The sequence below is a fragment of the Streptomyces polyasparticus genome (assembly GCF_014493765.1).
Lineage (GTDB): Bacteria > Actinomycetota > Actinomycetes > Streptomycetales > Streptomycetaceae > Streptomyces > Streptomyces polyasparticus.
Window position 1 is genome coordinate 57,672 of record NZ_JACTVJ010000018.1, and the last position, 113,692, is coordinate 171,363.

General features: G+C 71.3%; 98 protein-coding genes, 3 pseudogenes and 1 riboswitch (2 of these 102 only partly in view). Of the genes and pseudogenes, 44 read left to right on the forward strand and 57 right to left on the reverse strand.

Annotated elements, in window-relative coordinates:
* A protein-coding gene (locus H9Y04_RS32015; RefSeq protein ID WP_187817610.1) for a hypothetical protein crosses the window boundary here: on the reverse strand, nucleotides 1–282 show its 5' portion. The gene continues 213 nt to the left of window position 1, outside the view; 282 of the gene's 495 nt are visible here — the first part of the coding sequence; the start codon lies at nucleotides 280–282; its stop codon lies off the left edge, out of view.
* Nucleotides 283–527: 245 nt separating this feature from the next.
* The gene (locus H9Y04_RS32020; RefSeq protein ID WP_187817611.1) at nucleotides 528–998 is read right to left on the reverse strand and encodes a hypothetical protein; all 471 of its coding nucleotides are present in this window, start codon (nucleotides 996–998) and stop codon (nucleotides 528–530) included.
* Between the two features lie 88 nt (nucleotides 999–1,086).
* Here H9Y04_RS32020 and H9Y04_RS32025 point away from each other — a divergent pair, with 88 nt between their 5' ends.
* Nucleotides 1,087–2,424, forward strand: coding sequence for an AfsR/SARP family transcriptional regulator (locus H9Y04_RS32025; protein WP_187817612.1), 1,338 nt, complete (start codon nucleotides 1,087–1,089; stop codon nucleotides 2,422–2,424).
* A gap of 123 nt (nucleotides 2,425–2,547) precedes the next feature.
* Nucleotides 2,548–3,501 (forward strand): IS481 family transposase, encoded by a 954-nt coding sequence (locus H9Y04_RS32030; RefSeq protein WP_187817613.1) that lies wholly within the window; start codon nucleotides 2,548–2,550, stop codon nucleotides 3,499–3,501.
* On the opposite strand, the gene H9Y04_RS32035 is transcribed toward H9Y04_RS32030, so the two are convergent.
* Together H9Y04_RS32035 and H9Y04_RS32040 are read right to left on the reverse strand one after the other, a co-directional pair.
* The gene (locus H9Y04_RS32035) at nucleotides 3,498–4,217 is read right to left on the reverse strand and encodes a DUF4328 domain-containing protein (RefSeq protein ID WP_187817614.1); all 720 of its coding nucleotides are present in this window, start codon (nucleotides 4,215–4,217) and stop codon (nucleotides 3,498–3,500) included. The two genes, H9Y04_RS32030 and H9Y04_RS32035, sit on opposite strands and share 4 nt — an antisense overlap.
* A 135-nt stretch (nucleotides 4,218–4,352) precedes the next feature.
* The gene (locus tag H9Y04_RS32040) at nucleotides 4,353–5,921 is read right to left on the reverse strand and encodes a beta-N-acetylhexosaminidase (RefSeq protein WP_187817766.1); all 1,569 of its coding nucleotides are present in this window, start codon (nucleotides 5,919–5,921) and stop codon (nucleotides 4,353–4,355) included.
* A 242-nt stretch (nucleotides 5,922–6,163) separates the two neighbouring features.
* Here H9Y04_RS32040 and H9Y04_RS32045 point away from each other — a divergent pair, with 242 nt between their 5' ends.
* The 7 genes from H9Y04_RS32045 (at nucleotide 6,164) to H9Y04_RS32075 (ending at nucleotide 11,450) form a co-directional block, all read left to right on the forward strand.
* Nucleotides 6,164–6,745 carry a 2-oxo-4-hydroxy-4-carboxy-5-ureidoimidazoline decarboxylase gene (locus H9Y04_RS32045; protein ID WP_187817615.1) on the forward strand — a complete coding sequence of 194 codons (582 nt, stop codon included), beginning with the start codon at nucleotides 6,164–6,166 and terminating at the stop codon, nucleotides 6,743–6,745.
* Nucleotides 6,746–6,927: 182 nt separating this feature from the next.
* Complete coding sequence (gene sdhC, locus H9Y04_RS32050; RefSeq protein ID WP_187817616.1) at nucleotides 6,928–7,308, forward strand: succinate dehydrogenase, cytochrome b556 subunit; 381 nt, start codon at nucleotides 6,928–6,930, stop codon at nucleotides 7,306–7,308.
* An 8-nt stretch (nucleotides 7,309–7,316) separates the two neighbouring features.
* Nucleotides 7,317–7,799, forward strand: coding sequence for a succinate dehydrogenase hydrophobic membrane anchor subunit (locus H9Y04_RS32055; RefSeq protein ID WP_187817617.1), 483 nt, complete (start codon nucleotides 7,317–7,319; stop codon nucleotides 7,797–7,799).
* 17 nt (nucleotides 7,800–7,816) lie between these two features.
* Nucleotides 7,817–9,571, forward strand: a complete 1,755-nt coding sequence (gene sdhA / locus H9Y04_RS32060; protein ID WP_187817618.1) for a succinate dehydrogenase flavoprotein subunit — start codon at nucleotides 7,817–7,819, stop codon at nucleotides 9,569–9,571.
* Complete coding sequence (locus H9Y04_RS32065; protein ID WP_187817619.1) at nucleotides 9,571–10,329, forward strand: succinate dehydrogenase iron-sulfur subunit; 759 nt, start codon at nucleotides 9,571–9,573, stop codon at nucleotides 10,327–10,329. Before sdhA ends, H9Y04_RS32065 begins: the two co-directional genes overlap by 1 nt.
* Before the next feature lie 150 nt (nucleotides 10,330–10,479).
* Complete coding sequence (locus tag H9Y04_RS32070) at nucleotides 10,480–10,965, forward strand: hypothetical protein (protein ID WP_187817620.1); 486 nt, start codon at nucleotides 10,480–10,482, stop codon at nucleotides 10,963–10,965.
* 92 nt (nucleotides 10,966–11,057) lie between these two features.
* A complete protein-coding gene (locus H9Y04_RS32075) occupies nucleotides 11,058–11,450 on the forward strand; it encodes a VOC family protein (protein ID WP_187817621.1) in 393 nt (130 codons plus the stop codon).
* A gap of 6 nt (nucleotides 11,451–11,456) precedes the next feature.
* On the opposite strand, the gene H9Y04_RS32080 is transcribed toward H9Y04_RS32075, so the two are convergent.
* On the reverse strand, nucleotides 11,457–13,409 hold the full coding sequence (locus H9Y04_RS32080) for a hypothetical protein (protein ID WP_187817622.1): 1,953 nt from the start codon (nucleotides 13,407–13,409) through the stop codon (nucleotides 11,457–11,459).
* Nucleotides 13,410–13,650: 241 nt separating this feature from the next.
* Between H9Y04_RS32080 and H9Y04_RS32085 the strand changes: the two genes are divergently transcribed.
* The 4 genes from H9Y04_RS32085 (at nucleotide 13,651) to H9Y04_RS32100 (ending at nucleotide 15,792) form a co-directional block, all read left to right on the forward strand.
* Nucleotides 13,651–14,076, forward strand: coding sequence for a hypothetical protein (locus tag H9Y04_RS32085; RefSeq protein ID WP_187817623.1), 426 nt, complete (start codon nucleotides 13,651–13,653; stop codon nucleotides 14,074–14,076).
* A 117-nt stretch (nucleotides 14,077–14,193) separates the two neighbouring features.
* Nucleotides 14,194–14,673 carry a thiol-disulfide oxidoreductase DCC family protein gene (locus tag H9Y04_RS32090; protein WP_308801324.1) on the forward strand — a complete coding sequence of 160 codons (480 nt, stop codon included), beginning with the start codon at nucleotides 14,194–14,196 and terminating at the stop codon, nucleotides 14,671–14,673.
* Nucleotides 14,674–14,717: 44 nt separating this feature from the next.
* Nucleotides 14,718–15,542 (forward strand): TetR/AcrR family transcriptional regulator, encoded by an 825-nt coding sequence (locus tag H9Y04_RS32095; RefSeq protein WP_438818182.1) that lies wholly within the window; start codon nucleotides 14,718–14,720, stop codon nucleotides 15,540–15,542.
* A 43-nt stretch (nucleotides 15,543–15,585) separates the two neighbouring features.
* Nucleotides 15,586–15,792, forward strand: a complete 207-nt coding sequence (locus tag H9Y04_RS32100) for a hypothetical protein (RefSeq protein WP_187817625.1) — start codon at nucleotides 15,586–15,588, stop codon at nucleotides 15,790–15,792.
* 28 nt (nucleotides 15,793–15,820) lie between these two features.
* Here the strand turns inward: H9Y04_RS32100 and H9Y04_RS32105 are convergent.
* From H9Y04_RS32105 to H9Y04_RS32120, 4 genes and pseudogenes are all read right to left on the reverse strand, one after another.
* Nucleotides 15,821–16,696, reverse strand: a pseudogene (locus H9Y04_RS32105) (DUF7737 domain-containing protein); the annotation flags it as partial.
* A 2-nt stretch (nucleotides 16,697–16,698) separates the two neighbouring features.
* On the reverse strand, nucleotides 16,699–17,934 hold the full coding sequence (locus H9Y04_RS32110) for an RNA-guided endonuclease InsQ/TnpB family protein (RefSeq protein ID WP_308801327.1): 1,236 nt from the start codon (nucleotides 17,932–17,934) through the stop codon (nucleotides 16,699–16,701).
* 275 nt (nucleotides 17,935–18,209) lie between these two features.
* Entirely contained in the window at nucleotides 18,210–18,602 is a 393-nt protein-coding gene (locus H9Y04_RS32115) for a hypothetical protein (RefSeq protein WP_187817626.1), read from the reverse strand.
* A 60-nt stretch (nucleotides 18,603–18,662) separates the two neighbouring features.
* On the reverse strand, nucleotides 18,663–19,202 hold the full coding sequence (locus tag H9Y04_RS32120; RefSeq protein ID WP_187817627.1) for a MarR family winged helix-turn-helix transcriptional regulator: 540 nt from the start codon (nucleotides 19,200–19,202) through the stop codon (nucleotides 18,663–18,665).
* 80 nt (nucleotides 19,203–19,282) lie between these two features.
* Here H9Y04_RS32120 and H9Y04_RS32125 point away from each other — a divergent pair, with 80 nt between their 5' ends.
* Entirely contained in the window at nucleotides 19,283–20,512 is a 1,230-nt protein-coding gene (locus H9Y04_RS32125) for an MFS transporter (protein WP_187817628.1), read from the forward strand.
* Here the strand turns inward: H9Y04_RS32125 and H9Y04_RS32130 are convergent.
* Complete coding sequence (locus H9Y04_RS32130) at nucleotides 20,505–22,943, reverse strand: MMPL family transporter (RefSeq protein ID WP_438818178.1); 2,439 nt, start codon at nucleotides 22,941–22,943, stop codon at nucleotides 20,505–20,507. The genes H9Y04_RS32125 and H9Y04_RS32130 overlap by 8 nt on opposite strands.
* Before the next feature lie 166 nt (nucleotides 22,944–23,109).
* Between H9Y04_RS32130 and H9Y04_RS32135 the strand changes: the two genes are divergently transcribed.
* Nucleotides 23,110–23,826, forward strand: a complete 717-nt coding sequence (locus H9Y04_RS32135) for a response regulator transcription factor (RefSeq protein WP_187817629.1) — start codon at nucleotides 23,110–23,112, stop codon at nucleotides 23,824–23,826.
* A 104-nt stretch (nucleotides 23,827–23,930) separates the two neighbouring features.
* Nucleotides 23,931–25,340, forward strand: a complete 1,410-nt coding sequence (locus tag H9Y04_RS32140; protein ID WP_187817769.1) for a sensor histidine kinase — start codon at nucleotides 23,931–23,933, stop codon at nucleotides 25,338–25,340.
* A gap of 45 nt (nucleotides 25,341–25,385) precedes the next feature.
* On the opposite strand, the gene H9Y04_RS32145 is transcribed toward H9Y04_RS32140, so the two are convergent.
* From H9Y04_RS32145 to H9Y04_RS47015, 4 genes are all read right to left on the reverse strand, one after another.
* Complete coding sequence (locus tag H9Y04_RS32145) at nucleotides 25,386–27,188, reverse strand: laminin G domain-containing protein (protein ID WP_236071749.1); 1,803 nt, start codon at nucleotides 27,186–27,188, stop codon at nucleotides 25,386–25,388.
* A gap of 232 nt (nucleotides 27,189–27,420) precedes the next feature.
* The gene (locus H9Y04_RS32150; protein ID WP_187817770.1) at nucleotides 27,421–27,843 is read right to left on the reverse strand and encodes an ATP-binding protein; all 423 of its coding nucleotides are present in this window, start codon (nucleotides 27,841–27,843) and stop codon (nucleotides 27,421–27,423) included.
* Nucleotides 27,844–28,127: 284 nt separating this feature from the next.
* Entirely contained in the window at nucleotides 28,128–29,483 is a 1,356-nt protein-coding gene (locus H9Y04_RS32155) for a metallophosphoesterase (protein WP_187817631.1), read from the reverse strand.
* Between the two features lie 73 nt (nucleotides 29,484–29,556).
* Entirely contained in the window at nucleotides 29,557–29,799 is a 243-nt protein-coding gene (locus H9Y04_RS47015) for an SCO4848 family membrane protein (protein WP_236071751.1), read from the reverse strand.
* Nucleotides 29,800–29,947: 148 nt separating this feature from the next.
* Between H9Y04_RS47015 and H9Y04_RS32160 the strand changes: the two genes are divergently transcribed.
* Nucleotides 29,948–31,192: a D-alanyl-D-alanine carboxypeptidase family protein gene (locus H9Y04_RS32160; protein WP_368858443.1), complete on the forward strand. Its 1,245-nt coding sequence runs from the start codon at nucleotides 29,948–29,950 to the stop codon at nucleotides 31,190–31,192.
* Here the strand turns inward: H9Y04_RS32160 and H9Y04_RS32165 are convergent.
* From H9Y04_RS32165 to H9Y04_RS32180, 4 genes and pseudogenes are all read right to left on the reverse strand, one after another.
* Nucleotides 31,140–32,060: a YihY/virulence factor BrkB family protein gene (locus H9Y04_RS32165; protein WP_187817633.1), complete on the reverse strand. Its 921-nt coding sequence runs from the start codon at nucleotides 32,058–32,060 to the stop codon at nucleotides 31,140–31,142. The genes H9Y04_RS32160 and H9Y04_RS32165 overlap by 53 nt on opposite strands.
* A pseudogene (locus tag H9Y04_RS32170) lies at nucleotides 32,009–32,472 on the reverse strand (GtrA family protein). The gene H9Y04_RS32165 and the pseudogene H9Y04_RS32170 overlap by 52 nt, the downstream one beginning before the upstream one ends.
* 44 nt (nucleotides 32,473–32,516) lie before the next feature.
* The gene (locus H9Y04_RS32175) at nucleotides 32,517–33,440 is read right to left on the reverse strand and encodes a decaprenyl-phosphate phosphoribosyltransferase (protein ID WP_214661857.1); all 924 of its coding nucleotides are present in this window, start codon (nucleotides 33,438–33,440) and stop codon (nucleotides 32,517–32,519) included.
* A 5-nt stretch (nucleotides 33,441–33,445) separates the two neighbouring features.
* Entirely contained in the window at nucleotides 33,446–33,991 is a 546-nt protein-coding gene (locus H9Y04_RS32180) for a phosphatase PAP2 family protein (RefSeq protein WP_187817635.1), read from the reverse strand.
* Nucleotides 33,992–34,180: 189 nt separating this feature from the next.
* Here H9Y04_RS32180 and dprE1 point away from each other — a divergent pair, with 189 nt between their 5' ends.
* Together dprE1 and dprE2 are read left to right on the forward strand one after the other, a co-directional pair.
* Nucleotides 34,181–35,530 carry a decaprenylphosphoryl-beta-D-ribose oxidase gene (gene dprE1 / locus H9Y04_RS32185; RefSeq protein ID WP_187817636.1) on the forward strand — a complete coding sequence of 450 codons (1,350 nt, stop codon included), beginning with the start codon at nucleotides 34,181–34,183 and terminating at the stop codon, nucleotides 35,528–35,530.
* Between the two features lie 65 nt (nucleotides 35,531–35,595).
* On the forward strand, nucleotides 35,596–36,351 hold the full coding sequence (gene dprE2, locus H9Y04_RS32190; protein ID WP_187817637.1) for a decaprenylphospho-beta-D-erythro-pentofuranosid-2-ulose 2-reductase: 756 nt from the start codon (nucleotides 35,596–35,598) through the stop codon (nucleotides 36,349–36,351).
* Between the two features lie 43 nt (nucleotides 36,352–36,394).
* Here the strand turns inward: dprE2 and H9Y04_RS32195 are convergent, their stop codons facing one another.
* The 3 genes from H9Y04_RS32195 to trpS all read right to left on the reverse strand — a co-directional run bounded on the left by H9Y04_RS32195 (nucleotide 36,395) and on the right by trpS (nucleotide 39,359).
* Nucleotides 36,395–37,591: a hypothetical protein gene (locus H9Y04_RS32195; RefSeq protein WP_187817638.1), complete on the reverse strand. Its 1,197-nt coding sequence runs from the start codon at nucleotides 37,589–37,591 to the stop codon at nucleotides 36,395–36,397.
* A 35-nt stretch (nucleotides 37,592–37,626) separates the two neighbouring features.
* On the reverse strand, nucleotides 37,627–38,208 hold the full coding sequence (locus tag H9Y04_RS32200) for a 2'-5' RNA ligase family protein (protein ID WP_187817639.1): 582 nt from the start codon (nucleotides 38,206–38,208) through the stop codon (nucleotides 37,627–37,629).
* 137 nt (nucleotides 38,209–38,345) lie between these two features.
* On the reverse strand, nucleotides 38,346–39,359 hold the full coding sequence (gene trpS / locus H9Y04_RS32205) for a tryptophan--tRNA ligase (RefSeq protein WP_236071753.1): 1,014 nt from the start codon (nucleotides 39,357–39,359) through the stop codon (nucleotides 38,346–38,348).
* A gap of 78 nt (nucleotides 39,360–39,437) precedes the next feature.
* Between trpS and H9Y04_RS32210 the strand changes: the two genes are divergently transcribed.
* The 4 genes from H9Y04_RS32210 to H9Y04_RS32225 all read left to right on the forward strand — a co-directional run bounded on the left by H9Y04_RS32210 (nucleotide 39,438) and on the right by H9Y04_RS32225 (nucleotide 42,549).
* The gene (locus H9Y04_RS32210) at nucleotides 39,438–40,064 is read left to right on the forward strand and encodes an RNA polymerase sigma factor (RefSeq protein WP_308801335.1); all 627 of its coding nucleotides are present in this window, start codon (nucleotides 39,438–39,440) and stop codon (nucleotides 40,062–40,064) included.
* Nucleotides 40,057–40,914, forward strand: a complete 858-nt coding sequence (locus tag H9Y04_RS32215) for a hypothetical protein (protein WP_308801336.1) — start codon at nucleotides 40,057–40,059, stop codon at nucleotides 40,912–40,914. Before H9Y04_RS32210 ends, H9Y04_RS32215 begins: the two co-directional genes overlap by 8 nt.
* Nucleotides 40,915–41,053: 139 nt before the next feature.
* A complete protein-coding gene (locus tag H9Y04_RS32220) occupies nucleotides 41,054–41,830 on the forward strand; it encodes a hypothetical protein (RefSeq protein WP_187817642.1) in 777 nt (258 codons plus the stop codon).
* A gap of 20 nt (nucleotides 41,831–41,850) precedes the next feature.
* Complete coding sequence (locus H9Y04_RS32225) at nucleotides 41,851–42,549, forward strand: hypothetical protein (RefSeq protein ID WP_187817643.1); 699 nt, start codon at nucleotides 41,851–41,853, stop codon at nucleotides 42,547–42,549.
* Here H9Y04_RS32225 and H9Y04_RS32230 read toward each other — a convergent pair.
* Nucleotides 42,542–43,993, reverse strand: coding sequence for a glycine hydroxymethyltransferase (locus H9Y04_RS32230; protein ID WP_187817644.1), 1,452 nt, complete (start codon nucleotides 43,991–43,993; stop codon nucleotides 42,542–42,544). The genes H9Y04_RS32225 and H9Y04_RS32230 overlap by 8 nt on opposite strands.
* 46 nt (nucleotides 43,994–44,039) lie before the next feature.
* Nucleotides 44,040–44,126, reverse strand: a riboswitch (ZMP/ZTP riboswitch).
* A 112-nt stretch (nucleotides 44,127–44,238) separates the two neighbouring features.
* Here H9Y04_RS32230 and rocD point away from each other — a divergent pair.
* Nucleotides 44,239–45,456 carry an ornithine--oxo-acid transaminase gene (gene rocD / locus H9Y04_RS32235; protein ID WP_187817773.1) on the forward strand — a complete coding sequence of 406 codons (1,218 nt, stop codon included), beginning with the start codon at nucleotides 44,239–44,241 and terminating at the stop codon, nucleotides 45,454–45,456.
* Nucleotides 45,457–45,522: 66 nt separating this feature from the next.
* Here the strand turns inward: rocD and H9Y04_RS32240 are convergent, their stop codons facing one another.
* Together H9Y04_RS32240 and H9Y04_RS32245 are read right to left on the reverse strand one after the other, a co-directional pair.
* Nucleotides 45,523–46,704 (reverse strand): glutathionylspermidine synthase family protein, encoded by a 1,182-nt coding sequence (locus H9Y04_RS32240; protein WP_187817645.1) that lies wholly within the window; start codon nucleotides 46,702–46,704, stop codon nucleotides 45,523–45,525.
* A 5-nt stretch (nucleotides 46,705–46,709) separates the two neighbouring features.
* Nucleotides 46,710–47,003 (reverse strand): hypothetical protein, encoded by a 294-nt coding sequence (locus H9Y04_RS32245; RefSeq protein ID WP_306660199.1) that lies wholly within the window; start codon nucleotides 47,001–47,003, stop codon nucleotides 46,710–46,712.
* Between the two features lie 174 nt (nucleotides 47,004–47,177).
* On the opposite strand from H9Y04_RS32245, the gene H9Y04_RS32250 reads away from it, so the two are divergent.
* A complete protein-coding gene (locus H9Y04_RS32250) occupies nucleotides 47,178–48,014 on the forward strand; it encodes a DMT family protein (RefSeq protein ID WP_187817774.1) in 837 nt (278 codons plus the stop codon).
* Between the two features lie 289 nt (nucleotides 48,015–48,303).
* Here the strand turns inward: H9Y04_RS32250 and pdxR are convergent, their stop codons facing one another.
* Entirely contained in the window at nucleotides 48,304–49,758 is a 1,455-nt protein-coding gene (gene pdxR / locus H9Y04_RS32255) for a MocR-like pyridoxine biosynthesis transcription factor PdxR (RefSeq protein ID WP_187817647.1), read from the reverse strand.
* A 47-nt stretch (nucleotides 49,759–49,805) separates the two neighbouring features.
* Between pdxR and H9Y04_RS32260 the strand changes: the two genes are divergently transcribed.
* Nucleotides 49,806–50,306, forward strand: coding sequence for a carboxymuconolactone decarboxylase family protein (locus H9Y04_RS32260; protein ID WP_187817648.1), 501 nt, complete (start codon nucleotides 49,806–49,808; stop codon nucleotides 50,304–50,306).
* 65 nt (nucleotides 50,307–50,371) lie between these two features.
* Here the strand turns inward: H9Y04_RS32260 and H9Y04_RS32265 are convergent, their stop codons facing one another.
* The 5 genes from H9Y04_RS32265 to H9Y04_RS32285 form a co-directional block, all read right to left on the reverse strand.
* Nucleotides 50,372–51,337: a glycine betaine ABC transporter substrate-binding protein gene (locus H9Y04_RS32265; RefSeq protein WP_187817649.1), complete on the reverse strand. Its 966-nt coding sequence runs from the start codon at nucleotides 51,335–51,337 to the stop codon at nucleotides 50,372–50,374.
* Nucleotides 51,338–51,389: 52 nt separating this feature from the next.
* Nucleotides 51,390–53,396 (reverse strand): ABC transporter permease, encoded by a 2,007-nt coding sequence (locus H9Y04_RS32270; protein ID WP_187817650.1) that lies wholly within the window; start codon nucleotides 53,394–53,396, stop codon nucleotides 51,390–51,392.
* A 34-nt stretch (nucleotides 53,397–53,430) separates the two neighbouring features.
* A complete protein-coding gene (locus tag H9Y04_RS32275; RefSeq protein WP_187817651.1) occupies nucleotides 53,431–54,561 on the reverse strand; it encodes a quaternary amine ABC transporter ATP-binding protein in 1,131 nt (376 codons plus the stop codon).
* Complete coding sequence (locus tag H9Y04_RS32280) at nucleotides 54,561–56,081, reverse strand: GMC family oxidoreductase (RefSeq protein ID WP_187817652.1); 1,521 nt, start codon at nucleotides 56,079–56,081, stop codon at nucleotides 54,561–54,563. Before H9Y04_RS32280 ends, H9Y04_RS32275 begins: the two co-directional genes overlap by 1 nt.
* Before the next feature lie 96 nt (nucleotides 56,082–56,177).
* A complete protein-coding gene (locus H9Y04_RS32285) occupies nucleotides 56,178–57,710 on the reverse strand; it encodes an aldehyde dehydrogenase family protein (RefSeq protein WP_187817653.1) in 1,533 nt (510 codons plus the stop codon).
* 156 nt (nucleotides 57,711–57,866) lie between these two features.
* Here H9Y04_RS32285 and H9Y04_RS32290 point away from each other — a divergent pair, with 156 nt between their 5' ends.
* Nucleotides 57,867–58,622, forward strand: a complete 756-nt coding sequence (locus tag H9Y04_RS32290; RefSeq protein ID WP_187817654.1) for a DcrB/PsbP domain-containing protein — start codon at nucleotides 57,867–57,869, stop codon at nucleotides 58,620–58,622.
* Between the two features lie 99 nt (nucleotides 58,623–58,721).
* Here H9Y04_RS32290 and H9Y04_RS32295 read toward each other — a convergent pair whose 3' ends face one another.
* Together H9Y04_RS32295 and H9Y04_RS32300 are read right to left on the reverse strand one after the other, a co-directional pair.
* Nucleotides 58,722–59,711, reverse strand: a complete 990-nt coding sequence (locus H9Y04_RS32295; RefSeq protein ID WP_187817655.1) for a malate dehydrogenase — start codon at nucleotides 59,709–59,711, stop codon at nucleotides 58,722–58,724.
* A 391-nt stretch (nucleotides 59,712–60,102) separates the two neighbouring features.
* Complete coding sequence (locus H9Y04_RS32300; protein WP_187817656.1) at nucleotides 60,103–61,152, reverse strand: helix-turn-helix domain-containing protein; 1,050 nt, start codon at nucleotides 61,150–61,152, stop codon at nucleotides 60,103–60,105.
* A gap of 364 nt (nucleotides 61,153–61,516) precedes the next feature.
* On the opposite strand from H9Y04_RS32300, the gene H9Y04_RS32305 reads away from it, so the two are divergent.
* Nucleotides 61,517–62,038 carry a peptidoglycan-binding domain-containing protein gene (locus tag H9Y04_RS32305; protein WP_236071754.1) on the forward strand — a complete coding sequence of 174 codons (522 nt, stop codon included), beginning with the start codon at nucleotides 61,517–61,519 and terminating at the stop codon, nucleotides 62,036–62,038.
* 105 nt (nucleotides 62,039–62,143) lie between these two features.
* Here the strand turns inward: H9Y04_RS32305 and H9Y04_RS32310 are convergent, their stop codons facing one another.
* From H9Y04_RS32310 to H9Y04_RS32330, 5 genes are all read right to left on the reverse strand, one after another.
* Nucleotides 62,144–62,680 (reverse strand): helix-turn-helix domain-containing protein, encoded by a 537-nt coding sequence (locus tag H9Y04_RS32310; RefSeq protein WP_187817657.1) that lies wholly within the window; start codon nucleotides 62,678–62,680, stop codon nucleotides 62,144–62,146.
* Nucleotides 62,681–62,784: 104 nt separating this feature from the next.
* On the reverse strand, nucleotides 62,785–63,516 hold the full coding sequence (locus tag H9Y04_RS32315; protein ID WP_187817658.1) for a heparin lyase I family protein: 732 nt from the start codon (nucleotides 63,514–63,516) through the stop codon (nucleotides 62,785–62,787).
* Nucleotides 63,517–63,577: 61 nt separating this feature from the next.
* Nucleotides 63,578–65,980 (reverse strand): polysaccharide lyase 8 family protein, encoded by a 2,403-nt coding sequence (locus H9Y04_RS32320; RefSeq protein WP_306660201.1) that lies wholly within the window; start codon nucleotides 65,978–65,980, stop codon nucleotides 63,578–63,580.
* A gap of 212 nt (nucleotides 65,981–66,192) precedes the next feature.
* Nucleotides 66,193–66,774 (reverse strand): DUF3017 domain-containing protein, encoded by a 582-nt coding sequence (locus tag H9Y04_RS32325; protein ID WP_308801340.1) that lies wholly within the window; start codon nucleotides 66,772–66,774, stop codon nucleotides 66,193–66,195.
* Nucleotides 66,764–67,633 carry a bifunctional methylenetetrahydrofolate dehydrogenase/methenyltetrahydrofolate cyclohydrolase gene (locus tag H9Y04_RS32330; RefSeq protein ID WP_187817660.1) on the reverse strand — a complete coding sequence of 290 codons (870 nt, stop codon included), beginning with the start codon at nucleotides 67,631–67,633 and terminating at the stop codon, nucleotides 66,764–66,766. Before H9Y04_RS32330 ends, H9Y04_RS32325 begins: the two co-directional genes overlap by 11 nt.
* 259 nt (nucleotides 67,634–67,892) lie before the next feature.
* On the opposite strand from H9Y04_RS32330, the gene H9Y04_RS32335 reads away from it, so the two are divergent.
* The 5 genes from H9Y04_RS32335 (at nucleotide 67,893) to H9Y04_RS32355 (ending at nucleotide 73,941) form a co-directional block, all read left to right on the forward strand.
* On the forward strand, nucleotides 67,893–68,462 hold the full coding sequence (locus H9Y04_RS32335) for a hypothetical protein (RefSeq protein ID WP_187817661.1): 570 nt from the start codon (nucleotides 67,893–67,895) through the stop codon (nucleotides 68,460–68,462).
* Between the two features lie 579 nt (nucleotides 68,463–69,041).
* Nucleotides 69,042–69,794 (forward strand): FHA domain-containing protein, encoded by a 753-nt coding sequence (locus tag H9Y04_RS32340; RefSeq protein WP_187817662.1) that lies wholly within the window; start codon nucleotides 69,042–69,044, stop codon nucleotides 69,792–69,794.
* Entirely contained in the window at nucleotides 69,791–71,200 is a 1,410-nt protein-coding gene (locus tag H9Y04_RS32345) for a serine/threonine-protein kinase (RefSeq protein WP_187817663.1), read from the forward strand. Before H9Y04_RS32340 ends, H9Y04_RS32345 begins: the two co-directional genes overlap by 4 nt.
* 224 nt (nucleotides 71,201–71,424) lie before the next feature.
* Nucleotides 71,425–71,811, forward strand: a complete 387-nt coding sequence (locus tag H9Y04_RS32350) for a hypothetical protein (RefSeq protein ID WP_187817664.1) — start codon at nucleotides 71,425–71,427, stop codon at nucleotides 71,809–71,811.
* A gap of 15 nt (nucleotides 71,812–71,826) precedes the next feature.
* Complete coding sequence (locus tag H9Y04_RS32355; protein ID WP_187817665.1) at nucleotides 71,827–73,941, forward strand: protein kinase domain-containing protein; 2,115 nt, start codon at nucleotides 71,827–71,829, stop codon at nucleotides 73,939–73,941.
* Between the two features lie 11 nt (nucleotides 73,942–73,952).
* Here H9Y04_RS32355 and H9Y04_RS32360 read toward each other — a convergent pair whose 3' ends face one another.
* Nucleotides 73,953–74,642 carry a hypothetical protein gene (locus tag H9Y04_RS32360; RefSeq protein ID WP_236071755.1) on the reverse strand — a complete coding sequence of 230 codons (690 nt, stop codon included), beginning with the start codon at nucleotides 74,640–74,642 and terminating at the stop codon, nucleotides 73,953–73,955.
* A gap of 295 nt (nucleotides 74,643–74,937) precedes the next feature.
* Between H9Y04_RS32360 and purN the strand changes: the two genes are divergently transcribed.
* Nucleotides 74,938–75,546 (forward strand): phosphoribosylglycinamide formyltransferase, encoded by a 609-nt coding sequence (gene purN / locus H9Y04_RS32365; protein ID WP_187817777.1) that lies wholly within the window; start codon nucleotides 74,938–74,940, stop codon nucleotides 75,544–75,546.
* Entirely contained in the window at nucleotides 75,543–77,144 is a 1,602-nt protein-coding gene (purH, locus tag H9Y04_RS32370; protein ID WP_187817666.1) for a bifunctional phosphoribosylaminoimidazolecarboxamide formyltransferase/IMP cyclohydrolase, read from the forward strand. Before purN ends, purH begins: the two co-directional genes overlap by 4 nt.
* Before the next feature lie 183 nt (nucleotides 77,145–77,327).
* On the opposite strand, the gene H9Y04_RS32375 is transcribed toward purH, so the two are convergent.
* Complete coding sequence (locus H9Y04_RS32375; RefSeq protein ID WP_438818179.1) at nucleotides 77,328–79,274, reverse strand: cell division protein PerM; 1,947 nt, start codon at nucleotides 79,272–79,274, stop codon at nucleotides 77,328–77,330.
* Nucleotides 79,275–79,418: 144 nt separating this feature from the next.
* Here H9Y04_RS32375 and H9Y04_RS32380 point away from each other — a divergent pair.
* Together H9Y04_RS32380 and H9Y04_RS47985 are read left to right on the forward strand one after the other, a co-directional pair.
* A pseudogene (locus tag H9Y04_RS32380) lies at nucleotides 79,419–79,607 on the forward strand (helix-turn-helix transcriptional regulator); the annotation flags it as partial.
* Nucleotides 79,608–80,615: 1,008 nt separating this feature from the next.
* Nucleotides 80,616–82,301, forward strand: a complete 1,686-nt coding sequence (locus H9Y04_RS47985) for an RNA polymerase sigma factor (protein WP_187817788.1) — start codon at nucleotides 80,616–80,618, stop codon at nucleotides 82,299–82,301.
* Nucleotides 82,302–82,382: 81 nt separating this feature from the next.
* Here H9Y04_RS47985 and H9Y04_RS47565 read toward each other — a convergent pair whose 3' ends face one another.
* The 8 genes from H9Y04_RS47565 to H9Y04_RS32420 all read right to left on the reverse strand — a co-directional run bounded on the left by H9Y04_RS47565 (nucleotide 82,383) and on the right by H9Y04_RS32420 (nucleotide 93,106).
* Entirely contained in the window at nucleotides 82,383–82,514 is a 132-nt protein-coding gene (locus H9Y04_RS47565) for a hypothetical protein (protein ID WP_268980522.1), read from the reverse strand.
* A 320-nt stretch (nucleotides 82,515–82,834) separates the two neighbouring features.
* The gene (sucD, locus tag H9Y04_RS32390; RefSeq protein WP_187817668.1) at nucleotides 82,835–83,719 is read right to left on the reverse strand and encodes a succinate--CoA ligase subunit alpha; all 885 of its coding nucleotides are present in this window, start codon (nucleotides 83,717–83,719) and stop codon (nucleotides 82,835–82,837) included.
* Between the two features lie 21 nt (nucleotides 83,720–83,740).
* Nucleotides 83,741–84,919 carry an ADP-forming succinate--CoA ligase subunit beta gene (gene sucC, locus H9Y04_RS32395; protein ID WP_187817669.1) on the reverse strand — a complete coding sequence of 393 codons (1,179 nt, stop codon included), beginning with the start codon at nucleotides 84,917–84,919 and terminating at the stop codon, nucleotides 83,741–83,743.
* Nucleotides 84,920–85,448: 529 nt separating this feature from the next.
* Nucleotides 85,449–86,579 (reverse strand): hypothetical protein, encoded by a 1,131-nt coding sequence (locus H9Y04_RS32400; RefSeq protein WP_187817670.1) that lies wholly within the window; start codon nucleotides 86,577–86,579, stop codon nucleotides 85,449–85,451.
* A gap of 117 nt (nucleotides 86,580–86,696) precedes the next feature.
* Entirely contained in the window at nucleotides 86,697–87,800 is a 1,104-nt protein-coding gene (locus tag H9Y04_RS32405) for a hypothetical protein (protein ID WP_187817671.1), read from the reverse strand.
* 157 nt (nucleotides 87,801–87,957) lie between these two features.
* On the reverse strand, nucleotides 87,958–89,079 hold the full coding sequence (locus H9Y04_RS32410; protein WP_187817778.1) for a VWA domain-containing protein: 1,122 nt from the start codon (nucleotides 89,077–89,079) through the stop codon (nucleotides 87,958–87,960).
* 257 nt (nucleotides 89,080–89,336) lie between these two features.
* On the reverse strand, nucleotides 89,337–91,811 hold the full coding sequence (locus tag H9Y04_RS32415; RefSeq protein WP_187817672.1) for a DUF5682 family protein: 2,475 nt from the start codon (nucleotides 91,809–91,811) through the stop codon (nucleotides 89,337–89,339).
* 167 nt (nucleotides 91,812–91,978) lie between these two features.
* On the reverse strand, nucleotides 91,979–93,106 hold the full coding sequence (locus tag H9Y04_RS32420; protein ID WP_187817673.1) for an ATP-binding protein: 1,128 nt from the start codon (nucleotides 93,104–93,106) through the stop codon (nucleotides 91,979–91,981).
* Between the two features lie 182 nt (nucleotides 93,107–93,288).
* Between H9Y04_RS32420 and H9Y04_RS32425 the strand changes: the two genes are divergently transcribed.
* Nucleotides 93,289–94,695, forward strand: coding sequence for an SWIM zinc finger family protein (locus tag H9Y04_RS32425; protein ID WP_187817674.1), 1,407 nt, complete (start codon nucleotides 93,289–93,291; stop codon nucleotides 94,693–94,695).
* Nucleotides 94,696–94,831: 136 nt separating this feature from the next.
* Nucleotides 94,832–96,439, forward strand: coding sequence for a DUF5691 domain-containing protein (locus H9Y04_RS32430; protein WP_187817675.1), 1,608 nt, complete (start codon nucleotides 94,832–94,834; stop codon nucleotides 96,437–96,439).
* 46 nt (nucleotides 96,440–96,485) lie between these two features.
* On the opposite strand, the gene icmB is transcribed toward H9Y04_RS32430, so the two are convergent.
* A complete protein-coding gene (icmB, locus tag H9Y04_RS32435) occupies nucleotides 96,486–96,896 on the reverse strand; it encodes a coenzyme B12-dependent isobutyryl CoA mutase small subunit (protein WP_236071757.1) in 411 nt (136 codons plus the stop codon).
* Between the two features lie 400 nt (nucleotides 96,897–97,296).
* Here icmB and H9Y04_RS32440 point away from each other — a divergent pair, with 400 nt between their 5' ends.
* The 3 genes from H9Y04_RS32440 (at nucleotide 97,297) to H9Y04_RS32450 (ending at nucleotide 101,052) form a co-directional block, all read left to right on the forward strand.
* Entirely contained in the window at nucleotides 97,297–98,157 is an 861-nt protein-coding gene (locus tag H9Y04_RS32440) for an esterase/lipase family protein (protein ID WP_187817677.1), read from the forward strand.
* Between the two features lie 50 nt (nucleotides 98,158–98,207).
* Nucleotides 98,208–99,137 carry an aminoglycoside phosphotransferase family protein gene (locus tag H9Y04_RS32445; RefSeq protein ID WP_236071758.1) on the forward strand — a complete coding sequence of 310 codons (930 nt, stop codon included), beginning with the start codon at nucleotides 98,208–98,210 and terminating at the stop codon, nucleotides 99,135–99,137.
* Between the two features lie 289 nt (nucleotides 99,138–99,426).
* Complete coding sequence (locus tag H9Y04_RS32450; protein ID WP_187817678.1) at nucleotides 99,427–101,052, forward strand: peptidoglycan DD-metalloendopeptidase family protein; 1,626 nt, start codon at nucleotides 99,427–99,429, stop codon at nucleotides 101,050–101,052.
* A 72-nt stretch (nucleotides 101,053–101,124) separates the two neighbouring features.
* Here the strand turns inward: H9Y04_RS32450 and pcrA are convergent, their stop codons facing one another.
* The 3 genes from pcrA to H9Y04_RS32465 form a co-directional block, all read right to left on the reverse strand.
* A complete protein-coding gene (gene pcrA, locus H9Y04_RS32455) occupies nucleotides 101,125–103,641 on the reverse strand; it encodes a DNA helicase PcrA (RefSeq protein WP_187817679.1) in 2,517 nt (838 codons plus the stop codon).
* Between the two features lie 93 nt (nucleotides 103,642–103,734).
* Nucleotides 103,735–104,430 carry a DUF4232 domain-containing protein gene (locus tag H9Y04_RS32460; RefSeq protein ID WP_187817680.1) on the reverse strand — a complete coding sequence of 232 codons (696 nt, stop codon included), beginning with the start codon at nucleotides 104,428–104,430 and terminating at the stop codon, nucleotides 103,735–103,737.
* Between the two features lie 213 nt (nucleotides 104,431–104,643).
* Nucleotides 104,644–107,418 carry an AfsR/SARP family transcriptional regulator gene (locus H9Y04_RS32465; protein ID WP_187817681.1) on the reverse strand — a complete coding sequence of 925 codons (2,775 nt, stop codon included), beginning with the start codon at nucleotides 107,416–107,418 and terminating at the stop codon, nucleotides 104,644–104,646.
* Nucleotides 107,419–107,945: 527 nt separating this feature from the next.
* On the opposite strand from H9Y04_RS32465, the gene H9Y04_RS32470 reads away from it, so the two are divergent.
* Nucleotides 107,946–109,121: a C40 family peptidase gene (locus H9Y04_RS32470; protein WP_187817682.1), complete on the forward strand. Its 1,176-nt coding sequence runs from the start codon at nucleotides 107,946–107,948 to the stop codon at nucleotides 109,119–109,121.
* A 4-nt stretch (nucleotides 109,122–109,125) separates the two neighbouring features.
* On the opposite strand, the gene H9Y04_RS32475 is transcribed toward H9Y04_RS32470, so the two are convergent.
* Nucleotides 109,126–109,479: a hypothetical protein gene (locus H9Y04_RS32475; protein WP_187817683.1), complete on the reverse strand. Its 354-nt coding sequence runs from the start codon at nucleotides 109,477–109,479 to the stop codon at nucleotides 109,126–109,128.
* Between the two features lie 347 nt (nucleotides 109,480–109,826).
* On the opposite strand from H9Y04_RS32475, the gene H9Y04_RS32480 reads away from it, so the two are divergent.
* Entirely contained in the window at nucleotides 109,827–110,876 is a 1,050-nt protein-coding gene (locus H9Y04_RS32480; RefSeq protein ID WP_187817684.1) for a C40 family peptidase, read from the forward strand.
* Between the two features lie 43 nt (nucleotides 110,877–110,919).
* Here the strand turns inward: H9Y04_RS32480 and H9Y04_RS32485 are convergent, their stop codons facing one another.
* The 5 genes from H9Y04_RS32485 to H9Y04_RS32505 form a co-directional block, all read right to left on the reverse strand.
* Complete coding sequence (locus tag H9Y04_RS32485) at nucleotides 110,920–111,300, reverse strand: DoxX family protein (RefSeq protein ID WP_187817685.1); 381 nt, start codon at nucleotides 111,298–111,300, stop codon at nucleotides 110,920–110,922.
* A gap of 113 nt (nucleotides 111,301–111,413) precedes the next feature.
* A complete protein-coding gene (locus H9Y04_RS32490) occupies nucleotides 111,414–112,103 on the reverse strand; it encodes a hypothetical protein (RefSeq protein WP_187817686.1) in 690 nt (229 codons plus the stop codon).
* A 13-nt stretch (nucleotides 112,104–112,116) separates the two neighbouring features.
* Nucleotides 112,117–112,809 (reverse strand): contact-dependent growth inhibition system immunity protein, encoded by a 693-nt coding sequence (locus tag H9Y04_RS32495; RefSeq protein WP_187817687.1) that lies wholly within the window; start codon nucleotides 112,807–112,809, stop codon nucleotides 112,117–112,119.
* A gap of 14 nt (nucleotides 112,810–112,823) precedes the next feature.
* Nucleotides 112,824–113,129, reverse strand: coding sequence for an RNase A-like domain-containing protein (locus H9Y04_RS32500; protein ID WP_308801346.1), 306 nt, complete (start codon nucleotides 113,127–113,129; stop codon nucleotides 112,824–112,826).
* A protein-coding gene (locus H9Y04_RS32505; protein ID WP_187817689.1) for a hypothetical protein crosses the window boundary here: on the reverse strand, nucleotides 113,126–113,692 show its 3' portion. The gene runs 141 nt beyond the window's last position; 567 of the gene's 708 nt are visible here — the last part of the coding sequence; the start codon falls outside the window, past its right edge — the gene reads right to left on this strand; it ends in the stop codon at nucleotides 113,126–113,128. The genes H9Y04_RS32500 and H9Y04_RS32505 overlap by 4 nt, the downstream gene beginning before the upstream one ends.

Here is a 113,692-nt window from a genome sequence, read left to right on the forward strand (position 1 = left end):
GGCGCCGCGCGCGAGACACGCGTTCCACGCCCCGCTCTCCGGTCCGGCCGCCTCCACCGCGACACAGGAGCTGTCCATCACGAACCCGAACAGCGCGGGCGCCCCGGTCTCCCGGGCCAGCGCCGCCATCGACCCGATCTCGGGGACCGAGGCCTCCCACACCTGCCAGCCGTCCGGCCGTTGCTCGTGCAGCGAAAGCCCCTCCCGTACGTCCTCGAACGTTGTGCACTCCGCAAGGGGCCGCTCCGCGCGGCCGACGACGTAGTACCCCCAGAACCCCATGCCTTACTCCCCGCCCACGACGTCTTTGACGTGAATCCAACACATCTGCGAGGCAGTTCGCCACCGAAAGGCACAGATGGAAGGCACATCAGGAGCGGACGGTCGCGTCCGGCCGCCCGCGATATGCCTTGAACATCCCCTTGTTCACGGTCCCTCATCCGCGTGTTCACGGTCGCTCATCCGCGTGTTCACGGTCGCTCGTCCCGGCCCCGGCGTCCCGGGCGTCGCAGGCGTCCGAAGGACTCTCAGTCGATCCGCGCACACAGCGGGTCGACCGAACCCGCCTGCAGGGTCAGCGTCTTGTACCCGGTCGCGCTGATGTCCAGGGTGTACAGGCCGTCGACGATGTACAGGCCCCGCGGCAGAGTGCCGCCGTTCTCCGCGAAGCCGACGAGGACGGGGCCCGCGACCTTCCAGTGCTGGGAGCCGCCCTTCGCGTAGGTGACCAGCGCGCTGCCGCCCGCGTCCGCGTCGTACGAGGCGCCGGTGCCGGTGTTGGTGACCCGTACGACCAGATCGCCCTTGTACGCCACGGTCCTCACGGAACCGTCCGGGTCGGTGGCGACGACGCGCTTGACCACCTCGTCGACGACGGGTTCGCCGTGCACGGCGAAGTCACAGCGGGCACCGGCGAGCATGTCCCAGGGCGCCGAGGGCGCGGGGACCCAGCCGCCGCCGGCGGTGAGTGCGAGCAGGGTGGCTGCGGCGAGATACATGAGGCCTCCAAGTGGTGTCCGGCGAAAGGAACTTCAGCCTCGGGCCCGCACCTGACCATTCACTGACCACCGCCTAGGCTGCGCCCCCATGGAGTTCCAGCTGCTCGGCACCTTCGAGGCGCGGCACGCGGGCGGCGGCGCCCTGCCGGGCGTGCGCCGCCAGGAGCGCCTGCTGCTCGCGTTCCTGCTGCTCGACGCGGGCCGCACCGTGCCGGTCGACCGGCTGGTCGAGCTCCTCTGGCAGGGGCGGCCGCCCGGTGCGGCACGCGGCACGGTGCACACGTACATCGGACGGCTGCGTGCGGCACTCGGCCCGTACGGTCTGCGGCTGACCACGCACGACGACGGCTACCGGGCCGAACGCGACGAACACCGCATCGACACCGCGGAGTTCACCGGCCTCCTGCGCAGAGCCGCGCAGGCGGGAGACCCGGCCCACCGCGTCGAGCTGCACGACCGGGCCCTTGCCCTGTGGCGCGGCCCGCTGCTCGATGGTCTGGCCGACGAGCCGCTGCGGGCCCGCCTGGGCGGGGTGCTCGCCGAGCAGCGCCTGACCGCCCTCGAACGGCGGGCCGAGGACCTGCTCGCGATGGGCAGCCACCACCGCGTGGTGGCCGATCTGATGCCCGAGATGCGCGGCAGGCCGCCGCGCGAGCGCCTGGTCCTCGTCCAGATGACCGCGCTGTACCGCAGCGGCCGCACCGCCGAGGCGCTCGACCTCTACCGGGACACGCGCACCGCCCTGGTCGACGAGCTCGGCCTCGAACCCGGCGCGGAACTGCGCGAGTTGCACCGCCGCATCCTGGCCGGCGACCCCCGCCTCGACCGTCCCCCCGGCCCGGTGTACGCCGTGCGCGTCCGCGATGTCTGGCTGCCCTGGAACACCAGCGGCCACCCCGCGCTCGAGTTCTGCAATACGTACGCGGGCTGGGGCAGCCCCGCGCTTCCCGGCGCCGACTGGCTCGCCCGCTATGCCTCGCTCGCCGTCTGGGCCGGCCATCTCGGTCTCGCCGACGACCGGACCGTCGACCGCCTCCTGACGGAGGCGGACCGCGACCCGGGACCGGCCGACGCGGCCCTCGCCGAGGCCCGCGCCCTGCGCGCCGCGCTGTACGCGTGCTGCACGGACCGCGCGGACACCGGGGCGTTCAAGACGGTCGCCGCGGCGGCGGAGGAGGCCGCCGCCCACGCCGAGTTCACCCGCGGCCCCGACGGCCTCGGCCGCTGGACCGTCAGCCCGGCCACGGGCCTGCGCCTGCCGCTGCTCGCCGCGGCCCACAGCGCGGCCGGCCTCCTCGCGTCGCCCCGCGTCCACACCCTGCGCGTCTGCCCGGGCAAGGACTGCGGCTGGCTCTTCCTCGACGAATCCGGCCGCCGGCGCTGGTGCAGTCTGGGTACGTGCGGGGCGGTGCGGCCCTCACCGTAGAGCCGAGCAGCCCTAGATGTGCTGTCCCGGCACGTTGGTGACGTGTCGGTGGTCTTGCACGGGTGAGGGCCTTCTGGGTTCGGTGTGGATTGCGACATCGACGCCGAGTCTCAGGAGGCCCTCGTGGTCCACCGTAATGCCCCGCTGACGCCGACCGGGAGACTGCGGCTGGCCCGTTGTGTGGTGGAGGAGGGCTGGCCGCTGCGCCGGGCCGCGGAACGGTTCCAGGTCAGCCACACCACCGCTGCCCGCTGGGCCGACCGCTACCGACAGCTCGGCGAGAGGGGGATGTGTGACCGTTCCAGCCGCCCGCACCACCAGCCCCGCCGCACCCCGCCCGCCATCGAGGCCCAGGTTGTGCAGCTACGACGCGAACATCGCATCGGACCTCTGCGCTTGGCCGCCCGCTGCAATGTAGCCGCCTCGACCGCGCACCGGATCCTGACCCGCCACCAGCTACCCGCCCTGGCCACGCTGGACCGGGCCACCGGTGAACCGATCCGCCGCTATGAACGCGCCCGGCCGGGCGAGCTGGTCCACATCGACGTCAAGAAACTCGGCCGGATCCCCGACGGCGGTGGCCACAAAACCCTCGGCCGTGCGGCGGGACGCAGGAACCGCAACGGTGTTGGACTGGCCTATCTGCACACCGCGTTGGACGACCACTCCCGCCTCGCCTACACCGAGGACCTGCCCGACGAGAAGGCCCCGACCTGCGCCGGCTTCCTGATCCGCGCCACCGCCTGGTTCGCCAACCAGGGCGTCACCGTCGAACGCGTCCTGACCGACAACGCCTGGGCCTACAGCAAGAACACCTGGCTTAAGACTTGCCGAGATTTGGGCATCCAGCCGCGCTGGACAAGGCCCTGGCGACCTCAGACCAACGGCAAGGTCGAACGCTTCCACCGCACCCTGCTCGACGAGTGGGCCTACCACCGGCCCTACACCTCAGACGCCGAACGACAAGAAGCATTTGCCGACTGGCTGCACTGGTACAACTTCCACCGACCCCACACCGCAATCCACGGCCAAACCCCGGCCAGCCGCGTCACCAACCTGTCCGGACAACACACCTAGAGCGCCGGCAGGTTCGGCACGAACGGCGGGGTCGACGGACCCGCCAGCGCCTTCGCCGTCTGCATCGCGGTCAGGCGCCGGACGAACAGGATCGCGGCGATCACCGCCGCGATGTCCAGGGCGTCGGTGACGAGGACCGAGACGAGCGCGCTGTGGACCGCGTCCAGCGACTCGGCCCTGGCGTACTGACGCGACGCGATCCAGCCGAGCGCCGTGGTGGCGACCCACAGGCCCCACCACATGTTGAGGAGTTTCTCCTTGCGGCTCTGCTCGTCGACCGCGCTGGCCCGCCAGATGTCACCGGCGATCCCGCGCGGGATCCAGAAGCACCCGAACGGAATGAACCAGCCGCCGATCGCCCAGCCGCGCGAGCGCGCGTGGCCGGCGGGCTCGAACACCTCGGCGTTGGTACGGGTGCGCCAGAACCAGCACAGGAACAGCACGATGGCGGCGACCATGGCCGCGGTCTGGCCGATGCCCGCGGCCCCGTACAGCACGTCGGCGCTTTCGATGTCCGCGTCCGGCACGGTGAACGGGTCGTCCTTGAGCCGGTTCACCACGCCGAGCGAGTTGAACCCCGTGAACACGGCGAACAGGTCGGTGAGGCCGACCACACCGAGCAGGATCATCAGCGCCTTCGACAGCCCGACCGGCGACTTCAGATAGACCCCCGGCACCACAGGCACAGGCACAGGGACGGACGAATAAGCAGGCATGCCGGACATGCGAGAACCCCCCACGGGTCACGGAAAAAGGAAACGCGCGCCGCGGCGCCCTCTCCCCGGGGGCACCCGCAGCACGCGGAACCTACGTGGTGGGCAGCCCGGCTGTCCACCAGGAAAAACCGCAGGTCAGCCCAGCTTCTGCGCCAGACCCGTGAACTCCGTCCAGGACAGTGCGGGTTGGCGCGCGTCCCACACCCGCTGGGCCGTCGCCCGCAGCGGCAGCCGGATCCCCTCGGCGACCTGGTCCTGGGTCTGCGCGCTCGCGAAGTCGCACCAGACCGCGAAGCGCGCGCCGAGGATCTGGTCCCCGTACGCGGAGGGCACCGGCTTCGAGCCGCGCACCACCAGTGGGTTCCACTCCTTGTAGATCCGCTCACCGGTCGGGTACTTGAAGGTGTTCGGCTCGCCGAGCACGTAGTACAGGTACTCGTCGTTGAGGTTCACCAGCTTGCGGCCTGCCTTCAGGTACTCGACCGGCTCACGGGCCCGCAGCTCCTTGCCCGTCCAGTACTCGACCTCCAGGTCCTTGTCGGCCCGCACCACACCGCCGCGGAACAGCCCGTCGTTCCAGACCTTCGGCTTCTTGTCCGCGGCCCGGACCACCTTCGCCCGGTCGTTGAGCCAGCCCGTGGTCAGGTCCTGGACCTTGGCGTTCGGCCCGTACTTCTTGCGGGCGAGCGAGGCCAGCTGCGGATACGAGGCCTCGGGGTCGGAGACCATCAGCGCGCGGTACTCGTCGGCGCCCAGATGCCAGTACGTCCCGGGGAAGAGCCCCGCGTACTCACGGAGCAGCTCGTCGACGATCTTCGCCGACTCCGGCTTGGAGATGTCGATCGCGCCGCGCGAGGCCACGCCCCGTACGTCCCGCAGCTGCAGCGAGGGGTGCGCCGCCATCACCGCGCCCAGGTGCCCCGGGGAGTCGATCTCCGGGATGACCTCGATGTGCAGGCGCCGCGCCAGCTCGATGATCCGCTTCACCTCGGACTTCTTCAGGTGCTGCACCGAGACCACCTCGGGATGCGAGGAGGACTCGATACGGAAGGCCTGGTCGTCGGAGAAGTGCAGCCCCAGCTGGTTGTACTTGAGGTCCGCGAGCTCACGGACCCGGTCCTCGATCCAGTCGGCCGTGAAGTGCTTGCGTGCGATGTCCAGCATGAAACCGCGCTGCGGCTTGGCGGGCGCGTCCCGGATCACGCCCTCGGGCGCGGTGCCGCGCTGACGCACGATCTGCTTCAGGGTCCGCGTGCCGTAGAAGACGCCCGGCTGGCCCGTCGCGGAGATACGGACCCGCTCGTCGCTGACGCTCATCGTGTACGCCTCGGGGTTCGCCTCCCCCGCGACCAGAGCGAGTTCGATGTCGCCCTTGCCGGGCTCGGCGCCCTCGGCGTACTGAAGGCCGAGCTCGTCCGCGAGCAGCCGGCCCTCGTCGGCCAGCTGCCCGGCCGCCTCCTCGGGGACGATCACCTGCGCGCCCCGGTCCGGGTGCCAGCCGGGACCGCGCGCCGCCTCGTGCTCCCGTACGGACGGAATGGTCAGCGGCGCTTTCGAGAGCGGGTAGGCGGGTGCGGACGAGGCCGGTGAACGGTCGTCGGTGCGGTCGCTCACGGAGGGGGTGCCGGTGTGCGAGCCCTCCGGCCACAGCGTCACGGTCAGCAATGCGGCGGCCCCCGCCAGGAGTCCGGCCGCGGCGAACATCGGACGACGACTCACCGCCGCACCTCCCGGGGAGAGCACGGGATGGACAAAGATCGCGAAATGGTCGACATCACGTCAGAAACCTCCCATGCGCGATGAACCATTCGCTCCGAATACGCACCGACCGTCCACCACTCGCTCCCAAACTCTCCCGTCCGGGTGAAATTCGCGCATCCGTCGTACAACTCCCATCAGCTCTCGATAGCGTGAGCGCACCCCCAGACCTTCACCTGTGCCCACCCATGGCCGCTTCCGAGGAGCGCACGCTGCCTTCGCCCAGCCCGTCCCCCATCGCACCGCCTGCCCTCGCCATACCGAAACAAGCGCAGACAGGCAGCACCGCCGCCATGCACCCGGGGCTCGATCACTTCAACGCCGCGCCGCCCGACGAGGCCCGCGCGTTCCTGCTCGACTGCTGTGCGAGCGAGCGATGGGCGCAGCGCGTCGCCGAGCACCGTCCCTACCCGGACCTGGACGCGCTGCTCGCCGCGGCCGACGAGGCGGGATACGACCTGGGGCCCGCGGATCTGGACGAGGCGCTCGCCGCCGAGGAGAGCGAATACGCCGGCTCCGGCGACACCCCGCAGTCCGCACTCACCGCGCTGCGCGCCGCGCACGCCGCGTACGAGGCGAAGTTCGGCCATGCCTTCCTGCTCAGCCTCGACGCGTTCCACGACGACGAGCATCTCGACCAGGTCCTCGCGGGCCTGCGCACCCGTCTGACGAACGACCCGGACGAGGAGCGGAGCGTCGCCGCCGAGCAGCTGCGCCGGCTCGCGCGGGAACGGATCACGGATGCGCTGTACGTACTGACGTATGCGTAAAACTCCCGAATCCGACCCGCCTGATAGCCCGTACGTGCCTGTTTGATCACACCTATCGACCCGGCGCGGGCATGCCGACATCTGGTCGATACGATGACGAGCGGCCGGTGGACCGTACCCGGCCGGGTCTGACCGACACAGAAGCCGGCCGACCCCACACCCCGCTCCCGGAGGGTTCTTCCGTGCCGGCTGGAACGCTGTACCGCGGCCGGGAAGGAATGTGGTCCTGGGTGGCTCATCGAGTCACCGGCGTCCTCATCTTCTTCTTCCTGTTCGTACACGTCCTCGACACCGCTCTCGTCCGCGTCTCCCCCGAGGCGTATGACGATGTCGTGGCCACCTACAAGACGCCGCTCGTCGCGTGCCTGGAGTACGGCCTCGTCGCCGCCATCCTGTTCCACGCGCTCAACGGGCTGCGCATCGTCGCCGTCGACTTCTGGTCGAAGGGCCCGCGCTACCAGAAGCAGATGCTCTGGTCCGTCGTCGGCATCTGGGTGGTGCTGATGGTCGGCGCCATCTACCCGGTGCTCGGCCACGCCGCTCGTGAACTGTTCGGGAGCTGAGGCCTCACATGTCCGCTGAAACCACCTCCGCGTCCGGCATCGGCGATGTCGAAGGCGTGTCCCTCTACGACGTGGACCACCCCGCCCCCGTCATCGAGGCACCGCGCAAGCGCACCAAGAAGACCCCGAAGGCCACGCGCGGCAACTTCGAGATGTACGGCTGGCTCTTCATGCGCCTGTCCGGCATCGTCCTGGTCGTCCTGGTCCTCGGCCACCTGCTGATCCAGCTGGTGCTCGACGGCGGCGTGTCCAAGATCGGCTTCGCCTTCGTGGCCGGCCGCTGGGCCTCGCCGTTCTGGCAGGCGTGGGATCTGATCATGCTGTGGCTGGCAATGCTGCACGGCGCCAACGGCCTGCGCACGATCATCAACGACTACGCCGAGCGGGACAACACGCGCTTCTGGCTGAAGATGCTCCTGTACACCGCCACGGTGTTCACCGTCCTTCTGGGCACGCTGGTGATCTTCACCTTCGACCCGAACATCCGCTAGGCCCGGGGTTACGACTCATGAAGATCCACAAGTACGACACCGTCATCGTCGGCGCCGGCGGCGCCGGCATGCGCGCGGCCATCGAGGCCACCAAGCGCAGCCGTACCGCCGTGCTCACCAAGCTCTACCCCACTCGTTCCCACACCGGTGCGGCGCAGGGCGGCATGGCCGCCGCGCTCGCCAACGTGGAGGAGGACAACTGGGAGTGGCACACCTTCGACACGATCAAGGGCGGCGACTACCTGGTCGACCAGGACGCCGCCGAGATCCTGGCGAAGGAGGCCATCGACGCGGTCCTCGACCTGGAGAAGATGGGCCTGCCGTTCGGCCGTACCCAGGACGGGACGATCGACCAGCGCCGCTTCGGCGGTCACAGCCGTAACCACGGCGAGGCCCCGGTCCGCCGTGCCTGCTACTCGGGCGACCGCACCGGCCACATGATCCTGCAGACGCTCTACCAGAACTGCATCAAGGAGGGCGTGGAGTTCTTCAACGAGTTCTACGTCCTCGACCAGCTCATCGTGGAAGAGGACGGCGTCAAGAAGAGCGCCGGCGTCGTCGCGTACGAGCTGGCCACCGGCGAGATCCACGTCTTCCAGGCGAAGGCCGTGATCTACGCGTCCGGCGGCACCGGCAAGTTCTTCAAGGTGACCTCCAACGCACACACCCTCACCGGTGACGGCCAGGCGGCCTGCTACCGGCGCGGACTGCCGCTGGAGGACATGGAGTTCTTCCAGTTCCACCCGACCGGCATCTGGCGCATGGGCATCCTCCTCACCGAGGGTGCGCGCGGCGAGGGCGGCATCCTTCGCAACAAGGACGGCGAGCGCTTCATGGAGAAGTACGCGCCGGTCATGAAGGACCTCGCGTCGCGTGACGTCGTCTCGCGCTCCATCTACACGGAGATCCGCGAAGGCCGCGGCTGCGGTCCCGAGGGCGACCACGTCTACCTCGACCTGACCCACCTGCCGCCGGAGCAGCTGGACGCGAAGCTCCCGGACATCACCGAGTTCGCGCGTACGTACCTCGGTATCGAGCCGTACACGGACCCGATCCCGATCCAGCCCACCGCGCACTACGCGATGGGCGGCATCCCGACCAACGTCCAGGGTGAGGTCCTCGCGGACAACACCACGGTCGTTCCCGGTCTGTACGCCGCCGGCGAAGTCGCCTGCGTGTCGGTGCACGGCGCCAACCGCCTGGGCACCAACTCGCTGCTCGACATCAACGTCTTCGGCAAGCGCTCCGGCATCGCCGCCGCCGAGTACTCCGCCAAGGCCGATTACGTCGAGCTGCCGGAGAACCCGGCCGAGACGGTGATCGAGCAGGTCGAGCGCCTGCGCAACTCCACCGGCAACGAGCGCGTGGCGGACATCCGCAAGGAGCTCCAGGAGACGATGGACGCCAACGTGATGGTGTTCCGTACGGAGCAGACCATCAAGTCGGCCGTCGAGAAGATCGCCGAACTGCGCGCCCGCTACAAGAACGTGTCGATCCAGGACAAGGGCAAGCGCTTCAACACCGACCTCCTGGAGGCCATCGAGCTGGGCAACCTGCTCGACCTGGCCGAGGTCATGGCGGTCTCCGCGCTCGCGCGCAAGGAGTCCCGCGGCGGTCACTACCGCGAGGACTACCCGAACCGCGACGACGTCAACTTCATGCGCCACACCATGGCGTACCGCGAGGTCGGCGACGACGGCTCCGATTCCGTCCGCCTCGACTACAAGCCGGTCGTCACGACCCGCTACCAGCCGATGGAGCGTAAGTACTGATGGCAACTCCCGTACTGGACAAGGTCGAGGCCGAGTCCGCAGCGTCGCCGTACATCACGGTCACCTTCCGTGTCCGCCGCTTCAACCCCGAGATCTCGGACGAGGCGAGCTGGGAGGACTTCCGGATCGACATCGATCCGAAGGAGCGTGTGCTCGACGGTCTGCACAAGATCAAGTGGGACCTCGACGGCTCGCTGACCTTCCGCCGCTCGTGCGCGCACGGCATCTGCGGTTCGGACGCGATGCGGATCAACGGCAAGAACCGCCTGGCGTGCAAGACGCTGATCAAGGACATCAACCCCGAGAAGCCGATCACGATCGAGCCCATCAAGGGCCTGACCGTGCTCAAGGACCTCGTGGTCGACATGGAGCCGTTCTTCCAGGCGTACCGCGACGTCATGCCGTTCCTCATCACCGAGGGCAACGAGCCGACGCGTGAGCGTCTGCAGTCCCCCGAGGACCGCGAGCGCTTCGACGACACGACCAAGTGCATCCTGTGCGCCGCGTGCACGTCCTCGTGCCCGGTGTTCTGGAACGACGGGCAGTACTTCGGCCCGGCGGCGATCGTCAACGCGCACCGCTTCATCTTCGACTCGCGCGACGAGGCCGGTGAGCAGCGCCTGGAGATCCTCAACGACCGTGACGGCGTGTGGCGTTGCCGCACCACGTTCAACTGCACGGACGCCTGCCCGCGTGGCATCGAGGTCACCAAGGCGATCCAGGAAGTGAAGCGCGCGCTGATCACGCGTCGCTTCTGAGGTTTCTTCCTGTACGTGCTTGCTGCGCGTGCTTGCCGTACGTGCTTGCCGTACGTGGGCGAGGGCCCCGTTTCCCGTTCGGGAGACGGGGCCCTCGTCGCGTATGACACGATCTGAGGCAGGCCTGAGACCGAGGGAGAGCCGGGGGACATGAGCGATCCGAATCCGTACCAGGACGAGCCGTACAAGTGGGGCCCCGCGCAGCAGCAGCCGCCGACGCCCGGATACGGCTATCCCGCCCCGGGGTCCGGCGGGGCGCCGACGCCGGGACCGATCCAGCCCGCGGGCGGCGGTGCGCCGCTGATGTCCATCGGCGACATCACCGTCACCGGCGACAGCATCATCACGCCGGCCGGAACGCTGCCGCTGCGCGGTGCGGTGTGGACCGCCACCGACATGTCCCGTACGGAGGAGAAGATCCCGACGCACGCGATCGTGCTCGCGGTCGTCTTCTTCGTCTTCTGTCTGCTCGGGCTGCTGTTCCTCCTGATGAAGGAGAAGACCACCACCGGCTTCGTGCAGGTGACGGTGACCAGCGGCGGCCGGCATCACTCGACGATGATCCCGGCGGCGGGGCCCGAGACGTTCCCGTGGGTGATGGGGCAGATCAACTACGCGCGCTCGCTGAGCATCTGAGCGCCCGGCGCCCTGCCTCGCGCGTCCCGGGCTCGCGCGTCCCTGGTTCGCGCGTCCCGGGATACGGGACCCCGCGGGTCTAATCTGACGACATGTCACTCGATCTGCTCGGCTTCGACAATGTGCTCTTCCCCGTGGGGGACCTCGGCGAGGCCGTGGACTTCTACGAGCGGGCCGGGTTTCCGCTCTCCTTCCGGCTGGACGAGGCCGGGATCGCCGGGCTCAAGGTGGGCGAGGAGACGCCCGGGCTGCTGCTCCGCCAGGAGGACGGCCTCGCGCACCGGCCGGCCGGCGACTGGTCGGCGCGAGTGTGGCTGGAGGTCCCCGACGCCCGCAAGGCCGCGCTGGAACTGACCTCGGCGGGCCTCGTGCCGGAGCCCCCGTTCTCTGTGTCGACGGGGTGGACGGTGGAGCTGGCCGATCCCTGGGGGAACGTCGTGGGGTTCACGGACTACTCGAAGCGGCCGGGGTTGGGACGGGTCTGAGCCACGTCAGGGCCGCAGGGCCCGTACCGTCGTGGACGTCCGTCCGCAGACCGCGAGCACCGTGCCCGAAGCCCGGTCGCGCCACAGGGTTCCCGTGCCCGGACACGGCACCTGTGGCGCCTTGAGGTCGCCCTGCTCCACGAGCCGAGTCCGGCTCCGTGTCTCCGCGAACTCCTGACGCAGCAGGCCGATACGGCCCGCGTCGGTCAGCACGAGGAAGTACGCCTCCCTGTAGATGTCGACCTGCGGCGGTGTGAACGCGACGATCGACGACGCCGTCTCTCCTTTCCGCAGCCGGTACAGGTCGTGCCCCTTCCGTTCATCGCGGCCGATCAGCCGGATCCCGTCGGGCGCGGGCAGCAGGAGCACCGCGTTCAGCCCGGACACGATCCCCGGCCGGCCCGGTGGCACCGCCGAGGTCGAGGGCACCACCGGGGCCGAGGTCCATGTCACCGGAGCCGTACGCCCGTACTCCAGGCCGATGTCGCCCACCCACGTACGGCCGCTGCCGCACTCGTCCTCGACGGTCAGCACGCGGCGGTGCGTGACGTCCAGGCTTGTCGCCGTCCAGCCCTCCACGCAGGCCCGCGGCGGCGGAACGGTCAACTCGATCCGCCTGCCCGCCAGGAGCGGGGGCAGGTCGAGGCTGCTGTCCGCGCGGGGCGGCTCCGCCAGGTCCAGCACGCTGAACTGCCCTTCGGCGCAGCCCGAGATGACCAGCGTGCCCGGATCACCCGGGCTGCCCTGGTGCACGAGATAGCGGCAGTACGAGTCCCGCTCGGCCACGCGCCCGACGATCGCGGCATCCTTGCGGTCCACGGCGAGCACACCGGAGCCGGGGCTGCCCACATAGGCGAGTTGGGCCGCGGGCAGTGTGACGACCTGGGGCGGATGGTCGCCCTGGGCCGCGGAGGTGATGAACCGCCACCGGTCGGGCTGCCCGAGCATCCCGGTCCCGGGCAGCTCCGAACGGCCGCGCACCGACCCGTCGTACGAGTCGAGCACCGTCAGCCACACCCCGTGGATGACCAGGACCGCACAGCCCTCGCTGACGGCCACCTGCTGCACGCCGCCGGGGTCCCGTACGGTGAAGCGCCAGCGTGACCGTCCCGTCGCGGCGTCCAGACCGAAGACGGCCGAGCCGGGGCTCGCCGACTCGACGCTGACCAAGGTGCCCCGAATGCCCGCCGCATCACCGGTGCCATACGTCTCCCGGTCCGCGTCCCGTCGGCCGTCGCCGCAGACGCTCAGGCCCACCGGGTTGGGGAAGGTTCGGTGCCAGGCCTCGCGGGCCAGGGTGCGCGGCAGGTCGGCGTCCTCCTCCGCGGCGCCCTTGTCCCGCTCCGCGTCCGGCACCGGCTGGGACTCGGTATGTGGCGGCTTCGGCCCGTACTCGGTGCGCCGTTCGTACGCGAACAGGAACGCCCCCGTGCCCAGGAGCCCGCCGAGCAGGGCGCCCACAAGCGCCAGCACGCCGAGCCGCCGGGCGCGGCGGCGCAGGGCGCGGCCCGAGCGGAGCGGCGCCGTGTCCAGGCCGAGCCAGGGATCGGTGCGCTTGACGAGCGGGAGGCACAGGAGCGTCGCCGCCGTGCAGCACAGACCGGCGGCGAGCGGGGCCGTGTCGCGGCCCGAGGGGTCGTCGCTCAGATACTCGCCGAACCCGGAGATCGCGCCGAGCGCCGCCAAGAGGGCGGCCACCACGGCCGCGTTCGGCGAGGCGAGCCCCCAGGCGAGGACCGCGACGGCCGCCGCGGCGAAGACGCGCACCATCCAGTGGGCCGTGCCGAACGCCAAGGCCCAGTCGTCCGGCACGGGCACCACCACGGCAAGGAGCGCGAGCGCCGCCACGGCGCCCGGGAGCAGGGCCGCCGACGGCGGGGCGGACGGGCGCGGGCGGCCGACCAGGTCGCGTGGCGCCACGTGCACGATGTGCGGCCTGCCAGGCCGGTCGGATCCCATCCGCTGCCGCCTCCCCCGCTAGGGCTTCTCAGATCCCTTGCCCGGGACGCGTGTTGACGGCAGAGGGGTTCCTTCCGGTCTCCCCGCAGCCAGGCTCCCTTTGGCGCCACCCCGACCTTGAACGCGTTCAAAACTCCCGCTACAGTCATCACCACAAGGTTTTGAACGCGTTCAAGGAAGCGTTCGGGGCCTTCGGGCCGCGGTGTGCGTGTGCCCGGAAACCGGAGGGGATCGAGGGATCATGGACCTCACAGTCGTCGCATACGTCGTGTACCTGGCCATCAGCATCGGCCTGACCATCTGGGTCGCCCGCACGCTCAGCCGTAACGGGCGGATCTTCCTCAGCGACGTACTGCGGGGGAACGAGAAGCTCGCGGAGGCCGTGAACCACCTTCTGGTCGTGGGCTTCTATCTCGTCAATCTCGGGTTCGTCGCGCTCTATCTGAACGCGGACAACCTGATCGCCGACGCGCGGGGGATCTTCGAGGCGCTGTCGGTGAAGCTCGGGGTGGTGCTGCTCGTACTCGGGGTCATGCACCTCGGCAATGTCTGGGTCCTGAACAAGATCCGGCGCCGGGGAATCATGGAGCGCGAGCAGGTACCGCCCGTGGCGCCGCAAGGGTTCAGCGGCGGCCAGGGTGCGTGGGCGGCACCCACGGGGGCCTGAGCGATGGGGACCGCTCAGGGGTACGGGGGCCGGGGCATCGCCCCGGAGCAGGGGGGCCGGGGCGATGCCTCGGAGCAGGGGGGCCGGGGCGATGCCTCGGAGCAGGGGGGCCGGGGCGTGACGTACGCTCCGGTCCGCCGGCTGACCGTCTTGTACGACGCGGAGTGCCCGCTGTGCACATGGGTGCGGAACTGGCTGGTGAAGCAGCGGCAGTTGGTGCCGCTGGATCTCGTACCCGCCGGTTCGGACGAGGCACGGCGGCGCTTCCCGGGGATCGACCACGGGCGGACGCTGGACGAGATCACCGTCGTGGGGGACGGCGGGCAGGTCTACCGAGGGCCCGCGGCCTGGGTCGTGTGCCTGTGGGCGCTGGCCGAGCACCGGCCGATGGCGCACCGGGTCGCCTCCCACTCGGGCGGACGGTTCGCCCGGGGGGTGGTGCTCGCCGCGGCGAAGTACCGGCAGGGGCAGCGCCCGCCGGAGGGCTGGCAGGGCGGCGTGTACCGGCGGGCCGACGGGTGGATGTACCACCCGCAGCGCGGCTGGTCGTACGGCGGACCGCAGGCCTGTGCCCCAGGCGGCTGCGCGACTGGTTAGGCTCGGCTCGTGCCAGCGTGCCAGCAGGGAAAGTGAGCGTGAACGTGTCGTCGGAGCCGGGGCCCTCGCCCAAGGAATCGGGATCCGCGTCCAGAGGTTCGGCCTCCGCGCCCAAGGGATCGGCGTCCGGGGGTTCGGGACCGGCCCCCAAGGATTCGGGATCGGCGCCCAAGAGCGAGCAGACCCGGACGCTGATCCTGGAGACCGCGATGCGGCTCTTCCAGGAGCGTGGGTACGACAAGACCACGATGCGGGTGATCGCCAAGGAGGCCGGGGTCTCCGTCGGCAACGCGTACTACTACTTCGCCGGCAAGGAGCACCTGATCCAGGGCTTCTACGACCGGATCGCCGCCGAGCACCAGGCCGCCGTACGGCCGGTGCTCGACCGCGAGACGGATCTGGAGGCACGGCTCGCGGGGGTGCTGCGGGTGTGGCTGGACATCGCGACGCCGTACCACGAGTTCGCGTCCCAGTTCTTCAAGAACGCCGCCGACCCGGACTCGCCGCTCAGCCCCTTCTCGGTCGAGTCGACGCCTGCGCGCGAGGCGGCCATCGATGTGCACCGCGAGGTGCTCTCCGGCGCCAAGACCAAGGTGCCGGAGGAACTGCGGGACATCCTGCCCGAGATGATGTGGCTGTCCCAGATGGGGCTCGTCCTGTACTGGGTCTTCGACCGCTCACCGGGCCGTGAGCGCAGCTTCCGGCTCGCCGCGCGCGGGGCGAAGCTGACGACCAGGGGTGTGCAGCTGGCCCGCTTCCGGGTGCTGCGCCCACTGGTGCGCGAAGTGCACGAACTCTTCACCGACTTCCTGCCGGGCATGACGAACGCGGACCCGTCCGCCGCCGAGCCCGGCCCCACCAAGCGCTGACCCGGTCGTCGGGCCGGCCCTGGCCCGACGAAAGGTCACCACGATGTTGCTCTTCCTCCTGCTGCCCCTGGTCCTCCTCTTCTTCGCGGTCGGCGCGCTGGCGTTCCTGGGCTACCTCCTGCTCATGGTGTTCGTGTCCGCCGCGGCCGGTGCCTGGACCCGGCCGCAGGTGGGCTGGCACATCGCGGCCGCCACGATCGGTCTGCCGCTCGTGGCGCTGGGCGGAGTCGTTGCGGTCATCGCCGGCTGACCGTCCGGCCGCCCACGCCGTCCCTCCCTCAGAGCTGACTCGTGATCGTCGGGTCCGTGATCTCCGTGTCCTTGGCGAGCAGCATCGCCTTGCTGAGGATGACCGAGAGCACGCGGTCGCCCTCGAAGGGCAGATAGCCGCCCGGGTCGCCTGCCGCCGAGGTCCCCTTGGGGACGATGCACAGGTACTGGTCGTTCGGGGTCCGCAGGATGTTGCCGGAGCCCAGGTGGATCTTGTACGTGTGCAACTCGCCCTTGACGTGCAGGAACCGGCCCTCGACCGTGCACCGGTCACCGATCGCCAGCCTCGGTATCAGGCGGGTGAGCAGCGCGCGACGGGTCTCCGCGCTCGCGCCCAGCTCGCCGAAGCCGTACGAGGTCCAGTACTCCTGGAAGCGGCCTTCGGGACCGCCGTCCTGCCAGTTCGGGTCATTGCCCACGCTGGCCACACCGACGAACAGGTCCACGTCGCGCAGGACTTCGCTGAGCGCGAGGGGTGGTATGCCGGTGAGCGGCAGGGCGTCGACGGGGGCCGCGCCGCCGTGCAGCCACATCCGGTACTCGCCGCCGCCCGCGTGCGCGCTGTTGTGCGGGGCGTCGAGCGGATAGAAGCGCACCTGGTCGGTACGGATGCGCAGATAGCTCCCGGCTTCGGAGAGGTCCACGCCCCAGTCGTCGCCGATGCCCTCGATCCAGTACTCGGCGCGCAGGCCCCACTGGGGCAGCTCCTTGTACGCCGGCGGGTACTCGTCGTCGACGCAGAGGCGCAGCTTGGCGTGCCAGCCCCTGATCGCGGCAAGGGAGTTGAACTGGTGCTGGCGCAGGATGTGGGCCGCGAAACGGTTGGAGTACGTGCCCGTGTTCCGCTCGGCGTCGGTCAGGAGATACACCTCGCGGTGGGCCTGCGTCAGCTACCCGGCTCTGAGGGGCCAGGCTTGGAGGTAGAGCCCAACTGGCTGTTGGGGAGTCCCCTCCATCCAGCACCCTGCACGGGTGCAGGGGCGTGTGACTCCGCCCCGCTTCGCCACAACCGCCACGCACGGGCGCGAATGTTGCGGGAGCCGTTACGGTCGGCGTGATCAACGAATCCGCACGACCGGCACACGAACCGTCCCCGAGAGACACGGTTCAGCTTGTCCGTATACGCGCACTCCGCACATATGCGGGAGGTGTAGGCGGGATCGACGAACAGCACGGGAACACCAGCCCTACGGGCCTTGTACTCCACGAACCGTCCGAGCTGGGCGAACGCCCAGGAATGCAACGTGACCCGTTGGGGCTTCCTCAGCCGTACCCGCGTGCGGATACCGGCAAGATCCTCCATGCCGATCCCACGCCCGGTGCGTTCAGCCTCGGTCACGATGCGCTTCGAGATGATGTGGTTGACCTCGGTCGCCTTGCGCTGCTCCTTGCGGCGCTGCCGCTTCAACACACGCTTGGCCGACTTCGTGCCCTTCTTCTGGAGCTTCGCCCGCAACACGAGCTGACGCTTGCGGTAGCGGTTCAGCCCGCGCCCGGCGTGGATCTTGCCGTCCGAGGTGGTGGCGATGTTCACGATGCCCAGGTCCACACCGAGGAAATCGACCGGCTCATACAGCTCGGCCTCGGGGACTTCGCAGGTGGCGATGAGGAACCACATGCCGTCCCGGTAGACGAGATCGGACTCGCCCCTGCGGCGCTCGGCCAGCAAGTTGCGCGCCTGCTCGGAGCACGCGAACCGCACGCCTTGAAGACGTCCGGCGGTGGTCCAGATGGAGACGGTCCGCTCGTCCACCTGCCAACTGAGGCACCGGTCGTCATACGGCTGCGCCGCATCCGCCCGGAAACTGATCGGCCTTCCCTCGGCCCGACCGCGGCGCTTGCTGCCGGGCTTGCCGAGGTTGCCGTTGCGGATGTTCGCCCGCAAAGCGGTGTAGGCGTCAGCAACCTTGCGCAGCACATGCAGCGCAGGCTGCGCTGACAGGCCCCGCGTTTTGAGATCGACATAGGCGAGCCCCTGCAGCGCCCTACGAGAAGTCTCACCCCGCTCGTACGCCAGGCCCGACAGCCAGTTGGCCGCGTCGTTCGCCGTGCGCAGGGTGCACTCCAGCGCCGACGCCACCTCCGGCGTCGGCATCAGACGAACCTGCACAACGATGTTCACCGGACCGACGCTACGGCCAACACCCGTACACACGGCTGGCTTTCGCATCTCTGTCCGCGAACCAGCGACACTTAGGACTAATGTTCGCTTCCCGCTGCTCGGCCGTGCGGAAGCGAACACGCCTGCGGCGGCAGGGCCCCGTACGGGCGCGAGCATCGTGGCACCATCTCCGCGCCAGCGGCCACCACTGAGGGTGGCGACCTTGACCAGCCCCTTCGCCAGGCCAGCAGGCCCCGGGAGGCGACGTAGCCGCGCACAGCCCGCGGTGCTCGACCTCACCCACCCACCAGCGGAACCAGCTTCAGGAACGTGACCTCCACCCCGAGCCGGAGCTCGATCTCCTCGTCGAGATCCTCCACTTGCCGATCACCGATCAGGACCAGGAACCCGTTCCGCCCGAACGCCTCCACCGCCCGCTCGAACTGCCGCTCCGGATCGATCCATCGCGGTGTCTTCAGCGCATACCCGTTCAGCGTGCGCTCGGTGTCCGTGGGCTGGACCAGCCCGCGGAACACACCCGGCGACGCCGCGTGGTACTCGGCCACCTCCTGGAACACGCGTCGCCGGATCACCTCGCGCAGCGTCAGCCGCTCCTCGGTGATCTCGAACCCCCACGCCTCGGCGCGCTCCCCCGCAGTCGTCTCGTCGACGAACGTCAGTCTCCCCATGCCGAAAGACGTTAGACGGCGCCACTGACAACGGCCCTCACCCGCACAGTCGGGCCGGGATCAGGCCTTCCAGCCCGCCCCGCCCTCCCGCTCCGCCACCACCATGATCCGCCGGAGCATGTCCGAGAGCTGCGCGCGCTCCTTCTTGGAGAGCACCCCGAGCAGCCGGTACTCCTCGTCGCCGAGTACGTCCATCGCCCCCAGCCACGTCGCACGCCCGTCCTCGGTCAGCTCCACGTCCACCCTGCGGCGGTCGACCGTGGACTGCGTACGGCGGACGAAGCCGCGCTTCTCCAGGGCGTCGAGCCGTCCCGTGACCGACGCGGGCCTGAGGTCGAGGTCGGCGGCGAGTTCCGAGGGGGTCGCGCAGCCCGAGCGTCCCGCGAGCTTGTGCAGGGTGTCGAACTCGTGGCGATCCAGGTCGAAGTCGACGAGGGACTGTTCGCGTACCCGCATCAGATGTACGGAGAGCTTCTTCATCCGGGTCACCGCGCCCTCGACATCCGGGTCGAGTTCCGGCAATACGGGCAGCCAGCGGGCCACATGCCCGTCGGTCCAGTCCTGTTCACGCCCGGTGTCGGACTTCCGCTCACGCTCCATACGGCTCAGCGTACGCCGAAGCCCTTCGCTGCCAAATAATTCGTTGACGAATAGTTCGGTACCGAAATACTCTCCCCGGCATGCCGCACCCCCTGCGCACCCTCAACTTCCGTCTGTTCTTCGCCGGCCGGTCCCTCTCGCTCATAGGCGACGCGGTGATCCCCACCGCCCTCGCCCTCGCCGTACTGGAGATCAGCAAATCGCCCTCCGCGATGGCCGTCGTGCTGGCCTGCGCGCTCATCCCCAAGCTGGCGCTGCTGCCGTTCGGCGGAGTGGCCGGCGACTGGTTCCACGCCCGTACCATCGCCCTGATCACCGACGGCGTACGCGCGGCGAGCCAGCTGTTCGTCGGATTCGAGCTGCTCGCCGGCGACCCGCACCTGTGGCAGATCGCGCTCGCCGAGGCGATCGGCGGCGCGGCCTCCGCGTTCGCCATGCCGACGGAGGCCCCGCTGATCACCGGAACGGTCGCGCGGGACCAACTGCACCGAGCCAACGCCCTGTTCGGCATCGTGCGCAGTTCGGCCCGGTTCGGCGGGCCCGCGCTCGCCGGACTGCTCGTCCTGCTCGCCGGACCCGGGCTCGCGTTCCTGCTCGACGGCGCCTCCTTCGCCGTCAGCGCGCTGCTGCTCGTCCTCACCCGTGTCCGCAAGGTCCCCGTGGAGCGCCGCTCCCTGCGCGCGGACCTGGTCCAGGGCTGGCAGGAGGTGCGCCGCCGCGACTGGTACTGGACCAGCCTGATCGGCCACTCTGCCTGGAACGGCGCCGCGGCCGTCCTCATGACCATCGGACCCGCCCTCGCGGTCGAGGAGTTCGGGGGCTCTGCGGCCTGGGTGGTGCTGCTCCAGGTCGGCGCCGGCGGTCTGCTGCTCGGCTCTCTGCTCGCCACGAAGGCCCGGCCCAGGAGGCCGATCCTGACGGCCAACCTGGGCCTGGCGACGTACGCGCTGCCGCTCTCGTTCTTCGCCGCGGGCGCGCCCGCCCCGCTGGTCATCGGCGCGTACGGGATCGCCCAGGCCGGACTCGGCTTCCTCAACCCGGTCTGGGAGACCGCGGTACAGCAGGCCATACCGGCGCAGACGCTGGCCCGCGTGGTCTCGTACGACTGGCTGCTCTCGCTCGGCGCGATGCCGATCGGCTACGCGCTCGCCCCGCTCGCGGCCGGTCTGTGGGGCCCCGAGACGCCGCTGTGGATCGCGGCCGCGGTGGTGGCGACGGCCTGCGCGGGGACGGCCCTGGTCCCCGGCGTACGGGAATTCCGTTCCCGTACGCAGGAGGAAGCCAAGGCCGAACCACAGCCCGTCAGTTGACCGGATCCACCTGTTCCTCCCCCGCCAGCTCCACGTCGTACACGAGCGGCTCCTCGCCGATCATCACGTGCCGTGCGCGCGGCGCGAACCCGTGCGCGGTCACGGCGAGGAGGTAGGAACCGGGGCCCGGCGAGGCCAGGATGTACGAGCCGTCGGCGAGGGAGTCCACGCGGTCGAGCTGACGGCCGCCGCGCGAGACGAGGGTCAGCACGGCGCCCGCGACGGGCTCGCCGTCCGGTGTGCGCAGGAAGCCGTGCACGGCGGAGGCGCCGCCGGCGCGCTGGGCGGGGACCTCGGCGTTCACCGGCTCGGCCGGCAGGTCCTCCTTGGGCTCCACCGCCAGATGCGGCAGCCGCTTGTCCAGCCAGCCCGGCAGCCACCAGTTGGACCGTCCGAGCAGATGCATCGCGGCGGGTACGAGGGCCGTGCGCAGGATGAACGCGTCGAGCGCGACCGCCGCCGCGAGCCCGATGCCCGCCATGGCGCCCTCCATGTCGCCGCTGAGGATGAACGCGGAGAACACGCAGATCATGATGAGGGCCGCGGAGTTGATGACCCGGCTGGTCTCGGCGAGACCGACCCGTACCGCCCGTGCGTTGTCCTTCGTGTGCACCCATTCCTCGTGCATCCGGCTGACCAGGAACACCTGGTAGTCCATGGAGAGGCCGAAGAGCAGCGAGAGCATGATGACCGGCAGGAAGGCCGTGATCGGGCCCTCCTTGCCGAGGCCGAGCGCCTCCGCACCCCAGCCCCACTGGAAGATCGCGACCAGGACGCCGAACGAGGCCGCCGCCGCGACCAGGTTCATCACCGCCGCCGTCAGCGGCACCACGAGCGAGCGGAACGCGATGAGCAGGAGCAGGAAGCCGAGGCCGATGATGGCGCCGACGAAGAGCGGGAGGCGCTCGCCGGTGACGGCCGCGAAGTCCTTGAACACGGCCGTGACACCGCCGACATGGGTCTCGGTGCCCGCCGTCGGGATCACGTCGTCACGCAGCCGGTCGATCAGCTCGTCCGTCTCCACGGACTGCGGTGAGGTGGTGGGGACGACCTGGATGACGGAGACGTCGGAGCCCGGCGGCACCGGCAGCTGAACGGCCGCGGCCACTCCCTCCGTGCCCTCGACCCGCTCCAGAAGACCCTCGTCACCGCCCTGACTGACCAGCTGCAGCGGCCCGTTGAAGCCCGGGCCGAAACCTTCCGCCAGGAGGTCGTACGCCTGCCGAGTGGTGGTGGACTCCTGGTGGTTGCCCTGGTCGGTGGCGCCGAGCCGCAGGGACAGGACCGGGATCGCGAGGGCCGCCATGACCACCACCGCCACGAACGCGATCGACCGCGGCCGCTTCTGCACGAAGCCCGCCCAGCGCGCGGCCGCTCCGGTGGCCTCGTCCGAGTCGGGGCCGTCCGCGGCGAGCTTGCGGCGCTGACGGCGGCTGAGCACCTTCGGCCCCAGCACCCCGAGCATCGCGGGCAGCAGCGTGATCGCGGCGAGCACGCTCATCACCACGGTCAGGGAGGTACCGATGACCACACCGTCGAGGAAGCGCATGTTCATCACGAGCATGCCGGCGAGCGCGATGCACACCGTGCCGCCCGCGAAGAGCACCGCACGCCCCGAGGTGTTGAGGGCGGCGACCGCCGACTCCTCCGGGTCGAGGCCGCGCTGGATGCCGCGCCGGTGCCGCGTCACGATGAACAGCGCATAGTCGATGCCGACACCCAGGCCGATCAACGAGCCGAGCAGGGGCGCGACTTCGGGCACGTCGGTGACGTGGCTGAGCAGCGAGGTCCCCATCATCCCCATGCCCACGCCGAACACGGCCGTGATGATGGGAAGCAGCATCGCGAACAGCGAGCCGAACGCCAGGAAGAGCACGACCGCGGCCGCCGCGATGCCCACCATCTCCGCGAGCCCGGTCGGCGGCTCCTGGATCCGCGTGATCGCCTGCCCGCCCAGCTCCACCTGCAGACCGGCGCGCCCGGCGTCCTGCGCGGTCTCCACGACATCCTCGACCAGCGCCTTCGGCACGGCGTTCGCCTGCTCGGCGAAGGTCACCTGCGCGTACGCGGTGCGCCCGTCACGGCTGATCTGCGCGGCGCCCTGTTCCGTATAAGGGGAGGACACCTCCCCTACGCCCGCCATCGCGCCGATCTCCTTGAGCGCGGGCTCGAGACGTTCCCGTACGGCCTCATCGCGTACGGAACCGGAGTCGACCTTCCAGACAACGGTGTCCGTGTCGCCGGCGGCCTCCGGGAAGGCCTCGGTCATCAGGTCGTACGCGCGCTTGGAGTCCGTGTCCGGGAGGCTGAAGACATTCGCGTAATCGGTGCCGGCCTGCGAACCCGCGGCCCCTACACCGAGCAACGCTCCCACCCACAGTACGAGGACCACCAGGCGGTGCCGATAGCACCACCGTGCCAATGCAGCCACGATTCCTGCCCCTTCATCGGTCTGTACCGGTACTGGTAGGTCCCCCTAGGCCAGGGCTTCAGAATTCCGTCAGGCACGCGCGCGTGGTGCGTCACGGCCATGACTCTCAAGGAACTCCAAGGCTCGGCCCGGTCCCTCGTACAACGAGCCGACGGATACTTGGGTCATGAACGCCGGGGAGGAAGTGGGCAAGGGTGCCGTCGTACTGGTGGTCGAGGACGAGCCCTCCATAGCCGATGTCCTCGCCATCGCGCTGCGCTACCACGGGTTCGAGGTGGTCTGGGCGAGCTGTCTGCTGCAGGCGCGCGCCCAGGTCCAGGAGCGGCGGTTCGACGCCGCGCTCCTCGATGTGATGCTGCCGGACGGCGACGGCCGGGCATTCGGACGCGAGCTGCGGGCTCAACACCCGGAGACCGCCCTGGTGTTCGTGACCGCGCGCGACGCCCCCGCCGAGATCGTGGGCGCGCTCGGCTTCGGCGACGACTACATCACCAAGCCGTTCCACATCGACGAGGTGATCGCCCGCCTCACCGCCGTGCTGCGCCGCACCCGGCCCGCCGATGTCCTGCCGGCCCGCCCGCCGCTGCGCTACGGAGGCCTCGAACTCGACGAGACCACGTACACCGTGCGCTGCGCGGACCCGGCCCGCGGCGAGGTGCAGCTGACGCCCACCGAGTACGCGCTGCTCCGCTTCCTGGTCCGCAACGGCGGCCGGATCGTGTCCAAGGAGCAACTCCTGCGCCACGTATGGCAGTACGAGCACCAGGCCGAGTCCACCGTCGTCGAGACGTACATCAGCTATCTGCGGCGCAAGCTCGCCCCGCTCGGACCGCCCCTGATCACCACGCGGCGCGGCGTGGGCTACGGACTGGCACCGGCGTGAAGGCGTTCCATGCCGCGCAGGCCGTCAATGCCGTGAACGCCGCGATCCGGGGCCGCCGCAGGCACCACCACGGCTTCCGCACCCTGCGGGCCAAGCTCACCGTGATGAACGTCGTGGTGCTCGCGCTCGGCATCGTGGTGGCGACGGCGGTGAGCATCATGGCGATGCGGCACTATCTGCTCGACCGCATCGACTCCGAACTGGTCTCCTCCCGTACGGCCTTGGAGAACACCGGATTCACCCGCGCGCAGATCGACGCGCTCAGCGCGATCGGCTCGCTGCGCGACGATCTGCTGCTCGCGGACGCGGCGGGCACGCTGCCGCGCCCCGAGACGGTGTTCGTGGCGGTGGACGGCGGCGGGCGCCCGGTGACGTTCGCGGGCATACCGCCGACGGCCCGCCAGCGGGAACTCTCCTCGGCGGTCGACGACCCCCGCGCGGTCTCGGCCTCGGACGACGTACGGGACGTACAGGTCGGCGGGGACGCGTTCCGGATGGTGGGCGCGCGGCTCGGGGACGGCACGGTGGTCCTGATGGCCACGTCCACGGAGGCGGTGCGCAACGGTGTGACCAAGAGCCTCAAGGTCGATCTGGGCGTGGGCGGCGTGCTGTTGGTGCTGCTCGGGGTGCTCACACTGCTCGGCGCGCGGCACCGGCTGCGCCCCCTGGAGGACATGGTCGAGACGGCCTCCGCGATCGCGGAGGGCGATCTCACCCGGCGCGTACCGGCGCGCAAGGACCCGGTCCTGGAGATCGAGCAGCTGCGCCTCGCCCTCAACTCCATGCTCCACCAGGTCGAATCGGCCTTCGAGACCCGCGAACGCAGCGCCGCACAGCTGCGCCGCTTCGTCGCGGACGCCTCCCACGAACTGCGCACGCCCCTCGCGGCGATACGCGGCTACCTCCAGCTGTACGACAAGGGGATGCTCCGCGAGCCGGCCGAACGGGAGCGGGCCGGGCGGCGGGTGCGCTCGGAGACCGACCGGATGAGCCGCCTCGTGGACGAACTGCTCACCCTCGCCCGCCTCGACCAGCAGGCCGAACTGGTCTTCCGCGAGGTGGACCTGAGCCGCCTGGTGCGCGACGCGGCCGAGGACCTGCGGGTCCAGGAGCCCGGGCGCCCGGTCACGGTGGCGGCGGACGGCGCGGTCCTCGTGCACGCCGACGAGACGGGCCTGCGCCAGGTGGTGGGCAACCTGCTGGCCAACGTCCGCACGCATACGCCCGGTTCGGCGGCCGTGTGCGTCTCCGTGGAGCGGTCCGACGGCAAGGTGCGCCTGACGGTGGCGGACAAAGGCCCGGGCCTGGCCCCCGAGGACGCCTCCCGTATCTTCGACCGCTTCTTCCGCGCGGGCAGCGGGGCGGGCAGCGGCCTCGGTCTCGCGATCGTGCAGGGGGTGGTCGAGGCGCATGGTGGGGAGGTCACGGTGGATACGGCGCCGGGGGAAGGGCTCACGGTGCGGGTGGCTTTCAGCGCCTGCGGTGCTCGAGCAGCAGGCGAATCCAGCCCGTAGCCGCCTGGAGCGGTGGGCGACAGTCGCCGCCCACCGCCCGTGGAGTCAGGCGCCTACCTCGGTGTCGATCTGGTTCGGGCCGGCCATCGCACCGGCCCACAGACGCATCTCGGTGATCCTCGCGGGAAGGAAGTGCTTCCACTCCCCCGCCGCGAACGCCTTGCCGACGGCGAAGTCGCCGCTGCCGGCCTCGGCTGTGAACGCCTTCGCGACGCCTTGCCTGTTGTAGCCGATGTAGAGACTGATCGTTCCGTCGACAGAGTCGTGCACACCTGTCAGGCGCGCCGACGCGTCCAGGCGCACGACCTGCTCGGACGTCACCGAGGAGAACGTGCCGTCCGTGTGGAGCCGTCCGAAGTGCCACCGGCCCACCGGCACCTGGATCTCCTCCATCGTCTCCCCGTCCAGGACCGTCTCCTTGCCGGCGTACTGGAACCACAGCCCCCACGCGGAACCGTCCGCGGAACGCTGACCCAGGATCTGCCCGACGAAGCCGACGTCCTTGGTCGCCAGAACCTGCTCGTCGAGCTCCACGCGCGTGGTCACGGTGAAGGAGCCGGTGTCGTCCACCAGCGGTCCGGCGCCGGCGACCGTCGCGGCGTCGTCCACTCCGTCCAGGACGATCCGCCCGTCACTGACCGCGGCTCCCCCCTCCAGGGAAAGGGACTTGCCGTACCCGGAGGTGGTGTCCGCGATCGACGTACCGTCCGCCCGGGCCGCGGCGAAGTCGGCCACCAACTCCACGTATGCATTCGTTCCGTTGATCAAGGCGCGGGCCTCGTCCTGGACTTCCTCCGTCGTCAGAGCACGTCCCCACACGACGGGCTCGTCGACGGAACCCCGCAGGTGGTCCGTGTACTCGCCGGACTGGAGGCCACGCCCGATCTGCAGCGGGCCGTTGGCGTCCCAGCCGGCTCCGGCGGCGTTCGTGCCCTGCAGAACGCCGTTCACATACAGGCTCACCTGCTGGGTCGACGCGTCATGCACTCCGGCCACGTGGGTCCAGACGCCCCGCGGCGACTGTCGGCGGGACGACACCTCGTGAACGGTGTCCTTGTCCGACACGACCCGCATGCTCCAACGCCCCTCACCCCCCGCGTCGTACGAGAGGGCGAACGGACCGGACTTCCCGGCGGACCGGCTCCCGGTCGCGCCCTGACTGAGCGCCGTCACCGTGCCGTCCGCCGCCGGATCGACGCGCACCCACGCGGCGACCGTGTACGACGAACTCGTCTTCAGCACCGGCCCGTCGGTCTGCGCGAAGCCGGAAGTCCCGTCCAGGGACAGCCCTCTGTCGGTCACCGGCTCTTCCAGCGGCACCCCCGAGGCGTCCTGCCTGATGAGCCCGCGGCGGCCTCGGTCATCGCGCACCGCGCCACCGTGCAGGGTGGCGTCGTCCTGGCCGTCGGTCACCGCGGCATCCTCCGCCGCACCACCGTCCTCGTCGAAGTGCCACCGGCCGAGCGGGCCTTCACCTGCGGCAACGCTGAAGGCCAGGGTGCTGTGAGGACCTCTGAGGCCCCCGCCGTCGACGGCACGCACCGAAACGGTGTAGGTCCCACCCCTCGGCGGAACGAAGTCCACCGTGGCGGTCGAGCCGTCCTTCCGTGACCAAATGTCCTGGCCCGGCAGCAGGTACTCGTAGCCCACGACATCGGTGTCCGTGGCACCCGGACGGAAGGTGAAGGCGACCTTCTGCCCCGGACCGCCCCTGGCCACGCAGTCATTGGCCAGGCACGGCGTGTAGGGGCTGCCCAGCTCGATCCGCGGAGGCTCCGGGGCAGTGGCCGAACTGCCGGCACGCTGCTCCGCCCGAGGTGCCGCCAGCGCGGCCGGAGACTGGATCAATGCCGTCGAAAGCAAGGCCGCGCACGCGACGCCCGCAACCGCCGAAGCCCTTCGCCACGACCCACTTCTTCGCTGAACGCGGGCATGACGATGCCCCCGGTTGAACTCCACAGTCCCCACCCCAGAGTTGTTGAACGATCACAAGTGGCAAGAGTCAACGCCAAGCCCAGCAGGCCGGTCAATGGAGATACCGCCCCTGCGGCTCCCGACGGAAACCATGCGTCGGAGTCCGTCACGTCTCCTCAGACCTCACCGCCCGGCGCACCAGCGCCCACACCGTCTTCCCGTGCCGGCCCCGCTGCCACACGCCCCATGTCTCCGCCACCGCGTCGACCAGGCGCATTCCGCGCCCGTGTTCCGCGTACGGGCCCTCGTCGGTGAGGTGCAGAACCGGTTCCGCAGGGGATTCGTCCGAGACCTCGATCAGGCAGGAGCCATCCGCGAGTACGGTCACCGCGACCTCGAACTCCCGCTCCAGGACCGGCCCGTGGCGCACCACGTTCGTCGCGAGCTCCGAGACGAGCAGCACCGTGTCGGCCACCGCCCCGCCCTCGTCGCCGTGCCCCCAGGCCGCCAGATGCTCGCGCACCCGCAGCCGGGCAAGGCCTACGGACGCGGGGTGCCGGGGCAACCGGAACGCATGGCGCCGCAACACTTCCTCCACCTCCGGCCACCCCGCGCGCACGGGATCCGCACAAGATGCTGCGCTGTGCGGACGGAAGTTGTCACCGGCCGGCCGGACCGGCAGCCCGTTTTGGCCACGAGGCCTATGCCAGCGGCCACGGCCCGGGCGGGAGGATCAGCCCAAGTCGCCCCATCACGCCGTACGGTGCGCCATGCAAGCCGTACGGTTCCGGCCAAGCGGGACACAACGCCCCCGCGCCACCTGGCCGAAAACCTCCGGCGCGTGCCGCCCCGTACGCGCTGCCCGCCGGACGCTCAGGCCTGCTTGGAGGCGAGCGTGACCACTGTGATGTCCGAGGGCGCGCCCACCCGCACCGGCGGCCCCCAGGCACCAGCGCCCCGGGAGACGAACAGCTGGGTGTCGCCGTAGCTCTCCAGGCCCGCGAGCGTCGGGTTGGCGAGATCCGCAATGAAGTTGCCGGGCCACATCTGGCCACCGTGCGTATGGCCGGAAAGCTGGAGGTCGACGCCGTGCTCGACGGCGTCGTGGATGACCACCGGCTGGTGGGCGAGCAGCACCGAGGCCCTGCTGCGGTCGCGGTCGCCGAGCGCCTTCACGAAGTCCGGGCCCTGGCCCTCGCTCTCGCCGGCCACGTCGTTGACCCCCGCGAGATCGAACCCGCCGATCTCGACGCGGGCGTTCTCCAGCGGCTGCATACCGAGCTCGCGGACGTGGTCGACCCACTGCTGCGCGCCGGAGAAGTACTCGTGGTTGCCGGTGACGAAGAACGAGCCGTGGCGCGACCGCAGCCCGGCCAGCGGCTCGGCCGCGTGCCCCAGATCCTCGACGCTGCCGTCCACGAGATCGCCGACGACGGCGACCAGGTCGGCCTGCGCGGAGTTGATCGTGTCGACGATGCGCTGCGTGTGCGCGCGGCCGAGGACAGGACCGAGGTGGATGTCGCTGACGACAGCGATACGGAACCCGTGGGCGCCGCGCGGCAGTTTGGCCAGCGGCACGGTGAGGTGCTTGAGCCTGGGCCCGCGCATCACGCTGTACGTCCCGTACCCGACGGTCGCCACCGCGGCGGTCGCCGCGGCGCCGCCGATGATGCGGGAGACGAAGAGACGGCGGGTGGGGTGGGCGAGCCCCGCTGCCTGGACAGACCCCTCCCTCCCGGGGGCCGAGCCCTCTTCAACCCTATCGGCGCCCACTGACAACGCCCCGGACAAGCCCTGCGCAGCCGGCTCCGGCTCGGACCCGCTCCCCTCGCCCCCGACGCCCACTGCTTCCCGTACGGCCAGAGCCTCCGCGGCCGGCGCGGACACCGCATCCGGCTCCGCCGCGTCCCGCCTCCGCAGCCACCGCAGCAGCAGCGGCCTGACCGCCTCGCCCACGAGCAGCGACAGGGTCAGATAGAGGAACAGCGCCATCCACAGATACCCGGGCCAGGCCAGCACCTGCTGCAGCCCGAACGGCAACCCCGCCCGCGCCCCCGCGAACGCCGCGATCATCAGCGCGAGCGCCGTCACGATGCCGGCCGTGCCCGCCTTGCGCGCCACGGAACCCGCCGTGGTCGTATCGCGCACCAGGCGACGCCACAGGTAGTAGTGCAGCCCGAGAAGGGCGGACAAGGCGGCGAGACCCGCCAGCACGAAAAGGACGATCACCGCTGCTGCTCCCTGTCGATTCCCCGCACCCCGCCCCGAACCGGACTGCGATGCCCCGCCCCGAACCGGACCTCTATGACGTGCGGCGCAATGCGCGTACGCCACGGAACCCGATGACCCCTACGCCCGTCCCCAAAGCAAAGGACGCCACGGCGAGCAGCAGATGGACCCAGAAGTATCCGGTCGGGTCACCCGCGTCGTCGAACGCGAGACCGCTTCCATCCTTGATCAAGTTCTTGACGAAAGTGACCCAGATGACCCAGGACCACACTCCGAAGGCGAGCAGGAACCAGGAGACCGGGCGGCTGAGCTTCATACGCCCAGTATCGCCGTCCTCCCTTCGGGTCCGGTCGTGGGGTATCCCCTGTACGAAGTACCTGGGGAGGGGTGGTGCGAGTGATCCCCGGCAGACACAGGGGGACTCGGTACGCGCTCGTACAGCTACGCCCTGTACGTTCTCGACCGTGCCTGCCATGAAGAAGACCGTACTAACGGTCGTATGCGCCAGCTTGATGACCATGTCTGCTCTCACGCCGGCCGTGGCGGACGACAAGCCCGGCAAGAAGAAGGACGACAAGGCCAAGCCGCCCGCCAACATGTCCACGGTCGGCGGCGCCCAGCTCGGCAAGGCGGGCACCCAGGTCAACCTCGGCCCCGGCGCGCCGGTGCTGCCGAAGGAGCTGAGCGGCCGTTCGTGGATCGTCGCGGACGCCGAGTCCGGCGAGGTCCTCGCCGCGCACAACGCGCACTGGCGGCTGCCGCCCGCGTCCACGCTGAAGATGCTGTTCGCGGACACGGTGCTGCCGACGCTGCCCAAGGACCAGGTCTACAAGGTCAAGGACTCCGACCTCGCCGACGTCGGCGCGGGCTCCAGCCTGGTGGGCGTCAAGGAGGACCACACCTACAGCGTCCACGACCTGTGGCTCGGGGTGTTCCTGCGCTCGGGCAACGACGCGGTGCACGTGCTCTCGAAGATGTACGGCGGTGTCCCCAAGACCGTCGCCGACATGAACGCCCATGCCGAGGAGCTGCAGGCCCTCGACACGCATGTGGTCAGCCCCGACGGTTACGACGCCGAAGGCCAGGTGTCCTCCGCGTACGACCTGACGCTGATCGCGCGTTCCGGGCTGCAGAAGGCGGACTTCCGCGAGTACGCGGCGACCGCGACCGCGGACTTCCCCGGCGAGGGCAAGGGCAAGAAGCGCGAGACCTTCGAGATCCAGAACACCAACCGGCTCCTGACCGGAGACTACGGGCTCAACCCGTACAAGGGCATCGCGGGCGTCAAGAACGGCAACACCACGCACGCGGGCGCGACCTTCACGGGTGTGGCGGAGCGGGACAACAAGGTGCTCCTCGTGACCGTGATGAACCCGGACTCCGACGAGCAGAACGCCGTCTACCAGGAGACCGCGCGGCTCCTGGACTGGGGCTTCAAGGCCGCGGACAAGGTGACCCCGGTCGGTGAGCTGGTCCGCCCGCGCAGCGCGGAGGGCTCCGGCAGCTCGGGTGCCGCGGCGCCCGAGAAGCAGAAGTCGGACGGCTCGCTGAAGAACACCGAGCACGCCGCCGCCGAGCAGGGTTCGAGTGGTGTCGGGATCGCGCTGGCGATCACCGGCGGTGTGCTCCTCCTGATCGGCGCCGGCGTCTTCGTGGTCAACCGCCGCTGGCCGCTGCCCGACTTGGTGCGGAAGCTTCCCCGCCGGTGAGCGACGGGCCGTCGGGCCCCTTCTTGCTCTGCGTCGCCGTCCAGGCGGCGCAGAACAGAAGGAGTTTCGCGGTGAAGTTGATCCACAGGAGCAGCGCGACGGGAACGCCGAACGCGCCGTACATGGACTTGGCGGCCACGCCCTTCATATAGCCGCCGAGCAGCAGCTTGAGCAGTTCGAAGCCGACCGCTCCGATCAGCGCGGCGACGAACAGGCGGCGCCGGGGCGGCTGTACGCCGGGCAGCAGCGTCAGGACGTACAGCAGGATCAGGAAGTCCGCGAGCACCGCGAGCGCGAAGACGACCGCGAGCAGCAGCCAGCCGATCCAGCTCTGGTCCTCGATGCCCACGGCCCGGGTCAGCCAGACCGCGGCGGTGGAGCCGACGGCGGACGCGGCGAGCGAGGCGAGGCCGGTCAGACCGAGGCCGACGAGGATGCCGGCGTCCTTGAGCTTGGCGACGACGGGGTTGGCCTCCTCGTCGTCCTTGCCCCAGACCGCCCGCAGGCATTCCCTTATCGAGCCGACCCAGCTCACGCCGGTGACCAGGAGCAGGGCGCCGGCGATCAGTCCGACGGTGCCGGCGTTCTCGACCAGGTCGCCGATGTTCAACTGGTCGGAGATCCCGGGGATCTGGTCGCTGATCTTCTCCTGCAGATCGTCCTGCTGCTTCTTGGACAGGGTCGCGGCGGCGATCGCCGCGAGCACCGTGAGCAGCGGGAAGAGCGCGAGGAAGCTGACGAACGTCATCGCGCCCGCGAGCCGCGCCCAGTGCACCTGGTCGAGCGTCTCGTACGAGCGGTAGGCGTGGGTGGCCATCAGGCGTTCCACCCACGGCCCGACGACGGGAAGTTTCTTGAGCCAGTCCATGTCCTCAGGCCGCTTTCGCCGAACGGAATACCAGGGTGCGAGTACCCCAAAAACGCAGGACAGTCGCCAGGGCCATGCCGACACCGGCCCCGGAGATGGTGTCGGCGCGCTGCGAGGTGAGGTTGAGCCCGTAGTGCGAGACCGCCAGGCACAGGAGCTGGACGAGGGCGCCCGCGATGTTGACCGCGAAGAAGATCGCGTACTGCCGCATCCGGGAGACGTCCGTGCTGCGGCCGCGGTACGTGCCGAGCGCATTGCCCGCGTACGCCACCGAGCAGCCGGCCACGAACGAGAGCGCCTTGGCGCTGAGCGGGTCCCAGCCCATCGGTCCGCGCAGCCAGACGAACAGACCGAGGTCGGCGGCGTACGCGCAGATCCCGGCGGCGGCGAAGCCGAGGAGTTCGGGGCCCATGGCGCGCAGCCGGGTCAGCAGCACGCCGCCGAGCGCGGGCGCACTCACAGGTCGGCCACCGCGAGCCCGTACATCCCCATCCAGACGACGGCGATGAGCGCGAGCGGCTTGTCGCGCAGGACCACGTCCTCGGGGGCGCCGGCGGTGCCGCGGTCGGCGAACACGGCATAGCGCAGGATCGCGAGGATGAACGCGACCATCGACAGCTGACGCCAGGGCAACAGCCCGGTGCCGCCCTCCTCCATCGCCCACAGGCAGTACGCGAGGACGGCGACGCCGGCCGCGAGCTGCCAGACGAAGCGCAGATAGCCGGTGGTGTACTCGGTGAGCAGGGCGCGCGTGGCGCCGAGTTTCTCGGGGGCCATCCTGATGGCCTCCGAGTAGCGCTTGGCGGAGACCATGAACAGCGCGCCGAAGCCGGTGGTGATCAGGAACCAGCGCGAGAGCGGGATGTCGAGCGCGACCCCGCCGATCATCGCGCGCATCAGGAAGCCGGTGGTGACGACGACGAGGTCGACCACGAGGACGTGCTTCAGGCTGATGCAGTACGCGAGTTGCATGCCGACATAGCCGGTGAGCAGCGCCGAGGTCATCGGTGTGCACAGGAAGGCCGCGGCGGCGGGCGCGAGGACGGCGAGCAGTCCGCCGACCGCGTACGCGACCGGGACGGGGACCTGTCCGGCGGCCACCGGGCGGCGGCACTTGTCGGGGTGGGCACGGTCGGCCTCGGCGTCGCGGGCGTCGTTGATCAGGTAGACGGCAGCCGCGGCGGCGGTGAACAGGCAGAAGACGATGACCAGTTGGACCGCGGTCTGGCGGGTGAAGAGCTCACCGGCCGCGGCGGGCGCCGCGACGACCAGGACGTTCTTGACCCACTGACGGGGGCGGGCGGTCTTGAGCAGGCCGAGCGGCAGGCTGATCGGTCCGGGGCGCTGCGGGTCGGGTGCGGTGCGCTGGGACTGTTCCAGGAGGGTCACTTGGCTGCTCCTTGCGTCAGGGCCGCGGCCCCTTGCGTACGGGAGGCGGCCCCCTGCATCCAGGACGTGCCCAGGCGCGCGGTGAGTGCGCCGAGCGCCGCGCCCGCGGCCACATCGCTCGGGTAGTGCACGCCGACGACCAGGCGCGAGACGCACATGGCGGCGGCCAGCGGCGGTACGAGCCGGGCGCCGGCCGGGCGCAGCGCGCCGAAGGCGACGGCCGCGGCGGCGGCCGAGGTGGCGTGCGAGCTGGGGAAGGAGTGCCGGCCCGCGGTGCGCACCAGGGGGTCGACGTCCGGACGCGGCCTGCGCACCAGGCGCTTGACGCCCATGCTCGCCAGGTGCGCGCCCGCGGTCAGCGCGGTGCCGCGCAGCCAGGCGCCGCGCCGCTCCTTGTCGAGTGCGGCGCCCGCGAGGCCCGCGGCCAGCCACAGCGCGCCGTGCTCACCGCAGAACGACAGCGTCCGGGCGGCGGCCGCGATGTGCGGATGCTGTCCGGTGTCGCGCAGGGCGGCGAGGAGCCGGTGATCGTACTCGTGCATTGCGCCTCTTCGTTGCTGAGGGTTTCCGGCCGCCGATCCACCCGAGCGGCCGTATGCCGCAATCGACTCTTCACGCCAACGAGCAAGTAATTACGGCAATGTTGGGCGACACCCCCTCAATCACCCGTTTCGGTGAGGGGTCCGACAGGTTTGGCAAAGCGGGCCGCACCGGGCGATAGCGTCGCGTTCATGTCTGCCGACACGGTCTCCGTCACGGGTTGGGGCCGCACCGCCCCGACCACCGCCCGCCTGATCCGCCCCCGTTCGTACGAGGAGGCGGCCGAGGCCGTACGTGCCTGCGGCGCGCGCGGGGGGATCGCCCGGGGGCTCGGCCGGGCGTACGGGGACGCGGCGCAGAACGCGGGCGGTGCGGTGCTCGACATGACCGCGCTCGACCGGATCCGCGCGATCGACGCCGAGGGCGGGGTCGTGGTGTGCGACGCGGGCGTCAGCCTGCACCGCCTGATGGAAGTCCTGCTGCCGCTCGGCTGGTTCGTGCCGGTCACGCCCGGGACGCGGTACGTCACCGTGGGCGGCGCGATCGGCGCCGACATCCACGGCAAGAACCACCATGTCTCCGGCTCGTTCTCGCGCCATGTGGCCGCGCTCGACCTGCTCACGGCGGACGGCTCGGTGCGCACGGTGCGGCGCGGCGACCCGCTCTTCGACGCCACCGCCGGCGGCATGGGCCTGACCGGCGTGATCCTCTCCGCGACCGTCGAACTGCTGCCCGTACAGACCTCGTTGATGTCCGTGGACACCGAACGGGCCACCGATCTCGACGACTTGATGGCCCGCCTCGCCGCGACCGACCACCACTACCGCTACTCGGTCGCCTGGATCGACCTGCTCGCGCGGGGCGCCGCGATGGGCCGCTCGGTGCTCACGCGCGGCGATCACGCCCCGCTCGACGCACTGCCCGTACGGGCCCGTCGCGCGCCGCTGACGTTCCGTCCTGGGCAGCTGCCCGCCGCGCCCGCGTTCGTGCCGGAGGGGCTGCTCGGCAAGGCGACGGTCGGGCTCTTCAACGAGCTCTGGTACCGCAAGGCGCCCCGCGCCCGCCGCGGCGAACTGCAGAAGCTGTCCACGTTCTTCCACCCGCTCGACGGCGTACCGCACTGGAACCGGATCTACGGCCGCAGCGGCTTCGTGCAGTACCAATTCGTCCTCGGATACGGCAAGGAGGAGGCGCTGCGGCGCGTCGTCGGCCGGATCTCGCAGCGGGGCTGCCCGTCCTTCCTCGCCGTCCTCAAGCGCTTCGGCGAGGGCGACCCGGGCTGGCTGTCCTTCCCGATGCCGGGCTGGACGCTCGCCCTGGACATCCCGGCCACCATGCCGGGACTCGGCGCGTTCCTCGACGAGCTCGACGAGGAGGTCGCGGCCGCCGACGGCCGGATCTACCTCGCGAAGGACTCACGCCTGCGGCCCGAGCTGCTGTCGGCGATGTACCCGCGGCTCGGCCGGTTCCGTGAGCTGCGCGAAGAGCTCGATCCGCGCGGGGTGTTCACGTCGGACCTGTCCCGGCGGCTGTCCCTCTGACCCTGCTCGGCTCCGCGTTCCGACCCCGCTCGGCCCCGCGTCACCCCCGTACCTCTGGAGTTTTGATGAAGGACGCCTTCGGCACCCCCCAGTCCCTGCTGATCCTGGGCGGCACCTCCGAGATCGCGCTGGCCACCGCGCGCCGTCTGGTCGCGCGCCGCACCCGTACGGTGTGGCTGGCCGGGCGGCCCTCGCCCGCCCTGGAGAGCGCGGCCGAGCAGCTGCGGGACCTGGGCGCGGACGCCCGTACGGTCGCCTTCGACGCCCTCGACGCCGAGTCCCACGAAGAGGCGCTCGGCAAGGTCTTCACCGAGGGCGACATCGACATGGTGCTGCTCGCGTTCGGTGTGCTCGGCGACCAGGAGCGCGACGAGGACGAACCGCTGTCGGCGGTGCGGGTCGCGCAGACCAACTACACGGGCGCGGTGTCCTCGGGCCTGATCTGCGCCAACGCGCTGAAGCGGCAGGGGCACGGCTCCCTGGTGGTGCTCTCCTCGGTGGCCGGCGAGCGGGCCCGCCGGGCCAACTTCATCTACGGCTCGTCGAAGGCCGGCCTCGACGCCTTCGCGCAGGGCCTCGGCGACGCGCTGCACGGCACGGGTGTGCACGTCATGGTCGTGCGCCCCGGCTTCGTCCGCTCGAAGATGACCGCGGGCCTGAAGGAGGCCCCGCTCGCCACGACCCCGGAGGCGGTCGCCGAGGCCATCGAGACGGGTCTGCGGCGGCGTTCGGAGACGGTGTGGGTGCCGGGGGCGCTGCGGGTGGTCATGTCGGCGCTGCGGCATGTGCCGCGTCCGGTGTTCCGGCGGCTGCCGGTCTGACGCGGGTCTGACGGGCGGATTCCGTACGGGGGTCCGCCGCCGGTCAGCCCCTCTTGAGGCGGACGATCACCGGCGCCCCGAACGGGTCCCCTGACTGGTTCACCTGGACGTGCCCGGCGCCGATGATCTCGTCCGTGCCGGGCACGCGCTGGTACGAGGTGAGCCACAGCGACTGGTTCGAGGCCTTGCGGGCGCCGGTCGACACGGGCAGGCGGTGGCGCTCGATCTTGCGGCACGTCCCGGAGTCCGTCACGTACCAATTGCCTTCCAGCAGCAGGCCCTTGCCGTCGTCGAACACGGGCGGCCGGTCACCGCAGCCGCCCTTCTCCCCGGGCATCCGGGTCCACTCGGTGCCGTCCCAGCGCAGCCGGACCGCCTCGTCGGCGGGCTCGGGCTCGGTCTCGCCGTGGTTGAAGGTGTGCGTGCCGTAGGCCCGTACTTCCCCGTCCTCGCGGACGAAAAGGGTGCGCAGGCCCGCGCCGGGCTCCGGCGGGACGGGATCCGGGAAGCGGTACTGCGGGGTGTCGACGGACTTCCACGCGCTGCCGTCCCAGTGGGAGGTCGCGGGCTGGCTGTAGGTCTGGCCCTGTCCGAGGTCGGTGCCCGGGCCCTGGGTGCGGTAGCCGGCGGCCCAGACGTCGTCCGGACCGGCGATCGCGAGGTCCGTGACGGTGTGCGGGAGGCGGCTGTCGATCCAGCGGGAGCCGTCCCAGTGGCGGACGGTCTGCTCGCCGGCGACGGTCCAGATGTCGTCGGGGCCGGTGGCTTCGAGGGTGCCGACGAGACCGGACGGCGGGTCGGGCACAGGGGTCCAGCGCTTGCCGTCCCAGCTCAGCCAGGGGGTCGCGGTGGTGTCGGCCTCCAGCGGTTCGGGGCGCAGCCAGAGGGTGCTGTCGTCGATCTTCTCCAGCCGCGGCGGGTACTGGGTGCGGGCCGACGCCTGCGGCAGGGGTTCGCTCTTCCACCGCTCGCCGTCGTAGTGGAGCAGGCCGGGCTCGGAGGTCCGGGACTTGGTGACCGCCCAGATGTCGTTCTCGGCGAGGGCCGCCAGATCGGTGATCTCGCCGCGGAAATCGGCGATGTGCTCGAACTCCCAGGAGAGCGCGGCTTTGGAGGGCCCGGCTTTCGAGGCGCCGGGGCGGCCGCTGGGCGCCGTGCCGTCGCCGGGGTCCGCGGAGCAGGCGGTGGCGGTGAGCAGTACGGCGAGCACGGCTGCCGTGAGGGGTGTCCGGCGGCGCATGATCCCTCCGCGGATGCGCTGTCAGCCGGGTGCTGTCAGCGAGCCGGCAGCGTATCCCGGTCCGCGGGGGCCCCGGCCTGCGGGGGCACGGAAGGGCCGGCGAAGGGGAACTCGCGCAGCTTGCGCCAGACCCCGTCCGCGCCCTGCTCGTAGAGCGCGAAACCCGTGCAGGACCATGCGGCCTCGTACGAGGAGAGCTCCTCGAAGGCGCGGTCCATGGCCTCGTCCGCGATGCCGTGCGCGACCGTCACATGCGGGTGGTACGGGAACTGCAGCTCGCGCGCCACCGGACCCGAGGCGTCGCGCACCTGCTTCTGCAGCCAGGTGCAGGCCTCGGCGCCCTCGACGACCTTGACGAAGACGACGGGTGAGAGCGGGCGGAACGTTCCGGTGCCGGCGAGCCGCATCGGGAAGGGCCGGCCGCCGGCCGCGACCTCGGCGAGATGCGCCTCGATGGCGGGCAGCGCCTCGGCGGCCACCTCGGTGGGCGGCAGGAGCGTGACATGCGTGGGGATACCGTGTGCCGCGGGGTCGCCGAAGCCCGCGCGCCGCTCCTGGAGCAGGCTGCCATGGGGCTCCGGGACCGCGATCGAAACGCCGAGCGTTACGGTCCCCACGTCGTGCTCCTTCTCCGGTCCTTCATCGCTCCGCAGTGATGAATGCTGCAGGAGCTTGCCAGTGTGGCGCGCGCACCGGCCATCTGGCCAGGGTCCTTGGTCCGTCCCTGGCCAGGGCGCCGGCTTGGTGGCTTGGGTCAGTGCTTTGCGGGCAGGAACCCGATCCGCTCGTACGTGGTGGCGAGGGTCTCCGCGGCGACCGCACGGGCCTTCTCCGCGCCCTTGGCGAGGATCGAGTCCAGGGTCTCCGGGTCGTCCAGATACTCCTGCGTACGGGTACGGAACGGGGTCACGAACTCGGCCATGACCTCGGCGAGATCCGTCTTGAGCGCACCGTAGCCCTTGCCGGCGTACTTCTGCTCCAGTTCCGGAATACCAGTGCCGGTGAGGGTGGAGTAGATGCCGAGCAGGTTGCTGACGCCGGGCTTGGCCTCCGGGTCGAAGCGGATCACCGTGTCCGTGTCGGTGACCGCGCTCTTGACCTTCTTGACGGTCACCTTCGGGTCGTCGAGCAGGTTGATCAGGCCCTTGGGGTTGGCCGTGGACTTGCTCATCTTGGCCGACGGGTCCTGAAGATCGAAGATCTTCGCCGTCTCCTTGAGGATGTACGGCTTCGGCACGGTGTACGTCTGGCCGTAGCGTCCGTTGAAACGCTCGGCCAGGTCGCGGGTGAGCTCGATGTGCTGGCGCTGGTCCTCGCCGACCGGCACCTCGTTGGCCTGGTACAGGAGGATGTCGGCGACCTGCAGGATCGGGTACGTGAAGAGGCCGACCGTGGCGCGGTCCGAGCCCTGCTTCGCCGACTTGTCCTTGAACTGCGTCATACGGGAGGCCTCGCCGAAGCCGGTGAGGCAGTTCATGACCCAGCCGAGCTGGGCGTGCTCGGGCACATGGCTCTGCACGAACAGGGTGCAGCGCTCGGGGTCGAGACCGGCCGCGAGCAGCTGGGCGACGGCGAGCCGGGTGTTGGCGCGCAGCTCCTTGGGGTCCTGCGGCACGGTGATGGCGTGCAGGTCGACGACCATGTAGAAGGCGTCGTGGGACTCCTGCAGCGCAACCCACTGGCGCACGGCGCCCAGGTAGTTGCCGAGGTGGAACGAGCCTGCGGTGGGCTGGATTCCGGAGAGCACGCGGGGTCGGTCAGTGGCCATGCCGTTCATTGTCTCAGGCCCGTGAAACTGGTCGCGTACGGACCGGAACCGATCTACGGCTTCCGGTGTATCAAAGGTGTGAGAACGCGGGAGGGGGGCCGCATCGTCGTCGACGAGGGCTCGGTGATCGCCCGGGTGCGCGCCGGCGAGGCGGAGGCGTACGCGGAGCTTGTGCGCGCCCACACACCGGTGGCGCTGCGGGCGGCGGTGGCCTTCGGCGCGGGTGCGGACGCGGAGGATGTGGTGCAGGCGGCCTTCTTCAAGGCCTATCAGTCCCTGGGCCGCTTCCGGGACGGCTCCTCGTTCAAGCCCTGGCTGCTGCAGATCGTGGTGAATGAGACGAGGAACACAGTGCGCTCGGCCGGCCGCCTGAGAGCCCTGGCCGGACGGGAGGCGGCGCTGCGCGAAGCCGAGCCGCTGATACCGGAGTCCGCCGACCCGGTCCTCGTGGCGCTCGCGCAGGAGCAGCGCGGTGCGCTGCGTGCCGCCCTCGACCGGCTGAACCGCGATCAGCGTGCGGTCGTCACCTGCCGCTATCTCCTGGAGATGGACGAGGCGGAGACCGCCGAGACACTCGGCTGGCCGCGCGGGACGGTGAAGTCCCGGCTGAACCGGGCCTTGAAGAAGCTGGGCAGGCTGCTGCCCGCGGACAGTGTGTTCGCCGTGGAGGCGGAGCGTGGCAAGGGAGGTGAGAGGAGTGAGTGAGGACCCGGAGGTCAGGGGGCGCGGGGACGACCGCCCGGGGGCCGGGCGGCGGGAGGATCCGGAGGCCAGGCGGCGGCGGGTCGAGGAGGAGCTGCGGCTGCTGAGGAGCCGGCTGACCGTGCCCGACGTCGACGGCCGGACCATGGCCGAGCGCGTACTGGCGCAGCTGGTCGCCGAGCATGTGCCGACCCCCGTACCGGAGCCGCCCAGCCGCCTTGAGCGGCTGCGCGGCTGGTTCCGGATGCGGCGCGCGCGGATCGCGGCGGCGCTGTGCGGGGTCCTGGTCGTCGCGGTGCTCACGCCTCCCGTACGGGCCGCGGTCGCGGACTGGTTCGACTTCGGCGGGATCGAGGTGCGGCGCCCCAGCCCTTCCGCTCCGCCGCCGTCACCCGAGCCGGTGCCCGGGTGCGGGCGAGGCGTCTCCCTGAGCGAGGCGGAGAAGCGGGCCGGCTTCAAGGCCTTGCGGCCCGAGGCCATGCCGGGCGCGCCCGTGGCATCGGTGTCCGCGGACCGCCGGGTGATCTCGCTGTGCTGGCGTGACGCGCAGGGCCTGGTGATACGGCTCGACCAGTTCAAGGACCCGGTCGACCCGGCCTTCGGGAAGGTCGCCGGCATGGAGTACACCGAGGTGCCGGGAGCCGGTGCGGCGTGGTGGTTCCGCGAGCCGCATCTCCTGGAGATCAGGCTCTTGGACGAGACGGGCGAGCCCTATACGCACGCGGTGCGTACGGCAGGCCCGACGCTGGTCTGGCAGAAGGGCGGGGCCGGGGACGGGACCGCCATCACGCTGCGGCTCGAGGGAATCGACCAGCTGCAGAAGGCCGTCGACGCTGCCGCTTCGGTGCGATAGCGGGCCGCGGCCGGCCGGCCTTCGAACTCGACCCCGGAAAAGGGGAACCCGCGCCGCGCGAGCGGTGTACCAGAAGTGAATCGGCGCGGAACGGCCGCGCCGGGGAGCTCTGGGGGAACGGATGCGTGGCGTACGGAGGTTGGCGACCCTGCTCGGCGCGTTGGTGGCGGGGTTCGCGTTGGTTCTGATGGGTGCGTCGGGGGCTTCGGCGGGTGGGCCGACGAGTGTGCTGCTGTCGTCGCCGACGAGTGGGAAGGCGGCCGGTCTGAGCCATCAGGACAAGGAGTATGAGGAGCTGACGCAACTGCTCGGGGTCGGCCGGGGCTTCGACAGCGTGAAGGCTCCGCCCATGGACGACACCATGGAGGGGGAGATGGTCAATGCGACCTGGTTGATCCATGACGTGACGCCGTGGCGTGTGGACCAGATCCATGTGCTGCCGAACCCGGACGCAGCGTCGAAGGTCGACGTGTTCATCCACACGGTGGAGGCGCACGGCGATGAGTCGCTGAACCAACTGGCAGGCGCCTGGCACCGGCCGCAACAGGCCGGTGAGCTGCTCGCGCTCCTGAAGTCGCTCGACCTGCTCGGAGCACCGGACCCCGCCGCAGGCGGCGAGGGCACGACGGCCGGATCGGGAGCGGACGAGACGGCGGGCACAGGCGCGGAGACAGGTTCCGGATCGGACTCGGACGCCGCCGCGGGCGGCGCGCGGGACGGGAGCACCACGATCGCCGCGGACACTCCGGTGAGCACCGGCTGGTGGTGGGCCATCCCCGGTATCGCCGCGGGGGCCGCGCTGGCTCTGGGCATACGTCCGGTGGCACGCCAACTGCCCACGTGGCCCGCGAAGTTGCGGGAGGCGCGCGCGGCTGCCCGGGACGAGGGGCCGCGCGGGGAGCTGATCGACCGATGAGGAGGGGTGTCCTGCAACCAGTGCGAGTGCGTGTGCGGGCGGCAGCCGTTGCGGCGGCAGCGCTGCTCGGGCTCGCGTTCCCGCTCGCGCTCGCTCCGGAGGCCTCCGCCAAGGAGGCCTACAGCGCGCTCGTGGACTCCGCCTCGACCGATGTCACCCGTGTCTTCCCGGCCGGTGACGCGGCGCTGACCGAGCTGGAGCGGTACATCCCGGCGACAGAGCCCCGCGGTAACGCCACTCCCCCACACCTGGAGAAGGGGGTCCGTCCGGACACCCGCGGACAGATCACGGTGCTGTGGCACACGGCGGGCATGCCCACGCTCACCAGCTACGCGATCATGCCCGACTACGCAGGCCCAGGAGAGGCATGGATGCGGTACGTCCAATTCAATGAGACCCAGTATCCGCCGGGAGCGAAGGCCCGTTGGCAAGCGGCTCCGGACGCGCTGATGACCTATCTGGAACAGATAGGTGTCTACGATCCGTCGGCCGGCGCCGCGTCGGATGGCAAGGGCGACGATGCCCTGGCCGCCACCACCGCCGCCCGCAACGCGGACAGCTGGCAGATCGGCTGGTGGTGGGTGGGCCCGGGGATCCTCGCGGGAGCGTTCATCGCGCTGTCGCTGCGACCCACGACGCTGGGGCTGATACCAGGACGGGCTGAGCGGCCGCGAAGCCGCGTCAGCCCGTCCGGGACCGGGAGCGAGCGCGTCAGCTGAGGTCGATGCCCGGGTAGAGCGGGAAGGGAGCAAGGAGGTCCGAGGCGCGGTGGGCGATCTCGTCGGAGATCTTCGCGTCCAGGACGTGCTGGGCCTTCGAGGGCGCGCCCGACTTGGTCGTGCCCGGCTCCGCGGCCTTGAGCACCGTGTCGATCAGGCCCGCGATCTCGTCCATCTCGGCCGTGCCCAGACCGCGCGTGGTCAGGGCGGGGGTGCCGATGCGGATGCCGGAGGTGTACCAGGCACCGTTCGGGTCGGCCGGGATGGCGTTGCGGTTGGTGACCACACCGGAGTCGAGCAGAGCGGACTCGGCCTGGCGGCCGGTGAGGCCGTAGGAGGAGGCCACGTCGATCAGGTTGAGGTGGTTGTCGGTGCCGCCCGTCACCAGCGTGGCGCCGCGGCGCATCAACCCCTCGGCCAGGGCACGGGAGTTGTCGACGACGCGCTGCGCGTAGTCGCGGAAGGAGGGCTGACGGGCCTCGGCCAGGGCGACCGCCTTGGCCGCCATGACATGCGGAAGGGGACCACCGAGCACCATCGGGCAGCCACGGTCGACCTGGTCCTTGAGCGAGTCGTCGCACAGGACCATGCCGCCGCGCGGACCGCGCAGCGACTTGTGCGTGGTGGTCGTGACGATCTGCGCGTGCGACACCGGGTCGAAGTCACCGGTGAGGACCTTGCCCGCGACGAGACCGGCGAAGTGCGCCATGTCGACCATCAGCGTGGCGCCGACCTCGTCGGCGATCTCGCGCATGATGCGGAAGTTCACGAGACGGGGGTAGGCGGAGTAACCGGCCACGATGATCAGGGGCTTGAAGTCACGGGCCGTCTTGCGCAGGGCCTCGTAGTCGACGAGGCCGGTGGCGGGGTCGGTGCCGTAGGAGCGCTGGTCGAACATCTTGCCGGAGATGTTCGGGCGGAAGCCGTGCGTGAGGTGGCCGCCGGCGTCCAGGGACATGCCCAGCATGCGCTGGTTGCCGAAGGCCTGGCGCAGTTCGGCCCAGTCGGCGTCGGAGAGGTCGTTGACCTGCCGGGCGCCGGCGCGCTCCAGGGCGGGGACCTCCACGCGGTCGGCGAGCACGGACCAGAAGGCGACGAGGTTGGCGTCGATACCGGAGTGCGGCTGGGCGTAGGCGTGCCGGGCGCCGAAGAGCTCACGGGCGTGTTCGGCGGCGAGCGCCTCGACTGTGTCGACGTTGCGGCAGCCGGCGTAGAAGCGGCGGCCGATGGTGCCCTCGGCGTACTTGTCGCTGAACCAGTTGCCCATGGCGAGCAGGGTGGCCGGGGACGCGTAGTTCTCGGAGGCGATCAGCTTGAGCATCTCGCGCTGGTCGGTGAGCTCCTGGCCGATGGCGTCGGCGACACGGGGTTCGACGCCGCGGATCACTTCGAGGGCGCTGTTGAACGCGGTGGAGGCGACGGAAGATGCTGCGGGATCGGTCATGGTGTGGACCTCCGGACGATGACGATGCGAACAGGTTCGTCGTACTCGGTTCGGCCCAGGCGCACGGCACACAGTTCACGAGCCGCTCCCCGATGGTTGACCCCATCTCAGCGCGCCAGTCACGGCCCACACGTCACCTTACCGGCAGGTGCCCGGGCGAGGTTTCTGCGTCCGGCATGCGAGCGACGATAGGAACGTGGGCAACACCCAGCCCCGGCCGCACGATGAACGGAGACCCCGTGTCGATGACGGAAACCCGTACGGAAGCATTGATCTCGTCCGCCGATGCGCACAGCGCGCACAACTATCACCCGCTGCCCGTCGTGGTCGCCACGGCCGAGGGCGCGTGGATGACGGACGTGGAGGGCCGGCGCTATCTGGACATGCTGGCCGGTTACTCGGCGCTGAACTTCGGCCATGGCAACCGCCGCCTGATCGACGCGGCCAAGGCGCAGTTGGAGCGGGTCACGCTGACCTCGCGGGCGTTCCACCACGACCGGTTCGCCGAGTTCTGCACCCGCCTGGCCGCGCTGTGCGGCATGGAGATGGTGCTGCCGATGAACACGGGCGCGGAGGCCGTCGAGACGGCCGTGAAGACCGCCCGCAAGTGGGGCTACAAGGTGAAGGGCGTGCCGGACGGGCAGGCGCGGATCGTGGTCGCGTCCGACAACTTCCACGGCCGCACCACGACCATCGTGAGCTTCTCCACCGACCCCGAGGCGCGGGCGGACTTCGGTCCGTACACGCCGGGGTTCGACATCGTTCCGTACGGGGATCTCGCGGCGATGGCGGCGGCGGTCACGGACGAGACCGTGGCCGTCCTGATCGAGCCGATCCAGGGCGAGGCGGGTGTCCTTGTGCCGCCGCCGGGATATCTCGCGGGCGTGCGCGAGCTGACGCGCGAGCGGAACGTGCTCTTCATCGCGGACGAGATCCAGTCCGGTCTCGGGCGCACGGGGAAGACCTTCGCGTGTGAGCACGAGGGGGTCGTGCCGGACATGTACATCCTCGGCAAGGCGCTGGGCGGCGGGGTCGTGCCGGTGTCGGCGGTGGTGTCGTCGGCCGAGGTGCTCGGGGTGTACCGGCCGGGTGAACACGGTTCGACGTTCGGCGGTAATCCGCTCGCGTGCGCGGTCGCCCTCGAGGTGATCGCGATGCTGGAGACCGGTGAGTACCAGCAGAAGGCCACGGAGCTGGGCGACCATCTGCACCGCGAGCTGGGGCTCCTCGTGGGCGGCGGCGCGGTGCGCGAGGTGCGCGGGCGCGGCCTGTGGGCCGGTGTGGACATCGACCCCTCTTACGGGACGGGCCGGGAGATCTCGGAGAAGCTGATGGACCTGGGTGTCCTGGTGAAGGACACGCATGGGTCGACGATCCGGATCGCGCCGCCGTTGGTGATCTCCAAGGAGGACCTGGACTGGGGGCTCGATCAGCTGCGGGCGGTGCTCTCCGCGGCTCCGTAAGGCCGTCTCGTGGGGGGCGTCTCGTAAGCCCCTCTCGTAAGGACGTCTCCCGAAAAACGAGAGGTGTCAGAGGATCACGTGCGGCAGGAAGCGGGCGTACTCGTCCGTGACCAGGCCCGATGACTCCCTGATGCCGAGGCCGGCCGCCTCGTCGGCGACCACCCAGGCGCCGAGGACGACGCGGTTGCCGTCGAAGTCGGGCAGCGGGGCGAGCTCCTGGTAGCAGCAGGGCTCGTCCCGCGGCGCGGCCTCGGCGCCCGGCTCGTGCACGGTCACGCCCGCGCCTTCGCGGCCGAGGAGCGGTTTGGCCACATAGCCCGCGCCGTGGGCCAGTTCGCGCGGGCCGTCGAGGTAGGCGGGCAGCAGGTTGGGGTGGCCGGGGAAGAGTTCCCAGAGGATCGCGAGCAGCGCCTTGTTGGAGAGCAGCATCTTCCAGGCGGGTTCGATCCACAGGGTGGTGCCGGTGCCGCCGCCGTTGTCGAGGGTGTCCAGGACGTGCGGGGCGAAGCGGTCGGTGGTCAGCCACTCCCACGGGTAGAGCTTGAAGCAGGCGCGGATGAACTTCAGGCGCTGGTCCACGAAGCGGCCCGAGAGCCGGTCCCAGCCGATCTGTTCCATGGACAGGGCTTCGGTGGCGATGCCGGCCTGTTCGGCCGTCTCGCGCAGATACGCCACCGTCATCAGGTCCTCGCCCAGCTCGTCGCTCTCGGAGTGGGCGAAGTGCAGGGGGCCCGGCGGGAGCAGCGGGGCCTGCCGCTTCCAGGCGTCGATGAGGCGTTCGTGCAGGGAGTTCCACTGGTCGGCGCCCGGGAAGCGTTCCTCCATCCAGAACCACTGCGGGCTGGCCGCCTCGACCAGGGAGGTCGGGGTGTCGGCGTTGTACTCGAGCATCTTGGCGGGCCCGGTGCCGTCGTAGCGCAGGTCGAACCGGCCGTAGAGGGAGGGGAGTTCGGCCCGCCGGCGCCAGGACTCCGTGATGCGTTCGACCAGGTACGGGTCGGTGAGGCCGAGGTCGGCGAAGCGGTCGTGCTCGACGATGTGCGCGGCGGCCCTCAGGCACATGCCGTGCAGTTCCTCGACGACCTCTTCGAGCGCCTCGACCTCGGGCAGGGAGAAGACGTAGTACGCGCTCTCGTCCCAGTACGGGCGCAGGGAGCCGTCGGGGTAGCGGGTGAGCGGGTAGATCAGGCCCTGCTCCTCGACAGTCTGCTGCCAGCCGGGGCGGGGTGTGGTGGTGCGGCGTTCCATGCGGGTCAGCCGCCGCCGGATCCGCCGGAGCAGCCGAAGCCGCCGCGGTCGACCGCTTCGGAGCGGCTGAAGGTGCCGTAGTCGGCGCGGCCGCCGTCCTCCTCCGCGTCGTAGTACCAGGCGCCGTCGACGCGGGTCGTGGACGGGCCGGTCTTGCGCTTGTTCTTGGACGAGGAGGAGCTGCCGCAGTGCTTGGAGTCGACGATCCGGTAGCCGTCGAAGGTGTAGTCGGCGCGGTCCACGCACCGCTTGTCCGGGTCGCTGCCGCAGGCGGACAGGGCGGTGGCGAGGATGCCCATGCCGCCGAGTATCACCGTGCTCGACCGCATCTTCCGCGGTTTGGCGCCCGCTGCCATGTGTGTCCACTCCCCCTGTCGACCGTGTGGAACCGGCAGCTTAGTCAGACCTGCCGGGCGGTTCGGCACACCCTCTTGGTCCCACCGGGCACCTAGAGTCGGTTCGTGCTCATTGGGATGATTTGCGCCCTCGCTTCCGCGGTCTGCTTCGGCGCCGCCTCCGTACTGCAGGCCGTCGCCACGCGGGCCATCGCGCCCGGCACTGGTTCCGGAGTGGATCCGGGGCTGCTGATGCGCGTGCTGAAGCAGTGGCGGTATCTGGCGGGGCTCGCGCTCGACGGACTCGGGTTCGTGCTGCAGATCGTGGCGCTGCGCCATATTCCGATCTACGCGGTGGGCGCGGCGCTGGCCGCTTCGCTCGCCGTGACCGCGGTGATCGCCACGCGCCTGCTGCACATCCGGCTCAGCAGGGCGGAGTGGACGGCGATCGTGGTGGTGTGCGCGGGGCTCGCGATGGTGGGTCTGGCGGCGGGAGCGGAGGGGGCGAAGTCCGGTTCGGACGCGTTGAAGTGGGCGCTGCTCGGGGCGTCCGTGGCGATTCTGCTGCTCGGTGCTGTGGGTGGCCGACTGCCGGACAAGGCGCGGGCGTTGGTGCTCGGGCTCGGGGCCGGATTCGGGTTCGGGGTGGTGCAGGTGGCCGTGCGCCTGATCGACTCGGTCCGGCTCGGCGAGCTCCTCGCCAATCCCGCCACGTATGCGCTGCTCATCGGCGGTGGCGGGGCGTTTCTGCTGCTTACGTCTGCGCTGCAGCGGGGGTCGGTGCCGACGGCCACGGCGGGGCTCGTGCTCGGCGAGACGATCGCGCCCTCGCTGGTGGGGGTCATCTGGCTCGGCGACCAGACGCGGGCCGGTCTCGGGTGGCTGGCGGTGCTCGGGTTTGCGGTGGCGGTGGCGGGAGCGTTGGCGCTGGCGCGGTTCGGGGAGGCGCCGGTGGAGTCGGCGGCGGTTCGGTAGGCCGGGTTCGGTCTCGTCGCTGTCGGCGGGTGGGCCGGGAGTGCGGGGTGCGTCGCTGTCGGCGGGTGGGCCGGGAGTGCGGGGTGCGTCGTTGTCGGCGGGTGGGCCGGGAGTGCGGGGTGCGTCGCTGTCTGCGGGTGGGTGGCGCCTGCGGCGGGCTTCTGTCCCCGCCCCGCCCCTTCCCGAAACCGGGGCTCCGCCCCGGACCCCCTCATCCGAACTTCGTTCGGATCTGCTCAAACGCCGCAGGGGCTGAAAGATCTGCTCAAGCGCCGCAGGGGCTGCGGGGCTAGACGTTCCCCACAACCCCGCACAACGCCTCCAACGCCCCCGCCCACGCATGATCCGGAGGCGTTCCGTAGCCCACGACCAGGGCGTCGCGTGGCGGGACCGTCGCCGCGGGGTGGCGGAAGAACGTGAGGGACTGGAGGCGGATGCCGTGGTAGGCGGAGGCGCGGAGCATCAACTGTTCGGTGTCCGGCGGGAGTTCGAGCACCGCGTGCAGGCCCGCCGCGATCCCGCTGACCTTGACGTGCGGGGCGCGCTCGGCCAGCGCCGTGACCAGTTCGTCGCGGCGGCGGCGGTACTTCAGGCGCATCCCGCGCACATGCCGGTCGTACGCGCCCGAGGTCAGGAAGTCCGCGAGCGTGAGCTGGTCGAGGGCGCCGCACTGCCAGTCCGAGATGCCCTTGGCCGCCGCGGTCTCGGCCGCGAGATCGGCGGGCAGGACGAGCCAGCCGAGCCGCAGGCCGGGCGCGAGGGATTTGCTGGCCGTGCCGCAGTAGACGACACGGTCCGGGTCGAGGCTCTGCAGGGCGCCGACGGCCTGCCGGTCGTAGCGGAACTCGCCGTCGTAGTCGTCCTCCAGGATCACCCCGCCGGTGCGGCGGGCCCAGTCCACGGCCTGGGCGCGCCGGGCCGGGGCGAGCGGATCGCCCAGCGGGAACTGGTGGGCGGGGGTGACCAGGAGCGCGCCCGCATCGCCCAACTCGTCCGTACAGGTGCCGAGTTCGTCGAGGGGTGCGGGCGGAATGGCGAGGCCCTCGTCCGTCAGGCACCGCCAGTGATGCGCGAGTCCGTACGACTCCACCGCCACCGACTCGGCGCCCCGCGCGCGCAGCACGCGCGCGAGCAGCTTCAGGCCGCCGACGAAGCCCGAGGTGATCACGATCCGGTCCGGCTCCGCGTAGACGCCGCGGGCGCGGGCAAGGTAGTCGGCGAGTGCGGTGCGCAGGGCGAAGAGGCCGCGCGGATCCCCGTAGTCGAAGGCCTCGTTGGGTGCGTTCAGGAGCGCGCGGCGGGCCGCCTTCGCCCATTCCGTACGGGGGAAGGCGCTGACGTCGGGCGATCCGGGGTGCAGCGAGTACGTGACCTTGGGTGCGCGGCGCGGGGCCGGCCGGGGCGTCTTCGGGGCCGGTACGGTGCGGGCGGCGACGCGGGTGCCCGAGCCCTGGCGGGCGGTGAGCCAGCCCTCGGCGACCAGGTCGGCGTAGGCGTCGGCGACGGTGTTGCGGGCGATGCCGAGGTCGGCCGCGAGCGAGCGGGACGAGGGCAGCCGGGTGCCGGGGGCGAGCCTGCCGGTGCGGACGGCTTCGCGGAGTGCGTCCGTGAGGCCCTTGCGTACGCCGGAGCGGCCGAGGTCGATGTGGAGGTCGACTCCCAGATCGGCCCAGTGATCGACCCCGTGATCGGCCCCGCGATTGGCCCCGTGATCGGCCCCGCGATTGGCCCAGTCTTCTGCCATGGAAATGGACCATATCCGGCGGGCCACCGGCGTCTAGCTTTGTCCGCATGAGCACTGAATACGCCCCTGAGCACACGCCCCGGCTGAACATCGGCCAGCACATGCCGGAGTTCTACAAGGCCATGATCAAGGTCGACGGAGCTTCCCGCGCCGGGCTCGACCCGGTGATCGCCGAGCTCGTCAAGATCCGGTCCTCGCAGCTGAACCACTGCGCGTTCTGCCTCGACATGCACACCAAGGACGCGCTCGCGATGGGCGAGACGCCCGAGCGGATCTTCCAGCTGAGCGCCTGGGAGGAGTCGCGGCACTTCTACACGGAGAAGGAGGCGGCGGCGCTGGAGCTGGCGGAGGCGGTCACGGTTCTGACGGACGGGTTCGTGCCGGATGAGGTGTGGGCGAACGCCGCCAAGCACTTCGACGAGGCGGAGCTGTCCGCGCTGCTCGCGGTGATCACGGTGATCAACGCGTGGAACCGGATCGCCGTGTCCACGCGGATGGTGGCCGGGCACTACACGCCCGGGTCGGTCTCGCACCGTCCCAAGGACTGAGCGGTACACGCTGAGTGCCGGGCCCCCACACGGAGCCCGGCACTCAGCAGGTCAGACGGCTGCCGTCACTTCTTGGGCAGCCACGCCTGCCACGTCTCCTTGTTCGCCGCGACCCACTTCTTCGCGGCCTCCTCGCCGGACATCTTGTCCTTGGCGATCCACTTCGAGACCTCGTTCTGCTGCTCGGTGGTCCACTTGAAGTTCTTCAGGAACTGCGCCGCGTCCCCGCCGTCCTTCGCGAAGTCCGCGTTCAGGTACTTCTGCAGCGGGGTGTTGGCGTAACCGCACTCGGTCTTCTCCTTGGGCTCGTTGCAGCCCTCCGAGAACTCCGGCAGCTTGACCTCGACCAGCTCGATGTCGGCGTTGAGCCACTGCGGCTCCCACCAGTACGTGATGAACGGCTGCTTGGCCGCGTACTTCTTCTGGATCTCCTTGATCTGGGCGGCCTCCGCACCCGTCTCCTTGATCTTGAAGTCCAGCTTGTGGTTCTTGATCAGCCATTCGTCGTACGTGGTGTAGGAGGGCGCGGCGCCGAGGAACTCGCCCTTGCCCTCGGACTCCGAGGTCTTGAAGTCCTTCGCGACCTTGTTGAGCGTCTTGATGTCGAGGACCTCGGGGTGCGCGTCCGCGTAGTACTTGGGCACGAACCAGCCGATGTGGCCGGTGACGCCCAGGTCGCCGCCCTTGACCACGGACTTCTTCTGGTCGATGTAGAGCTTCTGCTTCTCGGGCTGGCCGTCCCAGTCCTCGAGGATCGCGTCGGCCTCGCCGGAGTTGAGGGCGTCCCAGGCGATGGGCTCGTCCATCGTCTTGAGGGTGACCTTCTTGACGTCCAGCTCCTCTTCGAGGATCACCTTGGCGACCTCGGCGTTGGCCTGCGCACCGACCCACGAGGGCACCGTGATGGTGACCTCGTCCGAGCCGCCGCTCTTGCCGGTCTCGGCGGCACCGCAGGCGCTGAGCGCGAGCATGCCGAGCGCGCCGGCGCCCGCGACGAGGGAGGTGCGTATCCGCTGGTGACTGAGCTTCATGAGCAGAGAATTCCTTTGGTAGGCAGGAGAGTTGGTAAGAAGCGGGGGGACGTCAGCGCGCCGTGCGCTCGCGTACGGCCGCGGGCTGTGTGATCCGGTCGAGGAGTACGCCGAGGCAGACGATCGCGATACCGGCGGTCAGACCGAGCGCCAGATCGCCCTTGGTCAGGCCCTTGACCACGTCGACACCGAGTGCGCCGCCGCCGATCATTCCGGCGATGACGACCATGGACAGGACGAGGACGACGCCCTGGTTGACGGCGAGCAGCAGTGCGGGGCGGGCCAACGGGAGCTGGACCTGGCGCAGTTGCTGACCGGTGGAGGCGCCGAGCGAACGGGCCGCTTCGAGTGCGGAGGGGTCGATCTGGCGGATGCCCTGGGTGGTGATCCGGATGACGGCCGGCAGGGCGTACAGCACGGAGGCCGCGACACCGGCGAACCGGCCTCCGCTGAACAGCGCGATCATCGGGATGAGATAGACGAACTGCGGCATCGTCTGCAGGGTGTCGAGGACCGGCCGGATCACCCGTTCCACCCAGCCGACGCGGGCGGCGAGCACACCGATCGCGAAGCCGATGAGCAGGGTGAGGGCGAGGGCCGCGATCACCTGCGAGAGCGTGTCCATGGAGCGGGTCCACAGGCCCATCGCGCCGATCACGCCGAGCGCGAGGACCACGGTGAGCGCCGCGCGCAGGCGTCCGACGGCGTACGCGATCATGCCCGCGACCAGGAGCAGGGCCCACCAGGGTGTGCCGACGAGTGCGCTGCGCAGCGGGTTGAGCACGTACTCGGCGAAGCCGTCGGCCCAGGTCTGGGTGCCGCCCAGGAGCGGGATGCCGGCGGAGAGTTCGCGTTCGATCCAGCCCGTCACGTCGTTGACGGGGTCGGCGATGGAGACCACCCAGCTCTCGGGCCACTCCTGCTTGCCGAGGGCCGAACCGACCGCCGTGGCGGCAGCCACTCCGGCGACGACGACTGCGCGCAGGATCCAGGCCGTACGGGCGGAACGTACGCCCTCGTCGGGGTCGTCGAGCCGCTCGCCCGCGGCCGCCGTGGTGCGGTCGAGCCAGATGGCGAGCAGCACGATCGCGACACCGGGCGGCAGCGCGAGACCGACGTCGACGACGGCGAGGGCCTTGTAGATGGGCTCGCCGAGTCCGCCGGCGCCGATGATCGTGGCGAGCACGACCATCGAGAGGCTCATCATGATCGTCTGGTTGAGGCCGAGCAGCATCTGCTTGCGGGCCAGCGGAAGCCGGGCCGTCCACAGCCGCTGCCAGGCGTTCGCGCCCAGCGAGGCGGAGGCCTCCAGGGCCGCCGGGTCCGCGCCGCGCAGGCCGAGTGCGGTGAGCCGGGCCATCGGCGGTACGGCGTAGATGACCGTGGCCACGAAGGCGGACGGGACGCCGATGCCGAAGATCAGCACGAACGGCAGCAGATACGAGAAGGCCGGAAGCACCTGCATCGTGTCGAACACCGGGCGCAGCATCCGCTCGGCGCGGTCCGAGAGCCCGGCGAGCAGGCCGAGCAGCACACCGACGAGGGCGGCCACGGCCACGCACACGACCATCAGCGACAGCGTGTCCATGGCCGGTTCCCACATGCCGAGCAGGCCGATGAGACCGAAGGTGCCGAGCGCGGTGCCGGCGGTGACCAGGGCGCGCTTGCGCAGGCCCGCGCCACCCGCGTACCAGGCGATGAGGACGGCGGCCACGGTGACACCGAGGAAGCCGAGCGACTCCAGGCCGCTGAACACGCCGTCGACGGCGGATTCGGCGGTGTTGGAGATGTGAAGCAGGAAGTACAGGAACAGCGGGTGGGTGGTGCGGTTGTCGACCAGCCACTCGTTGAAGTCCGTGAGCGGGGTGCGGACGTCGACCGTCAGGTCGGCGGGCCACTCACCGCTGCCGGCCACGGCCGCGGAGACCACCGCGACGAGCGCGGCGAGCACCAGGAGCACGGCCTTGGGGTGAGCCGCGAGACGGGCCAGCGTTCCGGGCGGCTGCGGGGCGCCCGGTGCCGCCGTCTTGGCGGGGCGTTCGAGGGTAGGGGCACTCATGCGACGCGCCCCCTCGTACAGCCGTGAACAGGACTCATACGGCAGCCACCGCCTTGCCGCGGGGCTCGCCCGCGTCGCCGTCCAACCCGGCGACCACGGCGAGCAGTTGAGACTCGTCCACGACGCCGAGGGTGCGGTTGCCCTCGACGACTCGGCAGTGGGCGCCGGTGCGGGCGACAGCCTCGATGGCGTCGACGACCAGGGTGTCCGGAGCGATCGCGGCGCCCGTCGTGGCCTCGTCGCCGTCGGCCTGGCGCATCGCGCGGCGTACCGAGATGACCTGCTCGCGGGCCACATCACGGACGAAGTCCCGTACATAGTCGTCGGCCGGGTTGGCGACGATCTCCTCGGGCGTGCCCAGCTGCACGATGCCGCCGTCGCGCATCAGCATGATGCGGTCGCCGAGCCTGAGTGCCTCGCTGAGGTCGTGGGTGATGAAGACCATGGTGCGGCCCTCTTCGCGGTGCAGGCGGATGACCTCCTCCTGCATATCGCGGCGGATCAGCGGGTCGAGGGCGCTGAACGGCTCGTCGAAGAGCAGTACTTCGGGGTCCACGGCGAGGGCGCGGGCCAGGCCCACGCGCTGCTGCTGACCGCCGGAGAGCTGCACCGGGCGGCGCTGTTCGAGGCCTTCGAGGCCGACCTTGGCGACGACTTCCATGGCCTTGGCGCGGCGCTCGGCCTTGCCCATGCCCTGGATCTCCAGGCCGTAAGCAACGTTGTCGAGGACCGTGCGGTGCGGCAGCAGGCCGAAGTTCTGGAAGACCATCGCGGTCTGGTGGCGGCGCAGTTCGCGCAGCCGGTTCTTGTCCATGGCGAGTACGTCCTCGCCGTCGATGGCTATGGAGCCCGACGTGGGCTCGATGAGGCGGGTCAACGTCCTTACGAGCGTGGACTTTCCGGAGCCCGACAGGCCCATCACGACGAAGACCTCGCCGCGCTTCACCTCGAAGCTGACATCGCGTACGGCCGCGGTGCAGCCGGTCCTCTCGCGCAGTTCGCCCGCGCTCAGGCCGGCGTACTCGGGGTTGCCCGGGATGCGCTGGGCGCGCGGCCCGAACACCTTCCACAGGTCTCGTACGGCGAAGACGGGGCCGGTCCTGCCGGCACCAGTGGCCGCCTCGGCCGTGTTCGTGGCGGTCTTGGCTGTATCCGTGCCGGTCATCAGGCATCACTCCCGGTCAGCAGCTCGGCGCATTTCTCGCCCACCATCAGGACCCCGATCATCGGGTTGACCGCGGGCATCGTCGGGAAGACGGACGCATCGGCGATCCGGACGCCGCTGAGGCCGCGGACCGTCAAGTCCGGGGACACTACGGCAAGTTCATCAGCGGAGGCACCCATTCGGCAGGTACCCGCGGGGTGGTAGACGGTGTGGGCGACCTGGCGCGCGTACGCGCTGAGCTCTTCGTCGTCGGTCACATGGGGGCCGGGCGCAACCTCGCTCTTGAGCCAGGACGCGAGCGGTTCGGTCTGGGCGATCTCCCGCGCGATCTTGATTCCGTCGACCAGGGTGCGGCCGTCGTAGTCGTCCTCGTCGGTGAAGTACCGGAAGTCGAGGGCGGGTTTGACCTCGGGGTCCTTGCTGGTGAGGTAGAGGCGCCCACGACTGCGGGGCTTCGGGATGTTCGGCGTCATCGAGACGCCGTACGCAGGCCGCTCGTACCCGATCCGCTCCGGATTGTCCGTGAACGGTATCTGGTAGAAGTGGAACATCAGGTCGGGGCCCTTGAACTGCGGGTCCCTGCGCACGAAGAGCCCCGCGTCCGAGTCCATCGCGGAGTTCTCGGGGATCGGTCCGTGCGTCTCCCAGACGATCACGGACTCGGGGTGGTCGAGCAGGTTCTCGCCGACGCCCGGCAGGTCGTGCACCACGGGTATCCCGAGCGCTTCGAGCTGCTCGCGCGGGCCTATGCCGGAGTGCAGCAGCAGCCGGGGCGTGTCCACGGCGCCCGCGCACACGATGACCTCGCGCGCGGCCTCGACGTAGAGCTCCTCGCCGTCCTTCGTGCGGACGTGGGCACCGCGCGCCCGGGTGCCTTCGAGCTCGAGCCGGTACGCCCAGGTCTCAAGCAGGATCGTCAGGTTGGGGCGCTCGTCCATCACGGGATGGAGATACGCGACCGAGGCGCTGGAGCGCTTGTTGTTCTCGGGGTGGTACGCGAGGTCGAAGAAGCCCACGCCCTCGTCGAAGGGCTGCTTGTTGAAGCCCTCGACGCGCGGCACCCCGAGCGCGGTCTGCGCGGCGTCCACGAAGTCGCGGGCGATCGCGTTCCGGTCCTTCTCGTCCACCGGCACGATGTTGTTGAGCAGCTTGTCGAAGTACGGGGACATCGACGCGGCGTCCCAGCCCTCGGCGCCGTGCTCGGCCCACTCGTCCCAGTCGGACGGCAGCGGCCTGAACGCGATCAGGGTGTTGTGCGAGGAACACCCGCCGAGCACCCGGGCGCGGCTGTGCCGGATGTGCGAGTTGCCGCGGGGCTGCTCGGTCGTCGGGTAGTCGTAGTCGAGTTCACCGCCGAGCAGGCCCATCCAGCGGCGCAGGGTGAGCACGTCGTCGCGCCCCACATCGCTCGGGCCGCCCTCGATGACGGCGACCGTGACTCCTGGGTCCTCGGTCAGCCGGGAGGCGATCACCGAGCCTGCGGTGCCACCTCCGACGACTACGTAGTCGTATTGAGGCATGTGCGTGTTCCCCTTCGTGGTGCTAAAGGTGCGTCGCGTAATGGGTGTTGGCGCTGTGCGTCGGGTCGGCCGGGTGGTCAGCCCCTTTCGGCCCTCTCAGCCCGCGAACCAGCGGACGGGCCGCGGGTCCAGGTTCTGGTAGATGTGCTTGGTCTCGCGGTACTCGGCCAGACCCGAAGGGCCGAGCTCGCGCCCGACGCCGGACTTGCCGAAGCCGCCCCATTCCGCCTGCGGCAGATACGGGTGGAAGTCGTTGATCCAGACGGTGCCGTGCCGCATCCGGCGGGCCATCCGCCGCGCCTTGGAGTTGTCCGAGGTCCACACGGCGCCCGCGAGCCCGTACTCGGTGTCGTTGGCGAGCGCCAGGGCCTCGTCCTCGGTGGTGAAGGTCTCGACGGTCAGGACGGGGCCGAAGACCTCCTTGCGTACGACGCGCATCTCGCGGTGGCACCGGTCGAGGACGGTCGGCTCGTAGAAGTAGCCCTCGGCGGGCCGGTCCTCGCTCGGTGCGGGGCGCTTGCCGCCGCAGCGCAGGACCGCGCCTTCCGCCAGGGCGGAGGCCACGTATCCCTCGGTCTTGTCCAACTGCTGCTGCGATACGAGGGGTCCGCACTCGACACCGTCGGCGGTGCCGCGGCCGAGCCTGATCTGCGAGGCACGGCGGGCGAGTTCGGCGACGAAGCGCTCGCGGACGGACTCCTCGACGATGAGGCGGCCGCCGGCCGAGCAGACCTGGCCGCTGTGGATGAACGCGGCGTTCAGGGCCTGGTCGACGGCCGTGTCGAAGCCCTCCTCGGTGGCGCAGGCGTCGGCGAAGACCACGTTGGGGTTCTTGCCGCCGAGTTCGAGCGCGACCTTCTTGACGCTCTTCGCCGCGGCCTCGGCCACCTTGGTACCGCTGATGAGGCCGCCGGTGAACGAGATGAGGTCGACGTCCTGGTGCTCGGCGAACCGGGCGCCGACGGTGTGGCCCGGGCCGGTCACGATGTTCGCGACACCGGCCGGCAGACCGGCCTCTTCGAGCAGGCGGATCAGGGCGACCGTGGTCAGCGGGGTGATCTCGCTGGGCTTGACGACGAAGGTGTTGCCCGCGGCGAGAGCCGGGGCGATCTTCCAACTGGCCTGAAGAAGCGGGTAGTTCCAGGGCGTGATCATCGCGCAGACTCCGACCGGCTCGTGCACGACGGTGCTGTGCACGGTGTCGGAGCCCGCGTCGACGACCCGCCCCGGACCTTCGCCGATCACCAGATCGGCGAAGTAGCGGAAGGCGTCGGCCACGCAGTCGACGTCGACCCGGCCCTCCTCGACGGTCTTGCCCGCGTCCCGGCTCTCCAGGAGCCCGAGCTCTTCACGGTCCCGTACGAGGAAGTCCGCCACGCGCCGCAGCAGCGCGGCCCGTTCGGCGACCGGCGTTTGGGGCCAGGGGCCTTCGTCGAAGGCGCGGCGCGCGGCGGCGATCGCCAGATCGGCGTCGGCCGCGCCCCCCTCGGCGACGACGGTGAACGGGCGGGCCTCGGCGGGGTCGAGGATCTCGCGCGTGGAACCGTCGAGGGCGTTTCGCCACTCTCCGTCCACGTGGATGGTCTGTTGTGCCGACACTTCGCGTCTTGCCTTCCGTTCCCGAAACATTCACCGCGCGTAGTCGCGTGTGATCGGAAGCCCCTGCCCCCACGCGTCGAAGGCATGCGCATTGGTTTACGGAAAGTGGTCCGGGTCACTCGGCGCTAGGATTCTGCGTCCTGAACCTGCCCATCTGGGCGGTCTGTTCCCTATCGAGGAGAAGCGATGTCCACGACCCGTCGAAGGACGCTGAGCGCCGCCGGAGTCACGCTGTGTGCGGGACTGCTCATGGGCACCCTCGCCGCATGCGGGGACGATGCGGGCGGTGACAGCATCGCCGACAAGAGCGCCAAGGAGATCAGCGACGCGGCGCAGCAGTCGCTGCTCGACGCCAAGTCGCTGCGGATGGCGATGAGCGGCGGCACGGGCGACGACGGACCCACGGCCTTCGACCTGCACGTCGACCAGGACGGCAACTGCTCGGGCACCTTCGAGATGGGCACCGGCAAGGGCAGCTTCGACATCCTCAAGCGCGGCGACAAGGTGTGGATCAAGGCCGACCCGCAGTTCTGGAAGGCCACGGGTGGTCCGCAGGGCGAGGCCGTGTCGAAGCTGCTCGGCGACAAGTACCTCGTGGGCGACGCCAACGACCCCCAGATGAGCGACCTTTCCTCCTCGTGCAACCTCAAGGAGCTGCAGAAGGAGATGAAGTCGGACGACGACTCCGACGACCTCAAGAAGGGCGGCAAGTCCAGCGTCGACGGCCAGGAGACGATCACGATCGAGGCCACCGACAAGGGCGAGAAGAGCACGATCGACGTCGCCACCGAGGGCGAGCCGTACCCGCTGAAGATCGTCAACAACGAGGACGGCAAGAAGGAGACGGTGCTGCTCTCCGACTACAACAAGCCCGTGACCAGTGAGACCCCTCCGGCCGGCGAGACGGTGGACATCAAGGAGCTGCAGAAGCAGCAGTCCTGACCGTAGGGCTGCCGGGTCGCGCGTCCCGACCGTGGCCGATACGCCGAAGTCCCGGCTCCCTGAAGGGAACCGGGACTTCGGTGCGTACGGGGGAAGAACCTAGATCAGGCCGAGCTCGCGGACCGCCGCGCGCTCCTCCTCGAGCTCCTTGACCGAGGCGTCGATGCGCGCACGGGAGAACTCGTTGATGTCCAGGCCCTGGACGATCTCGTACTTGCCGTCCTTGGTGGTGACGGGGAACGAGGAGATGAGGCCCTCGGGGACGCCGTAGGAGCCGTCCGACGGGATACCCATGGAGACCCAGTCGCCCTCCGGGGTGCCGTTGACCCAGGAGTAGATGTGGTCGATCGCGGCGTTGGCGGCGGAGGCGGCCGACGAGGCGCCACGGGCGTCGATGATCGCGGCACCGCGCTTGGCGACGGTCGGGATGAAGTCCTCGGCCAGCCACTTCTCGTCGTTCACGACCTCGGCGGCGTTCTTGCCGGCGACCGTGGCGTGGAAGATGTCCGGGTACTGGGTGGCGGAGTGGTTGCCCCAGATCGTGAGCTTCTTGATCTCGGAGACCGGGACACCGGTCTTCTGCGAGAGCTGCGAGAGCGCACGGTTGTGGTCGAGGCGGGTCATCGCGGTGAAGCGCTCGGCCGGTACGTCCGGGGCGGCGGCCTGGGCGATCAGCGCGTTGGTGTTCGCCGGGTTGCCCACGACGAGGACCTTGACGTCGTCCGCGGCGTGGTCGTTGATGGCCTTGCCCTGCGGCTTGAAGATGCCGCCGTTGGCGGCGAGCAGGTCACCGCGCTCCATGCCCGGGCCACGGGGGCGGGCGCCGACGAGCAGGCCGATGTTGGCGCCCTCGAAGCCCTTGTTCGGGTCGTCGAAGATGTCGATGCCCTGAAGCAGCGGGAAGGCGCAGTCGTCGAGCTCCATGGCGGTGCCCTCGGCGGCCTTGACGCCCTGCGGGATCTCGAGGAGACGCAGCTTGACCGGCACGTCCTGGCCGAGCAGATGGCCGGAGGCGATACGGAAGAGCAGCGCGTAACCGATCTGGCCGGCAGCGCCGGTGACGGTGACATTCACGGGAGTGCGGGTCATGGCGATCTCCGTTAAGACAGCTGGCGGTGGGGGTCCCTGCCCCGGTGCTGGGGAGCTCCCAGGGCGACGCCTCGATGATCGATCTCTTGACGTCAAGGGAGATCCACCGGTCAGGCTATCGCGCCCGGCGCTCCCTTTGACCCCGCCCTCGTGTGGCCCCGCACACACGCCCGCGAGCTGCACGGACGCGCGAAAGCGGCCGCCGCTCGGGAGAGGTGAGCGCGGCGGCCGCTCTGCGGGGTGTGTCATCACATCCCGTGGGGGTACTGGGCGCGTGCCCCGGCTGACGCCGGTCATGCGCCCGTATCCCGAATTACTTCGTGCAGCCGGTCTGTCCGTCTACTTCGTGCAGCCGGTCTGCCCGTCTACTTCGTGCAGCCGGTCGGCCCGTCTACTTCGTGCAGCCGGTCTGTCCGTCGCCCAGCGTCACGCAGGCCTTCGCGTCCTTGACGTTCTTCACCGGGATCATCGGGGTGTACGCGTCGAAGTCTCCGTTGACCTCGGCGGTCTGCGTCTTCTCGCCCTTCACCCTTATCTCCACGGTGTCACCGGGGCTCGCCGAGGTGATACGGCCCCAGGCCGCGCCGCAGGTCTTGCTGTAGCGGACCTCGACCTTGGCCTCGCCGACCGTGACGTCGACCGGCGGCGAGGTCGCCAGCGTGCCGCCGCAGCCCATCTCCTCCGGGTCCTTGCCGGCGCAGGAGTCACCGCTGCACTCGACGCCTTCGGGCAGGCTCGGATTGCTGGTGGTCGGGGTCGCGGGCGGCTTGTTGCCCACCGGGTCCCCGCCGTCGTCCTTGCCGAAGTCGGTGAGGAACACCGCGGCCGCGATGACCACGAGCGCGCCGACCACGCCCGCGAGGAACATCGTCAGCTTCCGCTTCCTGCGCTGCCCGTCGGGCGAGCCGCCCCGCGCGGGAGCCGGACGCTCCGGGCGCCCGGGCCCGGACGGCGGGCCGTAGGAACGCGCGCCCGGGGCCGAAGCCGCGCCGGACTGCTGCCCGGCCGGGCTGTACGTGGACGCAGGCTGCGTCGGCGGATGGGCGGCAGCGGCGCCCGCGGCGCGCGGTTTGCCGTTCCGTCCCTTGGCGGGCCCCGGTCCGAACTCACCGAGCGCGGCGCGCGCCTGGGAGATCCGGATCGCCTCCATGGTCATGTCGTGACGCATCTCGGAGCGGCTCCAGGCGCGCTCCGCGAGCTCCCACATGGTGGTCAGATGCATCGGGTTGGTGCCGGTGACCTCGGCCAGAGCCACGATCGCGCCCTTGGGCGCGAGCAGCCGGCCGTTCAGATAGCGCTCCCACGATGTCTTGCTGTAGCCCGTACGGTCCGCCACCGCGGCGATACTCAGCCCGCTGCGGTCCACGAGCCTGCGCAGCTGGCTCGCGAACTCGCGTACCTGCGGGTCGAGTTCCTCCGGTAGCGCCCTCCAACGAGGCATTGCTTCCCCCTTGTCCCCCCGTGTCGTGCCCAGACGTACCCGTGTGCGCAGCCCTGCATGCCCTTGCCCCGCCCTTCCCAAGGCCGGGTAAAAGCGCCCCCATGGCTACCCACAGGGATGCCAGAAGCAAGGGTCTCAGTTCCCCCGGCACCGGCGCACGGGAGCATTACGGGTCAGGGTGCGCCCCGTCGCGCGCCCTCGTGGTCGAACTGCAGTGTCCCATCGGCGTCCCACGGCCCGCGTGGGAACCCCAGGTCAGCGTACGGGACGTCCCGCAGGGTCCCGACCGTCGCGAGATTGCTTTTGTGCAACCTCTCCGGCCGGACAAGCTCGATGTGTCAAGACACCTACGGGGGGAGCTCAGATGCACCTCAGCATGCGCAATCGACTCGGTCTCGCGGCCATGGCCGTCCTGACGGGTACAGGTCTCGCGGTCGCCGGTGTCGCACCGGCCGCGGTGGCCACCGGCCAGCAGGTGATCGACGGCAGCGGCGACCCGACGAACGACTGGAAGGAAGAGGGGAACCTTTCGCGCACCTCGCACGCCCACAGCAAGGCGACGCGGCTGTGGCAGACGATCCTGTGGGCCGACGGCGCCAAGTACAAGGGGTCGGACGGCAAGTGGCACACGTACACGAAGAGCGAGATCGACGGCCACTTCGGCAAGCGCACCGAGTCGGCCACGAAGTACTGGCAGAAGCGTGAGGGGCTGGCGGTCGACGGCATCGTCGGCAAGCAGACCTTCGGTTACGCGGACGACTTCCTCTTCGCGGGCAGCGGCGGCACGGTCAGCTACGCCGGCTACGAGCACGACGTCAACTTCAAGCGCTGGAGCGGCAAGTACCACGTGAAGGTCGGCGGCCAGTGGAAGAAGGCCACGTACTGAGCCGAGAACCGCGTCATCAGCGGTCCGGCACCCGGCACGACGACGGGCTCCTCGCTTCCCAGCGAGGAGCCCGTCTCCATGACGTGCCTACGTGAGGAGGCGTGCCTACGTGAGGAGGAACAGCAGCGCCGCGAGCAGGATCACGAGCGCGGCGGCCGCCCCGTACGTCAACACGCGCCAGGACGGCGCCCTTTCGGGCCCCGGCTCGTCCAGCGGAATCCACCACGGCAGGGTGTCCGGGTCGTCGCTGTCGTAGTCGTCGCGCTCCCCCAGGGCGGAGGCGGCGCCCGCGTCACCCCGTACGGCATCGGGGCGCGCGCCGTCGGACCGTACGGCGTCCGCGAGCCGCGGCCGTACCGCGTCCGGCCTGGGCCAGGCGCGCAGGGCCAGCTCCCAGCGCGCGCCGAAGCGCGCCGCCTCCGCCGCGTCCAGGCCCGCGACGCGGCAGAGTGCGAGCACCGCCTTGCGGGGCGGCGGCTGCTGTCCGTTCAAATAGCGCTGCCAGGAGGATTTGCTGTACGCGGTACGCGCGCCGAGCGCGACGAGGCTCATCCCCGTACGGTCCTTGAGCAGCCGTAACTGCTCGATGAAATGCACCACTTCAGCCGGATATGCCTCCGGCAGCGGCTGCCAGCTTCCCACCGCTCTCTCCCCTCACCGGCTCTTCACCGGTATGTCCGGGTGACGGATGGAACGGTGGGTTCGGTTCCTTCGCCCGGGATGTCCCGGCGGGCCCGCGCGCCGTCTCAGCCGACGTCCGCGTAGCTCGTGCCGATCATCAGGCGGTCCACGCGGTTGATGATCTCGGTGGCGGTGTTCCCGCGGTCGTACGCGCCCCACTTGGGGCGGTTGTCGCTGTCCCAGGTGCGGCCCGTGTACCGGGTCGAGCCGTTGCTGAACGTGCGCTGGATGCCGTCGTAGTAGAGCTCGATCCAGCCGCCGGACGCGGAGTCCGAGGTGTGGATGCCGAGGGCGACCCGGTGCCACTCGAAGGCCTTGACCTCGCGTGTCCAGATGGTGTGCCACACCTCGCCCGGGCCGACGTACTTCAGCTGCACCATGCCGTTGCCCACGGTCATCAGGACCGGGTAGTTCTGCTGGCTGTTCGGATACGACTTCCACTGGAACGGCACGAAGTCGGAACCGCTGCCGGGCACCACCGAGAAGTTCTGCTCCCAGCCGATCCAGTACGTGCTGTTGTTCCGGAACGTATACGCCGAGCCACCCGTCTTGATGCCGCGGGATTCGCAGCGGTCCATGCCCACGGCCTTGGTGTAACGGAACACGCGGGCGTGGCCGTCCGTCTGCTCGGAGGTGACGAGGCTGCCGGGCGCGGGGCATTCGACGCCTTCGAAGACGCCGAGCCCCTGGCTCGCCTCGCCGTTCCGGATGACGGCCGCGAACGCCGGTGAGGACGTCAGGAGCACCATGGCCGATGCCGCGGCGGTCAGCGCGAGAAGTCGCGGTCGTACGTGCATGACACCTCCGGTGAGGAATGGGGGGAGTGGTGCATGACGTGCTGTGGGGCAGAGGCCGGGCTCAGGCGAGCTTCGCCGTGTGGGTGTGGCCGCGTGAGCCGCCGACCCGGACGGTGACGACGGGGCGGCGACCCGGCGTGACGGAGACCGTGTCGTCGGCCGCGACCACCTCGCGTACGGCGAACGGCAGCGTGAGCGTCACCGACTCCTGCGTACGGGAGGAGTCCGCGACCGCCACCTCGACGCCCTCGTCGCGGCGCCGGACGAGCACGGTCGCGGCGCCCGAGCAGCCGAGGCCCGCCACGCTGCCCGGGGCCCAGAAGTGCGCGGCGAGGACGCCGTCGCGGCGGGACTCGACGGCCTGCACCGTCGGCGAGTTGGCGAGGACGGCGACCGGGCTCGAGGCCGCCCAGGCGGCCGTCTCGTCGGCGGAGGCGCCGGGCAGCAGCACATAGGAGTACGTGCTGTTCGCCGGCGAGATGCCGTGGTCGAGCCACAGCGTCAGATACCGGCGGGTGATCGGGTCCGTGGTGCCGCCGGTGTCGGCGCCGGTGTTGATGTCGGCCCAGGTGCCCGTGCGCTCCTCGCGCAGCGCCTTGAGCGCCGCCCGGCCGGGGAAGACATAGCCGCCGGTGCCTTCCAGGTGGGCCCAGCCGGCGCGGGCGAAGTCCTGGCGCCAGCCCTGCGCGGCGGACTGGGCCAGGCCGTCGACGAGGAGGCGGTTGCTGCCGGTCGCGTGCAGATGGCGGTTCTCGACGACCGTCTCGACCGTACGGCCGTCGCTCGCGGTGATCCCGGCGCCGAGCGCGACCACCGCGCCGTCGAAGGTGAACCAGGCCTTGTGCGCGCGCAGCGTCGAACCGTCCGCGATCAGGTCCATCGCCGCCGCGGCGAACCGGCCGCCGAGGGATGCGCCGCCCGCGGTCCTGTTCGCGGGCTGGTACACGCGCGTGCCCGCCGCGTCGCCGACCTTCGCCCGCTGCCGGGTGTCGACGGTCGTGCCCGGCAGGCGGTACAGGTCGACGGTGGCCCAGTACGCGTCGCCGTAGTGCGCGAGGTCGTCGGGGACGTAGACGTAGGTGACGCCGTCGCCCTGGTACCAGGCCTTCTTGTTCTCGAAGTTGCCGCACTCGTACGCGGCGACCCGCGCCGAGGACAGGCCGAGGCTCAGCGCCCAGCCGGGCCTGCGCTGCACCACGCGGTCCATGTCCGCGAAGACCTGCGCGCCGGTGAGGCGGGGCGCGGCCGGCACCGCGGTGTCGTCGAGGACCGCGCGGGCCCGGGCGATCTGCGGGACGCCCGCGGTCCTCAGATAGGGGACCGCCTTGTTGCGCGTGATCCAGCCCTTGACCAACGCCCGCCAGCGGGCGGCCTGTTCGGCGGGGGCGGCGAGGGCCAGCAGGAGGATGTTGGTGATGGTCGCGGCGCCGTTCGTGGCGTCGTTGGCCTTCATACGGGAGACCGCGCGGCCGTTCTGCGAGTCCATCATCAGGCCGTCGAAGACCACCGGCGAGAAGGTCCGCTCCACCGCGTCGAAGATCACCGACACCTTCGGGTCGGTGACCTGCCAGGTGGAGTTGCCGAGCAGGGCGAGGATGTACGCGGCGCCGGAGAGCAGCACATTGCCGTACGTGCCGGTGTACGCGACCGTTCCGTGCTGGATGAAGGAGCCGTCCTCGTAGAAGCCGTCGCCCTTGGTGACGTACGCGAAGAGGCTGTTCTTTCCGCCGCCGGCCACGTCCGAGACGCTGTCGCGGGCCGAGACGAGCTTGGCGGGATCGCGGGCGAGCAGTCCGTGCAGGGCGACGGTGACGGCCTTGTCGGCGCGATTGCCGCCGGTCTCGATGAGGCCGCCGGCCACGCGCTTGTCGGCGTTGGGGCACCACTTGTGCACGGTGGCCAGGTAGTCCGCGAGGTCCGCGGCGGGCAGGTGCGCGCGGACCAGGACGCAGGTGTCGAGCAGGGCGCGGGGCGAACCTATCTCCCAGAACCACCAGTTGCCGGTCTCCTGCGCGGCCGCGTTGAAGCCGCCGTCGTGCAGCAGGCGCAGCGCGGAGACGATCGCCTCGACGACCTCCGACTTGCCGGCGAGCGATGTGCCGGGCGTGGCCCAGGCGGTGGCGAGAGTGCGCAGGCGCGGGTAGCTCTGGCCGAACATGGCCGAGTCGGAGACCGGGGCGAGATCGGGCCAGACGGCGGTACGGCCCGCCGAACGGTCCATGGTCCCCCACCACTTGTCCGCGTCGGCGGAGAGCTTGGCGAGCGCGGCGGCGAAGTCGGGGGCGGCCGGGTCGAACTCGCCGCCGGTGAGTAGCTGTTCCGCCCGCATGAGAAGGGTGTCGTACTCGTCGGCGGCTGCTCCGGTGGCGGCCGCCGAGGCGGGCGGGGCCGCGAGGAGGACGGCGCCGGCGGCTGCCGCACCCCCCAGAACACTGCGGCGGCTGAGACGAGGTACGTGGGGCATGGGCATACTCCCGGGGCTCGTGTCGCGAGGCGTGCCGGACAGCATGTAACCGCTTTCCATGCCTGACAAGGGGGCAGGCAGGGGAAGTTGAGCCCTGGGCTCCGAAAATGGGTAACCGGTTTCCCACCAGGATGGGACGATCCCCCCAGGCCCGGCCGCCGCGTGACGGCCGGGTGGTGCGGGCGTGCGTGACGGCCGGGTGGTGCGGGCGCTCAGCTGCTGATCGTGAAGTGCAGCGTCTCGTCCAGGAAGGGGATCTCCAGGACCGGATCCGGCTGCGCCATCAGCGCGAGCATGACGATCGCGAAGCCGAGCATGCCGTACGTGACCATGTCGGTGAACCGCGAGCGCACGGCCAGCATCCCGACCGAGGGGAGCATGCGGCGCAGCACGGCGCCGATGAGCAGCGCGACACCGATCAGCAGGGTGCCCGCGCGCCAGACGTCGAAGGCCGTGAGGATCAGGCCGATCGCGGTCACCCCGAGCACCGTGAGCACCGGCCACTGCCGGGCCGGCGCGGGCGCGTCGCCGGGCGCCGCGCGGCCGCCGCCCTCGGGGCGCGCGGTGTCCTTCGTGAACAGGGGGAAGCGGCGGGACTTCTTGACGGGCGGCTCACCGCCGGACACGGCGGAGCGGGCCGTCGGCTCGGCGGGCTCGTGCGCCGCGGACTCGTGCGCCGCGGACTCCGGCTTCCCCGTCGCGACCTCAGGCTCCTGCGCCGCGGACTCCCCCGCCGGCACCGCGCCCTCGGGCCCGGTGCCGTCCGGCGGGACCGCCTCGTTCTCAGCCGACACCGTGACCACCGGCCGCGCGCTCGGCGGCCTCCACGACGTTGACGAGCAGCTGGGCGCGGGTCATCGGTCCGACGCCGCCCGGGTTGGGCGAGATCCAGGACGCGACCTCGGCGACACCGGGGTGCACATCGCCGACGATCTTGCCGCTCTCGTCGCGCGAGACGCCGACGTCGAGGACCGCGACGCCCGGCTTCACGTCCTCGGGCTTGATCAGATGCGGCACACCCGCCGCGGCCACGATGATGTCGGCGCGCTTGAGGTGGGCGGCCAGATCGCGGGTGCCGGTGTGGCACTGGGTCACGGTCGCGTTCTCGGAGCGGCGCGTGAGCAGCAGCGGCATCGGACGCCCGATGGTCACGCCACGGCCGACGACCACCACCTCGGCACCGTTGATCTCCACCCCGTACTGCCGGAGCAGCGTGATCACGCCGTTGGGCGTGCAGGGCAGCGGCGCCGGCTCGTTGAGGACGAGGCGGCCCAGGTTCATCGGGTGCAGACCGTCGGCGTCCTTGTCCGGGTCCATCAGCTCGAGGATCCGGTTCTCGTCGACGCCCTTGGGCAGCGGCAGCTGCACGATGTAGCCGGTGCAGGCCGGGTCCTCGTTGAGCTCGCGGACGACGGCCTCGATCTCCTCCTGCGAGGCGGTCGCGGGCAGCTCGCGCTGGATCGAGGCGATGCCGACCTGCGCGCAGTCGCGGTGCTTGCCGGCGACGTACTTCTGGCTGCCGGGGTCCTCACCGACGAGCACGGTGCCGAGTCCGGGGGTGATGCCGCGCGCCTTGAGTGCTTCCACGCGAACGGTGAGCTCGGCCTTGATCGCGGCCGCGGTGGCCTTGCCATCGAGAATCTGGGCGGTCATGGGTCCCATACTCGCCGATGGAGGGGGCCGGGCTCCAATCGCCTGCCGCCCCGCACCGCGGGGATTGCACCCGCACGACGCCGACCCTGCGCATCTGGACAAAAGCGCGGCACGCAGGAACCATGTTCGGCCAGTGCCGCGGGCAGTGCCGGGGGTGGGCATAGGCGGACATTACGGATACTCCGGCATGTTGCTGCAGCAGACCTCCGTGCGCGCCGCGTCGTCCCCGCACGTGTGCAGCAACGGAGGAACCACCCCAATGAGCTTCGGCGACCCCAACAATCCCTACGGCCAGCAGCAGGGCCAGCCCGGTTACGGCTACCCGCAGCAGGGCCAGCAGCCCGGATACGGCTACCCGCAGGCCCCGCCGGTACAGCAGCAGTACGGCGGCTACCCGGGCGGCCCCGTCAGCATGCCGGGCGGTGTGAAGGCCGGCCGCGTCATGCTGTTCGTGATCGGCGGCCTGCAGGTCATAGGCGCCATCCTGATCGCCCTGACCGCCATGGCCATCTCGGCAGCGAAGAACGACGAGACGCTCAAGGACGACGTGCAGTTCCAGCAGCTCGCCGACTACTCGGCCGGCGCGCTGTGGGCCGTCACCGTCGCCGTGCTCGCCTGGGGCATCTTCGCCATCGTGCTCGGTGTGAAGCAGGGCAGCGGCGGCAACGGCGTCCGCATCACCACGATGGTGTTCGCCATCATCACGGCCGCCCTCGGCGTCTACCCGTTCATCCTCATCGGTCTCGCGCACACCGTGATGGCCGTCCTGATCGCCGTGTTCGTCGGCAAGTCGGACGGCGCCGCCTGGTTCCAGCGCCCCCGCTACTGAACCGCGCCATCCGCACCACAGGGCCGCACCCCTCTTCATACGAAGGGGGGTGCGGCCTTTTGCGCGCGTTCTGCCCTGACGGTGTCCGGCTGCATCGGGGGACGACGTGCGCAGTCCGGACAGCATCATCGCGGTGCCACCGCACCGCACGCCCCCGTACCGACGGTGGGGCAGGCCGTGGCCCGGCTCGCACCCGGCGAGCCGCGCCACGGTGCAGTGGAACATCGACTGCCTCGCCGTAAAGCTGCACCTCAAGTCACCTGCTGAACCGATGAACTCGGGGTCACGGCTCAACGCGGTGCACGAGGCAGGCACGAGCGCCTGTACGGGGACGCCGCGGCCCGGGTCCGCGTGAGCACGCTCCTGGAGGCCCTGCGCTACGCATGGGATGTCGTACCCGCCCCGTATCAAGGGGAGTTGCGCACCCGCAGTCGGATCCGTCTGCGCGCACTCGACGAGGCGAGGAGAATCAACAGAACACCCGGCGCGGCGCGACAGGCCATGGCCCCGTGAAGCTTTCCCCTCCGCCGCGCGATCCCCTTACGCTGACTCCTCTGCGGGGCATGAGGGGGACTAAAGGTGCACAGCATCATCGTGGTGCCACCGGCAGGTGGCGGGGAACGGACACAGCGCGGCGGGCGGATCGAGCTCGCGTCCGGGGAAGTACTGCCCTTCGGGCGGGACACACCGGGGAACGGTCTGAAGCTCGGCCATGAAGGGGTGCCGCGGATCGCGGGCGAGATCACCGCCCATCGCGCCTTCTGGATCCTCAACAACCTCAGCGACAACCAGACCTACGTGGTGGAGAACCCGGAAGGCGCGGGCGAGCACATCAAGGTCGGGCCCGGCCGGATCGACGCACCGGTGCCGTTCGAGTTCTCCCGGGTGGTGCTGCCCGCCGGCGGCGATCTGCTCGCGTTCGAGGTGTGGGCGCCGCGCCACACGTACCGCACCGCACCGCGCGGCGGTCTGTCCGGACCCGCCACCGCACCGGCCTTCGCCCTCGACCGCACCAAGCGGTACTACGCGGTGCTCGCCGCCCTGTGCGAGCCCCGGCTGCGCGGGGAACCGCACGCACCCGTGCCCACCGTCGACCAGATCGTGGAACGGCTGCGGCACACCTGGCCCTCGGCCAACCGCTCGTCCGTGTACTGGAACATCGACTATCTCGCGGTGAAGCTGCGCCTCAAGCGCGCGGCGGAGGAGTACGCGCCGGGCCTGCGGGTCAACGGCAAGAAGGAATCCCTGGTCTCCCTCGCGCTGCGCTTCGATCTCGTACGCGAAGAGGACCTCGTCGTCCTCGGCTGCACGGCACCCGAGATGGCGCCATGAGCGAGACCCCGTACGCCGTGCCCGTGCCGAAGGGTTTCCGCGTCGGCTCCTGGGAGGTGCTCGCGCCGCTCGCCAGCGGCGCGTTCGGCAGTGTGTACGCGGCGCGGCGCATCGCCGGGGGCGGGCCGGCGGACGAGGCGGTGAACGAGTCGAAGGGCGCTTCGGCGGACAGGCAGCTGCCGGCCGGGGTCGCGCTCAAGTTCCTGCCCACGGGCACCAGCACGCCGCGCCGCCTCAACCATCTGCGCGAACTCGCCGAGCGCGAGATCGAGTTGCTCAGCCGGCTGCGCTCACCGCGGCTCATCCGCATGTACGAGACCCTCACGGTGGACGCGCCCGGCGAGCCGGAGCTCGACGGCGCGACCGTGCTCGTCCTGGAGCGGGCGGAGACCTCGCTGCACGCGCTGCTGAAGCGTTCCACGGCACCGGCCGCCGGTCCGGCGCTGCTCGCGCAGGTCTGCGAGGGACTGCATCAGCTGCACCACGCGGGCTGGGTGCACGGAGACCTCAAGCCCGCCAACGTCCTTCTGATGAAGGACGGTTCGGTACGGCTCGCGGACTTCAACCTCGCCGCGGAGATGGAGGGCACCGCCGCCTACTCCCCCGGTTTCTCGACCCCCGACTACACCCCGCCCGAGCTCCACTGGGCCGAACTCGGCGAACGCGGACGGCAGATCCGGCCGAGCACCGACCTGTGGGCCTTCGGCGTCCTCGCCCATCTCGTGCTCACCGGGACGCATCCGCTGCCCGGCGGCACGGCCGAGGCCCGCAGCGACGCGCTCGTACGGTACGCGCGGGGCACCGAGGACCTGCGCCTCTCGCCCGGACTCCCCGACGCATGGCGGCAGATCGTCAGGGACTGCCTCGCCCGTACGCACGCGGAGCGGGCGGAGCACGACACGGGATCGCTGCTCCGCCGGGTCGAGCGGGCCGCGGGCGCGGCTCCCTCGGGCCGGCTGCCGCGGCTGCGGCCGCTGCGCTGGCGCCGGCCCGCCCTGGTGACGGCCGTCGTCGCCGCGCTCGTGGGAGTGGCGGCCGTATACGAAACGCGCGAGGACGAGGTCGGCTACGGCTACCACCACTGCCCGGCGAAGTCCGTCTGCTTCTTCAGCGAGGAGAACGGCACCGGGCAGATGTGCAGTTGGAAGGAGTCGGACACCGACTGGCTCTCGGGTCCCGAGACCTGCCCGTGGACGAGGGACGCACCGGTGCGCTCGGTCTACTACAACGCTGGTGACCCGGCCGCGTTCGGCGGCGTGGAGTACTTCCGCGGCCGCGATTTCACGCCCGCCGGCTTCGATCTGCAGCGGGAGAGCCGGCGCACCGGCTGCACGGCCGCGCGCAACCAGGGAAATCTGGCGGGCACGTACGCACCGCTCTCGCACCGGCTCGTGGAGCGGTGCTGAGCCCTGAATCGAGTTCCGGGCACCCTGAATAGTTAGAGGTTCCACTGGGCCGCAAGGGGCTCGACAATGGTGCGGCGCGCCACGGGGGAGGTGCGCCGACGGGGGCGGCCGGCAACGGCTGCCCTCGCGTCGCTCAGCCACTGCCGTCGTCCACGCGACCGCGGCGCCCCCATCCGGTGCCGTACAACCAGGGGCGCACGCCTCGGTCAAGGTGGAGTTCGCTGATGCATCCCGTCGCCCGCGTGGCCCAGATCCTGTTCCTGCTCGGCGGGCTCGGCATGTTCGCCTTCGCCTTCGAGGAAGCACACACCTCACGGAACGCCACCTTCGACTTCCGCTACGAGTGCACCACGGTGAACACCGGCACGACGGAGCGCCCCGTCCCCAAGGAGACCTGCGAGGCGACCAACGGCGTCGTCGGCTACACCGAGGACAGTGAACCGCTGATCGCCGGCCTCGGCGGGGTCGGCCTGATGATCGGCGCCGTGGCCGTCTCGCTCGGCAGCGCGCGCCGCTCCCCCGCCCCGCTTCCCCCGCAGCAGCCGTACGGCAACCCCGCCTACCCGGCGCCCCCGGGCCAGGCTCCGGCCGGCGCCCCGCAGGGCTACTGAGGGGCCGGACGGACCATGGATCAGGAACAACTCACCCAGATCCAGGCCGCCTTGGGGCAGGCGGGCGCCGAGCCGCTGCGGTCCGGCGACCCGGGGGCGATCGGCCCGTATGCGGCGATCGGCGTCCTCGGCAGCGGCGGCATGGGGCGCGTGTATCTCGCGCGGCCCGCCGACGAGCGGCCGGGGCTCGCCGCGATCAAGGTGATCAGGCCCGAGTACGCGGAGGACGCCGAGTTCCGGCGGCGCTTCGAGCGCGAGGCCGCGGTGCACGGCAAGGTCCGCACCCCGCACGCGCCCAGCCTGCTCGGCACCGGGTTCGAGGACCGGCTCCTTTGGATGGCGACGGAGTACGTGCCCGGGCTCAATCTCGCGGACGCCGTACGGGAGAACGGCGTGCTCGAACCCGCCGGCGTATGGCGCCTGGTGGGTGAACTCGGGCGGGCGCTCGGCGAGTTGGCGGCGACCGGCATCGTGCACCGGGACCTCAAGCCGTCCAACGTGATCCTGTCCGCGCAGGGCGTCCACATCATCGACTTCGGCATCTCGCAGGCCGTGGACAGCAGCGCGATCACGAGCACCGGGTCACGGGTGGGCACGCCCGCGTACATGGCGCCCGAGTATCTGCGCGACGGCCGCTGCGACGCGATCTCGGACGTGTTCTCGCTCGCATGCACCCTGGTGTACGCGGCCACCGGGCACGCCCCGTTCGGCGACGGCACCGGTGTGGACGTGATGCACCGGGTCGCGTTCGAGGAGCCGATGGCCGAGGTGATCGGCGAACTCACGCTCGCGGACGCGTCGTTGGCGGCGCTGCTCACGGCCTGTCTGACCAAGGACCCCGCGCTGCGGCCGAGCCCGCGGCAGCTGGTCGCGGCGGCGGACGCGCATCCGCGCACCGCCTCCTGGCAGGAGCCGCTGCACGGCCGGCTCGTCGCACGCGGCCGCGCTTTCGAGATCCTGCACCGCGCCACGGCACAGCAGACCGGCCACTTCCGCGCCCCCACGGTCCGCGCCCCCTCACCCGCACCGCAGGGCTACGGCTCTGCGCAGGGCGCGGGATACGCCCCGCCTCCGGGCCCGTTCGGACCGTCCACGCCGCCTGGGCAGTACGGGGCGTCTACCCCGCCTGGTCAGTACGGGGCGTCCACGCCGCCCGGTCAATACGGAGGGCCGACACCACCCGGTCAGCACGGATCCCCTTCCTCCGCCGGACAGTTGGGGCCGCACACCCCGCCCGGGCAGTACGGGACATCGACACCGCCTGGTCAATACGAGACGTCGACACCACCCGGCCAGTACGGATCCCCATCCTCCGCCGGACAGTTCGGGCCGCACACTCCGCCCGGCCGGTACGGGTCGCCCGGCCCGGTCGTCGGCCCGTACGGCGGGGGCGGCGCACCGGGGGCGGGTGGCGCGCCTCATACCCGTACGTCTGCCGCTGCCCGTACCCGCGGCAAGAAGCCCCTTGTGGCCGCCGCCATGGCTCTGACCGTGGCGGCCGTGGCGGTCGGCGCGTTCCTGCTGACCCGTTCCGACCCTGCCGACGACACCCTGCGGTCGGCCGCGCCGAGCTCCGGCCCGCACGAGACCGCAGGCCCCGGCGACGCCGGCAAGAACCCCTCCGCGAAGGCGCCCGAGAAGCCGGGCAAGGCCTCCCCCTCCGCGAGCGGCAAGGACGAGGACGGCGCGAAGGACACGACCGCGGGCGGCGAAGGCGCCTCCGGGATCTCTGGACCGGGCGGCGGCGAGGACACCGAGCCGACGGCCGGCGAGACGGTGGAAGCCGGCACGAGCGGCGGCGATGCTTCCACCAGCACGGGCGGCGGCGGCAGCGACCCCGAACCCGCCCCGACCAAGACCGCGGCCGCCCCCGCCAAGCCGCCCTGGATCGCCGACTGCACGTATTACTCGGGCACGACCGAGACCGTCTACGGCCACCAGGGCACCCGCGTCGTCCAGGTCCAGTGCATGCTCACCAAGCGCGGCTACAGCGTCGGCAGCGCGGGCGTGGACGGCGAGTTCGGCGAGGACACCCGCACCGCGGTCAAGCGCTTCCAGAGCGCCAAGGGCCTGGACGTCGACGGCCGTGTGGGGCCCAACACCTGGGCGGCCCTGCGGAGTTGGACGTAACGGCGAGGAAGCTAGTCCTGCTCACCGAGCAGCGGGCGCAGCGGCTTGGGGAGCAGGTCCTCGCACTGCTTCTGGGCCGCGTGGGTGTTCGCGTCGCGCTCGCAGACGTAGTAGTCGCGGTAGACCAACTGGGCCGTGAAGGTCAGGGCGACCATCGCCAGGGCCAGACCGGCCGTGACCAGACCGCTCACCGCGGCCGTCGTCTGCGGCTTGCCGGAGCCCGCGACGGGCGCGGGCTGCGTCGGGTCGGGGGTCTTGGGCTTGGCGCGCAGCGAGGTCACGCCCCAGTAGACGGCGAGCGCACCGAGCAGCAGCGCCGGATACGGCCAGCCGAAGAGACCGAAGAAGAACGCCCACATGCCGCCGAGCAGCGCATAGCGCGCACGGCGCTGCGCGGGGTCGGTGGGATCCCACCGCATGCCGCCGCCCGGGCCGCCGGGGCCGCCCGCGCCACCGGGACCGCCTTCGGGACCGCCGGGCCGCTGGCCGAAGCCGCCGGAGGAACGGCCGGGCTGCTGAGCGCTCCAGCCGGGCCCCGAACCCTCGCCGCCTTCGCCGCCCTCGGGGTGACGGGGACGCCAGGGCTGCTCCGGGGCGCCCTCGGGCGGCGGAGCGAAGGGGTTGTCCTCATCCTTCTTGGTGTCCTGCGGCGCGACCTGCTGGGACTGGTCCTGCGGCGAAGAGGACGAAGGTGAGGGCATGCGGTCCGGCATCAGGTGTGCGTCTTCCCCGTAGTCGATGGAGCGCCCGACGATGGTGGCGGCGGCTTTGGAGCTTGCTCCCCAGACGCTACCTCCCGGTCACGCCACCGTCCCGTGGGGGCCGTCGTGTGTGCCGGTATCGTTGCTGACGGTCGGGCGCTTCGTAGAGTTCCCCGTATCGGGGGCATCGAAGCATTCGTAGGACCGTACAAAGCACCGTTCAAGCACCGCTGCGCACCGCTCTGCGCCGACGATTCGAAAGGGCCCCGCCGTGGCCACCCCCGTAAGCACACCGATCGCACCGAAGCGGCTTGTCGTCCTGGTGTCCGGTTCGGGCACCAATCTGCAGGCGCTGCTCGATGCCGCGGCCGACCCCGCGTTCGGCGCCGAGATCGTGGCCGTGGGCGCGGACCGGGACAACATCGTCGGCCTGGAGCGTGCGCAGAAGGCCGGCCTGCCGACCTTCGTGTGCCGGGTGAAGGACTTCGACACCCGCGCCGACTGGGACCGCGAGCTGACGGAGGCGACCGCCGCGTACGCACCGGACCTGGTGGTCTCGGCGGGCTTCATGAAGATCCTGGGCAAGGAGTTCCTGGCCCGGTTCGGCGGCTGCACGGTCAATACGCACCCGGCGCTGCTGCCGTCCTTCCCCGGTGCCCACGGCGTGCGCGACGCGCTCGCGTACGGCGCGAAGGTCACCGGCTGCACCGTCCACTTCGTCGACGACGGCGTCGACACCGGGCCGATCATCGCGCAGGGCGTGGTGGAGGTCCTGGACGAGGACGACGAATCCGCGCTCCACGAGCGCATCAAGGAAGTCGAGCGAAGGCTGCTCGTCGAGGTCGTGGGGCGGCTCGCCCGGTACGGCCACCGCATTGAGGGACGAAAGGTATCCATCCCGTGACCGCCGCATCTTCTGGCGCTTCTCCTGCCGCTTCTTCCGCCGCTTCTTCCGGGCAGCGCCCCATCCGCCGCGCCCTGATCAGCGTCTACGACAAGTCCGGGCTCGAGGAGTTCGCCAAGGGCCTGCACGAGGCGGGTGTACAGCTGGTGTCGACCGGCTCCACCGCCGCGAAGATCGCCGCGGCCGGTGTGCCCGTCACCAAGGTCGAGGAGCTGACCGGCTTCCCCGAGTGCCTGGACGGCCGGGTCAAGACGCTGCACCCGCGCGTGCACGCCGGCATCCTCGCCGACCTGCGCCTGGACTCGCACCGGGCGCAGCTCGACGAGCTGGGCGTCGAGCCGTTCGACCTCGTGGTCGTGAACCTGTACCCCTTCAAGGAGACGGTCGCCTCCGGCGCCTCGGCCGACGAGTGCGTGGAGCAGATCGACATCGGCGGTCCGTCGATGGTGCGCGCCGCCGCCAAGAACCACCCGTCGGTGCTCGTCGTCACCGACCCCGAGGCGTACGCCGCGGTGCTGCTCGCGGTCGAGGAAGGCGGGTCCACGCTGGGCCTGCGCAAGCGGTTCGCCGCCAAGGCCTTCCAGCACACCGCCGCGTACGACGTGGCGGTCGCCTCCTGGTTCGCGGCCGACTACGCGGCAGCGGACGACAGCGGCCTGCCGGACTTCCTCGGCGCGACGTACGAGCGCGCGAACGTGCTGCGCTACGGCGAGAACCCGCACCAGCCCGCGGCCCTGTACGTGGATGGCACCGGTGGTCTGGCCGCCGCCGAGCAGCTGCACGGCAAGGAGATGTCGTACAACAACTACACGGACACGGACGCCGCGCGCCGTGCCGCGTACGACCACGCCGAGCCCTGCGTCGCGATCATCAAGCACGCCAACCCGTGCGGGATCGCCATCGGTGACGACGTCGCCGAGGCCCACCGCAAGGCCCACGCCTGCGACCCGCTGTCGGCGTTCGGCGGTGTGATCGCCGTGAACCGCCCGGTGTCCGTGGCGATGGCCGAGCAGGTCGCCGAGATCTTCACCGAGGTCATCGTGGCCCCGGACTACGAGGACGGCGCGGTCGAGGTCCTGGCCCGCAAGAAGAACATCCGCGTCCTGCGCTGCCCCGACGCGCCCTCCTCCGCCGTGGAGGTCAAGCCGGTCGACGGCGGTGCGCTGCTCCAGGTCACCGACCGTCTCCAGGCCGAGGGCGACGACCCGGCGAACTGGACCCTGGCGACGGGCGAGGCCCTGTCCGCCGACGAGCTCGCCGACCTCGCCTTCGCGTGGAAGGCCTGCCGCGCGGTGAAGTCCAACGCGATCCTGCTCGCGAAGGACGGTGCCTCGGTGGGTGTCGGCATGGGTCAGGTGAACCGGGTCGACTCCTGCAAGCTGGCCGTCGAGCGGGCCGGCGAGGAGCGGGCGCGTGGTTCCTACGTGGCCTCGGACGCCTTCTTCCCGTTCCCCGACAACATCGACGTGCTCGGCGCCGCGGGCGTCAAGGCGATCGTCCAGCCCGGCGGTTCGGTCCGCGACGAGCTGGTCGTGGAGGCCGCGAAGGCCGCGGGCATCACGATGTACTTCACCGGGACGCGCCACTTCTTCCACTGAGCGCACCTGCTTCGAACGCCGCGTGGGCGGCTGACCGTTGAGGTCAGCCGCCCACGCGGCGTTGTGCCCCTGCGTACGCTTCCCGCTCCGACGCCACCGTAGGAGGCAGCGCCGCAATGCCGGGGTGGCGCGCGGCCGTGGCCACGGAGCTGCAGCGGGCGGCGGCGCGGTTGTCGGGGTAGGTCAGGGGCGGTCGTCGGCGTGCGGGGACGCTTCTTCCGGGGCGGGATCGGCGCTGGTCGGGGCGGGGGTGCTGGTCGGCTCGGCCCCGTGCGTGGGCTCGGCTCCGTTCGTAAGCTCGGCTCCGCTCGTAGGCGAGGCCGCGCTCACCGCCTTCGCCGAGGGCGACTTCGCCTCGGTACGTACCGCTGATTCCGCACGTACCGCCGATTCCGTACGGACAGCCGGCTCCTTCTCCGTACGGGCATCGGCCGGTGTCGCCGTGTCTGCGGTCCCCGGCCCCGCGGGCACCCCGGCCGAGACCTTGCCGAGCGCCGCCCAGCGCGTGGCGCGGGAGCCGGTGTCGTGCCAGGACGTGTCGAGGAAGTCGTACGGCTCGAAGTCCGACGCGAGGTCCGGCTCGAAGTCCGGCTCGAAGTCCGGCTTCGCGGGAGGTGTCGCAAGCGGTGTCGCGGACGCGGTGAGGGCGGCCGGCCCGGGAGCCGGTACCGGTCCATCGGCCGACGCGCCCCGGCGCGGCCACCACCGCGGCAGCCGCCGCTGCTTCCGCGCCGCGGCCTCGGCCGCCGGCTCGGGAAGCGCCTCCTTGGGCAGCGCCTCCGCGGACAGCGCCTCCGCGGACAGCGCCTCCTCGGGCAGTGCCTCCTCGGGCGTGCGCGCCCGCCATCCCCGTACGCCCAGAGCCAACGGCATCCCGCACAGGAGCACCCAGCCGCACGCCGCTCCCCCGGCCTGCCACCCCACCGGACCGAACGACGCCAGCGTGCCGACGCCGAGCGGGCCGCCGGCGAGCGCGGCGAGGGCGGCGATCGCGAGGCCGGTGAACAGGGCCGCGAGCCCGGCCGTCAGCGCGGTCGCACCACGGCTGGAGACCTCGCCCTTCGCGGGGGCCGTGGACCGTACGGCGAACCAGCCGGCCGTCAGCCCGGCGAGCACGGGCACCGCGAGGCAGGCCCAGGTCAGCGGGGTGCCGGGGCCGGGTGACGGGACCGCGGCGAGCAGCGGGAAGGAGGGCAGGAGCGGACCGCCGTCGGGGGTGCCGAGCGGCCAGGCGACCAGCCCCGTGCCGAGCAGGACGCCCGGCCCGAGGGCGTAGGCAGCGCCCCACACGGCGGCGTTGGGCACGAGGGCGACGGCGAGCAGAAGCACCGCGGCCCGGCCGGACCACGCACCGGTGAGCTGCAGGAACGAGGCCTGCGCGGCCTCCATGTGCAGCGCGAGCGAGACGGCCACGAGCAGCGCACCCCCGCCGACGAGCACCATCACGCCCGCGGTCGCGGCACGCACGGCACCGGCGAGCTGATCCCGGCGGTCCAGGAGCGCACGCACCGCCGCGGTGTCCTGGAGGCGGTACGCGAAGGAGGGCAGCGGACCGCGCGGACGGCCGTACGCCGTCCACACCCCGGCCGCCGCGGCGCCGCCCGCGAGCAGCGGCAGATGGACGGCGGCGCTGAGCGGATCCGCGTACAGCGGACCGCCCGTCGCATAGAGCAGCGCGGCCGCACCGACGAGCAGATAGCCGCCGGTCACTCCGCACAGCACGGTCCGTACGTCCGGCGCCGCGTCGGCGGCGTCGCGGGCCGCGCGGTGTACGAGCAGGGCGGGCAGGCCGAGCAGCAGCAGCGGGGTGAGGCCGACCGGGGCCGGGACGCCGGTGAGGGTGTCGGGGCGTACGAGATCGGTGCCGTGGGCGAGCAGCCACAGACCCGCGGCCACGTGGAGGGCCTGGCCGGGGCCGCTGTCCGGGTACGGCGAGGAGATCCAGAAGGCCATCACCAGGACGGCGAGCGCGCCGAGGCCGAGGCCCGCGGCGATGGCGCCGCCCAGGAGGCAGGGGACGAGCGCCGACGATCTGCGGCGCGTGGCAAGGGCATTGAGCAGGGCCTGCGGCGTGACCGCGGGCCCTTCCGGCTGCGCGCTGCGGTCGGTCGTGTGCGTCACGCCCGCCATGGTCCCAACGACACGCGCGCTCTTCGCGTAACAGGCGAATGCCCGAAGTGTCGCCCAATATACGTTTATGTACTTATCGGGGCCGTAGCCTGCTGCGGCCCGCCATGCGCCCCGTCCCACGGCCCACGGTGTGGAGAGTCCGACATGACGCAGAGCCCCGCCGCCCCGCTGCCCGGCCCCGAGGAGCGCCGCCGGCTGCGGGAGGCGAACGACCTGACCCAGGCCCAGCTCGCCGATCTGGTCGGCGTCACCCGGGAAACGGTCCGCTCGTGGGAATCGGGCCGCACGAACCCGCGGGGGCGCATCCGCGAGTCGTACGCGGAGCTGCTGGCCGGGTGGGGGGCGGCTGGGGTGAGCGGGGGTTCGGGTGCGTCGGGTGCGTCGGGTGCTTCAGCGGGAGTGCCGGCAGGGGGTTCGTCGGGCGAGGTCGCGGGTGCGGCTTCCGGTGGGCGGCGGCTGGGTGAGGTGGTGGACCTTCGGGGTGCGGGGGGTTCGGATGCGAGGGGCTCGGGTCGGGATCGGGCCGACGCGGCCGCGGAACGGTCCGGCTCGGGTGGGGAGCGGTCCGGCGCGGACGCGGAACGGTCCGGCTCCGGTGGGGAGCGGTCCGGCTCCGGTGGGGAGCGGTCGGCTGAGAGGCGAGGGCTGACGGGGCGCAGGCCGGCTGATGGGGACAGCAGTGCGGAGGGTGAGCCGGGCCCGGCGGACGTTGACTCGCGGCCCCGTGCGGCGACGCCTCGCCCCACCCCGGCCCTCATGGCCAGGTTCGCGAAGCGGCGTACGGAGGGCACGACCGCAACGGAGACGCCGACTCCACCGACGCCCGCCTCCGCGCCGACGCCGGCCACCGCCCCGACGTCTGCCTCCCCGGCTACGTCTGCCACCGCCGCGACGTCGGCCTCCCCGGGGACGTCCGCCTCCCCGGCTACGCCTGTTTCCCCGGCTACGTCTGTTTCCCCGGCTACGTCTGCCACCGCGCCGACGTCTGCCACTGCCCCGACGTCTGCCACCGCGCCGACATCCGGGCCGCGCTCCGCTTCCGCACCCGCACCTGCGGCAACGTCCGCTCCCGCAACCGCTCCTGCGGCACCTCCGACCCCCGCGCGCCCGTCGGCGACACCGACCCCCATGCCCCCGTCGGCTACCGCGACGACGGCTTCGGCTCCCGCTCCGGCCGCGCCTGCGACGACCTCGACTGCCGCTCCCACCGCTCCCCCGACGCCGACCCCGCTGGCGATGCCCAAGTCCGCAGCACCGGCGGGGGCTCCTGCGGCGTCCACCGGCCCGGCGGAAAGCCGCACGCCCTCCCGGACGCCGGCGCCGACCTCCTCGAAGACGCCGGTGCCGACCTCCTCGAACTCGAAGCCCGCACCCCCCGCGCCGTCCCGTCCCACGCCCGCCGAGGCGCGGCCGGCACCGGCCGCCGCCAAGGCCACCGAACCCGCCAAGCCGCACCCCGAACCCGTCGCCGCCAAGGCCACCGAGCCTGCCAAGCCCCGGCCCGAACCGGTCGTATCCAAGACCACCGGGCCCGCCAAGCCCCGGCCCGAACCGGTCGCACCCGAGACCCCCCAACCCGCCGAGGCCCGGCCCGAACCGGTCGTATCCAAGACCACCGAGCCCGCCAAGCCCCGAACCGAACCGGTCGCACCCAAGACCCCCCAACCCGCCGAGGCCCGACCCGAACCGGTCGTATCCAAGACCACCGAGCCCGCCAAGCCCCGGCCCCAACCCACCGCCGCCTCCAAGGCCACCGAGCCCGCCGAGACCCCCGTCGTCACCGGATCCGCCCCCGACCCCCAGCCCTCCCCGACCGAAAAGGCTGTCGAGCACCTCATGCCTGTGAAGCCCGTCGAGCTCGCCGCGCGTGCCGAGCTCAGCCAGTCCGCGGTGGCCGCCGAGGCCGCCGCGCCCGCCCGTACCCAGCTCGTCGACCTGTCCAAGGAGCACGGCCGCAAGGGCCGCAAGGGTTCGCGGACCCGGCCCAAGGCCGCGGCCAAGCGGACCGCCAAGCCGGCCGGCACCGGCCCCTCGCGCGACGAGCACAGCGGGGTGCCGCCCCGCGGCGACCACCACGGCGAGCACGGCGGCCGGGCGGCACGGGCCGTGCGCCACGGCGGCGCCCACCCCGGCGACGCGGCGCCGAAGCCCGCTGCGGCCCAGGCGACCGCCCTCGTCGACGAAGGACCCGGCGGCGGCACGGGCACCGGCGACGGCGAAGAGCACGGCGGGCTGACGCCGGCGCAGGCGTTCGACGCGCTGTACGCGTTCACCGCCCCCGGCCTCGTACGGCAGACGTATCTCCTCACCGGACGGCGCGCGCTGGCGAAGGAGGCCGTGGAGCGCGCGTTCCACAAGGCGTGGGAGCAGTGGCCCGAGGTCGCCAAGGACCGGGACCCCGTGGGCTGGGTGCGGGCGGTCGCGTACGAGTACGCGCTCTCGCCCTGGCACCGTTTCCGGCGCAGCCACCGCCACCCCGACGCACCGCCCGCCGAGCCCGAGGACCGCAAGCTGCTCGACACGCTGCTCAGCCTGCCGCCCTCGTACCGCCGCACACTCGTCCTCTACGACGGTGTCGGGCTCGATCTGCCCGAGACCGCGGCCGAGACCGAGGCGAGCACCCCGGCCGCCGCGAACCGTCTCCTTCACGCGCGCGAGGCGATCGCCGAGCAGCTGCCCGAGCTGGCCGAACCACGGGAACTGCAGCGCAGGCTGGACGAGTTGGCGTGCGCCGAGAAGCTCGGCACGGGCAAGGCGACGGCCGTACGCGGTGAGGGCGAGCGGCGGGTGCGGTTCTGGACGCGGGCCGCGATCGCGTTCACGGCGCTGATCATCGGGGCGTCCGCGATCACGTGGATCACCTCGGCGAAGGACTACGAGCCGACGCCCGCGCCAGGACAGAAGGTCACGGGTGTGCCGCCGCGCTCGGGCCCCCAGATCCTCGACAAGCGCGACAAGGAACTCCAGCGCAAGCTCCGCCAGGAGCCGGGAGCCGGGCCCGAGCGGATCCATCCGCTGCCCGAGTAGCAGGACCGGGCCCCGCCCGGCTGGGTGCGTCCAGCCGGGCGGGGCCCGTTCCTGCTCAACCATGCGCCACGGCCGCGCGCCTCAGGCCGCTGCCTGCCGTGTCAGTGCGCGGCCGATCCTGACGATCTCGTCGACGAGCAGGCGAACCGATTCCTCATCGGTGCGGTAGTTGCACACCGAGGCCCGCAGCGCGGTGTGCCCGCCGGCGTTCACGGTCGCCAGGAACGCATTGCCCTCCTGCTGCAGGCGCGTGGCGATCGCCCGCGTCAGCGCCTCGTCCGCCTGGGGCCTGCCGGGCGGTACGTAACGGAAGTTCGCTCACGCCGCTGCGCCCGAGCCGCTGCAGGAGCGCCCGGCCGCCGGGCCCGGATGCGGAACGCGCCGCCCGGACGGCCGGAACCGTTCCCTCCCCTGCCGAATGCGCCCTGGAGAGCGCCCCCTCGCAACCCCGGACGCTCCCCGCGCGCGCCCGGGAACGCCGAAGGCCCGTACCCCTGGCAGGAGGGGTACGGGCCTTCGTACGGCTACAGCAGTCAGCCGGCCAGGATGGCGCGCGCGAGCTTGGCCGTCTCGGTCGGGGTCTTGCCGACCTTGACGCCCGCGGCCTCGAGGGCCTCCTTCTTGGCGGCGGCCGTGCCGGAGGAGCCGGAGACGATGGCGCCGGCGTGGCCCATGGTCTTGCCCTCGGGCGCGGTGAAGCCGGCGACGTAGCCGACGACCGGCTTCGTCACGTTCGCCTTGATGAAGTCGGCCGCACGCTCCTCGGCGTCGCCGCCGATCTCGCCGATCATGACGATCAGGTCGGTGTCGGGGTCGGCCTCGAACGCGGCGAGCGCGTCGATGTGCGTGGTGCCGATGACCGGGTCGCCACCGATGCCGACGGCGGACGAGAAGCCGATGTCACGGAGCTCGTACATCATCTGGTACGTCAGCGTGCCGGACTTCGAGACCAGACCGATGCGGCCCGGCTTCGTGATGTCGCCCGGGATGATGCCGGCGTTGGACTGGCCCGGGGTGATGAGACCGGGGCAGTTCGGGCCGATGATGCGGGTCTTGTTGCCCTTCGACTGCGCGTACGCCCAGAAGGCGGCGGAGTCGTGGACGGCGATGCCCTCGGTGATGACGACCGCGAGCGGGATCTCGGCGTCGATCGCCTCGACCACGGCGGCCTTGGCGAAGGCCGGCGGGACGAAGAGGACGGAGACGTTGGCGCCCGTCTTCTCCATCGCCTCGGCGACGGTGCCGAAGACCGGGATGTCGTTGCCGTCGATGTCGACCGACGTGCCCGCCTTACGCGGGTTCACGCCACCGACGATGTTGGTGCCGTCCGCGAGCATGAGCTTGGTGTGCTTCATGCCCGTGGCACCGGTCATGCCCTGGACGATGACCTTGCTGTCCTTGTTGAGGAAGATAGCCATGGTGGTGTCTGACCTCGTCCCTTACTTCGCGGCCGCGAGCTCGGCGGCCTTGTCGGCCGCGCCGTCCATCGTGTCCACACGCTGCACCAGCGGGTGGTTGGCGTCGCTGAGGATCTTGCGACCCAGCTCCGCGTTGTTGCCGTCGAGACGCACGACCAGCGGCTTGGTGACCTCTTCGCCCTTCGAGGCGAGAAGCTCCAGGGCCTGGACGATGCCGTTGGCGACCTCGTCACAGGCGGTGATGCCGCCGAAGACGTTGACGAACACGGACTTGACGTCCGGGTCGCCGAGGATGATCTCGAGGCCGTTCGCCATGACCTCGGCCGAAGCGCCTCCGCCGATGTCGAGGAAGTTGGCGGGCTTGACGCCACCGTGGTTCTCACCGGCGTACGCGACGACGTCCAGGGTCGACATGACCAGACCGGCACCGTTACCGATGATGCCGACCTCGCCCTCGAGCTTGACGTAGTTGAGGCCCTTGGCCTTGGCCGCAGCCTCGAGCGGGTTGGCTGCGTCCTTGTCCTCGAGCGCCTCGTGCCCGGGCTGACGGAAGTCGGCGTTGGCGTCCAGGGACACCTTGCCGTCCAGGGCCAGGATGCGGCCGTCCTTGGTCTTGACCAGCGGGTTGACCTCGACGAGGAGCGCGTCCTCGGCGACGAAGGTCTCCCACAGGGTCACCATCGCCTCGGCGACGCCCTCGGCCACGTCGGCCGGGAACTTCGCCTGGGCCACGATCTCGCGGGCCTTCTCGATGGTCACGCCCTCGACGGCGTTGACCGGGACCTTCGCGAGGGCCTCGGGGGTCTTCTCCGCGACCTCCTCGATGTCCATGCCGCCCTGCACCGACGCCATGGCGAGGAAGGTGCGGTTGGTGCGGTCCAGGAGGTAGGAGACGTAGTACTCGGCCTCGATCTCGGGGGACAGCTCGGCGATCATCACCTTGTGGACCGTGTGGCCCTTGATGTCCATGCCGAGGATGTCCGTGGCGCGGGCGACGGCCTCGTCCGCGTTCGCCGCCAGCTTCACGCCGCCGGCCTTGCCACGGCCACCGACCTTCACCTGGGCCTTGACGACGGACTTGCCGCCGAGGCGCTCGGTCGCGGCGCGCGCGGCCTCAGGCGTGTCGATGACTTCACCGGCCAGCACCGGTACTCCGTGCTTGGCGAAGAGGTCCCTCGCCTGGTACTCGAACAGGTCCACGCGCGTCCGTCCCTTTTCCGTTTCGCGTCGGTATCGCGTCGATCGCGATCGCGTTCGTTGTCTGCGGGCTGCGTCTGCATGTCTGCGTCTGCATGGGCGTGCCGCGAAGGGCAACGTGACGGCGCTGTCACTGAGGGAGGCGTGCACGGTGGCCGTGGACGCGGCATGTCCGTCTCGCAGGTTATCGCCGCGGGACGTTGGTCCCTAAATCGCAGATCACACTGTGGCGGTGATAACGGTCACAGACAGTGGGGGCGGGCTCGCCCCGGGCGGTCGCGGACCGGGCCGGCCCGTCGCGTCAGGGTCCCCACAGGGCGCGACGGGAACAGTGGCCCGGTCCGCTCCACGCGGGCGGCCGGTCTGGAGGACCGGTACCCGTCGATGGGGGCCGGCCGGTTGGTGTGGGCGGCCGGCCCCTGCTCGTGGACCGGCCGGCTCCGGTGCCGGTGCGGTCAGGTGTCCCGGCTGTGGTGCCGGTCGGCTCTGATACCGATCGGCGCGGACGCCTGTCGGATCAGGGCCGGTGGGCTCAGATGCCGGTCGCGAAGCCCGGGGTCACCGCGGAGGCCGTGCCCTGGACGCCGGACGCGGCGTTCTGGGCCAGCGGGCCGCCGTCCGTGCGCACCGTGTCCGTGAGGCCCTGCGCGAGCGGGGCGACGTCGGAGGTGATGCCGCGGGCCAGGCCGTCGACGTCGCCGCCGACGCCGGTGGCCAGACCCGTCGCCGCGGTGGCGACGTCCTGCACCAGGGGCTGGACCTCGGAGACGACGACGTCGGCCACGGGCCGTACGTCCTCGACGACACCGCCCGCGAAGGGCTGCACCTCCTCGGTGACGCCCTGGGCGAACGGCGTGACGTCCCCGCCCACGCCCTGCACCAGCGTCCCGGCGTCGGCGAGGGCCTGGCCGACGACCGGGAGCACCGAGTCGACGGCGGTCGCGGCGACGGGCGGCAGCACGGAGGCGCTGGTCTCGGCCACGATCGGGTTCGCCGCGGCGAGGGCGCCCTGCGCCTGGGCCGGGGCCTGCTCCAGGAGCGCCTGCGGCGCGAAGTCCGCGAGCGGTCCGAAGAGGTAGTCGATCTCGGCGTCGGGGGCGGGGAGTTGGGTGGGCAGCTCGGCCGCGGGGAGCTGCCCGGTGGGGAGGTCGGCCGCGGGGAGCTGGCCGGTGGGCAGCTCGGCCGCGGGGAGCTGGCCGGTGGGGAGGTCCGCCGCGGGGAGCTGGCCCGTCGGGAGGTCGGCAGTGGGGAGGTCCGCCGACGGGAGCTGGCCCGTCGGGAGGTCGGCCGAGGGGAGCCCGGACGCGGCGTCGTTGGCCTGGTCGACGGCGCCCTGGGCGCGGTCGGCGGCCCCCTTGAGGCCCTTGGCGTCGTCGGCGGCGGACTTCGCCTTGGCGGCGGTGGTGGCCGCGGCCGCCTTGGCCTTGCCCACGACCTGCTCGGCCCCGGCGCCGGACGCCTTGTCGCGGACCTGGTCGAGGGCGCCGGTGACGACGTCCGCGTCGGGCGTGCTGACCGGCGCGGTGGCCGGCAGCTCGGCGGCGCTCGCGTGGGCGGCACCGATACCGATCATGCCGGTGGCGCCGGCGGCGGTTATGACGAGAGAGCTGCGGAGCTTCCGCCCGTTGACGGACGCGGCGCTCTGCTTCTTGTGCTTGCTCATTACTGGGTCGGATCCTTCGAATTCGAGGGTACGAAGGGGCCGTTCACGGCTCCTTCGCGGCGGGCAGACCTGTCCCGCCCCCGCGCGGCAGGTCATCAGGCGGGGGAAAGGCCTGCCCTAGCCGGGGAATTCGAGGATGTCGCGGTGCCGGTCGCGGATCCGGTCGTACGCAGAGGAGGCGCCCTTGCCGCCGGAGAGCGGCACACCCAGGTGCCGGTCAGGGAGCGTGGCGTGCTGAGCGTCGCCGGGGCGCTGGGTGCCGGACTCGGCGGCGCTGTGGGCGCAGAGGCCCTGGGGCATGCCGGGCGCCGGAAGGTGCGTGGGTCCCGACGGGGCGTCGGGGTGCGGCAGTTGGGCCACGGGGTGTGCGGACGCGCCGGTGGCATGCCCGGTGGCACCGCCCGCGGGAGCGGGACGGCCCGTGGAGTCCCGGCCGGGCGTCTCGGCCTCGCCGACCGGAACGGACGCGGCCGACGGGTCCTGTCCCTTGTCATCCCCACGCTCACCCGGCACCGCGGGCAACGGGACATACGGCAGCTGCGGCTGCGGCAACCGCACCGGCTCGAGCAGCCCTGTCACGGCATCGGCGGTCCGTGCGACCCCGTCGGCCACGGGCTGCGTGAGCTGACGCACCGGCTCCTGCAGGGAACCGACGGCTTCCCGCACGGGGGCGGTGACTTCACGGACGGGCGCGGCGATGTTCCGTACGGGCTGCGCGGCTTCACGGACCGGCTCAGTGATCTCACCGACCGGCTTGGCGACTTCGCGGACCGGCCGCGTGACGTCGCCGACCGGTGCCGCAACGTCACGAGCAGGCACCGCGAGGTCCCGTACCGGCTCGGCCCCTTCCCGTACGGACGCTTCGCGAATCGGCTCGGTCGCCGATTCCCGCACCGGCCGCGTGGCCTCATGGCCCGGCTCCGTGACTTCGCCAACCGACTCCGTGACTTCACCGACCGGCCGCGTGGCCTCACGTATCGGCTCGGTGGTCTCGTCCCTCGGGTCCGCGGGCGTCTCTCCCAGCGGATCCGTGGCCGGTTCCTCCACCGAGGCGACCTGAGCCGCCGGGGCGATGGGCTCCGAAGCCTGGGCCCGTTCGCCGCAGAGCAGGCCGAGGACGAGGAACGCGCCGAGGAGCAGCACCAGTTGCAGCCCGCGCCGCACCGCCGTCGGGCGCACAAGGCACCGGACGGATGCGGGCAGCGTGGCCGCGTGGCTCAACAGGGCTCCATGACGTGGGGGGTTCGGTGGGGCGCCCGGATACGGCGTCGGCCGGAGCCGACGCACCGGCCGGGTGGGGTCCGTGGGGGCGGAACCGCTCACTCCAGCGCGCCCGCCGATCCTCGCACGCGACAACCGGTGTCGCGCAAGCCCCCTGTTACTGATGGGTCTCCTTGTCCGGTATGGGCAGAGGCCGCTTCTCGATCGCCGCCGCCATCACGTCGGGGAAGAGGTCGGGTGTGCAGGCGAAGGCGGGCGCGCCCAGGCCGGCGAGTGCGGCCGCGTGCTCACGGTCGTACGCGGGCGCGCCCTCGTCGGAGAGCGCGAGCAGCGTCACGAACTGCACACCCGAGGCCTTCATCGCGGCGACCCGCTTGAGCATCTCGTGGCGTATCCCGCCCTCGTAGAGGTCCGAGATGAGGACGACCACGGTGTCCGCGGGGCGGGTGATCTGCGACTGGCAGTAGGCGAGGGCGCGGTTGATGTCCGTGCCGCCGCCGAGCTGCGTGCCGAACAGCACGTCCACCGGATCGTCGAGCTGGTCGGTGAGGTCGACGACCGCCGTGTCGAACACGACCAGACGGGTGTTGAGGGAGCGCATCGACGCGAGCACGGCGCCGAACACCGAGGCGTAGACGACCGATGCGGCCATCGAACCCGACTGGTCGATGCAGAGGATGACCTCCTTCTTGACCGACTGCGCGGCCCGTCCGTAGCCGATCAGGCGCTCGGGCACGACGGTGCGGTGCTCGGGCAGGTAGTTCTTGAGGTTGGCCGCGATCGTGCGGTTCCAGTCGATGTCGTGGTGGCGCGGCCGGCTGATCCTCGCGCTGCGGTCGAGTGCGCCGGTGAGGGTGGCGCGGGTGCGGGTGGCCAGGCGCTTCTCCAGGTCCTCGACGACCTTGCGGACGACGGCCCGTGCGGTCTCCTTGGTGGTCTCGGGCATCGCCTTGTTCAGCGAGAGCAGCGTGCCGACGAGATGCACGTCCGGTTCGACGGCTTCGAGCATCTCCGGTTCCAGCAGCAGCGTGGACAGACCGAGCCGGTCGATGGCGTCGCGCTGCATGACCTGGACGACGGAGGACGGGAAGTACGTACGGATGTCCCCGAGCCAGCGGGCCACGGAGGGCGCCGATGCGCCGAGCCCCGCGGAACGGTCCCGGCTGCCGCCCGCCCCCGGCCGTTTCCCATAGAGGGATTCGAGCGCGGAGTCCATGGCGGCGTCGCGCCCGGTCAGTTCGCAGCCGGTGCCGTCGGCCTCCTGTCCGCCGAGGACCATGCGCCAGCGCCGCAGCCGCTCCTCGCCTCCGGAGCCGGTGGCGGGGGCGGGCGTGGTCGCGGCGGGGTCGGCCGGGGCGGGGGTGGTCGCGGCGGCCGGCGCGCCGGGTGCGGTCCGCGTGATGGGGTCGATGGGCGCGCCCGACGTCCCGAGGGCCCCCGACGTCCCAAGGGCGTCGGGCGTGCGCTGGGTGGCGGGCGTGCGCTGGGTGGCGGGCGTGCGCTGGGTGGCGGGCGTGCGCTGGGTGGCGGGCGTAGTCATCGGGCGGCCTCCGCAAGGGTGTTGTCAGGTGTGCGGTCGGGTGCGGGCCCGGGCGCGCCCCCGGGCAGGGCGGCGGATGCGTCCAGGCCCAGGAGCAGGTGGACGACGGGCAGCACGGCCGCCGCACGCTCCTCGTCCAAGGTGTCCGAGAACCCGGGCACGCCGACCCCGGCCGCCGCCGGCTGTGCGGCCGGGCCCCTGCGGACCAGCTCGCCGAGGGTGCGCCGTACGCCCGGTTCGTACGCGGAGAAAGTGCGGCGCAGCAGCGGCAGCACATCCGTGAACGCCGCGTCGGGCACGGAGGTGAGCCAGGCGTCGACCAGGCCGAGCAGCCGCTCGTCGTGGACAAGGAGCATGCCTCCGGAGCCGCCGCCGACGAAGCCGTCGATCCAGGCGGCCGCGTCGGCCGGCGGCGTGCCGGCGGACAGGGCGAGACCCATGAGCCGCCCCGCTTCGTCCTGATCCAACTCCCCTTCGTCCAGGAGCAGTCGGACCGCACGGCCGCGGATCACTCCGGGGACCGAGTCGCGGGAGCCGAGGGCGCCCAGGACCGTGTACCAGCGCGAACGTATGGCGCCGGTGCCGTCCGGGGCGGTGTCCGCAGGACGGCGTTCGTCGTCGAGCAGGCCGACCGCCGCGTGGACCGCGTCCACATGGGTGCGCATCTCGGCGGCTCCGTCCGCGTCGAGGCCGGCGCAGGCGGGGGCGAGGCCGACGAAGACCCGTTCGGCGAGACCCGCCGCGACCTCGGTGAGCGCGCCGGTGTCGGTGCCGCGTACGTCGCCGTAGCGCAGCGAGCGCACCAACGCGGGCAGGGCCTGGGCGAGATGGCCGACGTCGGCGTCGAGCGCCGCGCGGTCGGCGAGGACGCGCATCACCACCGGCAGCGCGTCGGGCAGCGCGGCCAGGAGGCAGCGCTCGGCGAGCGCCGTGACATCGGCGAGCGCGGTGGCACCCACCGCATCCGCCTCGGCCTTCGCGGTGGCGGCGCCGAGCACGGTGGTGCCCCAGATGCCGGCCTCGGCCACCCGCACCGCGAGCTCGGGCTCCCAGCGCAGCCGCCAGCTCTCGCGGAACGTGCCGGTGCTGCCGCGCGTCGCGGCCGCCGGCTCGCCCCAGCCGATGCCGAGCAGCCGCAGACGGTGCAGCAGCCGGCTGCGCTCGGCGTCGTTGGGCCGGCGCAGGTCGAGCTCCAACTCCCGTTCCAGCGCCTCGGGTTTGAGGCGCAGCGACTTCTGGATCCGGGTGAGGTCTCGCTGCAGCGGTACGGCGGGGGCGGCCGAGGGTACTTCGCCGAGGATGTCGCCCACGATGAGGCGGTCGTGGATGAGCGCGAGCGGGACGTCGGAGCCGTCGCAGAACACGGCACGGACGGCGTCGGTGGTCTCGGAGAGGCCGGGCAGCGGACGGCCGCGCATCACGGCGAGGGTCTCGGCGAGCCGTACGGCTTCGATGACATGGGCCGAGGAGACGAGGCGGTCCTCGTCGCGCAGGAGTCCCGCGACCTTGGTCAGCCAGCGCTCGACGGGACGGTCGGGGGCGGCGAAGAGATGCGCGTACCAGCCCGGTGAGTCGATGCCCGCGCCGTAACCGCTCGCACGGGCCAGGCGGCGGTGGGTCCAGGGCACCCAGGTCATGTCGACCTTGGCCTTGGGCAGGCCCTTGAGCAGGGCGCGGTCGGCGGTGGCGGTGGTCCTCTCGTGCAGCGCGGGCACATGCCAGGCACCGCAGACGACGGCGTAACGCTCCCCGAACTCCTTGGCCGCAGCGCGCATTTGGAGCCGCATGTACGCCTCGCGCACCAGGTCGCGGTCGTGGCCGCCCGCTCCGTACGTCTCCCGCAGCGCCCCCATCGCCTCGGCGAGCGCGGCGAAGGGCGCCAGTGCGTCGGCGCTCTGGCCGCGGTACTCGACGGCGTCCTCCCACCAGCGCTCGGGATCGTCGTAACCGGCGGCTTCGGCGAGGACGGCGATGGGGTCGACGCGCAGGTCCTCGGCGGGCTCGCCCTCGGAAGCGGCGTCCCCCTCGGAAGCAGCGCCCCCCTCGGAAGCGGCGTCCCCGTCGGGAGCGAGCTCGCCCTGGGAAGCGGCCTCCCCCTCCCCCTTCTCTTCCTTCTTCTCCTCCTCGGCCCGCAGCGCCAGCGAATGCGCCGCGGGCAGGTCGATGAAACGCACCGGAACCCCTTGCTCAAGGGCCCAGTTGACCGCCACCCACTCCGGCGAGAACTCGGCGAACGGCCAGAACGCCGAGCGCCCGGGTTCGTCCACCACATGCGCGAGCAGCGCGACCGGCGGCCGCATCTCCGCGTCGGCGGCCAGCGCCACCAGGCCGTCGGCCTCCGGCGGCCCCTCGATCAGCACGGCCCGCGGGCGCCGCGCATCGAGCGCCGCCCGCACGGCCCGGGCCGAGCCCGGTCCGTGATGGCGCACGCCGAGAATCCACGGCCCGCCCACGGCACCTGCCTCTTCCACCTCTACCTCTGCTTCAGCCCCTGCTCCTGACCCGGCCTCCGCGGGCGCCGCCTCGACCCCTGCACGCACAGCCCTCAACTCCCCTCCCCCGTCCGTCACATCAAGCCCCGCAGTCCCCCGTACGCATCCGCCGGCCGTCCCCCAGCCGCTCGCCCACCGCCGCTCCGTCACCCGCTCACTTCACGGCAGGCCCGGTAGAAGTCCTTCCAGCCGTCCCGCTCGCGCACGACCGCCTCCAGGTACTCCTTCCAGATCACCCGGTCCGCGGCCGGATCGCGGACGACCGCGCCGAGGATGCCCGCCGCGACATCGCCGGCCCGCAGCACGCCGTCGCCGAAGTGGGCCGCGAGCGCGAGGCCGCCGGTGACGACCGAGATCGCCTCGGCCGTGGAGAGCGTGCCGCTCGGGGATTTGACCTTGGTGCGGCCGTCGGCCGTGATGCCGTCGCGCAGCTCGCGGAAGACGGTGACGACGCGGCGGATCTCGTCGATGCCGTCGGGCCCCGGCGGCAGATCGAGCGAGCGGCCCAGCTGGTCGACGCGGCGCGCGACGATGTCGACCTCGGCCTCTACGCTCTCGGGCAGCGGAAGCACCACTGTGTTGAAACGGCGGCGCAGCGCGCTGGAGAGGTCATTGACCCCTCGGTCGCGGTCATTGGCGGTGGCGATCAGGTTGAACCCGCGGACGGCCTGCACCTCCTGCCCCAACTCCGGTACGGGCAGCGTCTTCTCCGACAGGATCGTGATCAGCGTGTCCTGTACGTCCGCGGGGATGCGCGTGAGCTCCTCGACGCGGGCCGTCATGCCCTGGGACATCGCCCGCATCACAGGGCTCGGCACCAGGGCGTCGCGGCTCGGGCCGTGGGCGAGCAGCTGCGCGTAGTTCCATCCGTAGCGAATGGCCTCTTCGGGTGTGCCCGCCGTGCCCTGCACGAGCAGGGTCGAGTCGCCGCTGACGGCGGCCGCGAGATGTTCGGACACCCAGGTCTTCGCGGTGCCCGGCACACCGAGCAGCAGGAGCGCGCGGTCGGTGGCCAGGGTGGTGACGGCGACCTCGACGATGCGCCGCGGTCCCACGTACTTCGGAGTGATCACGGTGCCGTCGGGCAGGGTGCCGCCGAGCAGATACGTGGCCACCGCCCACGGCGACAGGCGCCAGCGCTCCGGGCGCGGACGGTCGTCCGCGGCGGCGAGCGCGGCGAGCTCGTCCGCGAACGCGTCCTCCGCGTGCGGGCGGAGCACCTCTGCGGTCCCGCTGCCCAGGCCGCGTCCCAGCCCGTTTTCCAGCACGGTCATGGATCCCCCTCCAGCTCTCCGGGACGGCCGTCCCGAGCCGATCTCCGGCGTTGCATCCACCGTGCACCACGCCACTGACAATCGGCCCCGGCGGCGCCTCGCGGGCCGCGCCAACTGCCGTCCGCGAAGGGAGTATTCGCAGGTCGGAGCCGATTGTCAGTGGCGGGATCTACCTTCGGGGCATGACTCAGCAGGGGGTGCGCTGGACGGCTGATCAGGTGCTCGCACTGGCGCCTGACGCTGCGTCACGCAATGCCGGAAGCAAGCTCGGCGCGGCCGGTCCGTGGTCCGAGGCGGGCAGTTCGAAGGAGGGGGCGGTATGGGGGCTGTGCAAGGGCAGCGGCAGCAAGCCGTACCAGACGGTGGTGGACACGGCGGGGCCTGCGTACCAGTGCAGCTGCCCCAGCCGTAAGTTCCCCTGCAAGCACGCCCTTGGGCTGCTGCTTCTCTGGGCGGGCGACGGGGACGGGGGCGGCGGCTCGGCGATGCCGGAGGCCGAGGCCCCGGAGTGGGCGGAGCAGTGGCTGGCGGGGCGGCGCAAGCGGGAGCAGGCGAAGGCGGCGCCGGACAAAGGCGAGGGCAGGCCGGCCGACGAGGAGGCGGCGCGGCGGCGTGCCGAGCGGCGGGCCGAGCGGGTCACCGCGGGGGTGACCGAGCTCGAGCAGCGGCTCGCGGATCTGCTGCGCGGCGGCCTGGCTTCGGCGGAGCAGACGGGGCACGGGCTGGGCGAGGAGACCGCCCGGCGGATGGTCGACGCGCAGGCGCCCGGACTCGCTTCGCGCGTACAGGAGTTGGGGATGATCCCTGCGTCCGGTCCCGGCTGGCCGGTGCGGATGCTCGAGGAGTGCGCGCTGCTTCATCTGCTCGACCAGGCCTGGCTGCGCAGGGAGCAGCTGCCGCCCGGCCTCGCCGCCACGGTCCGGTCACGGATCGGCCTGCCCTCGTCCGCGGAGGGGCCGGCGCTGCGCGACCGGTGGGTGGTGCTCGCGCAGTACGACACGGCGGACGCACGGCTCACCACGCGGCGGATATGGCTGTACGGGCAGGAGTCGGGCCGCACCGCGCTGCTCCTCTCTTACGGGGCGGCAGGACGCGCACCCGAACTCGCGCTGCCCGTCGGCCTGGCGCTCGACGCCGAGCTGTCCGCGTATCCGGGCGGCGGGCACCGCCATGCGCTCGGTGAGCGCTTCGCCCCGGCGGCACCGGCCGAGGTGCGTCCGGACGGGGCGCCTGCGGACGGGGCGCCTGCGGGCGGGGTGCCTGCGGGCGGGGTGCGTCCGGGCGGAATGACCACGCACGAGGCGGCGGCCGCGTACGGGACGGCGCTGCGCGAGGACCCCTGGGCGGAGTCCTGGCCGGTCACGCTGCGGGACGTCATCCCGACCCCGGTCGGGGACGGGATGCAGCTCGCGGACGCCGACGGTGCGGGGGCGCTGCCGGTGGTGCCGGTCTCACGGCCCGGCCTGTGGCGGCTCGCCGCCGTCTCGGGCGGTGGCGGTGTGACGGTGTTCGGCGAGTGCGGCCACCGCGGGTTCACACCGCTCACGGTGTGGGCGGACGAGGCGGGGGGTGCGGTGTCGCTGTGTTGACGTACGGCGGGGGCGGCATGCGCGGACGAGGCAGGAAGCGTGGGCTCGCCGGCCTGACGCACTGCGGGGGCGACCTGGGTGGGCGCACCAGGCGCCACCGGGTCGCTGCGCTGATCAACTGCGAGGGAGGACCGGGGTGACCACACCATCCACGACGGCCGGCTGGGAAGAGCTCGTCACGAGCGCCCTGCTCGGCACCGACCGGCGCGGCGGCGTCTCGGCCGCGGCCGGCCGGAGCCGCAAGGACGCGGCCGCCGCACTGCTGGACGAGGCGGCGCTGCACACCGTGCGCCGCAGGGCGGGTCTGCGGCCCGGGCCTGCCGCCGCACCGCCCGGACCGGCGCAGCCCGACCCGCGTCCCGCGCTCCCGGCCGCGGCCCGCCGGCGGCTTGCCCTGCTGCTCTCGGACCGGCCCGGTGCGGGCAGCGGCGCGCGGCGCGGCAACACACCCGACCTCACCGAGCTGCTGCCGCAGTGGCTCGCCGCGGCGAACGAGCACGGTTACGCGGCCCCGCCCGAGCTGCTGCCCGCGCTGCTCGACGCGGCGCGCGGCCGGACCGATCTGCGCCCGCCCGCGCTGGGGTTCGCGGGGCCGCGGGCACTGTGGCTGGCCAGGCTCAACCCGGAGTGGAAGTTCGCGCTGCGCACCACACCGGGCGGCAGTGCGCTCCCCGCGCCGGACGACCACGAGGCGGTCCGGCAGCTGTGGGAGGAGGGCCTGTTCGCCGAGCGGGTCGCCCTGCTCGGTGCCGTACGGGCGCATGATGCCGAAGCCGCGCGGATCCTCCTCGAATCCACCTGGTCCACCGAACGGGCCGAGGACCGCCTGATGTTCCTCGACTCGCTGCGCACGGGCCTCGCGGACGCGGACGAGCCGTTTCTGGAGCGTGCGCTGAGCGACCGCAGCCGCAATGTCCGCACCACCGCGGCCGAGCTGCTCTCCGCACTGCCCGCCTCGGCGCTCGCGGGGCGGATGGCGCGGCGGGCCGCGACGAGCATCGCCCTGGACGCGCTGCGCACCGGGATCACGGTCGAGGCGCCGCACGAGTGCGATCCGGGGATGGAGCGCGACGGCGTGGTGGCCACACCGCCGCCGGGCCGGGGACAACGCGCCTGGTGGCTCAGCCAGTTGGTGGAGTCGGCGCCGCTCGCGACCTGGCCGCAGCGCCTGGGCGGGCGGTCGCCGGCCGAGATCGTGGCGCTGCCCGTGGCCGACGACTGGCAGACCGAGCTGCACGCGGCATGGTGCCGTGCGGCCGTACGGCAGCGGGACGCCGCGTGGGCGCGGGCGCTGCTCGGGGCGCCCGCGTCACCGGGGGCCGCGGGGCCCGGAGCGGTCTCGCTCGCGGAGCGCGCGAAGCTCCTGAGCACACTGCCGGAGGGCGAACGGGCCGGCTGGGTGGCCGGGTTCATCTCGGCGCACGGTCTCTCCGAGGCGTTCCAGCTGCTCGGGGTGTGTGCGGTGCCTTGGTCGGAGCCGCTCGGCGGTGCGGTGGTGGACGCGCTCAACATCGCGCGGGACGCCGGGAGTTACCCCTGGTCGTTCAGCGGGGTGATGGGCCTGGCCGAACGCTGCCTCGACCCGGCCGCGGCGGCCCGCCTCGAATCCCTCACCGCCACGCCGGACGAGAGGGAGGACGGGGCGCCGGGAGCGGGGGGTTACTGGGCGGAGGCGTTTCAGCGCCTTGTGGGGACGCTGAGGTTGCGGGCGGTGATGCGGGAGGAGTTGGCGGGGGCGGTGTGACCCCCGCCCGAAGCCCACGCGACCACAGGCCGGTCAAGCGGACCGGCTACGCGGACTGCGCGACGTTCCCCCGCACCCACTCCACAATCGCCCCGGTCGTCGCCCCCGGCGTGAAGATCTCCGCCACGCCCAGGGACTTCAGCGGGGGAATGTCCTCTTCCGGGATGATGCCGCCGCCGAAGACCTTGATGTCCTCGGCGTCGCGCTCCTTGAGGAGTTCGATGACCTTGGCGAACAACGTCATATGGGCGCCGGACAGGATGGACAGGCCGATCGCGTCGGCGTCCTCCTGGATGGCGGTGTCGACGATCTGCTCGGGCGTCTGGTGCAGGCCCGTGTAGATGACCTCCATACCGGCGTCGCGCAGCGCACGCGCGATCACCTTCGCCCCGCGGTCGTGGCCGTCGAGACCGGGCTTGGCGACCACCACGCGGATCGGACCGGTTGTCGCACCCATCGCTGCCTCCATGTCGAGCAAAGTCGTGCGGACCCCCCTGAAGTGTGCCCGGGGAGCGCCGGGAACCTCACAGCGAGGCCCCGGAAGAAGTGAACGAACGTTATCGCCACCATCCCGCAACCGGCAGTTTCACGGTCAGGACCGAGGGGGAAATCACACGTGGGACACGTTCGCCATGCGCGGCACCCGCAAGCAGCGGCCGAGCCGATTCGACCCGCATGCCGGGATCCGCGCACCGGGGAGCCGCAGGAGGTCGCCGCACCACCGCGCCGGCAGCCGCACGGTGTGGTGGTGCGGTGCGATCAGCGAGGTGTCAGTTCACGGCCGGCCGCCCGGGCGCCCCCATGTGGGCTCGCGGGGGACAGCGAAGTTCTCCGTGTGCCGTTTTGGAGGTCGGTTCATGGAGGCCGTGAGGCTTCTCAGGATCCTCAAGTCGTTACCCCTGTTCCTGCCCGCCTGGACCCAGCGCATCTGGACTCTGTCGTCGTCCACGCTGCTCAGGGCCACCGCGCTCGAACTCGCCATCCTCACCGGGCACGTACTGCTCTATCCCTCCGGGATCGCGCAGGAACGTCCCGCCCCACCGCCTCCCGATGACGACTCGCCCCGGCTGCCCGCCGGCACCCACGACCGCCCGGTCGTGCTCCTGCACGGGTTCATCGACAACCGCTCCGTCTTCGTGCTCCTTCGCCGCACCCTGGCCCGGCACGGCCGCCGCCATCTCACCTCGCTCAACTACTCGCCGCTGACCTGCGACATCCGCGCGGCGGCCCGGCTGCTCGGCGCCCATGTCGAGGAGTTGTGCGAACGCACCGGACAGCAGCAGGTGGACATCGTCGGGCACAGCCTCGGCGGGCTGATCGCGCGCTATTACGTGCAGTGCCAGGGCGGCGACGCCCGCGTGCGCACGCTCGTCACGCTCGGCACCCCGCACGGCGGCACCCGGGTCATCCCTGCGATGAACGCCCATCCGATCGTGCGCCAGATGCGCCCCGGCTCCGACGTGCTCGCCGAACTGGGCGGGCCCGCACCCGGATGCGACACCCGTTTCGTCAGCTTCTGGAGCGATCTGGACCATTTGATGGTGCCGCTGGAGACCGCCTGCATCGAGCATCCCGATCTGCTCGCGCACAACGTGCGGGTGAGCGGCATCGGGCATCTCGCGCTGCCCGTCCACCCCGCCGTCGCCTCCGGCATCCGGCAGGCCATCGACGACGACGGCGCCGCGATCAACGCCGCGGACTCGGCGTCCGTGGCCTGACCGGCCACAAATCGGTTGACCCCCGAGGGCCAGCCGAGTTCGATGCCCCGATGACCGCCTCGAAGCCGCGCAAGATGCACGCCGACCAGGCAGAGATCGACGACACGCTCGTACGGCGGCTCGTGGACGGACAGTTCCCGCAGTGGGCCGGACTGCCGCTGGAGCACCTGGACTCACCGGGGACGGTCAACGCGCTCTACCGGCTCGGCGAGGACATGGTCGTACGGCTGCCGCTGTGCGCCGGGTCCGACGACGAGGTGGAGAACGAGTTCGCCTGGCTGGCGAAGCTCGGCGGAGAGCTCCCGTTCCCGATCCCCGCGCCGCTCGCCAAGGGCGTACCCGCCGAGGGATACGAGTGGCTCTGGTCAGTGCACCGGTGGCTGGACGGCACCAACCCGGCGCCCGGTGCGCTCGCCCGGCCGCGCGAACTGGCCGCGGATCTGGCCCGGTTCATCACCGCCCTGCGCCGTATCGACACCACCGGCGCGCCCCGCTGCGGCCGGGGCGGTCCGCTCGCGCCCCGCGACGCGGCCACCCGCAAGGCGCTCGGGCAGCTCGCCGGCGTGATCGACACCGAGGCCGCGGCCGCCGTCTGGCAGCAGGCACTCGACGCCCCGGTGTACGACGGCCCCGACCGGTGGATGCACGGCGATCTGCAGCCCGGCAATCTCCTGGTCCACGCCGCGGGGCCCGACTCCGGACGGCTCGCCGCCGTCATCGACTTCGGCCTGGTCGGCATCGGCGACCCGACCGTCGACCTGATCACCGCCTGGTACGTGCTGCCCGCCGAGGCGCGCCCGGAGTTCCGCGCCGCCGTCGGGGCCGACGAGGCGAGTTGGGTACGGGGCCGGGGTCTGGCCCTGTCGATCGCGCTCCTGGAGCTCGCGTACTACCGCGAGACGAATCCACGGATGGCGACGACGGCGCGGCGGGTGATCGGCGAGGTCCTGGCCGACGCCGCGGCGCCGCCCACCGCCTGAGCCACGCATCGGCACAGGCATCACACGACTTCCCCACCGTCCGAGCCACGCCGTTCACCTCACGGACCTCGGCATGCCTCAGCACCCCTCAGAGAGCCACCCTGAGCCCAAAATTTCTCGAACAAGCTTCGAACGCAAGGCCAAAGCTGTGCCCACAGTCCGCCGAAAGGCGGCCGAATGCCCGTTTCCCCCGCCAGTGAAACCAGCCGAAGATTGTCGGCGTCGCACACTGCCGGGTACAGTCACCGCACTGCTCCGCCCCCTTGTTGTCGAGGCGAAAGAGAAGTTGGTGAACGAACAGCACGGCTACGCCACCGGACACGGCGGCTATGCGACCGGTGCCTTCGACACCACCGCTTTCGACTCGGACCCCCTTTTCGGGGCGATGCCGGGCACGTACGACGCCGCGCAGAGCGGCCAGTGGGACAGCTCCCAGTGGGCCGCCGGCGCCGAGCAGATCCAGTCCCCGCCGCAGCACCAGACCTACGCCGCCGACGCGTCCGCGGGCTACGGCATGTATGCCGCGCAGCCCACCGGCGGTTACGAGAGCGGCAGTTACGACACCGGCGGCCACGACACGACCGCCATGTGGGCGAGTGCCGGATACCAGTCGCTCACCGACATCCCCGCACAGCCCGGCCCGCAGAGCGCCGAGCAGTGGGACACCACCGGCCACTGGCAGACGACCGGCGCCTACGGCTACGCCGACACCGGCTCCTACGACGCCACCGCCTGGAACTCCGCGGGCACCGACGCCTCGTACGAGACACGCACCGACACCTCGTTCGAAACCGGCGCCGGAGCCACGTACGAGACGGACACCGGTGCCGCATACGGCGCGGACGGCGCGACCACCTCGTACGAGACGGGCTCCGGCACCTCGTACGACACGGACAGCAGCACCTCGTACGAGACCGGGACGACCGGCGGGTACGAGAGCGCCGGAGCCACCTCCTACGAGACCGGTTCCTACGCGGCCGGCGCCTACCAGCCCGACTCCGCCGCCTCCCACCCGTACGAGAACGAGGGCGGAGCCACCGCCTCGTACGGAAGCCAGGACGGTTACGGCGAGACCGAGTTGCTCAGCACGGCGGTCACCGTCGGCCACGACGACGAAGAGGCCGAGGAGCCCGAGCCGGTGCGGGTGGCGCACAGCCCCCGGCCGCAGCGCTCCGGCTCCCGCGGACGCCGCCGCACCCCCGCCAAGCGTTCCGCGCTCCTCACCGTGGCCGTGCCCTCCGTGTGCGCGCTGGGTGTCGCCGGGGTCGCCGCCGCCTCCGTGGCCGGCTCGATGGGCGCGAACGAAGAGCCCAAGACACAGGCCGCGCCCGATCCGAGCTCGGTCGAAACGGCCGCCGCGAACAACAAGCTGGACACCCAGCTCACCGAACTCTCCGCGGACGCCGATGACTTCGCGGACCGTGCGAGCCGTACGCAGGAGCGCATCGACCTCAAGGAACGCCAGGAGGCCGAGAAGAAGCGCAAGGCCGAGGAGGCCGCCCGCAAGGAGGCGCTGCGCCCCAAGTTCTCGCTCCCGGTCAAGCAGCACGGGCTCAGCGCGTACTACGGACAGGCCGGTGTGAACTGGATGTCCGTGCACTCGGGCATCGACTTCCCCGTCTCGTACGGCACCGAGGTGCTCGCCGCGACGGACGGCACCGTGCGCACGCAGTGGAACGGCGCCTACGGGAACATGGCCATAGTGACGGCGCCCGACGGCACCGAGACCTGGTACTGCCACCTGTCGAGCACGAAGATCCGCAGCGGTTCGGTCAAGGCCGGCGATGTGATCGCGTACTCCGGGAACTCGGGCAACTCCACAGGCCCGCATCTGCACTTCGAGGTCCGCCCGGGCGGCGGCTCGGCGATCGACCCGCTGCCGTGGCTGCGCAGCCACGGGCTCGAGCCGGTCTGATCCACCCGTAAGCAACCGAATGGGGTGGCCCCTCCGCTGCGGAGGGGCCACCCCATTGACGTGTCTACGGCTCTACAGCTTCTCGACCGGCGCGTACCGCAGCAGCAGCACCTTCGGCTTGGTGTCGCCGAAGTCGATCGTGGCGCGCGCCTTGTCGCCCGCGCCCTCGACGCCGACGACCGTGCCGAGGCCGAACTGGTCGTGCGTGACCCGGTCGCCGACGGCGAGCGAGACCACCGGCTTGTCCCCGGCGCGCCCCGTGGCAAAGCCCGAGGGGCCGCCTCGCCTTTCGCGCGCCGCCATCGAGGACGAGAGCGAGGAGGCGACCGCGGCCGCCGGGCCCGACCGGGAGGTGGGCGGGGCGAGCTTGGCGCCCGTGCGCTTCCACTCCAGGTGCTGCGCCGGGATCTCCTCCAGGAAGCGCGAGGGCGGGTTGTACGCGGGCTGGCCCCAGGCGCTGCGGAGCGTGGAGCGCGTGAGGTAGAGCCGCTCGCGGGCGCGGGTGATGCCCACGTAGGCGAGGCGGCGCTCCTCCTCCAGTTCCTTGGTCTGGCCGAGCGCGCGCATGTGCGGGAAGACGCCGTCCTCCATGCCGGTCAGGAACACCACGGGGAACTCGAGGCCCTTGGCGGTGTGCAGGGTCATCAGGGTGATGACGCCGGAGCCGTCCTCGTCCTCGTCCGGGATCTGGTCGGAGTCGGCGACCAGCGCGACGCGCTCCAGGAAGTCGGACAGCGTGCCCCCCGGGGCGGCAGCCCCTGATGTCACAGCGCCCTCTTCGGCCTCCTGCTCGAACTCCAGGGCCACGGCGGCGAGTTCCTGGAGGTTCTCGATGCGGGTCTCGTCCTGCGGGTCGGTGGAGGCCTGCAACTCGGCGAGATATCCGGTGCGTTCGAGCACGGCCTCCAGGATGGTGGCCGGTCCGGCGCCGGATTCCACGATCGTACGGAGCTCCTCCATCAGCGTGTTGAAACGCTTGACGGCGTTGGTGGAACGGGCCGCCATCCCGTACGCCTCGTCGACGCGGACGAGCGCCTGCGGGAAGGTGATCTTCTCGCGGAGCGACAGGGCGTCGATCATGGCCTCGGCGCGCTCGCCGATCCCGCGCTTGGGGACATTGAGGATCCGGCGCAGCGGGACGGTGTCCTCGGGGTTGGCGAGCACCCGCAGGTAGGCCAGGACGTCCCTGACCTCCTTGCGCTCGTAGAAGCGGACGCCGCCGACGACCTTGTAGGGCAGGCCGACGCGGATGAAGACCTCTTCGAAGACACGGGACTGCGCGTTCGTACGGTAGAAGACCGCGACGTCGCCGGCCTTCGCATGGCCCGCGTCGGTGAGCCGGTCGATCTCCTCGGCGACGAACTGGGCCTCGTCGTGCTCGGTGTCCGCGACATAGCCGGTGATCTGCGCACCATTGCCCGCGTTGGTCCACAGGTTCTTCGGGCGGCGCGACTCATTGCGCTCGATGACCGCGTTGGCGGCGGACAGGATCGTCTGCGTGGAGCGGTAGTTCTGCTCCAGGAGGATCGTGGTCGCGTCGGGGTAGTCGTCCTCGAAGTCCAGGATGTTGCGGATCGTCGCGCCGCGGAACGCGTAGATGGACTGGTCCGCGTCACCCACCACGCACAGCTCGGCGGGCGGCACGTCGTGCGCCTCGCCCTGGACGCCCGTGCCGACGAGCTCCCGTACCAGCGCGTACTGCGCGTGGTTGGTGTCCTGGTACTCGTCGACCATGACGTGCCGGAAGCGGCGGCGGTAGTGCTCGGCGACGTCCGGGAACGCGCGGAGCAGATTGACCGTCGTCATGATCAGGTCGTCGAAGTCGAGGGCATTGGCCTCGCGAAGCCGCGACTGGTACATCGCGTACGCCTGGGCGAGGGTCTTCTCGAAGCCGTCGGCGGCCTGGCCCGCGAAGTCCTCCTCGTCGATGAGCTCATTCTTGAGGTTGGAGATCTTCGCGCTGAAGGCCTTGGGCGGGAAACGCTTCGGGTCGAGGTCGAGATCGCGGCAGACCAGGGCCATGAGGCGCTTGGAGTCGGCGGCGTCATAGATCGAGAACGAGGACGTGAAGCCCAGCTTCTTCGACTCGCGGCGCAGTATCCGTACGCACGCGCTGTGGAAGGTCATCACCCACATCGCGTTGGCCCGCGGGCCGACGAGCTCCTCGACGCGCTCCTTCATCTCGCCCGCGGCCTTGTTGGTGAAGGTGATCGCGAGGATCTGGCCCGGGTGCACATTGCGCTCGGCGAGCAGATACGCGATGCGGTGGGTCAGCACGCGGGTCTTGCCGGATCCGGCGCCTGCCACGATGAGCAGCGGGGTGTCGCTGTGGGTGACGGCGGCGCGCTGGTTCTCGTTCAGCCCGTCGAGCAGGGCCGCGGCGTCGAGCACCGGGCGGGGGGCGCCGTCGCGGTAGTACGCGTCCCGCTGCACGGGCGCGTCGAATTTCCCGCCGAACAAGTCGGCGGGAATCTCTTCCGGCCCCTCGTCCTCGGGGGGCGGCGGCGGTGTGTGGTCCCGGCTGTGGTCCTTGCCGTGATCCTTGGCCTGGAGGTCCGCCAGAAAGCTGTCGTCAAAGAGGCTGCTCATCGCCTACCGAGTCTAGGCGTCCGGTGTGACAGCCGGTCCCGGGTTCGCGAACCCGGGACGGACAGCCATCGGTTCATGACCGCGTGTGACGGCTCAGAAGTTGTACGGCTTCTCGGTGTTCCAGTTCGTCACCTCGGCGGAGTCCCAGGTGAACTCGGACTCGCCGCCCTGGTCGTCGGCGGCACCGTTCTCGTACCCCGGGCCGGTGTCGCCGCCCTGGTCGCGCAGGGCGATGGAGAGCGCGCTCGACGTGTGGGAGCTTTCGCCGTCGACGAAGAGGGCCACGGCGGAGTAGACCTTGCCACCCGGCTTGACGGTGATCTTGGCGGTGCCGCCCGCCGCGTCATCGGCGGAGTGGCCGAGCACGGTCGCGGTGTCCCCGAGCATGACCGAGGGGTAGGACGTGACCCAGCAGGCCTTCGAGTCGGCGTTCTGCGCGGTGATCAGGAGGTGCTCGCCCTCCTCGGCCGGGAAGCGGTGCAGGACCGAGATCGACAGTTCGTCGCCCTTGCACGGCTGGGTGGCGGTGGTGCCGGCCGCGGCCTGGTCCTTGGTCTGGCCGGAGCCCGAACCGCCGCTCGTGCCCGAGCCGTTGCCGGAGTCTTCGGAACTGCCCTTGTCCGCAGCGGAGTTGCCGCCCGAAGTGGTCGCGCCGGCGCTCTTGTCCGAGTCGGCCTTCGCGCTCTTGCCGCCGTCGCCGTCCGAGCCGCCGCAGGCGGTCAGGCTCAGGGCGAGGGCTGCGGTGGCGGCTGCGGCCAGGAAGGTGCTGCGGATTCGCTTGGTACGCATGTGAGGTTCCCCCGTGCGGTGGTGCTGGTCGGTCGCGGAGTGGTCGACTCCGCCGCGGTACGGGACCAGCTTGTCCCGGCCCGCTGGCGCTTTGCTCACGCCGCGCTGACGTCCCGCTGACGTCCGCCGCGTACCGACGAAAGCGCAGGTCAGGCACGTACTCGGTGTTGCCGGAGGCAGGTCGGGCGCGTGCGGTGCGTTGCCGGAGGCAGGTCAGGCGCGTGCGGTGAGCCGGACGAGGGCCGTGTCGTAGCGCGCCCGCAGCCGCAGGTCCGACGACACCTTCAGGAGCGCGCCGAGCGCACGCACCGCGCCTTCGTCGTAGCCGGAGGCCTCCGCCTCGTCCGCCGCGCTCTCCAGGCGCCGGACGGCCTCGGCCTCCTCGCCCAGGCCGAGCAGCGCCTCGCCGGCCGCCGTGAGGAGCAGCACGCGGGAGGCGCCCGGGAGGGCCGGGGAGCCGTCGAGCGCAAGCGCGTCGGTGGCGGTGTCCAGGGCCGACTGCCAGTGCCCGGCGTCCAGTTGGTGCCGGGCGAGGTGGTGCAGAGCGAGGCGTTCGATGTGCAGGTCACCTGCCGCCCGCGCCAGGTCCACGGCCCGTACGCAGTCCTCGGCGGCCTCCTGCGGACCGCCGAGTGCGGCGCGGGCGATCGACAGGTTGACCAGGGCCGTGGCCTCGCCGTGCGCATCGCCGGCGCGGGCCGCGAGGGCCAGGGCGTCCTCCAGGTGGGGCAACGCCTCCTGGACGAGGCCCTCTTCGGTCAGCACCCAGCCGAGCAGGGCGAGGACCCGGCCCTCGGCCCGCGGGTCTCCGTCGGCGCGGGCCGCCTCAAGTGCCCTGTACAGCAAGGGAGTCCAGCCGTCACCGACCCGCCACACGATCTGCGGCCACATCCCGAGCACGATCCGCCAGGTCCTGCCGTGCAGCCCGGCGGCGTGGGCGGCGTCCACCGCCAGGGTCAGGTCTTCGCGTTCGGCCACGTACCAGGCCATGGCGTCCTCGCGGTCGGCGAACTCCCGTATGCATGAAGGCTGTTGGAAATCGACGGGCGGCTCGAAGCACGGCTCGTCACCGGGCTCGGCGGCCTGCGCGGCGGCGAGGACCGTGGCCACGGTGTGGTCGAGCACGCGCAGGACCGCGCCGTGGTCGGCGTCGAGGCCGCGCGCGTACAGCCGTACGAGGTCGTGCAGGGTCCAGCGCCCTGGCGTGGCACGGACGACGAGGTGGGCGGCGGCGAGCCGGTCGAGGGCGGACCGGGCCTCGTCCGGGGTGGTGCCGGCCAGGGCGGCGGCCGTATGGCGGTCGAAGTGGATGCCAGGGTGCCTGCCGAGGTGCGCGAAGTGGTGCGCGGCGCTGTCGGGCAGCCGGCTCACGGTGAGCCGCAGAGCCGCGCGTACACCGGTGTCCTCCACGTCGAGGAGGCTCAATCTGCGGGAGGCGTCGGAGAGTTCGGCGCTCATCTCGCTCAGCGACCACTCCGGCTGGTCCGCGAGGCGGGCGGCGGCGACCCGCAGGGCGAGCGGCAGACCGCCGCAGAGTTCGGCGAGGCGGCGGGCGGCCACCGTCTCCGCGAGGACCCGTTCCTTGCCGAGGACGGCGGCCAGCAGCGCGACACCGTCGTCCGGCTCGAGGACGCCCACGGGCACGGGCCGGGCGGCGTCGGACGCGATCAGGCCGCGCAGGCGGTAGCGGCTGGTGACGACGGTGACGCAGTCGGTACCGCCCGGCAGGAGTTCTCTGACCTGCGCGGAGCCGTGTGCGTTGTCGAGTACGACGAGGAGCCTGCGATCGGCGGCAAGCGACCGGAACAGCGCCGACGCACCGTCGGCCGACTCGGGTATCCGGCGCGGCGCGACCCCGAGCGCGAGCAGGAACTCGCGCAGCACCTCGATACGGGGCGGAGTGCCGGTGTCGCTGAAGCCGCGCAGGTCCGCGTAGAGCAGACCGCCGGGGAACGAGGCGCGGTTGCGGTGCGCCCAGTGCACGACGAGGGCCGTCTTGCCCACACCCGCGGGCCCGGTGACCAGACAGACGGGCGCCTCGCCGGCGGCGGCCCGGGACAGGGCGGTGAGTTCGGCGGCCCGGCCGTGGAAGCCGCGCGGCATGCGGGGCAGGAGGTCGGCAGGGTGGGCGGGGTGGGCGGGTGAGACGGGGGCGGGCGAGGCGGGAACGAGTGGCTCGGACGGTACCGAAGGTGAGGGCTGCGTGGGCGGCGAGAGCGGCGAGGGCTGCGCCGGCGTCTCCCCCAGCTCCTCACCGCACAGCGCCACCGCGTACGCGTCCGCCAGTTCGCGGCCCGGGTCGACGCCCAGTTCATCGGCGAGCAGCCGTCGCGTGCGGTGGAACCAGTCGAGCGCATCCGAGCGGCGGCCGGCCCGCTGCAGGGCCGCCATCAGCGCGGCGGAGAGCGATTCGCGCAGCGGATGGGAGTCCGCCTCCGCCCGCAGGACGGCCGCGGCCCGCGCGTGCTCGCCGAGCTGTGTGTACGCGGCGGCCAGCAATTCCACGGTGGCCAGCCGCAGTTCCTCCAGCGCGTGCGCGGCGGCCTGCAGCGGCGGGCTCGGGTGGGCTCCGGTCAGGGCGGGGCCCTGCCACAGCGACAGGGCATCCTGGTACATCGCCACGGCGTCGGCGGGCGCCCGCTGGCTGCGGCCCAGCGCCACCAGTTCCTCGAAGCGGTGGGCGTCCAGGAGACTCTCCGGCATGCGCAGCACGTACGCCGCACCCTGCGTGACCAGTTCCACTCCGAACATATCCGCGTCCACCCCCGCGAACAGGGCCCGCAGCCGGGACACATGGCCCTGGATGACGCTCCGGGCCCGGGCCGGCGGTTCGTCGTCCCACAGCGCGGCCGTCAACTGGCCTACGGGGACGGGATGGTTGGGGCGCAGCAGCAGCGCGGCGAGCAGACTGCGGCGCTTGGCGGGGCCGAGTGGCAGTTCACCGCTCTCGGTGGCGACGGAAACCGCTCCGAGCAGCCGGAACTCCACTTAAGCAACTCCTTGTGACGAAAGCGTCAGATTATCGGAGGCACCGACGGCTGGTTGACCCGCGGGTAACCAAGGTCACGAAAATGTATCGGGCATATCGCACATCAACCTTCACAGCAGCCACACGAGTTGGCTAGCGTGCTCCCGGGCCGCTCGTACCCCCGCCGGCGACCATCGCCGGGACCGTGTGGCCTGCGCTGAGTCCGGTACGCCGCAACAGGCGGACCGGAGCCGGGGACCCACCCGAATACCTGGGGTGAATCGGGACGACCCCACCGTCCTGTAGGGCAGACCTTCCTTGGGCCTGCCCGGAGTTCTCCCGTCGTCGCCCGAAGGGCGGCCGCGCGGCGTCCGGTGCGTGCGATCGCAAGGCGGAGGAGGGAGTCGATGCGGAGCATCGGCGACCGACGACAACGCAGCGAGCGTGCGTGCCGGACGCCGCGCGGCAGGCGGGAGAACTCCGGGCAGGCCCTGAGCCCGAACCCGACAGCTAACCCGGTAGGCGCCAACTGGAAGGAGCGCCGGTCTTGGCGTCGCACCGCAAGCCGCGGAACAGTCGAATACGTACCTCGCACGCCGTCGGGATCACCTCGGCCGCGCTGACCTCCGTGGCGCTGCTCGCGCAGACCGCGAACGCCGCGCCCGCAGAGCCCGACAAGCCCTCCCTCGAGGAGGTGCAGAAGAAGGTCGACGATCTCTACCGCGAGGCCGGCACCGCCACCCAGAAGTACAACCTGGCCAAGGAGCGGTCCGAGCAGGCGCGCGACAAGCTGAACGGCCTCCAGGACGAGGTCGCCAAGCGCACCGACAAGGTGAACGACGCCCGACGCGAGCTCGGCCAGATCGCCGCCGCGCAGTACCGCAACGGCACCGCCTCCGACACCGCCGTACTCCTGCTCTCGGACAATCCCGACGACTACTTCGCCCAGCGCCAGCTCATGGGACGGCTCTCCGGCCAGCAGCAGAAGGCCGTCGAGGACTTCCAGACGCTGCAGACGCAGGCGAACGAGAAGCGGGACGAGGCCAACGACTCCCTCGTACAGCTCACGGAGTCCGAGGACGACCTCAAGACCAGCAAGCAGGACGTGCAGCGCAAGCTCGGCGAGGCGCGTCAGCTGCTGTCGAAGCTGACGGAGGAGGAGAAGCGGCGGCTCGCCGAGCTGGAGCGCCAGCGGGAGGCCGAGGCCAAGCGCAAGGCCGAGGAGCTGGCCCGCAAGCAGGCCGCCGAGGAAGAGGCCAAGCGCAAGGCGGCCGAGGAGGCCGCCAGGGAAGAGGCAGCACAGGAGGAGGCCGCGCAGGAGGAGACTCCCGAGCAGCCGGCCGAGCCGCCCGCCTCCGAGGACGACGCGTACGCCGCGAAGGCCGAGAAGGTGATCGCCTTCGCGCAGTCCCAGATCGGCAAGCCGTACGTGTGGGGCGCGGCCGGGCCCGACTCGTACGACTGCTCAGGTCTGACGCAGAAGGCCTGGGCGCAGGCCGGTATCGAACTGCCGCGCACCACCTGGGACCAGGTGAAGGTCGGCACGACGGTCAGCGTCGACAACGCCAAGCCCGGTGACCTGGTCTTCTTCTACGACGACATCAGCCATGTGGGCATCTACATCGGCAACGGCGAGATGATCCACGCGCCGAAGCCGGGCACCAACGTGCGGGTCGAGTCCATCTACTACATGCCGATCCACAGCGTCGTACGCCCGGCTTAGCCCGTCAGTTCCACAAGGTCGCGATGAAGATGTTCGCGGTGGTCAGCGCGCCGACCGCCGCGAACATCCCCTTGCCGACCTTCTCCTCGTCCCGCTTCACGTAGACGAGGCCGAGGACCACGATCAGGACGGCGAGCTTCACGCCGATCTTGATGTTGTTGACGATCTGGTCGTCGGCCTGGTTGAGGCCGACCAGGGCGACGCCCGTGACCAGCATGGTGAGCGCGCCGTGCAGCATCGCCTTGTTGAAGCGTGCGGTGCCCTCGCCCATCGCCGTCATCTGCGTGAGGAAGCCGCCGAGCAGCGAGGCGATGCCGATGATGTGCAGCGCGACGAACACATTGATGAGTACGTCCATGGCCCGGAGCCTAGAGGGTGCCCGGACACCTCCCGTGGCCGGGTCCGTAGCACATCTCCCGCTCGTGGACCGGGGCTTCGCCCGTATCGGTCAGCGCTCCGAACCCCATCGCCACCTTGCCTACCGCGCACGGTCGGATGCGGTCGGCATCTCCACTCAAGAGAGCACTTCCGTACTTTCCGTCACCACCTGGTGACCGAGAGGTTTAGCGTCCTTGCCCAGTGACCGGCTCCCCACCGCCGCCCGGGCAGAACAGGGCGGCAGTCGGTCACTACCGCCGAGAGGTCCGGCGGCGGCCCGCTCCCCCTGTGCGGGGCGCCGCCGGACGCGTAAGGAAGTGTCTGAGGTTGGCCGCGCATCGCAAGCCCAAACCGCGTTCGCTCACCGGCTCGTTCACCGGCAACACCGCACGCACCGCACTGACCCTGGCTCTGGCCGGTGCCGCGTCCACGACCCTCTTCGAGGGATCGGGACAGGCGGAGCCCCGGCTCACCCCGGCCCAGGTGAAGGCGAAGGTCGACAGGCTGTACCACGAGGCGGAGGTCGCCACCGAGAAGTTCAACGGGGCGCGCGAGAAGGCCAAGAAGGCCCGCGCCGCGCTCAAGGACCTGCACGACGAGGCCGCCCGCAAGGCCGAGAAGCTGGGCGAGGCGCGTGCGGCGCTCGGGCACGCGGCCAAGGAGCAGTACCGCGCCGGCGGAATCGACCCCACGATGCAGCTGGCGCTCGCCTCCGACCCGGAGGAGTTCCTCGACAGCGCCGCCCTCGCCGAGCAGACGGCGGGCCGGCAGGCGCTGGCCGTCGAAGGCGTACGGGACGACCTCCGCGAGGTCGGGCGGCTGCGCGACGAGGCGGCAAAACGTTTCGACGAGCTGCGCGAGCACCAGGCGACGCTGAAGCAGCGCAAGGCCGAGATCAACGGCAAGCTCGAGAAGGCCCGCGAGCTGCTCGCCTCGCTCTCCCCCGCGCAGCAGGCCTCGTACGCGGCGGGCGAGTCCGGTGACCGCGCCTCGCGCGAGATGCCCCGCGGCTCGCTCGAAGCGCCCAACGCCCGTGCCGCGCAGGCGGTTTCCTTCGCGTACAGCGCACTCGGCAGCCCCTACGTGTGGGGCGCGTCGGGCCCGAATGCCTTCGACTGCTCGGGCCTGACCCAGGCGGCCTACCGCTCGGCGGGCGTCTCACTGCCCCGTACGACGTATACGCAGATCAACGCGGGCCAGCGGGTCTCACGCGGCGAACTCGCCCCGGGCGACCTGGTGTTCTTCTACTCGGGCATCAGCCATGTGGGCCTGTACGTGGGCAACGGCCAGATGATCCACGCCCCGAACCCCTCGGCACCGGTGCGGCTCGCACCGGTGGACTCGATGCCGTTCGCGGGGGCTACGCGGGTGGTGTGAGGGGGGCCGGGCTCCCCGAGGGGTGACGCCCGGAGGTGACGGCTCAGAACGCCTCGGGCCCGAAGCGCCCCCAGGCCACGAAGGCGGCGAGCAGGAAGTACACGACGTCCGCGATCATGAACTTCAGCTCGCCGCGCCGGAGCCGCACGACGGCCGCGCCGGTCATCAGCAGCATGATCCCGACGGCGGCGACGGGCACGAGCACGGGAGCGATGTCGGTGACGGCGGGCAGAATCAGCCCGAACGCGGCGAGCACCTCGACGGCCCCGATGCCCTTGACCCCGCGCTCGGAGAAGTCCTCGACCCAGTGGGCACTGGCCCCGAAGGCGTGGATCCGGTCCTTGGCGAGCGCGATCTTCCCGGCCCCACCGAAGAAGAACGCGGCGGCGAGAAGCGCGGTGACGATCCACAGGGCGGTGTTCATGGTGTCTCCCAGGTCGGTGGCGGGGTGGTGCTGTCCTGGGGACGAGGTGGGTGGGCGGTCTGTGACATGGACGCCCACCGGTCGTCGGATCGCCGTCGACGTGAGGCCGGCGGTCAGCGCCGCACGCCGGCACCGCCTGTGTGCTCCCGCGCGAAGTGTGCTGCCGCAGCGGCGACCAGGTCGGGCAGGACCCTCACTGTGTGTGGCGGTATGTGTTCGACGATGCTTGCGGCGAACTCCGGCGTGTTTTGCATGAGTTCGAGAACTTCGACGCATTGGGCGAGCAACTCGGCCAGATCCTCATGGCAGTAGTCAGGGTGTTCGCTCTCCACCACTTCGGCGATCGCCTGCTCGTACGCGTCATAATCCCCCGTCGAGAACGGCCAGATCCCCCGGTACAGCCTGGGGTACCTCGCCTTTGCCTCCCATCCGGCAAGCGGGACCTCGCCATAGCCGGCCGGTGGCTCGCGGTCGGCCATGCGCAGCAGGGCGGCGAGGCCGCTCATGAAGGCCGGCACCGGATCATCAGCCGCGGCCGTGGCCCAGGTCTCCCGAACCTGCGGCGCACAGGATGCGAAAGGGCCCGCATCGAAGGTCTCGGCAAAGTAGTCGAGCTGGAATGCCGCATGCTGCAGCTCCCAGGCCGGAGAGCGCTTCGGGGACGCGTAACCGGTGAGGCGCGCATAGCGCAGGACCTGCCACTCCAGGGGGTCCGCCGACGGGGAGGTGCGCGCCTCGGCGGCGAGTGCGGCGAGGTGGAACAAAGGTCCGGTGCTCAGGGCGAAGTGGGCGTGGATCGGCATGACGTCGAGCCGTTCAGTCCGTCTCCGGCCCGGCGCCGTACTCTGCCCGGAACCCCCCGCCCAGCTGATCGGCGACCAGCGCCAGCCAGCCGCTCGGTGCATACGGCTGCGGCGGATCCACTTCCATGCCCAGTTCCGCCACCGCGAGAGCGTAGTCCGACTCGTCGAGGTCGAGTGCGAGGAGTTCGTGCAGTTCGCCGGCCAGGCGGGCGGCCACCTGGGGGTCGGTGGACTCGGTGTAGTCGCGTACGGCGGTCTCGTGGTCGGGGAACTCGTCCGGCATGTCCTGGGAGAACCAGCCGCCGAGGAACTGGCCGAGTTCGGGGAAGCGGGCGTGCCATTCCCAGTGCGTACGGGGCGTGGCGGCGGGCGGGACCGCGCCCGCCTCGATGCTCGCCTTGATGTGGTCGGCGAGCACGAACAGCCAGTCCTGGACGGCGGATTCGGGCAGGCCGACGTCCGGGACCGGATAGAACTCGCCGAGGCTCAGGCGCAGGCGGCCCGGCGGGTTGCGGGCGTACTCGCGCAGCTGTGTCTCCGCCGTCGCCAGGGCCCAGGGGCGGGTGTGCCAGGTGTGGCGCAGATACGCCTGCAGCGCCTCGCTCGGCCTGTCCGGCTCGTCGTCGGCGGGCATGCCGAGGTACGCGCTGATCACCTGGTCCAACTCGCCGTAGCGGCGGTCGAATTCGAGGGGCTTCATGGGCATGGCGGAGCAGGCCTCTACAGGTAGATCGGGACGGTGGTGAGGACGACGAAGCCGTACGGACTGCTCGGCTCGCGCTTGAGGATCACGCGGGCGGCGCGGACGTCCACGGGGTCGCGGCCGGCCAGCATCATCGCCTGGAGCAGGACCCGCCCGACCGGCGCCTCGCGGGACGGCCAGGCGGCCTCGATGGTGAGGCGGGGGCGGGTGCTCTGGGCGAGCCAGCGGTGGATCTTCTGCTCGTTGCGGGTGACCACTTGCTGGGTGGCCCAGTGGGCGGTTTCGCGGTCGGGGTAGGCGGCCGAACGCGACAGCGCGGTCACCTGGACCACCGCGCCGGGTGCTGGTCCCGCATATGCGCCGTCATCGTGCTGCCGATGAGGGGAATCCATTCCGCCCAGGGGAGTTCGCCGGAACCCATCCCGTGTTCCTCCTCGAAGAAGGACCGCAGCGTTTCCTCGTCATGGAAGATCGCCAGGGCCTCGGCGCATTCCGCCGCGATTGCGGGCAGCGACCAGAGACAGTACGGATGCGACTGCTCGATGAAGAGCTGGAGGCCTTCCGCCTCGCTCATACCCTCCTCGGCCGCCTCGCCGTCCTGTCCGAAGTAATTCAGCAACAACTGCCCGAGCGAAGGGAACCGGTACATGAGTTCCCTGCTGGTCGGCATCTTTCCCTGCAATCGCCCGAAAGCCCCGGACGGCCATTGCTCGACGTATTCCGCGATGTCTCGGTAGGCAGCCGGGGCATCAGCCGCCGGGTGCAGCCAGTCCGGCCTGGCGAGGTCGGCAGGAAGGCCTGGGCGTCCGGATTCCAGCAGATCCGCCGCAAGGCGGAATTCCGCGGCGACCTCGTACAGCGACCTTCCGCCGCGCCGGCTCGACTC

Bases quoted from the DNA above. Each gene is read 5' to 3' on its own strand.
- H9Y04_RS32020 (WP_187817611.1), bottom strand. From the start codon at position 998: ATGTATCTCGCCGCAGCCACCCTGCTCGCACTCACCGCCGGCGGCGGC.
- H9Y04_RS32025 (WP_187817612.1), top strand. From the start codon at position 1,087: ATGGAGTTCCAGCTGCTCGGCACCTTCGAGGCGCGGCACGCGGGCGGC.
- H9Y04_RS32035 (WP_187817614.1), bottom strand. From the start codon at position 4,217: ATGCCTGCTTATTCGTCCGTCCCTGTGCCTGTGCCTGTGGTGCCGGGG.
- H9Y04_RS32040 (WP_187817766.1), bottom strand. From the start codon at position 5,921: ATGTTCGCCGCGGCCGGACTCCTGGCGGGGGCCGCCGCATTGCTGACC.
- H9Y04_RS32045 (WP_187817615.1), top strand. From the start codon at position 6,164: ATGGCCGCTTCCGAGGAGCGCACGCTGCCTTCGCCCAGCCCGTCCCCC.
- H9Y04_RS32055 (WP_187817617.1), top strand. From the start codon at position 7,317: ATGTCCGCTGAAACCACCTCCGCGTCCGGCATCGGCGATGTCGAAGGC.
- sdhA (WP_187817618.1), top strand. From the start codon at position 7,817: ATGAAGATCCACAAGTACGACACCGTCATCGTCGGCGCCGGCGGCGCC.
- H9Y04_RS32065 (WP_187817619.1), top strand. From the start codon at position 9,571: ATGGCAACTCCCGTACTGGACAAGGTCGAGGCCGAGTCCGCAGCGTCG.
- H9Y04_RS32070 (WP_187817620.1), top strand. From the start codon at position 10,480: ATGAGCGATCCGAATCCGTACCAGGACGAGCCGTACAAGTGGGGCCCC.
- H9Y04_RS32075 (WP_187817621.1), top strand. From the start codon at position 11,058: ATGTCACTCGATCTGCTCGGCTTCGACAATGTGCTCTTCCCCGTGGGG.
- H9Y04_RS32080 (WP_187817622.1), bottom strand. From the start codon at position 13,409: ATGGGATCCGACCGGCCTGGCAGGCCGCACATCGTGCACGTGGCGCCA.
- H9Y04_RS32085 (WP_187817623.1), top strand. From the start codon at position 13,651: ATGGACCTCACAGTCGTCGCATACGTCGTGTACCTGGCCATCAGCATC.
- H9Y04_RS32100 (WP_187817625.1), top strand. From the start codon at position 15,586: ATGTTGCTCTTCCTCCTGCTGCCCCTGGTCCTCCTCTTCTTCGCGGTC.
- H9Y04_RS32115 (WP_187817626.1), bottom strand. From the start codon at position 18,602: ATGGGGAGACTGACGTTCGTCGACGAGACGACTGCGGGGGAGCGCGCC.
- H9Y04_RS32120 (WP_187817627.1), bottom strand. From the start codon at position 19,202: ATGGAGCGTGAGCGGAAGTCCGACACCGGGCGTGAACAGGACTGGACC.
- H9Y04_RS32125 (WP_187817628.1), top strand. From the start codon at position 19,283: ATGCCGCACCCCCTGCGCACCCTCAACTTCCGTCTGTTCTTCGCCGGC.
- H9Y04_RS32135 (WP_187817629.1), top strand. From the start codon at position 23,110: ATGAACGCCGGGGAGGAAGTGGGCAAGGGTGCCGTCGTACTGGTGGTC.
- H9Y04_RS32140 (WP_187817769.1), top strand. From the start codon at position 23,931: ATGAACGTCGTGGTGCTCGCGCTCGGCATCGTGGTGGCGACGGCGGTG.
- H9Y04_RS47015 (WP_236071751.1), bottom strand. From the start codon at position 29,799: ATGAAGCTCAGCCGCCCGGTCTCCTGGTTCCTGCTCGCCTTCGGAGTG.
- H9Y04_RS32165 (WP_187817633.1), bottom strand. From the start codon at position 32,060: ATGGACTGGCTCAAGAAACTTCCCGTCGTCGGGCCGTGGGTGGAACGC.
- H9Y04_RS32180 (WP_187817635.1), bottom strand. From the start codon at position 33,991: ATGCACGAGTACGATCACCGGCTCCTCGCCGCCCTGCGCGACACCGGA.
- dprE1 (WP_187817636.1), top strand. From the start codon at position 34,181: ATGTCTGCCGACACGGTCTCCGTCACGGGTTGGGGCCGCACCGCCCCG.
- dprE2 (WP_187817637.1), top strand. From the start codon at position 35,596: ATGAAGGACGCCTTCGGCACCCCCCAGTCCCTGCTGATCCTGGGCGGC.
- H9Y04_RS32195 (WP_187817638.1), bottom strand. From the start codon at position 37,591: ATGCGCCGCCGGACACCCCTCACGGCAGCCGTGCTCGCCGTACTGCTC.
- trpS (WP_236071753.1), bottom strand. From the start codon at position 39,359: ATGGCCACTGACCGACCCCGCGTGCTCTCCGGAATCCAGCCCACCGCA.
- H9Y04_RS32230 (WP_187817644.1), bottom strand. From the start codon at position 43,993: ATGACCGATCCCGCAGCATCTTCCGTCGCCTCCACCGCGTTCAACAGC.
- rocD (WP_187817773.1), top strand. From the start codon at position 44,239: ATGACGGAAACCCGTACGGAAGCATTGATCTCGTCCGCCGATGCGCAC.
- H9Y04_RS32240 (WP_187817645.1), bottom strand. From the start codon at position 46,704: ATGGAACGCCGCACCACCACACCCCGCCCCGGCTGGCAGCAGACTGTC.
- H9Y04_RS32245 (WP_306660199.1), bottom strand. From the start codon at position 47,003: ATGGGCATCCTCGCCACCGCCCTGTCCGCCTGCGGCAGCGACCCGGAC.
- H9Y04_RS32250 (WP_187817774.1), top strand. From the start codon at position 47,178: ATGATTTGCGCCCTCGCTTCCGCGGTCTGCTTCGGCGCCGCCTCCGTA.
- pdxR (WP_187817647.1), bottom strand. From the start codon at position 49,758: ATGGCAGAAGACTGGGCCAATCGCGGGGCCGATCACGGGGCCAATCGC.
- H9Y04_RS32260 (WP_187817648.1), top strand. From the start codon at position 49,806: ATGAGCACTGAATACGCCCCTGAGCACACGCCCCGGCTGAACATCGGC.
- H9Y04_RS32265 (WP_187817649.1), bottom strand. From the start codon at position 51,337: ATGAAGCTCAGTCACCAGCGGATACGCACCTCCCTCGTCGCGGGCGCC.
- H9Y04_RS32270 (WP_187817650.1), bottom strand. From the start codon at position 53,396: ATGAGTGCCCCTACCCTCGAACGCCCCGCCAAGACGGCGGCACCGGGC.
- H9Y04_RS32275 (WP_187817651.1), bottom strand. From the start codon at position 54,561: ATGACCGGCACGGATACAGCCAAGACCGCCACGAACACGGCCGAGGCG.
- H9Y04_RS32280 (WP_187817652.1), bottom strand. From the start codon at position 56,081: ATGCCTCAATACGACTACGTAGTCGTCGGAGGTGGCACCGCAGGCTCG.
- H9Y04_RS32285 (WP_187817653.1), bottom strand. From the start codon at position 57,710: ATGTTTCGGGAACGGAAGGCAAGACGCGAAGTGTCGGCACAACAGACC.
- H9Y04_RS32290 (WP_187817654.1), top strand. From the start codon at position 57,867: ATGTCCACGACCCGTCGAAGGACGCTGAGCGCCGCCGGAGTCACGCTG.
- H9Y04_RS32295 (WP_187817655.1), bottom strand. From the start codon at position 59,711: ATGACCCGCACTCCCGTGAATGTCACCGTCACCGGCGCTGCCGGCCAG.
- H9Y04_RS32300 (WP_187817656.1), bottom strand. From the start codon at position 61,152: ATGCCTCGTTGGAGGGCGCTACCGGAGGAACTCGACCCGCAGGTACGC.
- H9Y04_RS32305 (WP_236071754.1), top strand. From the start codon at position 61,517: ATGCACCTCAGCATGCGCAATCGACTCGGTCTCGCGGCCATGGCCGTC.
- H9Y04_RS32315 (WP_187817658.1), bottom strand. From the start codon at position 63,516: ATGCACGTACGACCGCGACTTCTCGCGCTGACCGCCGCGGCATCGGCC.
- H9Y04_RS32320 (WP_306660201.1), bottom strand. From the start codon at position 65,980: ATGCCCCACGTACCTCGTCTCAGCCGCCGCAGTGTTCTGGGGGGTGCG.
- H9Y04_RS32330 (WP_187817660.1), bottom strand. From the start codon at position 67,633: ATGACCGCCCAGATTCTCGATGGCAAGGCCACCGCGGCCGCGATCAAG.
- H9Y04_RS32335 (WP_187817661.1), top strand. From the start codon at position 67,893: ATGAGCTTCGGCGACCCCAACAATCCCTACGGCCAGCAGCAGGGCCAG.
- H9Y04_RS32345 (WP_187817663.1), top strand. From the start codon at position 69,791: ATGAGCGAGACCCCGTACGCCGTGCCCGTGCCGAAGGGTTTCCGCGTC.
- H9Y04_RS32350 (WP_187817664.1), top strand. From the start codon at position 71,425: ATGCATCCCGTCGCCCGCGTGGCCCAGATCCTGTTCCTGCTCGGCGGG.
- H9Y04_RS32355 (WP_187817665.1), top strand. From the start codon at position 71,827: ATGGATCAGGAACAACTCACCCAGATCCAGGCCGCCTTGGGGCAGGCG.
- H9Y04_RS32360 (WP_236071755.1), bottom strand. From the start codon at position 74,642: ATGCCCTCACCTTCGTCCTCTTCGCCGCAGGACCAGTCCCAGCAGGTC.
- H9Y04_RS32375 (WP_438818179.1), bottom strand. From the start codon at position 79,274: ATGGCGGGCGTGACGCACACGACCGACCGCAGCGCGCAGCCGGAAGGG.
- sucD (WP_187817668.1), bottom strand. From the start codon at position 83,719: ATGGCTATCTTCCTCAACAAGGACAGCAAGGTCATCGTCCAGGGCATG.
- H9Y04_RS32400 (WP_187817670.1), bottom strand. From the start codon at position 86,579: ATGAGCAAGCACAAGAAGCAGAGCGCCGCGTCCGTCAACGGGCGGAAG.
- H9Y04_RS32410 (WP_187817778.1), bottom strand. From the start codon at position 89,079: ATGGTCCTCGGCGGACAGGAGGCCGACGGCACCGGCTGCGAACTGACC.
- H9Y04_RS32420 (WP_187817673.1), bottom strand. From the start codon at position 93,106: ATGACCGTGCTGGAAAACGGGCTGGGACGCGGCCTGGGCAGCGGGACC.
- H9Y04_RS32425 (WP_187817674.1), top strand. From the start codon at position 93,289: ATGACTCAGCAGGGGGTGCGCTGGACGGCTGATCAGGTGCTCGCACTG.
- icmB (WP_236071757.1), bottom strand. From the start codon at position 96,896: ATGGGTGCGACAACCGGTCCGATCCGCGTGGTGGTCGCCAAGCCCGGT.
- H9Y04_RS32440 (WP_187817677.1), top strand. From the start codon at position 97,297: ATGGAGGCCGTGAGGCTTCTCAGGATCCTCAAGTCGTTACCCCTGTTC.
- H9Y04_RS32445 (WP_236071758.1), top strand. From the start codon at position 98,208: ATGACCGCCTCGAAGCCGCGCAAGATGCACGCCGACCAGGCAGAGATC.
- pcrA (WP_187817679.1), bottom strand. From the start codon at position 103,641: ATGAGCAGCCTCTTTGACGACAGCTTTCTGGCGGACCTCCAGGCCAAG.
- H9Y04_RS32460 (WP_187817680.1), bottom strand. From the start codon at position 104,430: ATGCGTACCAAGCGAATCCGCAGCACCTTCCTGGCCGCAGCCGCCACC.
- H9Y04_RS32475 (WP_187817683.1), bottom strand. From the start codon at position 109,479: ATGGACGTACTCATCAATGTGTTCGTCGCGCTGCACATCATCGGCATC.
- H9Y04_RS32485 (WP_187817685.1), bottom strand. From the start codon at position 111,300: ATGAACACCGCCCTGTGGATCGTCACCGCGCTTCTCGCCGCCGCGTTC.
- H9Y04_RS32490 (WP_187817686.1), bottom strand. From the start codon at position 112,103: ATGCCGATCCACGCCCACTTCGCCCTGAGCACCGGACCTTTGTTCCAC.
- H9Y04_RS32495 (WP_187817687.1), bottom strand. From the start codon at position 112,809: ATGCCCATGAAGCCCCTCGAATTCGACCGCCGCTACGGCGAGTTGGAC.